We start from the raw sequence: 100,486 nt of genomic DNA, 5'->3' as shown, positions 1-100,486 counted from the left end.
GAAATATCTAAACTAGAGTCCGAAAACCCAGCAAAACAATCGCCAGCCGGAAATTAGCTGACTAAAAATGCCCGACCCTCCACACGGGGAGTGAAAAGGCCGGAACCAAAAAATAATTGGCACTGACATTCATCGACACACTATTGAGTTCTCAAAGAACACACGCACACACATTCAATCCGAATTACTTCGGACCTTCAGTGAGGCAACTTTTCCAGCTTAGCTCATTCGTTCACCCGATCAAAATCGGGCTCCCGATCGAGCCAGTGTGATCGCCAGGCGCTCCTCGTCCTACCTCGTTTCCCGGTCCTTCCGCTCGGCGTCTCCGCCTCACTTCTCGGCTCCGGGTCGGTGTCCGTGTCGCTCTGACTTGGAATAAGTTACGCGGCGGATAACGCTTCGTCAAATCGCCTGCCCAGCGCGCTTTTTCGCAGGTCAGCGGCGTGCGCGCAGCGAAACTCCGGCGCGAATGACACAAGTGTGATTCAGACCACGACAAGATCGATTGGCAGCGCTTCTACGACAATGCGCCCGTCGGCGATCAGCCACCCAGTGGAGCGCGGCGCGGAATGACTTTGCGATACGTGATCCGCCAGCCGACGGGTTCCCGCACCACCACGTCCTCATAGGTAACGCTTCCGCAGCGACCATCGGCGGCGATCCCGATTCCCTTCGACAACACCTGTGCGCGGTCGGCCTCACTTTCGGTGACGATCACATTCGTGACGTGATGGCCGACCGGATTCGCGTCGCCGAGCGCGAGGGCCGCGTCACGCACAGCGGCGATGCCACGCAATTCGCCGTATCCCATGGCGGTCAGGTCGTAGACGACCTCCGCGCTGAACAGCTCGTCCATGCGATCCAGTTCGCCCGCATCGATGATGTGGCCGTGCCGGGCGATGAGGTCGGTGATATCGAGGCGGTCTTCCACTGAGAGCGTCATGCGCAGCACCGTAGTGCCGCTTCCCGCATCGGGCAGCCGAGTATCCGCACGCCGCGGCGGCCTTCGCTCAGCCAGGCTTGTCCGCCGCACGAAGCAGTTTGGCGCCGAGCCGAGCGAGCAGGTCTTTCATCTCGACGGGTTCGACGACCTCGAAGTCCAGGTCGAGGTGCGCGATGCGGAGGGCGGTCCACTCCAGCGAATCCGCGGAGGTGCGCAAGAGACAGGTCCGCTCGTCCAGCGGTTCGACTTCCTCCGCGCGAACGCGGAACATCTCGGCCAGCACGGCGGCGCGGGCATGCACCCGCAGCACCACGGGACGAACCGGTCTGGAGCGCGCCAACTGGCTGGTCACGAAACTCGCCGCGTCGGCGGTGGGCAGCGCGCGAGGTGCGCAGCGTATTCCGATCGGCCGCGGTGACGTCACACGGTCCACGCGGAAAGTGCGCCAATCGGCGCGGTCGACATCCCAGGCGACCAGGTACCAGCGCCGACCCGCCGAGACCAGACTGTGCGGTTCGGCGAGGCGGCTGCTTTCCGCATCGGTCTTGTCGCGGTATCGGAAGCGGATCCGCTCGCTGTCGCGCGCGGCGGCGGCCAGGGCGACCAACACCTCGGGATCGATCATCGGACCGGCGGCGGGCCCGCCGAGCGAGACGGTGGTGGCGTCTATCGCGTCGACTCGGCGGCGCAAGCGCGACGGCAGGACCTGCTGCAGCTTCACCAAGGCGCGAGCAGCCGATTCCTCGATACCCGCGACCGCGCCCTGCGCCGCGCCGCGCAGTCCGAGCGTGATCGCGACCGCTTCCTCGTCGTCGAGCAGCAGCGGCGGCAGCGCCGCGCCCGCTTCCAGGCGGTAGCCGCCGATCGCGCCGAGGCTCGCGACCACCGGATACTCCAGCTCGCGCAGACGCTCCACGTCCCGGCGCACCGTCCGCACCGTGACGCCGAGCCGCGCGGCCAGTTCGGGACCGCTCCATTCGCGGCGGGTCTGCAACAGCGACAGCAGCTGGAGCAGTCGCTCGGCGGTCCGGGTCACGTACTCGAGTATGGCCGCGAAGGAGGACAGAAACCGACCTCATCGCTGCCTAGCGTGAGGTCCGTGCATGCAGATCGAGACACCATCAGAATCGTCGGGGCTCGTGAGAACAATCTGCGCGATGTCTCGCTGACGATCCCCAAAGGCAAGATCGTGGTCTTCACCGGCGTCTCCGGCTCGGGCAAGTCGTCGATCGTCTTCGGGACCGTGGCGGTCGAATCGCAGCGGCAGCTCAACGAGACCTTCACCTGGTTCATCCGCAATCGGCTGCCCAAATACGAGCGTCCGGAGGCGGACGCGATCGACAACCTGGCGCCCGCCGTCGTCGTCGATCAGAAGCCGATCGGCGGCAATTCCCGTTCCACGGTCGGGACCATGACCGACATCCACTCCGTCATCCGCGTCCTGTTCTCCCGGCACAGCGTGCCGAGCGCGGGCGAGGCCACGCGCTATTCGTTCAACGATCCGCTGGGCATGTGTCCCGCGTGCGGCGGTCTCGGCAATGTGGTGCGGCCGGATCTGGGCAAGCTCATCGACCGCGGCAAATCGCTCAACGAGGGCGCCATCACCTTCGGGCCCTTCGCGGTCGGAACGTTCCAATGGCAGCTCTACGCCGAGTCGGGGCTCTTCGATCCGGACAAGCCGCTGCGGGACTTCACTACCGAGGAATGGCAATTGTTCCTGCATGGCAAGGGTTTCCGGGTGCCGCGCAAGAATCGGAACGGTTCGGCGGGAAACAACGCGTACGAAGGCCTGTTGGAGCGGTTCGACCGCCTCTACATCAAGCGTGATCTCACCGCGTTGTCGGACAAGAATCGCGAAGCCGCCCGCGCGGTGGTCACCGAGGAGGTCTGCCCGGACTGCGGGGGCGCACGGCTCAACGCCGCCGCGCTGGCGAGCCGGATCGATGGCCTCGGCATCGCCGACTACGGCAGGCTGGAGATCACCGACCTCATCGAGGTGCTCGACCGCCTGGACGATCCGGTGGCTCGGCCGATCGCCCAGGCCGCCGTCGCCCGGTTGCGCCGGATCGAGGAGGTCGGGCTCGGCTACCTGTCGCTCGATCGGGAAACCGCCACCCTGTCCGGCGGCGAGGCGCAGCGCCTGAAGGTCGTCCGGCATCTCGGCTCCAGCCTCACCGGCATGACCTATATCTTCGACGAGCCCAGCGTCGGCATGCATCCCCGGGATGTGGGCCGGCTGAACACTCTGCTGAGCCGGCTGCGGGACAAAGGGAACACGGTGCTGGTGGTGGAGCACTCCCCCGATGTCATCGCCGTCGCCGACCATGTGGTCGACATGGGGCCGGGCGCCGGTTCCCGCGGCGGGCAGGTGGTGTTCCAGGGCACCGTCGATCGCTTGCGGCGTGCGGAGACGCCGACCGGTGCGGGCCTGCGCCGGGTGCGGCGGGTGAAGGAGGACGTCCGCGAGCCGGCGGGATGGCTCACCGTCGCCGATGCCGACGCCTACAACCTGAAGAACCTCACCGTACGGTTTCCGACGGGCGTGCTCACGGCGGTGACCGGGGTGGCGGGCTCCGGGAAGAGCACGCTGGTGTCCGGCGCGTTCGTCGCGGCGCATCCGCAGGTCATCGCGGTGGACCAGGCCGCGATCGCCGCCTCCCGGCGCTCCAGCCCCGCCACCTATCTCGGCATCATGGATCCGCTGCGTCAGCTGTTCGCCAAGCGGCACGGTGTCCGACCGGGCTTGTTCAGTTTCAATTCCGACGGCGCCTGCGGCGAATGCGACGGCGCCGGAGTGATCTTCACCGATCTGGCGTACATGGATCCGGTCACCACGATCTGCCAGGCCTGCCACGGACGCCGATACCGTCCGGAGGCGCTCGCTTACGAGATTCGCGGGGCGTCCATCGCCGACGTGCTGGAGATGCCCGCAGCGGAAGCGCTGGACTTCTGGGCCGCGGACGGGGACCGGCGGATCGGCACGCCGTTGCGGTCGCTGCTCGACGTCGGTCTCGGGTATCTCACCCTCGGCCGGTCGTTGTCCTCGCTGTCCGGTGGCGAACGCCAGCGCGTCAAGCTGGCCGATCACCTCCAGCGTCGCGCCGAAGCCGCTGTCTACGTGCTGGACGAGCCGACCACGGGGCTGCACATGGCCGATGTCGACGCGCTGGTCGGGCTGCTGGACCGGCTGGTCGACGCGGGCAACACGGTGATCGTCATCGAGCACGACCTGGACGTCGTCGCTCGGGCCGACTGGGTGATCGACCTCGGACCCGACGGCGGAAAGCACGGGGGCGAACTCGTTTTCGCCGGGACACCGGCGGACTTGCTGGCGGACGACCGGTCGCTGACCGCGGAATACCTGCGGCGCAGTGTCGTTGCCCGATGATTCCGCCACCGAGGACGTGATCGCGGCATCATGAATCCATGGCGACACGGGAGGTGGTCCGGGCGGGAGCTTTCGCGCGGATCTATGATCCGAGCGCCGGGGAGTCGGAAGCCTGGTACATCAACGATCACACATTCGTTCGCGACGCTGCCGGAAGGTGGCACCTTTTCGGGATCACCCACCCCGAGCCCGCGGATCCGTTCGACGAGATCGAGTTCGCTCACGCCACCGCCGACCGGCTGCACGGTTCGTGGACCAAGCATGCCTCCGCGTTGCGGGTGGACCGGGACTACGGGGAGACGCATCTGTGGGCGCCTTATGTGCTCGGCGCTCACGGCCGGTACCACATGTTCTACGCCGCGGGCGGCGCCGACCGCACCGCCGCGGCGATGAACCTGGCGACCTCGCCCGACCTCTTCCACTGGACCAGATCGGCGGAGGGCCCGCTGTTCCGCGACGGCTACGACGCTCGCGATCCCATGGTGGTGCGCGTCGGCGAACAATGGGTGATGTACTACTGCGCGACCAGCGCCCCGGCGGGTGGTCACCATGTCGTCGCCTACCGCACCAGCGCCGACCTCCTGCACTGGGGCGATCGGCACATCGCGTACACGGACCCGGCCAAAGGCACCGAGGCGGGCAACACCGAATCGCCTTACGTCCTCCGGTACGGGGGATGGTGGTACTTGTTCATCGGTCCGCGCCCGCATTACGTCGGCACCGACGTCTTCCGCAGTGACAATCCTTTCCATTTCCGCATCGGCGACAAGGTCGGACACATCGCGGCGCACGCCGCCGAGGTGGTCGACGAGGACGGCCGCTGGTGGATCACCAGTGCGGGGTGGGGACAGGGCGGGGTACATCTGGCGCCGCTCGGCTTCCCGCAGTCGCGGGTCGTCAAAACGGTTCCACGCTAAGCGGTCCGAAGCGCCGGGCCGAGCGCTATTTCGGCGAAACGCGTCTCCGCGCGCGGTCGCGGCTGGTATCTCTTGAGCGAGTCGAACTTCCGATCACCCACCTACGGGAGGGACCGGCATGGCCCGTATCGGCATCATCAGCATCTCCGATGGCCGCGACTATGTGCATGCGGGCATCGCCGATTTCATCGCCTCCACCGAGGACCGGCTGGTGGCCGCGCTCGCGGACGCGGGCCACGATGTGGTCCGTGGCGCGGCGCCGATCAGCGACAACGCGGCGGCCGGTGCGGTGGCGCGCACGGTCGCCGCGGCGGGCGTCGATCTCACCGTCCTGCATTACGCGGTCTGGGCGTTCCCGCATTTCACCATGCTGGCGGCGGGCGCGATTCCGGGGCCGCTGCTGTTGCTGTCGAATATCGACCCGGTCCAGCCGGGAATGGTGGGCATGCTCGCCGCCGGAGGTGCGCTGGATCAGGTCGGACGTCGGCACAGCAGGCTGTGGGGCGATCCGTCCGATGCCGAACTCATCGACGCGATCGGCGTGCGCGCGCGGGCCGCGGCAGCCGTGGCGAGCCTGCGCGGTTCGACGTTCGGGCGCTTCGGTGGGCGGCCGATGGGCATGAACACCGCGGTCGCCAACACCGATCAGTGGCAGCGCCTATTCGGCATCGACGTCGAGGAAATCGATCAGTGGGAGATCGTGCGGCGCGCGGAACTGGCCGACGCGGGCGAGACGAAGGCCGCGCGCGAGTGGCTGGAGCGCAACACCGCGGGCGTGTACTACGACGGCGCCAAACTCACCCCGCAACTGCTGGAACGTCAGATCCGCTCGTATCTGGCGGTGCGCGAACTGATCGACGAGTGGCGCCTGGATTTCTCGGGGATCAAGGGGCAGCCCGAACTCACCCAGTATTTCGCCACCATGGACGTCACCGAGGCCTTCCTCAACGATCCCTACGACTGGAACGGACCGAAGGAGCCGCACGTCTGCGCGACCGAGGCGGACATGGACGGCGCGCTGACCATGCAGCTGCTCAAAGGGATCGCGGGCACCCCAGTGCTGTTCGCCGACGTCCGGCACTATCACGCCGATCGGGACATCTGGGATCTTTGCAATTCCGGCCAGCACGCCACCTGGTTCGCCGCCCGCAGCGACGATCCGGCGGAGAACCTGGCGAAGGTACACCTGTACCCGGAGGTGTTCTTCTTTCCCGCGGGCGGCGCCTCGGTGCATCATCTGGCCGCGCCGGGCCGGATGACTCTCGCCCGGCTCACCCGGCTCGACGGCGACTACCGCATGCAGCTGATGCTCGGCGAATTCGAGGAATACGACGAGCAGACCAACGAAGCCCTGATGAAGCAGTCGACCCGGGAATGGCCGCACGCGTTCGCCCGGCTGGACGCGCGCGCCGAGGATTTCCTGAACCGCTTCGGGGCCAACCACATTCACGCGGTGCCCGGCGACCACCGAGAAGCCGTGCGCGCGACGTGCGAATTGCTCGACGTCACGGTGGACGAGTTCACGCGGTGACGATGTTTCTCGGTATCGACATCGGGACCTCGAGTTCGAAGGGCGTGCTCACCGACGCGCGCGGCACGGTCATCGCCAGGGCCGAGCGGGCGCACGAGGTATCCATGCCGCACCCCGGCTGGGTCGAGCACGACGCGGAGAAGGTGTGGTGGGCGGATTTTCTCGCACTCGCCCGTGAGCTGGTGGCGGCGGCCGGCGGCGCCGCGCTCGAGGGACTCGCGGTGTCCGGCATCGGCCCGTGCCTGTTGCCCGCCGACGCGGAGGGCACGCCGTTGCGCCCGGCCATCCTCTACGGCGTCGACACCAGGGCGAGCGTCGAGATAGCGGAACTGAACGACGAATTCGGCGCGCGGGCCGTGCTCGACCGCGCCGGATCGCCGCTGACCAGCCAGGCTGTCGGCCCGAAAGCCCGGTGGCTGGCCCGGCACGAGCCGGATGTCGCCGCACGCACCGCGATGCTGCTGATGGCGAGTTCTTTCCTGGTGCACCGGCTCACCGGCCGGTACGTGCTCGACCACCAATCGGCCAGTCAGTGCGTGCCCCTCTACGACCTGCGCGAACGTGCCTGGGCGAGCGACTGGGCCGAGCGGATCGTGCCGGGCTGGCGGCTGCCGGAACTGGCTTGGCCCACCGAGATCGTGGGCCGGGTGAGCGCGGACGCGGCGGCCGCGACCGGACTTCCGTCGGGGCTGCCCGTCACCACCGGGACCATCGATGCCTGGGCCGAGGCGGCCAGCGTCGGCGTCCGCGCTCCGGGTGACGCGATGATCATGTACGGCACCACCCTGTTCCTGGTGCAGGTGCTCACCGATCCGCGCCCGCATCCCGGCCTCTGGGGCACCTGCGGCACCTGGCCGGGCACGTATACCCTCGCCGCGGGCATGGCCACCTCCGGCGCGGTCACCGACTGGCTGCGCAAGCTCGTGGGCGGCGAGTTCACCGACTTGGTCCCCGCGGCAGCGGAGGTGCCCGCGGGGAGCAGGGGGTTGCTCGCACTGCCCTATTTCGCCGGGGAGCGCACGCCCTTGTTCGATCCGGACGCACGCGGCATCGTCGCGGGATTGACGCTCGGGCACGGACGGGCCGAGCTCTACCGCGCGGTTCTGGAGGGCATCGCCTACGGAGTGCGCCACAACCTCGAGGCCATGACCGAAGCAGGCGGGCAGGCGGGGCGTCTGGTCGCGGTGGGCGGCGGCACCAGAGGCGGGCTGTGGACCCGGATCGTCTCCGATGTCACCGGGCTGCCGCAGCAATTGCCCGCCGACACCGTCGGGGCGAGTCTCGGCGACGCCCTGCTCGCGGCCGAGGCCGCCGGGATCGACACCTCCGGGTGGAATCCCGTCGTCGACATCGTGCGACCGCAGCCCGAAAGTGTCGCGATCTACGACGAGTACTACCGGCACTACCGCGATCTGTACGATCGAACGACGAATATCGCGCATTTCCTCGCGGCCGAACAGCACCGCGCCGGGGCGGCTTCCTGATCGCGAATATCCGTGCGACGATGCACAGTTGCTCCGCGGAACGATACGAGGATGTCATGCCCACGATCACCTTGACCCAGGACAATTTCGACTCCGTCGTCACGTCGCATCCGATCGTGCTGGTGGACTGGTGGGCCGGTTGGTGTGGGCCGTGCCAGTATTTCGCTCCGGTGTACGAAGCGTCGTCGCAGCGGCATCCGCAGATCGTGCACGGCAAGGTCGATACCGAAGCCGAGGTCGCGTTGACCGCCGCCGCGCAGGTGACGCAGTATCCGACGGTGATGGCGTTCCGGGACGGCCTGCTCGTCTACTCCGCCGCGGGCGTCCTCGCCTCGGACGCGCTGGAAGACCTTGTGCAGCAGATCCTCTGGCTGGACATGGACCAGTTCCGCCGGGAACTCGCCCAGCAGACCGACACCCGGCAGTTGGCCGCGACCGGCGGAGCCGCCACGGCGCACCGGGCCGGGCTCGCGCCGACCGCACCCCGGTACGGATGGCCGGGACTGTGACCGCGCCGGGCGGTGAACTGTGGCGGCTGGACGGCACGCGAACGCGGTCGGTCAGCGCCGAGAATCCGACGGGGGCGCCCGGCGCGGGGGCGCGGGCGACCGACGGCACCGGAGCGCACGCGGCACGGCTGCTCGGGGCGGGGTGGAAGATCTCCCCCTCGATCGCGCTCGCCCACGGCGAAACCGCCACGCTGGCCGACGTATCCGGTCCCGGCGTTTTCCGGCATTTCTGGTTGACCACCGAGCGTTCCGTCCTTCGCGGGCTGACGCTGCGGATGACCTGGGACGACGCGGCACGGCCCGCGATCTCCTCGCCCCTCGGCGACTTCTTCTGCAACGGATGGGGCGAGACCGCCCTGCTGAGTTCGGAGATGGTGGTCGTCGCGCCCGCTGGGGGATTGAACAGCTACTGGCCCATGCCGTTTCGGCACCGAGCGCGCATCACGCTCGAAAACCGTTGCGGCCGCGAGGTTCCGGTGTACTACCAGGCGACTTACACCGAAGAGGACGTACCGGACGAAGCGGGGTATCTGCACACCCGATGGACGCGGACCACCGGCCTGGGGAACCCTGCCGTCCACACCGTGCTCGACACGGTGCCGGGGCCGGGCCGCTACGTCGGCACCTACCTCGCCATCCGCCCTGGCGCGCCGGGATGGTGGGGCGAGGGCGAGGTCAAGTTCTTCCTCGACGGGGACACCGAGCATCCGACCATTTGCGGGACGGGCACCGAAGACTATTTCGGCGGCGCCTGGAATTTCGATCTCGACGGGACATACCGGACATATTCCACGCCTTATCTCGGGCTGCATCAAGTGCTGCCGCCGGAGGAAATCTATCGAGCGGATCAGCGCTTCGGCATGTATCGCTGGCATGTGCGCGATCCGATCTGTTTCGAACGCGAACTGCGCGTCACCGTCCAGGCCCTCGGATGGCAGGACGCCGAGACCTATCTCCCGCTGGAGGACGCCGACGTGGCGACCACCGCTTGGTGGTATCAGGCCTGAGCGGAGTCGTCCGCATCCGGTGGGAGCTCCGACGCCAGCAGTTCGTCGGCGCGCGCCAGCGCCGCGTCCATGCCCGCGGTGAGATCGTCCATCACGGTCAGGCCGTCCAGCAGTCCGGTGAGTTCGTCCTGCACGGCGCGTAGCTCGGCGATCGCCGGGTCGACGGGGAACCACGCGACCGAGTCGCGCCACCACGGATCGTCGCAGAGCCATGCCCACAGCACATCCCGCACCAGCACCGGGTCGGAGGTGTACATCTGGAACGACTCGGTCGCCGACCCGGCCCGGTGCTCCAGCTCGTAGACGCCGTCGGGCAGCAGCCTGGCCCGGATCTCGTGCAGGTCGGCACGGCTGAGTTCGAGCACGGCGTCTTCCGGCCCGGCCGGTTCGCCGAGCAGGTCGCCGAGCGCTTTCTCGGTCAGCTCCGGCAGCTGCGTCCCGTCTCCCGTGCGGATGCGCACGTCGGTGGGGTCGATGCTCATCGCGACAGTCTGCCCGATACGGCGGCGGAATACCCGAAATGCTCCGGTGCCGGGCGGCGAGGGGCAAGGTGGTCGGTATGGGTGTGCTCCAGACGATCGGACGATTCGCCGGATCGCGCGACGGGCTCGTCCTCGAAATGCGACCGGTTTCCGCCGAGGTGTCGATCCGCCCGCGTCCGCTGTGCGACGGGGGCGGTGTCGGCCACGCGAGCGGGCTTCGATCGGGGCGCGCGCCATGACGACGGTGGCGGGAGTCGACAGTTCCACCCAGGCGTGCAAGGTCGTGGTCTGCGACGCCGACAGCGGTGAGATTCTCGCTCAGGGGCGGGCCACGCACCCGGAGGGGACCGAGGTCGCCCCGGCCGCGTGGTGGGACGCGCTACAGACGGCGAGTGCGGGATTGCTCGACGACGTCGACGCGATAGCCGTCGCGGGGCAGCAACAGGGCTTGGTCCCCTTGGACGCGGCTGGTGTCCCGGTGCGGGACGCGCTGCTGTGGAACGACGTCCGCTCCGCCGACGCGGCGAAGGAACTGATCGCCGACCTGGGCGGCCCGCGGGCGTGGGCCGATGCGGTCGGCAACGTACCGGTGGCAGGCCTGACCGTCGCCAAACTGCGCTGGCTGGCCGACCACGAGCCGGAACTCGCCGACAACACCGCCCACGTCGTGATGCCACACGACTACTTGACCTGGCGGCTACGGGGCGGCGGACCGGGACACATGCTCGAGCCGACCACCGATCGGGGCGATGCTTCCGGCACCGGCTATTGGTCACCAGCCGACGGAGACTATCGCGAAGATCTGCTCGCCATGGCTTTTCGTGGGCGCCACCCGGGCCTGCCCCGGGTCCTCGGCCCGGACCAGTCCGCCGGGCACACACCCTCGGGCGCGCTGGTCGCCGCCGGAACGGGAGACAATGCCGGGGCCGCGCTCGGCTTGGGCATCACTGATGGCGATGTGGTGGTCTCCCTCGGCACCAGCGGAACGGCATACGCTCGCACCGACCGTCCGGCCGCCGACGCGACCGGCGCGGTGTCCGGTTTCGCGGACGCCACCGGCGCGTTCCTGCCGCTGGTCTGCACGCTCAACGCCGCCCGCATCCTCACTTCGACCGCCGATCTGCTCGGCGTGGATCTGCCGACGCTGGAATCGCTGGCCGCGCAGGAGCCGCCGGGCGCGGACGGCGTGGTCATGCTGCCCTACCTCGCCGGTGAACGCACGCCCAACCTGCCGCACGCCGCGGGCAGCCTGCACGGGTTGCGGCCGGAGGCGATGCGCCCCGGCACGGTGGCCCGCGCCGCCTTCGAGGCTCTGCTGTGTCATCTCGCCGACGCGCTCGACCACCTCACCGAGATCGGCGGGGTCTCGCCGCGGCGCGTGCTGCTCATCGGCGGCGCGGCGCGCTCCCGGCTGGTGGCGGCGATCGCCGCGCAGGTCTTCGGCGTCACGGTGACGGTGCCGGAACCGGCCGAGTACGTGGCGCTCGGCGCTGCCAGGCAAGCGGCATGGGCGCTCAGCGGCACGTCCCGGCCGCCGTCCTGGCCCGCATGCTCGGTCGCGGAGATTCCGCCACCGGCCGACACCGCGACCGGACGGGACATCCGGGCCGCGTATCGGAGAACCCGCCAGGCGCTGTACGGCTGACCACTGTCTTCACCGCAGTCCCTGCGTGCGCAGCGAATTTGGAAGCACTCTGTTTTCCGCTCTGCGGGTAGCCGATTTTCGTCGCCGGGTGGCGCCTCGACGGCCGGAGGGGTTGGATCACCTCGTCGAAGAGAGGTGGACGAATGACCGATACCCAGGTGCGAAGGGCGGTGACGGCGGAACGAGCCGAACTCGCCGAACTCCTGGCCGGACTGGACGCCGAGGGCTGGGACTCGCCGACCCTCTGCGCGGGCTGGCGGGTACGCGAAGTGGTCGCGCACATCACCATGCCGTATCGCCTGTCGAGCGCGCGCCTGGCGGTGGGGATGGTCGCGGCGTTCGGGAACTTCAACCGCTTGGCCGACCGCACCGCCCGGATGGACGCCGCCACGCTGAGCACCTCGGATCTGCTGAAATCACTGTGGGACAACGTCGATCACCCCTGGCGCCCGCCGGGCGGCGGGCTCTCCAACGCGTTGAGCCACGATGTGATCCACGGGCTGGACATCACCGTTGCCCTGGGCCTGGACCGCTTGGTGCCCGAGGACCGGATGCGCTTGGTGCTGGACACGATCGACCCCAGGACCGTCAAGCTGTTCGGCGCCAAACTCGGCGGCATCGAACTGCGCGCCGACGACCTGGACTTCAGCTACGGGTCCGGGACGGTGCTGTCGGGGCGCGCCCAAGACCTGCTGCTCGTCCTCTGCGGCCGCAAGCTGCCCGCCGGACACCTCAGCGGCGAGCCCGCGGAGCGATTCACCGCACGCGACTGACCCGACGCCCGTAGCTCACCGGCCGGTTTCGGCGCACGCACGCAGGTAGGCAGCCGTTTCGTCGTCGGCGGGGAAGTACGCTTCGACCGCGACCTCGTCGAGCGTGATGTCGAATGCCGCGCCGAAGGTCGTGATCGTGCTGAAGAACGCGAGTTCCGTGTCGCGGTGGCGCAGTCGGATCGGCAGCAGGATGTCCGCGATGTCACTGTCCGCGCCGCCCGGCGAGCCGTAGGAGCGCAGTTCCTCGTGCAGCGCGGCCAGTTCGGGATCCCCGGTCGCCATCACCTGGCGTGCCAGGCGGGGCAGCAGGAAAGCGCGGACCTGCTCGAGATTGCGCAGCCGGGAGGCGAAGCCCGCCGGGTGCAGGCCGAGCCGCATCATGTTGATCGGCGGTTCGAGCAGTCGCGGATCGACACCGTCGAAGAACACGCCCACACAGTCGTTGGCCTGCACCAGATTCCAGCGCCGGTCCACCGCCAGCGCCGGATACGGTTCGTGCAGCCGCAGTACCCGCTGCACCGCGTCGCGGGCGCGCCGCAGCGCGGGGTCGTTCCAGTCGCTGCGCCGGAACTCGGGAGCGTGTCCGGCGGCGATCAGCGCGCGATTGCGTTCGCGAAGCGGAATGTCGAGCTGTTCGGCCAGGTGCAGCACCATGGCTCGGCTGGGCGTCGTGCGGCCGGTCTCGACGAAACTGACGTGCCGGGCGGACACGTCGGCCTGGATGGCCAGATCCAGCTGGCTCAGCTTCCGCCGGTGCCGCCACTCTCGCAGCAGCTCGCCGACCGGTCGATCACCGTTCATCGGCCCAGTATCACGACGCCCGGGTCACGCCCGCCATTACATGGCGGGTAATCGACACCCCGGTTCGCGCGCTGCCAGTCTCGTCGGCATGACGAACGACAGCGCGGCGGTGCGCAACAGGGAACTGCTCCTGAACGGCTTCACGGAGTTCGCGGCGGGCAACGTCGATGTGCTGCGCACTCTGCTGCATGACGACTTCCTCGAGCACAGCCCCGGAAATCCCTCCGAGAAGGACGCTTTCATCGAGTTCATCGCCCAGGCACCGGTGGCCGGGTCGAAGCTGGAGCTGGCGCGGGTGATCGCCGACGACGAATACGTGGTCATGCACTACCGCATGATCCCGCCGGGCGACGAAGAGCCCGACCTGGCTGTGGTCGACATCTGGCGGGTGGCCGACGGAAAGATCGTGGAGCACTGGGATGTCGTGCAAACGGTGCCCGACCCCGCGCAGATACCGCACGGCATGTTCTGAGCGGGAAAATTCGGTTCTCCGGCGACGGTTTCACCGGAGCCCGACCGTCACCTGCCGTGCAGCGACCGCGTCCGATCGGGTACCGGGGTCCGAGTACCCGATCGGATCGTCGGCGGTACGTGCGTGATTCGCGCACCAGCCGCCACATGCCGTCGCGCCACGAGTCGGTCAGCGCGAGAGCGGTGTCAGATGGTCATCGCCGGGCCGAGCGTCCGGCAGCGCGCACGATCGCGGCGAGTGCCGCCGCCTGCGCGGAATCGGCTCGGCCGCAGGACCAACCGAGGTGATCGCCGCTGCGGTACTCCAGGTAAGCGATGGCGCCCTCGTCTCGGTCCGTCTTCTGCTGGGTCAGGCCGAGCACCTCTACGCGATACCCCGCCTCGGCCAGTGCCTCGGTGAGCGCCGCGACCGGGCCGCCGCCGCGCCGCGTACGGTGGGTGACGCCGTCGACGATCAGCGTGATCTCGGTGTCCGCTTCGGCGCCGTCGCCGCTGGTGCGCCAGTCCTTCACGGCCGGCCCCGACGGGTCGTCGCAGTAGATCGCCTCGAACAGATCACGCAGTTCGACGGCGCTGATCTCGACGCCGGTGTCGTCGGCGAGCGCTTGCACGTGCCCGGCGAAATCGATCTGCAGCCGTCGTGGCAGGTCCATGCCGTATTCGGCGTGCAGCAGGTAGGCGATGCCACCCTTGCCGGATTGGGAATTGACCCGGATCACCGCGTCGTAGCTGCGGCCGAGGTCCGCGGGATCGATGGGCAGATACGGCACGTGCCAGTCGGCCGCGCGCTCGGGAATGCCCGTCGCGGCGGCCCGGGCGCGATGCTCGGCCATGCCCTTCTTGATCGCGTCCTGATGAGTCCCGGAGAACGCGGTGTGCACCAGATCGCCGACATACGGGTGCCGTTCGTGGATCGGCATGCGCGTGCAGTATTCGACGGTGCGCCGGATCTCATCGATGTCGGAGAAGTCGATCATCGGATCGATGCCCTGCGCGTGCAGATTCAGCGCCAGCGTGGCGATGTCGACGTTGCCGGTGCGCTCACCGTTGCCGAAGACACAGCCCTCGACGCGTTGCGCGCCCGCGAGTACCGCCAGCTCGGCACACGCGACGCCGGTGCCGCGATCGTTGTGCGGGTGCACCGACAGGATGACGCTGTCGCGGCGAGCCAGATTGCGGTGCATGTATTCGATCTGGTCGGCGTAGACGTTCGGGGTGGCGACTTCGACGGTGGCGGGCAGGTTCAGGATGACCGGCCGCCGCGGTGTGGCGTCCCACAATGTCGTCATCCGGTCGCAGATCTCGAGGACGTAGTCGGGCTCGGTCAGGTTGAACACCTCGGGCGAGAACTCGAACCGCACGTTCGGCAGGTCCCCGGCGCAGTCCAGCACGGCGCGCCCGCCGTCGAGGATCAGCTCGCGCAGCGCCGCGCGGTCCTTGCCGAGCACGATGTCCCGCCACGCGGGAGCCGTCGCGGTGTACATGTGGATCACGACGTCGTTGGGGATGCCGCGGACCGATGCGAGGGTGCGCTCGATGAGATCGCGCCGCGCCGGGGTGAAGACGGCGATCGTCACGTCCTCTGGCGCGAGATCCTCCTCGGCGATGAGCCGAACGAAGTCGAAGTCGGTCTGGGACGCCGACGGGTAGCCGACCTCGATCTCCTTGTAGCCCATGGCGACCAGGAGCTCGAAGAAGCGTCGTTTGCGCGCCGGGTCCATCGGCTCGGCGAGTGCCTGATTGCCGTCGCGCAGATCGACCGGCACCCACAGAGGCGCCTGCGTGAGCCGGGCGTCGGGCCATTTCCGTTGCATGAACGGTACTTCCACGCGTCGGTGGATGTCACGATAGCGGTGCGACGGCATTTGCGAGCGCCGCTGGCGATTCCACGCCGGAGCCTGATCGGGCACCTGCCCCGCAGGCGTGTGGATGGTGGGGAATGCGGTGGTCATGGGTCTGCTTCCTGGCCATTGCGGCCGTCACGACAAGGGTGACCGGCCACGACGAAGCCCCACGGCGGGCGGCCGGTCGTTCAGGCCCCGCCGTGGCGGCTAAGCAGAAGCATGGTGCGCATGATGGCTAGACTGTACACGACTCCTCAGACAAGTAGAGAGGTAGTGAATGATCTCGCAGGTACGGCGCCATCCACTGGCCGCGCAGGCGGCCGAAGTGCTGCTCGCCCGCATCCAGGCGGGCGAATGGCCGCTGGGTCACCGCCTGCCCGGTGAGACCACCCTGGCCGCACAGCTCGGCGTCGGACGCTCGACGCTGCGGGAGGCGATCCGCGAGCTGGCCGGTAAAGGCGTCCTGGACAGCAGGCAGGGCGCGGGCGTTTTCGTGACCGCGCTCGAGGCGACCGAGGAATGGGACGCCGTGTTGCGCCGCGCCACCATCGCCTCGGTGATCGAGGCGCGCATCGCCATCGAGGCCGAGGCCGCCGCACTGGCCGCCCAGCGGCGCACCCCCGCCGACCTGCGCATGATCCGCCGGGCCCTGGCCGCGCGCGAAGCACACGGCGAGCCGGTGGCCGAGCACGTCGACGCCGATATGGCGTTCCACCGGGCGGTCATCGTGGCCGCCCACAACGACGTGCTGACCCAGTTGTTCGACAGCTTCCTGCCCCGGTTGCGGCTGGCGATGATCGACATGTTGAAGATCCGCCCGGTGCCGTCGGAGTCCGTGGATCACGCCGCGCATCAGCGGCTGGCCGACGCCATCGCCGCCCGCGACCCGGCCGCCGCGGCGGAGTACAGCCGCGCCCACCTGACCACTCTGAAAGAGGCTTTCACGTGACCGAACCGGTGCTGGAATTGACCGACGTGACCTTCCGCCGCGAGGGCAAGAAGATCATCGGCGGGATTTCGCTGACCGTGCGCGCCGGCGAACGCTGGGCGCTGCTCGGTCCGAACGGCGCGGGAAAGAGCACCCTGCTCGGCTTCTGCGGCGCGGTCACCTTCCCCACGTCGGGTTCGGTCCGTGTACTCGGCGCTGAACTCGGCCGCGTCGAATTGCAGCAGCTGCGCCGCGGCATCGGCCAGGTGAACCCACGCCACCCGTTGCGGTCTCCGCTGACCATCCGCGAGGTCGTGCTGACCGGCCTGACCGCGACGATCGACACCCCCATGCGCTGGACACCGACAGCCGACCAGCTCGACCGAGCCGACGCGATGATCGACACCGTGGGCCTGACCGGAAAGGCGACGGAGATCTGGCCCACGCTGAGCCAGGGCGAGCGCGGCCGGACGCTCATCGCCCGAGCGCTGATCGCCGAGCCACGGCTACTGCTGTTCGACGAACCGTCCACCGGCCTGGACGTCGCCGCGCGCGAGCAGTTGCTGGACACTCTCGACACCCTGGACCGTACCCACCCCGACGTCGCCTCCATCCTGGTCACCCACCACTTGGAAGAGCTGCCCAGCACGACGACCCACGCGTTGCTCATCGCGGGCGGTCACGCCGTCGCGGCGGGCCCCGCGCTGGAGACGATCACCACCGAGAACGTCACCGCCGCCTTCGCACACCCGGTGGAGGTCCGCCACGACGACGGCCGTTGGACCGCGCGAGCGGCCCGCAAAACCATCGCGTGGCCGCGGTAGGCGCTTCGGCCGGAGAAATTTCCGCCGACATGTCGATTCGGGCGGGGGTCGTTCGATGCAGTGATGTGAGGATCGACCGATCCTGACGCCACATCGACCGAGGATGCCGAGATGCGATACATGATGCTCATCCGCCTTGACCCGCCACTTCCCCGGAGCCGGACGACGCGCTGGTCGAACAGGTGGGCAAGGTGATCGAGGAGATGACCAAGGCGGGCGTGCTGCTGGACACCAACGGCCTGCACTCGATCACCGAAGCCACCAGGGTCACCCAGTCCGGCGGCAAGCAGACCGTGCTGGACGGACCGTTCACCGAATCCAAGGAGATCGTCGGCGGATACTGCATTCTGCAGGTCAAGTCGAAGGAAGAGGCGGTGGAATGGACCTCTCGTTTCCTCGCCGTACACGGACCCGAATGGGACATCGAGGTCGAGGTCCGGCAGATCGCCGAACCCGCCTGAGCGGGCACGGCGGATGAGCGGGCAGCCGTCCGCGGATTCGGCGCGACGCGCCGCCGAAGCCGTGACCCGGATGGAATGGCCCCGGTTGGTCGCCGGGCTCACCCGGGTGGTCGGCGATATCGGCGCCGCCGAGGAACTGGCGCAGGACGCGTTGGTCGCGGCGTTGGAGCAGTGGCCGCGCGACGGCGTGCCGCCGAACCCGGGCGGCTGGCTCATGCTCACCGCCAAGCACCGGGCGATCGATCGGGTGCGGCGCAACCGCACCTTCGCCCGCAAGCTGGAGCTGCTCGGTCGCGATCTCGTGACCGAGCAGCCGCCGCCCGATACGAACGACGACCTGGTCGAGGACGACCTGCTGCGAATGATGTTCACCGCCTGTCACCCGGTGCTCACCGAACCGGCCCGGGTCGCGCTCACCCTGCGGCTGCTCGGCGGGCTGACCACCGAGGAGATCGCCCGGGCGTTCGTCGTGCCGGAATCGACCGTGGCGCAACGGATCGTGCGCGCGAAACGCACCATCGCCGACAAGCGGGTCCCCTACACGGTGCCACGCGGTGCCCAGCTGGCCGATCGGTTGGCCTCGGTGCTGGCCGTGGTCTACCTGATCTTCAACGAAGGCTACGCGGCGACGGCGGGCGAGGACTGGATCCGCGAGGAACTGTGCCAGGACGCGCTGCGCCTGGCCCGCATGCTCGGCGAGTTGTTGCCCGCCGAGCCGGAGACGCACGGCCTGGTCGCGCTGCTGGAGCTGCAGGCTTCCCGGCTGCCCGCGCGCACCGGAACCGGCGAAGAGGTGGTGCTGCTCGACGACCAGGACCGCGCACGGTGGGATCGCCTGCTGATCCGGCGCGGGCTGGCCGCCCTCGGGCGGGCGAACAGCGCGGCACGTGAGCGCGCCTTGCCGCCGGGACGGTACGCGCTGCAAGCCGCGATCGCCGCGGTGCACGCGATGGCGGCGACGCCGGAAGAGACCGATTGGCGGCGCATCGCCGGACTGTACGCCGTTCTGGCGCAACGCTTTCCCTCCCCCGTCGTGGAGCTGAATCGCGCGGTCGCGGTAAGCAAGGTGCACGGCCCCGCCGCGGGGCTGGAGCTGGTGGACGCGCTCGTCGCCGCGGGCGCCCTCACCGACTACCACCTGCGCTACGCCGTGCGCGGCGACCTGCTCGCCCAGCTGGGCCGGTATGCGCAGGCCCGCGCCGAATTCACGCGCGCGGCGGAACTGACGGGCAATACTTCCGAGCAGGCCCTCCTGCTCGACCGGGCGGTCGCCTGCGCGCAGGCCGATTGACCGCACCACGGTGGTAACGCCGCTGTAATCGCCACACCGCAAACGCGTGTGAGCATGCAACGAAATCGATTACCACCGAAGGGAATACGACTACGTGTGGCAGCTCTATCGAGCAGTACTCCGCACCGGCGACCACCGCCTGCTCGGCTACGTGGACGCGGGCCCGCGGCTCATGGAACACGCCAGGATCGGCCACCACCTCGTCCAAGGGATCGAGCGACTGCTCACCGAACCCGCTCGGGTCACCTGGGCGGGACGGGATGCGCAACGACCCCGACTAGGCGAAAACCTCTACCGCACAGCAGGTTCGGTCGCCGCACTGCTGCCGCCGGAACACGGTGCGGTCGGCCGCTATCTCCTCAATCACGACCTGCGGATCTTCGTGGACAAAGCGACCGTACTGGAGAACGAGGCCCGTCACCGCATCCACCCACTCCCCTTGCTCACCGCCGAACCCACACCGGATCCCGGCCGCACGGTGGGCGACCGCACCCTCCTCGGCTCTTGGGCACACGCCCTGATCTCGGTCCGCGACACCGTGCCGAAAGGCTATGAACAACGCAAGTTCGACTTGGTCGAACGCCTTTCGTAAACCTCACCCTTCGCTCGTGCGGATGACCTCCGGTCTCCCCCACCGCCCGGATCGCTCTACCGTCGCCGGTCGGGCACCTCGCGGCCGATGCGGCGCTACCGTTCCGGTGGCCCCGGAGAATCCGCTGGGGCCGCGCGGTATTCGGCTTCGGCGAGTTCCTTCAGCGTCAGCAGTTGCTTACGCATCATGAGCAGGTCGCCGAGGGCCAGTGCCACCGCGACGAGTCTGGGCGCGCCGCAGCGTATTCGGACCAGGAGGCGGGTTCCCGCGCCTTCTGGTCGCACCGCGTAGGTGACGCACACCTTGCCCGAGACCAGCGTGATGTGCCTGCCCAAGACGAAGGAGACCAGCTCGAATTGGGACATGAACCGTTGCCCCACCGCCAGTTCGGTGAGCATCGGGTCGCGCCGGCGCGGGCTGCGTTTGCCGAAGTTGTCCAGCAGGTCGTAGCTGTACGGCGCGACGCGCAACTGGCACAGCCAGGCGTAGACGAGAGCGGGCGGCGCGTCGACGCTGATCGCGCGATCGGCCTGGAGACCGCCCGGTTGCCGGTCGTCGCACGGTAAGGGAGCCTCGCGTTCGGCTTCGGTGGCGCCCCACACCGTCCCCGGGATCATGCCGCCGCCGCGATCCTGCGCAGCATGTGACGCACCGCCAATCGGTGACCCCCCGTCCCCACGACCAGCGCACGATAGATCCGGCCGTGCAGACCGGGAAAGTCGCCGTAACTACGCGCGCGGACGCGCGTCCGGCCCGGGCCCTCCTCGTCCAATTCGAAGATCAGCGCGTATTTCGAGAACCAGTGCTGGCCGCGCAGCGCCAAACGGTGCGGTTCCGCGACGGAATCGACGACGAACCCGGTGGGAGGCGACGGCTCGCGCGGGTCGCGACAGACGACTCTCAGCATCGCTTGCCACGCCCGGTCGCGATTCGCGTCGACCGATCTGGCATGCTCGTCAATATAGGACAATCGCTCCATATAGAAGGAACGTACTAGTACATGGCGCCGCCCCGCAAGCACGACAGCGACGTGATCCTCGACGCAGCACGCGCGCTGGTCCTCGCCGAAGGGCCCCGCGCGGCCAGCGTGTCGGCCATCGCCGAGGCCAGCGGCGCTCCGGTCGGCACCCTGTATCACCGCTTCGGCAACCGCAACGGTGTGCTCACCGCGGCGTGGCTGCGCGCGCTGCGCCGTTTCCAGGACGGCACCCTCGCCGCCGCCGACCAGCCGGATCCGGTGGAGGCGGGCGTCGGGATGGTGCGCGCCGCCTTGCGGTTCGGCCGCGAACTCCCCCAGGACGCCAAGCTCCTGCTAGAGCTGCGTCCCAGCGATCTGCTCGACGGCGAGCCGGACGCCGAGTTCCGCGCGACCCTGGCCGAGATGAACGCGCCGCTGATCGAGCATCTGCGCCGCATCGCGCTCGCCTTGTTCGGGAGGGACGAGGAGCGAGAGATCGATGCGGTCAGCCGCGCGATCGTCGACCTGCCCTATGCGGCGCTGCGCCGCCACGCCCACGCCGCGCAGCTGCCCGCCTGGCTGGAAGAGGACCTGGCTGCCGCCGCCCGCACCCTGCTGACTTCTTATCGGCCCTGACCTGGCCACGGCTCAGCCGGTGATCAGCCCAGGAGTGAGTTCGTCGAGGCCGGAGATAACCTTGGCGGCCAAGCCGAGCGCATCGGAAGCGGGCGGGTACTCCGGGCGCGGCGCCGCGATCACCCGCATCCCGGCCGCGTGGGCCGAGCGCATGCCGTTGCTCGAGTCCTCGACGGCCACACAGTCACTCGGCCGCTGACGCAGGAACGTCGCGACCGTCAGGTAGACGTCCGGCGCCGGTTTGCCGCGATCGACCTCCTCGGTGGAGAAGGTGACGGAGAAGTACTCGATCAGACCCGTCCGGCCCAGCACCGTGTCGATGAGCGCGCGCGGCGACGAACTGGCCAGCCCCAGCGGCCAGTGCTCACAGATCCGCTGCACGGCCTCGACCGCACCCGGCAGCACCGGCACGCCCTCGGCGTAGCGCTCGGACATCCGCTCGATCACCTCCCGCGCGACGGTCTCCGGGGGCTCGCCGACCCCGAGTTCGCCGCTCAGATAGGCCGACCATTCCCCGGTGCTCATCCCCATCAGCCGCTGCTGGGTGTCGGGCAGCCATCGCCCACCCTTCTCCGCGACGTAGCCACGCCGCACCAGTTCCCAGACCGGCTCGGAGTCGATCAATACGCCGTCCATGTCGAACACGACCGCGGTGATACCCATGCGCACAGAGCCTTTCGCCAGCCGAAGCGGTCAGGGATCCAGCGCGGCCACAACGCGTATCCGGCCCGCCGGAACCAGGCCGATACCACCCGGGAAAGGCGATATGCGGTCGCGCACCAGCCTAGGCGGTGACGGCTCGTGACGACGGACACAGCACCCGCGCGGCGAGCATTCACCGGGCAACCGATAACTTGTTCTCATGAACGAACCGCAGGACGGCGACTCGCTGCCGAGTCAGGAGCACCACGAGGGCGGGTTCCGGCCGATGACCCAGCTGATCGCCGCCCACGAGGCAGCCAAGGACGACATCTCCCGCGGCGGTCCGCACTACGGCCAGTTCATCGAGCAGGTGCGCGGCCTGATGGACCGCGTCCGGCTGGCCTCGCCCTCCGACGAGCTGGCGGTGGAGGCGATCGGCATTCTCAAGGAGCTGAACGACAAGCTCGACGCCGCACGGGTGGACGAGTGGTCGACGCCCAACTGGACCCGCTTCGACCTGCCCGCCCGCGGCAACATCACCCTGCCGCCGTTCTTCATCGACCATGTCGACCCGCAGAACGGCGTCGACGCGCGCCTCACCTTCCGCACCTTCCACCTCGGCGGCAACAGCGCCGCCCACGGCGGTCAGATCGCCATCGCCTTCGACGACTTGCTCGGCATGGCGGCCGCGGTGCGCTCCGGCGCGGTGACCAGAACGGCGTCGCTCACCGTCGACTACCGCTCCATCACGCCGCTGAACACCGAACTCAAAGTGCGCGCGTGGGCCGAACGGCAGGAGGGGCGCAAGGTCTATGTGCGGGCCACCCTGCACGACGGCGACCGGCTGTGTGCGGAGGCGAACGGCTTGTTCATCGTGCTGAAGCCCGGACAGCCCTGATCCTCGGCGCCTGCGCGGCGAGGATCGGCCGGTTCGAGCCTCGGTACCGCATCTGCCGGAGTCCGCTGGGCGGCGTCGGCTTCGCGCACGGGTGGTGAACGGCGCGGCCACCGAATGCTGGGGAGAACGTGGGGCCCCAGTTCCCTGTCCACTACGCTCGCGCCGCCTTCATAGCGCCCGTGCTCGCTGGCCCCCGGTGCACACTTCCGCGTCGACGGATCGCGACTCCGCCGACACGGAAATGGTTGCGCACCTGGATGACCGAATCGCCTGCCGACGAGCCGGGCGCCGGGCGCCCTTGCGAATGGCGCACTGTGCGCAACTGCATGGAATGCCTTGTCGGGCAAAATAATACCCGTCGATCTCACAAAGCGCAGGCAGGCGGGCCGCCCGCGAATCCGGCACGACCGCACCGGCACACGATGCAAACTCGCGTGAGATGCCTTCGCCGTGTTCCGGCGCTCGCCGGTCGGACGTGCCACCGGCGAGCGCCGACCGCTCACCGCCCCGGGAAGTGCGCTTCCCGGTACGCGCCGAACCGCGCGTCCACCTGCTCGGCGGTCAGCCCGAAATCGGCGAGGGTGTAGCGGTGCGCCGGGCGTGCCGCCCCAGACGTGCTCTCCGCGTGCAACGCGGTCATCGCCGCCTCGGCCTCGGCGCTCAGTGGCAGCCCGAAGTGCCGGTAGATCGATGTCACCGTGCCGATCGGGTCGGCGACGAACTCGTCGTAGTCGACATCGCAGAACTGCGCCGCGTCGTGGCGTTTGCGGTCGGCGAGGAACCGCTCCGCGCCGCGCGCCCACAGATCCAGCTGCGTCGCGCCGACCACCGGGCCGCGGAACTTTTCCGACCAGCCCGCCGACGCCTGCTCGTTCAAGCTGCACACCGACGCGATGATGGTGCGCGGATCGCGGTGCATCTGGATGACCAGCGCGTCCGGATAGACCTCGAAGATCGCGTCCAGCGCGAACAGGTGACTCGGGTTCTTCAGCACCCATCGCTTGCCCGCGTCCGGCAGCCCGATCAGTTGCAGGTTGCGCCGGTGCCTGCGATAGGCGGATGTCCAATCCCGCTCGCGCAACCACTCGGAGTAGGTGGGCAGGTAGGCCAGGCACTCGTAGGACACCGACATGGCCGACTGCCGCAGCAACTGCCAGCACTCCTCGACCTGGTCGGCCGAGATGTGGTGCACTCCCATGAACTCCGGATGTTCGACGTGGTGCTTGTCGTAGGCGGCGGCGAGGCGCTGGTAGACCGGGTTGCCCGCCCATGTCTCGCGCGGCGGGCGCGGCTGCGGCATCTCGGTCAGCCACATCTCCAGCCCTTGGTGCGCCGGGTCGGCGTTGAGCAGGCGGTGCACCGCCGTGGTGCCCGAGCGCGGCAGACCGGTCACGAAGATCGGGCGCTCGATCGCCACGTCGGCGTGTTCCGGATGCTGCCGCCAGGCCGCCTCGCTGAGCAGCCGGGCGATCAGCGCGCCGCGCAGGAACGCGCGGTTCACCTTATTGCCGAAGGGCGTGAGTTCGGCGTCCTTCGCATAGGACTCGAGCAGCACCTCGAGCCCTTCGCGGTAGTCGTCGGTGCCGAAGTCGTCCAGCCCGACCACCTTGGTCGCCGAGGCGTGCAGATCGTCGACGGTTCCGACGTCGTCCCTACCGATCACGGTCATCTCCTAGTGGTGGAATTCGCCGGCGTTGACGTCCAGGCACGCGCCGGTGATCGCGCGCGCCATGGCGGACGCGAAGAACACGACCGCGTCGGCGATCTCGTCGGGTTCGGGCAGTTTGCGCAGGTCGGTGGTCTTCGCGGTCTCGGCGTAGACCTCCTCGGAGGTGATCCCCCGCTGCTGCGCCAGGTAGTTGAAGTACCACTTCAGGTTGTCGGCCCAGATGTAGCCCGGCGCGACGGAATTGACCCGGATGCCCTTCGGACCGAGTTCGGTGGCCAGGCTCTGCGCCAGCGCGAGCAGGCTGGCCTTGGCCATCTTGTACGGCCCGAAGGTCCGCCGCGAGTGGTGCAGCACGGCCGAGTTGATCATCACCACCGAGCCCTTGCTCTCGGCGAGGGCGGGCACGAACAGCCTGGTCAGACGCAAGGCGGCCAGCACGTTCGTCTCGAAGCCCGCGCGCACCTGATCCAGGTCGACGTCGGCGAGGTCGACGATCGGCGGGATCGCGAAGGCGTTGTTCACCAGCGCGTCGACCTTGCCGAAGGCGCTGTGCGCGGTCTCGACCAGATTCACGACCGCGGCCTCGTCGTTGATGTCGGTCGGCACGACCACCGCGCGCCTGCCCAGTTCGGTGATCTCCTCGGCCACCTCGGTCAGTCGCGATTCGGTCCGGGAAGCCAGCACTACGTCCGCGCCCGCCTTCGCGCTCTGCACCGCGATCGCACGCCCCAGTCCCGGCCCCACGCCGGAGACGACGACCACTTTGTCCCGCAGCAACATCAGCCGAGCATCCTCTCCGCGACGGCGACCTGACGCGCCGCGATCCGGTCGCGCCACTGCTCCGGCGTGACCCGCGCCTGCTCGTGGAACGGCAGGCGATCGGGCAGGTCCGCGACGGAAACGATCTCCACGGTCGGCCCGTCGTCGGGTTTCATCTCCCGCGACAGCCGCTGCCAGCGGAACTGGAGGTAGCCGCGGGAATGACCGGTGCGCTCGATCCAATTGGCCAGGCCCGGATCACGCTCGCTGACCACCAGCCGGATCATCCCGTCCGGGTCCACGTGTGCCTGGTCGGCGGTGAGGCTGGTCTGATGGTTGATGTAATCCAGTGACAGGTACCACATGCTGCCGAGCTGGAAGCCCTGGTAGGGGGCGTCGGATCTGGGCACCGTGATGATCATGGCCTGGTCGTCGTCCAGGTCGTAGTGACCCACCGAGGAGAACTGGGTGCTCAGCCCGCCCGGCGTCGGCCTCGGCTCGGTCAGCGTGTTCACCGGCAGGTTCAGATAGAACCACTCCGGAAAGGCCAGGAAGGTCTTCAACCGCGACACCAGCATCTTGCCCGCCACGCCGTATCGCTTGGTGAGCACGTCCTTGGTCAGCGGCGGCGGCGCGTCGCCGATCCGGTCGACGCGCTGGATGCGGATCGTGCCCGCCTTCTCCGTCACCCAGTCGCTGTGCACCTCGCGGACCACGAGCATCGCCGCGTCGGCGCCGAGGTGCACATAGCCGGGGCCCGCTTCGCCGGGTCCGAAGCGGATCTCGTAGGTCCCGTCCGTGCGGATGTCGAGCTCTCGGTCGTCGAAAGCGGTGAGGCTGTCGGGCACGTCGACGGGCGAATAGTTGCCGTTGAGCACCTGGAAGCTCAGGTCACGGGTGGTGCCGCGGGTTCCGGTCACCACATATTCGGCGTCCGGGCGCAGGTAGGAGTGGTAGTAGAGCGTGTCGGGGTTGTCCAGGCCCATCTTGGTGTACGGGCCGGTGGACATGACGAAGAACGGGAAGTCCAGCTCGTAGGCCCAGGCCATCTGCAACGACGCGCGGATGCTGCCCGCCAGATAGTCGTAGCCCTCGACGAGGTCCTGTTCGGTGCGAATGTTCGCGGCTCCGGTGATGATCTGCTCGGCGGCGGCGATGGCGTCCGCGAACGGCTGTGTCAGCAAGAGGCTCTCTCCGGTGTTCCAAATATGTACCACTCTGGTACATTTCGATAGAAGAAAGATTAGAACGTGTTCTAGGAGTGGTCAATGGTCGGTCGTCGGTCCGCGCCCACCGCACGCGTGGTGCAGGTCCTGGATTTCTTCGTCGAACAGCGCGGGAAACGCTTCGGGCTCTCCGAGCTCGCCCGCGAACTCGACCTGGCCAAGCCGACCTGCCTGGGCATCCTCACCGAGCTGACCGCGGGCGGCTACCTGATGCGCGACGCCGACACCCGCACCTACGGGCTCGGGCCCGCACTGATCGCGGCGGGCCGGGTGGCGCAGGACAGCTTCGCCATCTCCGCGCTCGCCCGCGTCGAGCTGGACAAACTCTCCGCGCGCTACCACACCACCTGCACCGCGTCCGCGGTCGTCGGCGAGCAGATCATGGTGCTGGAGAGCACCGGACCCGGCCTGGTGAAGGTGGGCGCGGCCTACCATTTCGCGCCTCCGGTCGGCCTGATGTACGTGCTCTGGGACACCGACGCGGCGTTCGACGCCTGGCTGGCCAAGCCGCCCGCGGTGCCGTTGCGACAGGACGAGACGCGCCTGCGTCAAGTGGTCGCCGAATGCCGCGAGCGGGGATTCCTGGTGGAGAGCATGACCACCGCGGGACGTCGGCTGTACTCACTGCTGGCCGGGGTCGCCGATCGGGACCTACCCCCCGAGCTGCGCGAACTGGTCGGCGAGCTAGTGACGAGCCTCGGCGAGCGGGTGTATCTGGGCGCGGATCTACGGCCGCGCAAGGAGCACGCGGTGAGCCTGCTCGCCGCACCGACCTACGACGGCGACGGCAGGCAGAACATGGTGCTCACGATGTACGTCGGCCGCTCGATCACCGGGGCGGAGATCGCCCGCCGCGGCGCGGCGCTGGTGGACGCCGCTGACGCGGTGACGGCGAACTCGGGCGGACGCAGACCATTGACCGAAGACCGAAACGTGTTCTAGTTTTGCGGTGTGAGCCAGTACGCGAAGTCGACGGCGAGCACCTACGAGCTGCCCCATCTGGACGCGCTCGAGGCTGAGTCGGCGCACATATTCCGTGAAGTGGCAGCGACATTCGAGCGCCCGGTGTTGCTGTTCTCCGGCGGCAAGGATTCGGTGGTGATGCTGCACCTGGCGGCCAAGGCCTTCTGGCCCGCGCCGCTACCGTTCCCGGTGCTGCACATCGACACCGGGCACAATTTCGACGAGGTGATCGCCTACCGCGACGAGACGGTGGCCCGCCTGGGCCTGCGTCTGGTGGTCGGGCGGGTGCAGGACGACATCGATGCCGGACGGGTCGTCGAGGAGACCGGGCCGCGCGCCTCCCGCAACCGGTTGCAGACGACGACGCTGCTGCGATCGATCCAGGAGGGCGCGTTCGACGCGGTCTTCGGCGGCGCGCGCCGCGACGAGGAGAAGGCCCGCGCCAAGGAGCGGGTGTTCAGCTTCCGTGACGAGTACGGCCAGTGGGACCCGCGCAGGCAGCGCCCCGAACTGTGGAACCTCTATAACGGCAGGCACCGCGCGGGCGAGCATATTCGCGTCTTCCCGCTGTCGAACTGGACCGAACTGGACATCTGGAGCTACATCGCCGCCGAGGGCATCGAGCTGCCCTCGCTGTACTACGCGCACCGCAGGCCGGTGGTCCAGCGCGACGGAATGCTTTTGGCGCACACCCGTTTTCTCCAGCTGCTCGACGGCGAGGAGCCGTATGAGGCCACCGTCCGTTTCCGCACCGTCGGCGACGCGACCTGCACCGGCTGTGTCGAGTCCACCGCGGCCACACCCGCGGACGTGGTCGCCGAGGTCGCCGCGGCGCGGGTGACCGAGCGCGGCGCCACCCGTGCCGACGACCGCATCTCCGAGGCGGGGATGGAAGACCGCAAACGCGAAGGCTACTTCTGATGACGACCACACTGTTGCGCCTTGCCACCGCGGGCAGCGTCGACGACGGCAAATCGACGCTGATCGGCAGGCTGCTGTTCGACTCCAAGACGCTGTTCACCGATCAGCTCGCCGCCGTGGAGCGCACCAGCCGCGACCGCGGCGACGACTACCCGAACCTCGCGCTGCTCACCGACGGCCTGCGCGCCGAACGCGAGCAAGGCATCACCATCGACGTGGCCCATCGCTATTTCGCCACGCCCAGAAGGAAATTCATCATCGCCGACACCCCGGGGCACGTCCAGTACACCCGCAACATGGTGACCGGCGCGTCCACCGCCGACCTGGCGCTGATCCTGGTGGACGCCCGCAAGGGCGTGGTGGAGCAGACCCGCAGGCACGCGTTCCTGGCCAGCTTGCTCGGCATCCCGCACCTGGCGCTGTGCGTGAACAAGATGGACCTGGTGGACTGGTCGCAGGACCGGTTCGAGGAGATCCGCGAGGAGTTCGCGCGCTTCGCCTCCAAACTCGACGTCTCCGATCTGACCTTCGTGCCCGTGTCGGCGCTGCACGGCGACAACATCGTGCACCGGGGCGCGAGCATGCCGTGGTACGAGGGCACTCCCCTGCTGCATCACCTCGAAGAGGTGCACATCGCCTCCGACCGCAACCTGATCGACTCCCGCTTCCCGGTGCAGTACGTCACCCGCAGTCACGCCCATGACTTCCGCGGCTACGCGGGCACGGTGGCCGGCGGGGTGTTCAAACCGGGCGACGAAGTGGCGGTGCTGCCGTCGGGTTTCACCACGACGGTGGAGGCGATCTGGGGGCCGGGTGGCGCGCCCGTCGCGGAAGCGTTTCCGCCGCAGGCGGTCACCATCCAGCTCGCCGACGAGCTGGATATCTCCCGCGGCGACCTGATCTGCCGCCCGAACAACCGCCCGAACACCGGGCGCGACCTGGACGCGATGGTGTGCTGGTTCGCCGAGGACACCCAGCTCACCCCTGGCGCGACCTACACCATCCGGCACACCACCCGGGCGGCCACCGCCGAGGTGCGCTCCCTCGACTACCGGCTGGACGTCAATACCCTGCACCGCGACGAGCACGCGGAGGCGCTGTCGCTCAACGAGATCGGCCGCGTCCAGCTGCGCACCCGCCAGCCCTTGCTGTTCGACCCCTACCGGCGCAACCGCGCCACCGGCAGTTTCATCCTCGTCGACGACACCACGAACAACACCGTCGCCGCGGGCATGATCACCGGCCCGAGCCTGCCTTCGTCCCGGGTGGTCTGGCACTCCACCGCCGTCGAGCGCGACGAGCGCGCCACCCGCGGCCTGACGGTCTGGCTCACCGGCTTGTCGGGCTCGGGAAAGTCCACCGTCGCCGTGGAGCTGGAGCGCCGACTGGTGGCGGCGGGCCGCCCGGCGTTCCTCCTCGACGGCGACAACCTGCGCCACGGCTTGAACTCCGATCTCGGATTCAGCGCGGCCGATCGGGAGGAGAACGTGCGGCGCGTCGGCGAAGTGGCGAAATTGTTCGCCGAAGCCGGTGTGGTGGCTGTTGTTTCGCTGATCAGCCCCTACCGCGCCGACCGCGACCGCGCCCGCGCCGCCCACGAAGCGGCGGGCATCCCCTTCCTGGAGGTTTTCGTGGACACGCCACTGTCGGTGTGCGAGGCCCGCGACCCGAAAGGCATGTACGCCAAGGCCCGCGCGGGTGAGATCCGCGGTTTCACCGGCATCGACGACCCCTACGAAGCGCCGACCGAAGCCGAGATCGTGCTGCGGCCCGACCACGGGGATCCGGCGGCGATGGCGGCGACGATCCTCGCGCGGTTGAGCCGGATGGATTGATCGGCATCGGCGCCATGGTTCGAGCCGATCGGCCGCACATCCTGATCATGTCTTTCCCCCAGATCGACCACCGCGGTCACAGCAGTTCTATGGCCTGCACCGAACGTATCAGCCTGCGATAGTTGTGCGTCGTGGATCGGCCTATCGCACCGTCACCGTCCGTGGCCCCCACAGATCAAGAGCGTGGTATCAGCCCTTCCGCGACCGAGCGGCATCGTTCCCGCCCGTCTTGTTCAGCCGCGACGCGACCGCTCCCGGCCGAGGAAGTGAGTTCCGCGGAGTCGTCGGCCCGCGACTCGCGCAGCGCGGCGCGGATCGTGTCGCGTAGCCAGCGCTGCGCCGGATCGGCGTCGAGCCGGGCGTGCCAGAGCAGTCGCACTTCGACTTCGGGCAGGTCCGCGACGAGGGGGAACCAGCGGATGCCGAGGGTGGGGCCGTACTGTTCGGCGAGGCGCTGCGGGACGAGGCCGACGTAGCGGCTCGTGGCGACCAGTAGCGCCGCGACCGCGAAGGACGGGACGACGGCCGCGACGTGGCGTTGCAGCCCGACGGCGTCGAGTGCGTCGTCGAGCGGTCCGCGCGCCCGGCCGCGGCGGGATGCCGAAACGTGCGGATGGCGGCACAGTTGGCGCAAGGTCGGGCGGCGGCGCCTGCCCAGCGGACTGTCGGCTCGGACGATGCCGACCATTCGTTCCCGATACAGCACGGCTGTCCGGATGTCAGGAGCCGCGACGTCTCCGACGCCGATATCGAGATCGACCGAGCCGTCGCGGAGGGCCTCGGCGCTTTCGCTGCCTTCGGTCACGAAGCGCAGCACCACGCCGGGAGCGGCGGCGGCAGTGGCTTCGACCGCAGCCGTCGCCAGTGTCGCCGCGACACCGTCGTTGATGCGGATCGTGAAGGTGCGCTTCAGCTCGCCGATCGTGACCTCGCGGTCGGCGCTGATCAGTGCGGATGCCTCGTCGAGCAGTGACCGCACTCGCGGAGCGGTGCGCAGCGCGAACGGTGTGGGAGCCATTCCGCGACCGGCCCGTACCAAGATCGGGTCGTTCATCGCCCGGCGCAAGCGGCCCAGCGCCCGGCTGGTCGCCGGGATGGACAGGTGCATGCGCTCAGAAGCTGCCGTGACGCTGCCTTCTTGGAGCAGCGCGTCGAACACGCGCAGCAGGTTCAGATCGAGCTGCTCTGACATAGTTGCATGGTACGCAAAAGTTGATTGTCAAAGTTGCGTGGCATGCAGACACGCGAGGTCCATACCGTCGTCGACATGCCGTTCAATGTCTTGATCCGGGATCGTGCGCCGTCACCGGACCCGATGTCCTCTCCCGTCACGCGGCGTGGCCTGCTCGCGGTGATGTGCGCCTGCGTGGTGCTCGTCGTCGGGATGGTCGCCGCCATCAATCTCGCCGTCCCGATGCTCGCCGCGAGCGCGCTTCACCCGTCCGCCTCGGCACTGATCTGGATCGTCGATACCTACGTGATCGTCTTCGCGTGCCTGGTGATCCCAGGCGGTGCCGCCGGGGATCGTCTCGGGCGCAAGGGAGTACTGCTCGTCGGGCTGGTGCTGTTCGCGGCGGGCGCACTGATCTCCGCGCTCGCACCGAACGTAGCCCTGCTGCTGGCGGGCCGTGCGATCACCGGAGTCGGCGCCGCCGCCGTGCTGCCCAACACCCTTTCGGTCCTGCTGCACGCCGTCCCCGCCGAACGCAAGGGGGCGACCATCGCCACCTGGGCCTCGATGACGGGCATCGGCGGAGTCGTCGGCAACGTCGGCGGCGGGTCGATCCTGTCGGGTGGATCGTGGCGGTGGATGTTCGCCGCCGTCGTGCCGATCTGCCTGGTTCTCGCCGCGCTGGTGGGACGCGTCGCACCGGTGTCGCCGCGGCATGATCGCCGCCTCGACCCGCTCGGCACGGTGTTGCTCGTCGGTGCGTCGGTCGCGCTGCTGCTCGGCATCGTCCAAGGGCCGGAGGCGGGGTGGGACAGTGTGGTGGTCGTGTCCGGGTTCGTCTGCGCCGCTGTGCTGTTCGCCGTGTGGACGGTCGTGGAACTGAAGGTCGAGCACCCGCTGCTGGATCCCCGGTTGTTCCGGGTACCCGGCCTGCGCAGTGCCTGCCTCGGTATGACGGCGGTCTTCTTCGGCATGTTCGCGCTGTTCTATGTGAACGCGTCGTTCTTGCAGTACGGCAAAGGGTTCGGCGTGCTGCGCACCGGGCTGGGCATCGTGCCGCTGACCGTCCCGATCATCCTCGGCGCACGACACGCCGGACGCGTCTCGGGGCGCATCGGCCTCGACGCGACCATCGCGCTGGCCTTCGCGTTCGTCGGCTGCGGACTGCTCGGGCTGTCCACCAGCGGCACGCAGACCTCCTACGTCGCCTACGCGGCATGGCTCGTGGTCACCGGAACCGGTGTGGCACTCGCACTTCCGACGCTGTCCGGCGCCATCGCCGGTTCGCTGCCGCCGGAACAGGCCGGAGTCGGAGCGGGACTGCAAGCCACCACCAGGGAATTCGGCAGCGCCTTGGGCGTCGCCGTCATCGGCACGGTGCTCACCGCACGGTTCGCCGCCGCCCTGCCGCCGGACATCCGCGCCGGCCATTCTCCGCACACCGTGGCCGAAGCCCTCGCCTCGACTGCCCCCGATCGCGCCACCGAAGTGATAACGGCGTTCGTCTCGGGCGCGGACGCCGGACTCCGCGCGATCGGCGTGACCGTACTCGTCCTCGGCGGGCTGGTGGTGCTGCAGTCTGCGCTGTCCCGGCGGAGGGGGCCCGTCGCCGGTTGATCAGCGGACGATATCGACATATCGAGTGCGGTAGTCCGACAACCATCGAACAGCTCCCCCAAATAGCCGCCATCAGCTCAATATGCGGGCCGATTCAGCGCTCTGCCCGGTGCGCTGCGCAACCACCGGTCGCCGTGTCAGCACCGGCAGCCGACCAGCGGATACCTCTGCACGGGTTACGGGCGTCCGCCTACATCACAGACCGCTGGTCGCCGCTCTGCTCGCCGCCGGATCGAATCAGCGAAGTAGTCGCGGACCTACACGAAGGAGTATCAGCATGGAAATCTTTGTCACCGGAGCCACCGGATGGATCGGTTCGGCCGTCGTCGACCAGTTGCTGGACGCTGGTCACGAGGTCACCGGGCTCGCCCGTTCGGATGCATCGGCCGCCGCGCTCGGGCGGAAAGGAGCCCGGGCGAGGCGCGGCAACCTCGATGATCTCGACAGCATCACTCGGTAGCCGAATCAGCTTGTGGCCGGGTTGATGACGTGAGCGAGGTTGTCCAGCAGCTGATTCCAGCCGAAGCGGATGCCGGCCATGGCCGGCTCCGAGCCCGGGGTCGGGTCGGACACGTCGATCTGTAGGTCGACGCGGGTGCCGCCGGTGACGCTGGTCAACTCGAGGAGATGGTCGGCCCGGAACAACGGGGTCCCGTTGCCGTCCAGCGGTGACAACTCGAACCGGAGCCGTTCGGGCGGAACGACTTCGAGGTAGCGCCCGGCGCTGGAATACAGCGCACCGTCGCCCTCGCGGAGCACGATCGACAGGGCGCCCCCGACCACCGGCCGCAGGACGCAGTCGGCGACCTCGAAATGCGCTGGGTGCCACCACCGGCGCGCCAGATCGGGCGAGGTCCACCACTCCCACACGGTCGCCGGCGGCGCCGACAGCGTCCGATGGAATTCGTGGGCCGACAACGGCTCGGCGGCGATTGCGACCCGGTATTCCGCGAGCACCGACTCCGAGGGATGGTCGGCCTCGAAGCCCGCCAGCCACTGTCGCAGCTCGCGCAGCGGACCCCGGCGCAGGGCGTAGATGCGGCGCTGCCCGAGCGGTTCCATTACCACCAGGCCCGCGCGCTGGAGCGCCTGGAGATGTTTGGTCGTCTGCGGTTGTCTCAGGCCGAGTGCGGTAGCGATCTCGCCGACCGGACGCGGCGCCGCGTTCAGCAACTCCACGATCCGCATGCGGTTCGGTTCGGCCAGAGCGGCGAATAGTGCGGGGTCCATTGACCAAGCATGCCCCCTCAGATATATTCCTTTCAAGGAATACTTCTGAACCAGGAGCACGACATGTCCGAGCAGATCCGCATCGAACGCGACTACCCCGCCACCGCCCAGGCGATCTGGGAACTGTGGACCACCCCGGCGGGCATCGAGAAGTGGTGGGCGCCCGACGGTTTCACCGTCCGCGTCGATCAGCTCGACCTGCGCCCTGGCGGCGAACTGGTCTACACGATGACCGCGACCGCCCCCGAGCAGATCGAATTCATGCGATCCGCGGGCATGCCACTGTCGACCGAGTCCCGCAAGACGTTCACCGAGATCGACGGCCCCGACCGGCTCGCCTACACCTCCCTGGCCGACTTCATCCCCGGCGTCGAGCCGTACGAATTCCTCACCACCGTCGAGCTCGAGCCGACCGACTCGGGCGTACGCGTGGTCATGACCGTCGACGCCATGCACGACGACGTCTGGACTCAGCGCCTCACCCAGGGACGGGAGAACGAGCTCGCCAACCTCGCCGCCATCGTCTCCGGCGGCTAGTTGCGGACCGAACCGGGACCAGCAACGCGGCAGCTTCGACGCGGCCTTCAACGCACCACGTCGACTGATCAGTGGGCTCACAAGAACGTATCGGGCGCGGGCGGTGTGATGGGCTCGGACTGACATCGATCACCGTCGCCTCGAGCCATACCGCAGTCCAGCCCTGCCTCGGGCAGCATGAACCTATGGTGCGAGCACTACGGGATGCGGAGATCACCGAACTGTTGGACGCCGATGTCGTCGCGCGGTTGGCGACCATCGACCCGGATGGCTATCCGCTTCGTGCCGTTGCTCCGCGATGCCGAGGCAATTTACGGCCCGTCGTGACGACGGGCCGGTGGTTCGCGGAGCACGCGACGGTTGCCGACCGGCGGGTCAATGGCGGTCTGGTCGACGCGGATACTTGGAAGGACGCATCCGGCCCGCGAGCCGCAGAGCGTCGACCGCCGCGCATTTCCACGAGCATTCGTTCGCATCGCATTCCAGATGCACCTGCATGAGCGCGTGCGCATCGCCGGGAGCGACTTCCGGCCGTCTCTCGGCTCTACTGCAGGCCAACCCAACGGCGGCCAGCCCAGCAGGCACAGTTGCTCATGGCCCACGCGTTCGGCGATGTGATAGACGCTCGGACCACGCAACGGCTTCCGCCACCATCGGCTCGCCGCGAGGAAGACAGTCAGCAGCACCGCGACCGCCGCCGCCCCCACCATCAGTGCTGCGCCGAACTCGGACCAGCCGGACATCAAACGCCCACCCCGGCGACGACCGCCTGCCCAAAGGCTCCATTCGGATCAACCGAGCGACCGGTAGAACTCGCGGATGTCGCCGATCAGCAGCTCCGGTACCTCGAGTGCGGGGAAATGCCCGCCGGAGTAGAACTCCGACCAGTGGGTGATGTTGTGGGTGCGTTCGGCGAAGCGGCGGATGGCGTAGTCGCCGTCCTTGAAGACCGCGACGCCGGTGGGCACGGTGCCCTTCGGTTTCGGGGCGAACATGGTGGCGTCGTGGAAGCGTTCGTAGTACAGGTTGGCGACGCTGCGGGCGGTGTCGGTCAACCAGTAGATGCTCACGGTGGTGAGCAGGCGGTCGATGTCGACGGCTTGTTCGGGCAGGTCGTGGGCGCTGTCGGTCCACTCGCGGTACTTCTCGACGATCCAGCCGAGCAGCCCGGCCGGGGAGTCGGCGAGCAACTGGGCGATGGTGTCGGGGCGGGAACCTTGCAGGTTCATGTAGGCCGAGCCGTCGTCCTGGAATTTCTTCATCGCGGCGAGCCGCGCCTTTTCCGCGTCGGTGAGGGCGGCCAGATCGGCGGGGTCGCCGGTCGGGAAGGTGACCAGTGCGTTGACGTGCACGCCGAGCACGTGGTCGGTGTCGATCCGCGCCAGGGCCGGAGCGATGAATGCGCCGTGGTCGCCGCCCTGCACGCCGTAGCGGTCGTAGCCGAGGCGAGCCATGAGTTCGGCGAGCGCCGCCGCGATCCGGCCGTCGTTCCAGCCCGTCTCGGTGAGCGGGCCGGAGAAACCGTGGCCGGGCAGCGACGGGATGACCAGGTGGAACGCGGGCGCGTCCGAGTCCGGGTCGGTGAGGGGGCCGATCACGTCGCGGAAGTCGGCCACCGAACTGGGCCAGCCGTGCAGCAACAGCAACGGTGTAGCGTCCTCCCGCGCCGAGCGCACGTGCAGGAAGTGCACGTTCTGGCCGTCGATGGTGGTGGTGAACTGCGGGTAGGCGTTCAGCTCCGACTCGGCCGCACGCCAGTCGAATTTCTCGGCCCAGTACCCGGCCAGCTCCTTCAGGTACGCCGTCGGCACACCACGCTCCCAGCCGGGGCCGGGCAGCTCATCGATCCAACGGGTACGCGCCAGCCGCAGCCGAAGCTCGTCCAGGTCGGCCTGCGGAATGTCGATACGGAAGGGGCGGATCTCGGTGTTCGTCATGCCATTGATACTTCGCGTAACGAGGTGGCGGCCGAATCACGAGAAATCACTATTTCCGCACTTGCCCAGCCCACCGACGAGTAACGCAGAACCCGGGCCGTACCACTATCCGCCACGAACCCGGCGGCGCGCTGGTCGGGCCGAGGCCGCCCCCCGGTCTCGAGTTCGCGAGTGGCACACCACTGCGGCATCGGCCGAGAAGACCTCTCGATGGTGTGCCACTCGCGAACTGGCGTCGAGCGCGCGGTGCGGGCATGATCGCGCCGTGGTCAGCCTTCCGGTGTGCGGCGCGTTTGTGGGGCGGGCCGCTGAGCTCGCGGCGTTGCAGGATGCCTATCGGGACCCGGCGGTGCATACCGTGCTGGTCGGGGGTGAAGCGGGTCTCGGCAAGTCGCGGTTGGTCGCGGAATTCCGGACGCGGCTCGGGGCTCGTACGGTAGTGGCGTACGGAAGGTGCCCGGAATTCGGCGCTAAAGGGGTGCCGTTCACGCCGTTCGTCGCGGTCATGCGCACACTGCTGCGTGACCAGGGCGTGGAGGCGCTCGCGACGCTGCTCCCAGTGCGCCCGGCGCTGGCGCGCTGGCTTCCGGAACTGGCGGCGCGGTCGGGCGCGGCGGAGGCCGACACCGACAGGATCCGGTTGTTCGGTGAGATCCTCACCGTGCTGGAACAGTTCTCGATGACCAAACCGCTGGTGGTGGTGCTGGAAGATCTGCACTGGGCCGACGACGCCAGCCTGGAATTGCTCGCCTTCCTGGTGGCCAACATCGCCGAAGGCGATCTGTTCTTGGTCGGCACCCACCGGCCTGCCGATTCCGAGCCGTCGCGCAAGCTGATCGCGAGCCTGCGCCGAGACCCGAGTGTCCGCTTGCTGAATCCAGCACCGCTGACCAGGCACGAGGTCGGCAGGCAATTGGCCGCGCTGCGCGGCAGAGAGCCCGAGCCGGGGACCATCGGGCGAATCTTCGAGCGCAGCAGGGGAATTCCGCTGTACGTCGAGGCACTCGATCCCGCACCGGAGGACACGCCCGCCGAGCTGTCGGAGCTGTTGCTCGATCACCTGTCCGACCTGTCCGATCAGGCCGCGTCGGTGCTGCGGCTCGCGGCGGTGGCCGGGTCACCGGTCCGGCACACCCTGCTGGCGGCCGCCTCCGATCTCCCCGAGGGCGCGCTCGCCACAGCACTGCGTCAGCTGGTCGACCAGCGGCTCCTGGTTTCCACGGACACCGGCTACCAGTTCCGGCACGTTCTCATCCGCGACGCCGTCTACGAAGACCTCCTACCGGCGGAGCGAAAAGCGCTGCACAGCAGACTTTCCCAAGCCCTGGCTACCCGGCGAAGGAAGCCGGGCGCGGACCGATGCCCGGCCGCCGAACTGGCCTACCACGCGTATGCCGCCGGAGACCTGCCGCTGGCATTCGAAGCCGCGTGGGACGCCGCGGCGGAGGCGGAAAGGGTGAGCGCGCATCGCGATCAGGTGCGCCACCTGGACCGGGTGCTCGATTTGTGGGATCGCGTACCGGATGCGGCGCGACGGGTGGACGCCGATCGGCTCGACGTCTTGGCAGCGCTCGTGGCCGCGTGTCATCGCGGCGGCGTCGTCGAGCGCGGGATCGCAGCGGCGGACGAGGCGCTGGCCACCATCGATGCGGGGACCGACCCGGAGCGTGCCGCGCGCCTGCATTACTACCGCGCCGGACTGCGCAATCAGAGCAGCGGCGGCGGCGAAGACGATCTGCTCGCGGCGCTGACCTATCTTCCTTCGGACCAGCCGACCCTGCTGCGCGGTGAAATCCTCGCCGAACTCGCCGCGGTGCGGGTGTTCAGCGGCGCGACGGCGGCCGAGAACGACGCGCGCGACGCCGTCGAGGTAGCCGAACAGTTACGTGGTGACCCGCCCGTCGACGACACCTCGCCGGTCATGGCATCGGCGCTCCGCGCGCCGGGCGCGGTCGCGACGAACCCGGGCGGGGGCGTCGAAGCGGAGGACACGGACGCCGCGAGGCACCGGCGGCGTTCGAGCGACCCTCGCGGAGACCGGAGCGCCGCGTCGCTGGCCGCGCGTGCCCACGCCTATCTCGGGCTGGCCACCGCGAACCGTCCCGACGTCGCCATGGGCCATTTCGAGCGGGCGCATGCCGCCGCTGAGGCCGCGGGAGATCCGGGCACCTTGCTGACCGTGGTGCTGTGGGAGACGGCGCTGCTGGTCTCGGCAGGCGCCGACGAAGCGGCCATCACGGCGATCCAGCAGGGGCTGCGCGCCGCGCACGAGAGTTACCGATTCGCCGAGGCCGCGCCGATCCTGCTGGTCAAGTGGGCGCAGGCGCTCACAGCGCTGGGCCGCTGGAACGAGGCGTTGGATCTGATCGACGAATCGCTCACCGAGCAGTTGCCCCCGTTGAGCACCGCGGCGCTGCTGCTGTGTCACGCGCGGATCATGCTGGCGCGTGGGGACGACCAGGCCGCGGCGGCGAGCGCGGCGACCGCGCGACCCTTGCTCGGGAATCGGCGCTGGGCCAGGCAATATCAGATCCAGCTGCACACCGTGCAGACCGAGATCGCGCACGCGGCGGGCAATCCGCAGCGCGCCGCCGAGATCGGCGCAGCGACGCTGACCGCGGACGATCTGGTCGCGCACCCGCACGAGGCATGGGCACTGGCCGAGGCCATCGCCCGGACCCGCTGCGCGCCGATGGTTCTCGACTCCGCTGTCGCCAAGCTGCCGGTGACCACCGCGGTCGACGCCGCGTACCGGAATTCCTGCCACGCGGTGCGCAGCGGCCGTCCCGCCGACTGGGCCACGGCGGCTTCCTCCTGGCGAGCCCTGGGTCGGCCGTACGAGCTGGCGCGCGGCCTGCTCGAATCCGGCCGCGCGGAATTGGCCGCGGGTGATCGCGCGGCGACACGCGACGCACTGCGGGCGGTCCTCGGGCTGGCGGACGAGTTGGCGGCGGCGCCACTCGCCGAGCAAGCCGGACAGCTGGCCCACCGCGCCGGGATCGACCTGGCCGAAGCCGGGAACCGGCCCGCGCCTGCCCGGTCGGCGAGCGCCTCGGGCCTGACCCCGCGTGAACTCGACGTCCTACGCCTGGTGGACACAGGCGCGAGCAACCGGCAGATCGCGGCCGAGTTGTTCATCAGCGCCAACACCGCGGGTGTGCACGTCTCGCGAATCCTCACCAAGCTCGGGGCGTCCAGCAGAACCGAGGCGGCCGCGATCGCGCGAGAACGCGGATTGCTCGTCTCCGGATGACGACCACCGGCGGACGACCGAAGTGGAAGCGGGGACGATCCGCCTGGTGGGCGCGTCGGCGAGGACATCGTCGACAGCCGGTCCGGCGTCGCACCCGGATACACATTCGGCAGGGACTACCGGTCCCGCACCCGCCCACCGGCCCGTAAGATACAGTAAGTCGAACATGTCTCGAAAGGACTGGCTGATGCGGTCGACCTTGTTGTCCCGGCGCGATCTCGAGTTCCTGCTCTACGAGTGGCTGGACGTCGAAGCGCTCACCAAACGCGAGCGGTACGCCGAGCACTCGCGGGAGACCTTCGACGCCGTGCTCGAGCTCAGCGAGCAGCTGGCCACCAAGTATTTCGCGCCGCACAACAAGCTCAACGACACCAACGAACCCACCTTCGACGGCGAGCGCGTGACCATCATCCCGGAGGTCGGCCAGGCGCTGGCCGCCTTCGCGAAGGCCGGTCTGCCTTCGGCCGCAATGGATTACGAACTGGGCGGCGCCCAGCTGCCCGCGACCGTCGCGCAGGCGAGTTACGCCTGGTTCCAGGCGGCCAACCCGGGTACCGCGGGCTACCCGTTCCTCACGGTGGCCAACGCGAATCTGCTTCTCGCCCACGGCCCGGAACACGTCGAGAAGTTCGTGAAGCCCATGCTCGCGGGCCGCTTCTTCGGCACCATGTGCCTGTCGGAGCCGCAGGCCGGTTCCTCGCTCGCCGACATCGTCACCCGCGCCGAACCGCAGGGCGGCGGCACGTATCGCCTGTTCGGCACCAAGATGTGGATCTCGGGCGGCGATCACGAACTCGGCGAGAACATCGTGCACCTGGTGCTGGCCAAGATCCCCGGCGGCCCCGCGGGCACGAAGGGCATCTCGCTGTTCGTGGTGCCCCGGTTCCTGGTCGGCGACGACGGCGCGATCGGTGAGCGCAACGACGTCGCTCTGGCCGGGCTCAACCACAAGATGGGCTACCGCGGCACGGTCAACACCGTGCTGAACTTCGGCGAGGGCCGCTGGACGCCCGGTGGCGCGCCCGGCGCGATCGGCTACCTGGTCGGCGAGCCGCAACGCGGACTGACCTACATGTTCCACATGATGAACGAGGCGCGCATCGGCGTCGGCCTGGTCGCCACCGCCCTCGGCTACACCGGATACCTCGAGTCGCTCGACTACGCCCGCACGCGCACCCAGGGCCGGGCCAAGCTCCCCGCCGACCCGTCCGCGCCGCAGCGGCCGATCATCGAGCACGCCGACGTGAAGCGGATGCTGCTGGCCCAGAAGTCCTATGCCGAAGGCGCGTTGGCGCTGGTGCTCTACTGCGCGCAGTTGGTCGACGAGCAGCGCACCGCCGAATCCGAGGACGAACGCCGCGCGGTCACCCTGCTGCTGGACATCCTGACCCCGATCGCCAAGAGCTGGCCTTCGCAGTGGTGCCTCGAGGCCAACAGCCTCGCCATCCAGGTACTCGGCGGCTACGGCTATACCCGCGAATACAACGTCGAGCAGCACTACCGGGACAACCGGCTCAACCCGATCCACGAGGGCACGCACGGCATCCAAGGCCTGGACCTGCTGGGACGCAAGGTGACCCAGCAGGGTGGCGCGAGCCTGCTCGCGCTCGGGGCCCGGGTGGACGCGACCATCACCGCCGCGCGCGCGGCCGGCGGCGAGGCCGCCGAGCTTGCCGCTCAACTCGATTCGGCGTGGCGGCGTCTGGTCGAGGTGACCGCGGGACTGTTCGCCTCCGGCGACATCGAAGCCGCGCTGGCCAACAGCTCGGTGTACCTGGAAGCGTTCGGGCACACCGTACTGGCCTGGATCTGGCTGGAGCAGTTCCTCGCCACCGCGGACCGGTCCGGTGATTTCTACGACGGCAAGCGGCACGCGGCCCGGTTCTTCTATCGTTTCGAATTACCCAAGACCGCACCGGCGCTGGATCTGCTCGCCACCTTGGATACGACCACCTTGCAGATGCGGGACGAGTGGTTCTGAGCACGGCGCGTTTCGATACATGTTCTAAAAGATGTACCATTCCGCGGTGATCGATTCCAGTCAGCGGACCACCCGTCCTCCCGGCCGCCCGGCCTCCGCGACCAGGGAACAGGTCATCGAGCATGCTCGCAGGGCGTTCCTGTCCGGCGAGCGCGTGGACATCCAGGCGATCGCCGGGCAGCTCGGACTCAGCCGCGCCTCGGTCTACCGCTGGTTCGGCTCCCGCGACGGAGTGCTCGGTGCCGTTCTGGCCGGCGAGTTCGAGGCGCTGCTCACCCGCGCCGACGCCCGTCGCCGCTCCACCGGCGCGCGGCGCATCCTGGACGTGCTCTACCGGGTCAACCGCTGGATGACCGACAACGAGCCGTTCCGGCGCTACTTCGAGAACGAGCCGCTGTCCGGCCTGCGCATCCTCACCGCGAGCGACGGGCCGGTACAGCCGCTGGTCGTCGGCACCGTCCAGGAGTTGATCGCGCGTGCCGCCGAAGAGGACGGATACAATCCGCCGCTGGAACCCGCGCTGCTGGCCTACGCGCTCGTCCGGCTCGGTGAGGCGTTCCTGTACAACGACAACGTCGCGGGCATTCGCGGCGACATCGACCGGCTGCACGAGGTCCAGGCGGCGCTGCTGGGCATCCCCGACGCGATCACACCGTGACCGGGGCGCTGCTGCACCAGCGTTTTCCCGAGGTGGCCGACACCTTGCCGTTCGTCCGCCTCGGCACCGCTCCGACGCCCGTCCGCCGGTGCGACCTCGGCACCACGGCCCAGCTGTGGTGCAAGGACGAAAGCGGATACGGCGACGGCGAATGGGGCGGCAACAAGGTCCGCAAGCTGGAGTGGCTGCTGCCGGAGGCACGGCGACGGGGCGCGCGCACCATCCTCACCGTTGGCGGCACCGGAACAAACTGGGGGCTCGCCACCGCCCTGTACGGCCGTGCCCAGGGCATCGATACCGAGCTCGCCTTGGTGGACCAGCCGGTCGACGACCACGTGCGCGCGCAACTGCGGCGGCTGGAGAAATCAGGCGCCGCTCTGCATTTCACGCACACCAAACTGCGCACGATCCTCGCGGCGCCCTGGCTGTATCTGCGACGCGTGCGGGGCGGCACGCGTCCGTACTTCCTGCCTGCGGGCGGATCGTCGCCGGTCGGAGCCTTGGGTTACGTCGAGGTGGCATGCGAACTCGCGGCACAGATCGCGGCGGGTGAGCTGCCCGAGCCGGGGCACATCGTCACCGCGGTCGGATCCGGCGGCACCGCCGCGGGCCTCGCACTCGGCCTGCGGCTGGCCGGGCTGCGCACGCGCGTGGTCGGAGTGGTCGTCAACGACACGCTCCCCCTCGACGCGAAGCACATCGTCCGGCTCGCCGGACGGACCGAGCGTCTGCTCCGCGCCCGCGGAGCGCGCTTCACGCCGACCGGGCTGCGGCCGGAGGACCTCACGCTGACCATCGAATGGCTCGGCCCCGGCTACGGCCACACCACGCCCGCCGCCGTGGATGCCGCACAGCGCGCCGAACGGGCCGGGCTGCACCTGGAGACCGTCTACACCGCCAAAGCGCTCGCGGCGCTGCTCGCTCTGGATCGCGCGGGCTTCTTCGGCGCCGGGCCGGCGCTGTTCCTCAATACCTACGGTCCGCGACAGTAGATTCGCGCGACGCGGCCCGCGGGACCCCGCTTTCGAATCGCTGTGATCCGAATTCGGCCGCCGGAACCCGACGTGGCGTATTAGCCGGACGGCCGCGCATATCGCCAGGTCGGGCCGCGAGGCTCCCGGCGCAATAACATCCTCTGATTTCTCCCGGCGACGACGCGGGAAAGCGCGCGACCACAACCACACTATCGTCGCTATTCGTGCAGGTCAGCGATAGAAAGGCGGAGACGGTGGCAGCGGAACCCACGCCGGTGCGGCAGTTGCGCGCCGATCAAGCGCGGCGGGTGGCCGACATCTTGCGCCATCAGTTGCACGCGGGCGCGTTCGAGAACGCGCTGCCGAGCGAACAGGAACTCGCCGCCGAGTACGGCGCCTCCCGCAACACCGTGCGCGACGCCTTGGCGCTGTTGAAGGACGAGGGCTTGATCGACCGGGCGCCGAAAGTGGGCACCCGGGTCGCCACCCGCAAGTACGACCACGGGCTCGACGCTCTGCTCGGGCTGCAGGAGACCTTCAAGGGCCACGGCACCGTGCGCAACGAGGTGCGCGCGGCGATGCACGTCGCCGCGCCGCCCGCCGTCGCGCGCAGGCTCGGTCTCGCGCCCGGCGAGCGCGTGGTCTATCTGGAGCGCCTGCGCTACCTGGCGGATCTGCCGCTGAGCCTCGACCTCACCTACCTCGTGCCCGACATCGGCACCGAGGTACTCGGCCACGACCTCGAGCACACCGACGTCTTCGTGCTGCTGGAACGCATCAGCGGCCAGTCGCTCGGCTCGGCCGACCTCGCCCTGGAAGCGGTGCCCGCCGACCCGCACACCGCCTCCACCCTCGACGTCCCCGGCGGCGCGCCGCTGCTGATGCTGGAACGACTGACCCGGCTCGACGACGGCCGTCCGGTCGATCTGGAGTACATCCGCATGCGCGGCGACCGCATCACCATGCGCGGCAGCCTGACCCGCAGCACACCCGAATGGAAGGTCCTCTAGATGGCACTCGTCAACCAGCGCGCCGACATCCCCGTCACCATCGACGAGTCGCTGTGCATCCAGGGGTGCACGCTGTGCGTCGAGATCTGCCCGCTCGACTCGCTGGCCATCAACCCTGAGAACGGCAAAGCCTTCATGCACGTGGACGAGTGCTGGTACTGCGGTCCCTGCGCGGCCCGTTGCCCCACCGGCGCCGTCACCGTCAACATGCCCTACCTGCTCCGCTGATCTGGAAGACCGATGAAAGTGAAACTCGCCCCCGTCCTGCTCGCCGCCGCGCTCGCGTTGACCGGGTGCTCGCTGGAGCACTCCGACGACACCCCCGCAGGCACCGTCAAGGTGGTCGTCGGCTACCAGTCCAAGACCATCAACACCGTCACCGCGGGCACCTTGCTGCGCGCGCAGGGTTACCTCGAGCAGCGGCTACAGAAGATCACCGACAACGGTGGGGCGAAGTACCAGGTCGAGTGGCAGGACTACGACACCGGCGCGCCGATCACCGCGCAGATGGTGGCCGAGAAGATCGACATCGGCTCCATGGGCGACTACCCGTTGCTGATCAACGGGTCTCGCACCCAGGTCAACGAGCGCGCGCGGACGGAACTGGTGTCGGTCACCGGGTACAACCCCAAGGGCGCGCTGAACATGGTCGTCGTGCCGAACGATTCGGCGGCCACCAGCATCGGCGACCTGGCGGGCCAGAAGATCTCGGCCAGCGTGGGCTCGGCCGGGCACGGCACGCTGGTGCAGGCGCTGTCCCGGGCGGGCATCGATCCGGCCAAGGGCGTGGAAGTGCTCAACCAGCAGCCGCAGGTCGGCGCGACCGCACTGGAATCCCACCAAGTGGGCGCGCTGTCCCAGTTCGTCGCGTGGCCCGGTCTGGTCGTCTTCCAGAACAAGGCCAAGCTGCTCTACGACGGCGCCGAACTCGGCGTGCCGACCTTCCACGGCGTGGTGGCCCGGCGCGCGTACGCCGCCGATCACCCTGAGGTCCTGCAGGCGTTCCTGGCCGCGCAGTTGGATGCCACCCAGTTCCTGCAGGAGAAGCCGTTCGAAGCCGCCAAGATCGTCGCCGACGGGTCCGGACTGCCGCAGGAGGTGGTGTATCTCTACAACGGTCCCGGCGGAACGAGTTTCGACACCACGCTCAAGTCGAGCCTGGTCAACGCGCTCAAAGGCGATGTGGCCTACCTGAAGTCGATCGGCGACTTCGCCGACCTCGACATCGATCGGTTCGTCGATGACGGGCCGCTGCGCAAGGCGTACACGGAGACCGGACGCGGCGACTACGACCGCGACCTGGCCGCCACCGCCAACCCGACCCGGGTCACCGGTGCCGACCCGGTCTGCGGCAAAGCGGCGGAGAACCCCGCGCTGGCCGGCGAACTGTGGGTGGACGGCGCGGCGAAGCCGCAACCGGCCGCGGACCCGACCTGCCTGCTGCGCGCCGTCCAGGCCGCGAAAGCGCAGGGCCGGACGATCCGCGCCGCCTACGTCCCGGACACCGAACTCGGCACCCGCTGGTTCGCCGACAAGTCGATCTGGTTGCGCGACGGCGCCGCCTACCTGCCCTTCACCACCACCGCGGCCGCGCAGCGCTACCGGCAGGCGCACCCGTCCGCCACGCCGGTCGGCTACGACCAGGCCGTCACGGAAGTACGCGGATGACCAGCGAACTGGCCGCACCGGCGGTGCGGGCCGCGGCCGAACCCGCCGCCACCCGATCGGCGGCCACGCCGGCGTTGCGATCGGCCTGGCGCTCGCGCCTGCTGCGGGTGGGCTCGGTCGCCGCCGCGGTCGGACTGTGGCAGCTGCTCACGGTCAACAACGTGCGGGCGGCGGGCCTGCGGTTCGACACCCTGCCGACCGTCACCGAGATCGTCGCCGAATTCGGCACGCAGTTGCGCTCCGACCAGTACTACCTGGACATCGCGCAGTCGCTGATCCGGATCATCACCGGTTTCGGGCTCGCGGCGGTGGTCGGCGTGATCGCGGGCATCGGACTGGGCCGGTCGCGGTTGCTCGCCGACACCTTCGGCCCGCTGGCCGAACTCGTCCGCCCGATCCCGGCCATCGCCCTGGTGCCGGTCGCGATCCTGCTGTTCCCCAACGACGAGTCCGGCATCGTGTTCATCACGTTCACCGCGTCGCTGTTCCCGGTGCTGGTCAGCACCAGGCACGCGGTGCGCGCACTGCCCACGATCTGGGAGGACGCGGTGCGCACGCTGGGCGCGTCCCGGCTGGACGTGCTCACCCGCGTGGTGTTCCCCGGCATCCTGCCCGGCGTCTTCAGCGGGCTGTCCGTCGGCGTCGGCGTGGCGTGGATCTGTCTCATCTCCGCAGAGATGATCTCCGGACGCCTCGGCGTCGGCTACCGCACCTGGCAGGCCTACACCATCGTGGACTATCCGGCGGTGTTCGTCGGCATGATCACCATCGGCGTCCTCGGTTTCGCGACATCGGGGCTGGTCGAGCTGGCCGGCCGCCGCATCACCCGCTGGCTGCCCAGGGAGGTCGAAGCATGACCACAGTGATCGACGCACCGGCATCGACCGGAATGGCCTTGAGTCTCAGCGGTGTCCGCATCGCCTATAGCGGCGAGCCGGTGCTCGACGGGCTGAACCTGTCCATCGCGCCGGGCGAAATCCTCGTCGTGGTCGGCAAATCCGGCTGCGGCAAGTCGACGTTGCTGCGCGCGGTCGCCGGACTGCGGAGGCCGGAGGACGGAGCCATCCTGGCCGACGGCGACCACGTCACCGGGCCCGCGGCCGACCGCGCCTTGGTGTTCCAGGACGACGCGCTGCTGCCGTGGCGCACCGTGCGGCAGAACATCGAACTCGCCTTGCGCCTGCGCGGCACACCGCGAGCCCAGCGGCGGGCCACCGCCCTGCACTGGGTGGACGAGGTCGGGCTCACCGGCTACGCCGACTACCTGCCGCGCGACCTGTCCGGCGGCATGCGCCAGCGCGTCCAGCTCGCGCGCAGCCTGGCCGCCGCGCCGCGCGCCGTGCTGATGGACGAGCCCTTCGGCGCACTGGACACCCAGACCAGGGAAACCATGCAGCGCCTGCTGATCCAGACCTGGCGCGCCCACCCCACCACCATCGTCTTCGTCACCCACGACCTCGACGAGGCCCTGCTGCTCGGCGACCGCATCGCCGTGCTCGGCGGCGGCACGCTGCGGGCGCTGGTGCCGGTGCCCAGCCCGAGGGACGCCATCGACCGGGCCGCGACGAAGGCCGAGATCCTGGAGAAACTGTGAACATTCCGCCGCTATCGGAACGGACTCGGCTGGACTGCGACGTGCTCGTCATCGGCGGCGGCACGGCGGGCACGATGGCCGCGCTCACCGCCGCCGAGCAGGGCGCGAACGTGCTGCTGCTGGAGAAGGCGCACGTGCGGCACTCCGGCGCGCTGGCCATGGGCATGGACGGCGTGAACAACGCCGTGATCCCGGGCAAGGCCGAGCCGGAGGACTACGTCGCCGAGATCACCCGCGCCAACGACGGCATCGTCGACCAGCGCACGATCTACCAGACCGCGACGCGCGGCTTCGCCATGGTGCAGCGGCTGGAACGCTACGGCGTGAAGTTCGAGAAGGACGAGTACGGCGAGTACGCCGTGCGCCGAGTGCACCGGTCCGGCTCGTACGTGCTGCCGATGCCCGAGGGCAAGGATGTCAAGAAAGCGCTGTATCGCGTCCTGCGCCAGCGCAAGATGCGCGAGAGGATCCGCATCGAGAACCGGCTCATGCCGGTGCGCGTGCTCACCGACGACGGACGCGCCGTCGGCGCCGCCGCCCTGCACACCCGCACCGGCGAATTCGTTGCCGTCGGTGCGAAAGCCGTGATCCTGGCCACCGGGCCGTGCGGCAGGCTCGGGCTGCCCGCCAGCGGATACCTGTACGGCACCTACGAGAACCCGACCAACGCGGGCGACGGCTACTCGATGGCCTACCACGCCGGGGCCGAACTCAGCGGCATCGAATGCTTCCAGATCAACCCGCTGATCAAGGACTACAACGGCCCGGCCTGCGCCTACGTCGCCAACCCGTTCGGCGGCTACCAGGTCAACGCCGAAGGCGAACGCTTCGTCGACTCCGACTACTGGTCCGGCCAGATGATGGCCGAGGTCAAGCGCGAGATCGAATCCGCGCGCGGTCCCATCTACCTGAAGGTGTCGCACCTGCCCGACGAGACGCTGAGCACGCTCGAAGGAATCCTGCACACCACCGAGCGACCCACCCGAGGCACCTTCCACGCCAACCGCGGCCACGACTATCGCACCCACGACATCGAGATGCACATCTCCGAAATCGGTTTGTGCAGTGGCCATTCCGCCTCCGGAGTGTGGGTCGACGAGCACGCGCGCACCACGGTGCCCGGCTTGTACGCGGCGGGCGATCTGGCGTGCGTGCCGCACAACTACATGATCGGCGCGTTCGTCTTCGGCGATCTCGCCGGTGCGCACGCCGCGTCCACCCTGGACGAGGTCGCCGTGCCCGCCGAGTTGCCCGAGGACCAACTGGCCGCCGCCCACGAGCTGATCTACCGGCCGCTGCGCCAGCCGGAGGGGCCGCCGCAACCGCAGGTGGAATACAAGCTGCGACGTTTCGTGAACGACTATGTCGCGCCGCCCAAGACGGCGACAAAGCTGGCCATCGCGGTGGAGACCTTCGACCGGATGCGCGGGGAGGTCGAGGGCATCGGCGCGCGGACCCCGCACGAGCTGATGCGCGCGGTGGAGGTGTCGTTCATCCGCGACTGCGCCGAGATGGCCGCCCGCAGCTCACTGACCAGGACCGAATCCCGTTGGGGCCTCTACCACGAGCGCGCCGACCTACCCGAACGCGACGATGTCGAATGGCGATACCACCTCAACCTGCGCAAGAACCCCGACGGAACCATGGCGTTCCTGAAGCGGCCGGTGGCGCCGTACCTGGTTCCGGTGCCCGGGCTCGACGACCTGCCCTCGGCCGATGCCGAGGTGGTGCCGGTGCACCAGCCGCACCAGGTCGTCGGCCGTGCGCCGCACACCGGCGGCGGCGCTGAGCACGATCGCACCGCGGCCGGTTCGCCGGCGCAGCCCGCCACTCCCCCGTCTCCCCGGATCGTCGCGCTGCTCGCGCTCGACGAGCCCACCATGGAGCAATTGTCCAGCTATCTGACGGATGCCGACGCGGGCGTGCGGGCCGCGGCGATCTCGGTGCTGACCGAGCACACCCCGGAGGGCTTCGCGACCGCCCTGGGCGACGCGCTGGATGACACGGCGGCCTCGGTCCGGCGCGCCGCCGCGGCCAGCCTGCGCGAACTCGTCGAGGTGTTGCCCTCGGCGGCAGGACTTTCCGACCGGCTCGGCTCGGCCGACCCTGTCGTCCGGTCCACGGTGATCGATCTGTTGCGCGCCCTGCGGGCAGGCGAACCCGCGCACTACCGCGCGGCGTTGGCGGACGAGGATCATCGCGTCCGCATCGAGGCGGTCCGCGCGCTGGTCTCGCTGAACGATCGGGACGGCGTCGCCACCCTGGCCGCCGACGGCAACCGGGAAGTGCGGATCGCGGTAGCCCAAGGCCTGGCCGCCATCGGCGACGGCGGGGCCGAGGTGATCCGCCGCCTCGCCGACGACCAAGACCCGCTTGTCCGCGCCGCGGCCCTGACCGCGTTCGCGCAGCTGGGCGCCGAGCCGGCCGACGTCACCGCGCTGGCGGGCGCCCTGCGTCACTCGGCCTGGCAGATCCGGGTCGGCGCGGCGCGCGGGCTCGCGGGTGCCGACCCGGACCTCGCGGTGCCGATCCTGGCTGCGGCACTGCACGATCCGCATCTCGACGTCCGCAAGGCGGCGGTGCTGTCGCTGTCGGCGTGGCCGGACCTGCCCGCCGCGCACGACGCGCTGCGCGCCGCGATCGACGACACCGATGCCGACGTGCGCGCGTATGCCCGGCGAGCGCTGGCCACCCAGCCGACGGCCTAGCGCGGCGTGGTTGCCGCAGCTCGAATCGCTGATTAGATTAGCGGCTCGACCGTTGCCGACTCGTCGGCCGTGACACAGCCGGATGGCGACGGGGCGGCCGACGACGAATCCGTCGCCGTTGTCCACCAGCAGCGACGGGAGTATGGCGTTGACCTTGCCGAACTGGCTGGATCTCGCCGTGCTCACCACCGTCGTGGTGGCCGCGGTGCTCGGCTGGCGTCGCGGCGCGATCGTGGGGCTGCCCGGTTTCGCGGGCGCCTTGGCAGGAGCGATTCTCGGCGCGGCGCTCTCGGCCACGGTGTTCGGTCAGCTGGCCCCCGGCGCCGTGCGGCTCCTGCTCGCGCTGACGGTGGTCGCCGGGTTGGTCGCGTTCGGCGCGGTCGCCGGGCACCGGGCCGGACGAGCCGCACGCGCGACGGTGTCCGATCCCGTCGCGCAACGCGCCGACGCCGTCTGCGGATGTCTCGCCTACGCGCTCGCGGTGCCGCTGGTGGTGTGGCTGTTCGCCGCACCGCTGGAATCGTCCGCCCTGGTGCGTGATTCGACGACCGTGCGGACCGTCGACGACGTCGCGCCGTTCTGGCTGTCCGGACTGTCGGAAGTGCTCACCGGACCGATCGTGGACGCCGGGCTCGGCCGCCCGCTCGCGCCGCCCGATCCGGGCATCGTCGCGGGACCGATGCCCGCCGCACTGCGCCAGAGTGTGCTTCGCGTCCAGGATCTCGCGCCGACCTGCGGCGTGCGCCAGTCCGGCTCCGGATTCGTCATCGCGCCGGAGCGCGTGCTGACCAACGCGCACGTCGTCGCGGGCTCCAGCAAAGTCTCCGTCGACACCGCGGCCGGATCGCTCACCGCGACTGTGGTGCGGTTCGATCCGACCATGGACATCGCGGTGCTCGCCGTCCCCGGGCTCACCGCGCCCGCCCTGACCGTCGCGCCCGAACCGGCCGATCCCGGCGACGACGCGATCGCGCTCGGCTACCCCAGGGGCGGGTCCTACACCGCGTCCGCCACGCGGGTGCGCGGCCGGGCCGAACGCCAGGTGCGCGACATCTACCGCACCGGTGTCGGGGAACGCGAGATCTACACCTTGGACGGTTCGATCCAGCACGGCAATTCGGGCGGGCCACTGGTCGACCGCGACGGCCGGGTGCTGGGCATCGTGTTCGGTGTCGACGAGAACAACAGCAATGTCGGATTCGCCACGAGCCTGCCGGAAGTCCTCGACCGGCTCGACCACGGGTGGCGCTCCGACCGCCCGGTCGACACCGGCCCCTGCGCGTCCTGACCGCCGGTCAGGACGCGTCGGCGATGATCACCACACCGCTCGAGGCATCCAGCAGCGGAATGGTCCGCTCCGCGGCATCGTCGACATGCACGCGCGGGTGCGCGGGCAGCTCGGTCTCGTAGTAGGTGCCAGGACCGTAGAACTGGCCGTACTTCACCACCACGCCGTCGAAGTCCAGCACGGCCGCTTCGTGCTCCTGGATCACCGCGCCCCGGCCCGCGGGCGGCTCCCACGCGATACTCTGGGCGAGAAAGCGTTTCGCCCCGGCCGCCCGCGCGGCGGCGATCAAGTTACGGGTGCCCTCGGTTCGGATGCGCGCGTTCGCCTCGGCCCGCTCCGGCAGCAGCGCCGCGTCGTCCGGCAGGTCCGTGAGCTGATGCATCACCATGTCGGGCCCGAACCCGACCACGGCGGTGGACAGGGCGTCGGCGTCGTACACATCGCACACCACCGGCTCGGCCCCCAGCGCCCGCAAAGGATCGGCCTTCCCCGCCGATCGGGTCATCCCCGCGACCTCGTGCCCCGCCTCGATCAACAGCGGAAGCAAGCGGACTCCGATAACGCCGGTCGCACCGGCCAAGAAGATGCGCACGGTGTTTATTTTGCAGCGCCTGCGGCGCTGCGTGTTCGCGGCCCCCTCATGGCTCGCGTCCGAGCGACCGCCGCTGGCGACTTCGTCGCGGACGCGGCGGCCGCTCGGACGCGAGCCGGGCCGCGAACTGCGCATGCTCGGTCTCGCTTCGCTCGAAAGTCGTGGTCGAGGTGCGCTGGGCGCTCGGTGCTGGGATCAACCGACCCGTATGTTCGCCGCGGCCCGCCGCCCGGCATGAAAACCGTCGGCTGCCACGGCGTCTCGAGGTCTGAGCTCGTAGCGGCCATCCGCGCCTGCCGGTTGGCAGATGGGAGGGTGTCTCGGATGCCCGCTCGGGCGCAGGCTGGGCCTGATCTGTCTCGCCTCGCTCGGAGCCCGTAGCGATGCCGATTCGCTGGCCTGCCGGAGTGATACCGATCCGACCGGTCGAGACGATGCTCACCGAACTCGCGCGGTCGGCGGTCACCGTGACTCCCCGTGGGGGTGGCAGCTCGTATGACGGCGTCGCGGCAGCTCTGTCAGGAACGCGATCTCCGCCGCGCAGCCTCTTGGGCGGGCGGGGACGAGCGGGGCGGCCACTGTCAGCCGCGCTGCTGGAGGCGTTCGACGTACTTGGCGATCACGTCGACTTCCAGGTTGACGGTGGTGCCGACGGTGGCGAAGCCGAGGTTGGTCAGGGAGAGCGTGGTGGGGATGAGGGAGACCTCGAACCAGTCGCCGCTGCCGGTCTCGGCGGGCTCGTCGGAGACGCCGAGGCCGGAGACGGTGAGCGAGATGCCGTCCACGGTGATCGACCCCTTCTCCACGACGTAGCGGGCGATGTTCTCGGGCAGCGAGATCCGCACCACGTCCCAGTTGTCCGACGGAGTGCGCGAGAGCACGGTGCCGGTGCCATCGACGTGGCCTTGGACCAAGTGGCCGCCGAGCCTGCTGTTCAGAGCGGCGGCGCGCTCGAGATTCACCTTGGCGCCGACGTCCAGTTTGCCGATGCTGGAGCGATTGAGCGTCTCCGCCATGACGTCGACGGTGAACGAGTCGCCGCCGACCACCTCCACGACGGTCAGGCACACTCCGTTCACGGCGATCGAATCACCGTGCCCGGCATCGGAGGTCACCAGCTCGCCCTTGATCGTCAGCCGCGCGGCGTCGGTCAGCTGCTCGCTGGCGACGATCTCGCCGAGTTCCTCGACGATGCCTGTGAACATGTGCTGTGACTCCTGTCGCGTCGTTGTCTTCCGGTTGCGGAACAGCGCGGGACCCGGCCGCTATTCCCGCACCTCCTCAGCCTAGTGACGCGGGGTCGCCGTAGACAGCCGCGTTCCGCGCCCGCCGAGGCCGGACCGGGCGACGCGCCGGAACCGACCGCAGGGCGGGCCGAGGCGGGCGGAACCGGCCGGTCCCATCGAAAATGGAACGAAATATGTCCACACCCGCCGTGATCACCCGGACGGACGACATATCCATTATTATTCTGCGACATTTGACGTACCGCACGAATTAATTTACCCCACAGAGAGATTGCGGATTCATTCTCGATACCCGAACGAAACACGGTTATAACGCAGATTCCGCGCTCGGACGGCGCGGGAGGCGATATCGTTACGCGGCTGACTTCTCGCGTTCAACTTTCCCGACCATGCAGTCCAGTGACACGATCTACCAGGGAACATGCCCGACAAGCGGGAAGCCTGCCACACGATGTTCACTCCTCGAGAAAGCCGGAGAACACAGTGGGACAAATTGGGTCGAACGCAGCTGGGGGCGCAGTGTGACCACATTTCTCGATTCGACGCCGGAAGTTCGCTGCTCACGGTATCGGCGCGAATTCCAGCTGCCCGCATCGATGGATCCCGGTTCGCACCGCATTCTCCTGCACATCGGCGTCGACTACGGCGCCGTCACCATGCCCGCCGAACTCGGCGAGCAGGTGCTACGGCGACTCGCCCAAGACGGAATCGCCGGGCCGGTGGTCGACCATCCGCGAGCCAAGCATTGGACGTTCCTCACCGGCCCCGCCGGGCCGGACGCCGTCAGCCCGGCGGTCTCGGCCGAATTGTTCCGTCTCTACGCCGCGGTGGCCTGCACGGGCAGCCAAGTGGTGCTGCCCTCACCGGACGACGAGCGCACCGGGTATCGCGTGTGGATCCGGTCACCGGAGGCCGGCGCCCGCCGCCCGCCGATCAGCGCGGTGATCGAGACGATCCGCGCGGTCGCCGCGCGTGGAACGCGGACCGGCTAGCACCGTTCAGCGGGCCCACGCCGAGGCCGCCTGGCCGCGCAGCTTCTCCACGGTGGCCGCGGGGTCGGCGGTGCTGTAGACCGCGGAACCGGCGACGAAGCAGTCCACACCCGCCTCCGCGGCCGCCTCGATGGTGTCGGCGTTGATCCCGCCGTCGATCTCGACCAGCAGCCGCAGCTCACCGGCATCGACCAGGTTCCGCACGACGCGCGCCTTCTGCAGCACCTCCGGAATGAACGACTGCCCGCCGAAGCCGGGTTCCACGCTCATCACCAGCAGCGTGTCGAATTCGCGCAGGATCTCCAGGTACGGCTCGATCGGCGTGCCCGGCTTCACCGAGAGCCCCGCCTTGGCGCCCGCGGCGCGGATGTCGCGGGCCACCGCGATCGGATCGTCGGTCGCCTCCGCGTGGAAGGTCACGTTGTGCGCGCCCGCCTCGGCGTACGGCGGCGCCCAGCGGCCCGGATTCTCGATCATCAGGTGGCAGTCGAGGGGGATCTCGGTCGCCTTCAGCAGGCTCTCCACCACCGGGAGGCCGAGCGTGAGATTCGGCACGAAGTGCGCGTCCATCACGTCCACGTGCAGCCAGTCGGCGCCTGCGACGGCCGCCGCTTCGTCCGCGAGGTGCGCGAAGTCTGCGGACAGGATGGAGGGGGCGATCATCGGAGCGGCCGGACGCGGGTGAATCGGGTTGGACACAACGCCGGAGTCTAACGGTACCCAGGGTTGTCCAGCGCGGGAGTGGGTAGCCTGCATAGGGTGATCAATATTTCGGCGGAACAGGGGCTCTACAGCACCCCGGTGGAGATTCGGGTGGCGGCGTCGGTGACACAACTGCCCATCGTGCGTGGGCTCGCCGAAACACTCGTCCTACTCAGCGATTTCACACTGGACGAGGTGGCCGATATCCGGCTGGCCGTCGACGAGGTCTGCTCGACCCTGATCGCGGTCGCCGCCCCGGAATCGAGCCTGAACTGCCGTTTCACCGTCGGCGACACCGTGTTGCTCGTCCGGGTCGACGGCCTGGCGGAGAAGCCGGGGCTGCCCGATCAGCGCAGCTTCGGCTGGCACGTACTGCGCACCCTCACCGACTCGGTGGAGGCGACCCAGGATTCGTTCGACGCGACGGTCTCCGGATATCCGACGACGGTCGAGTTCCGTCGGGTCCGGGGGAAGGCGTAGTGGCGGACGAAGACACCGTGTACGACTCCCAGCGCGACGACGACGCCGACACGCTGACCACCGAGGACGAGACCGATGCCGAGGAGACCCTGGAGGCGGCGGGCGCGGTTCCCGGTTACGACGACGTCGGATTGCTCTTCGAGCAGCTCGCCTCCAGTGAGGCGGGGACCGCGCGGCACAGCGCGCTGCGCGCGGAACTGATCAGCCGCTGCATTCCGCTCGCCGACCACATCGCCAGGAAGTTCAGCGGGCGCGGTGAGCCGTTCGACGACCTGACCCAGGTCGCGCGGGTGGGGTTGGTGCACGCGGTGGACCGTTTCGACGTCGAGCGCGGCTCCAACTTCCTGTCTTTCGCGGTGCCGACCATCATGGGTGAGGTCCGCCGGTATTTCCGCGACAACACCTGGGCGATGCGAGTGCCGCGGCGTGTCAAGGAGACTCACCTACGCATCGGCGCGGCGATCGACAGTCTCTCCCAGACTCTCGGCCGCTCGCCGACGGCGAAGGAGATCGCCGCCGAGCTGGACGTCGACCCGGACGAGGTGACCCAGGCGGTCATCGCGGGCAACGCCTACCAGCCGAGTTCGATCGACGCGGCCACGCTCGGCCGCGACACCGACGCCTCGCTCCTGGACACCCTCGGCGAGGAGGAGTCCCAGTTCGATCGGGTCGAGGAGTACGTCGCGATCCGTCCGCTGCTGGCCGGGTTGCCGGAGCGGGAACGACGCATCCTCACCATGCGGTTCTTCGAATCGATGACCCAGACGCAGATCGCGCAGCAGATGGGCATCTCCCAGATGCACGTCTCGCGCATCCTCGCCAAGACCCTCGCCCGCTTGCGGGAGCAATCCAGCCGGGAATGACCGCGCTCAGCGCGGCTTGCGCAGCGCCGCCACGAACATGGCGTCGGTACCGTGCCGGTGCGGCCACAACTGTGCCCCCGGCCCGTCGCCGACATCGGTGACGCCGGGCAGCAGTTCGCGGGTGTCGAGCTGCTCGGCGCCGAGGCGGCGCACGGCATCGGCGACGATGGACACCGTCTCCGGCAGATGCGGCGAGCAGGTCGAGTACACCACGACCCCGCCGGGGCGCAGCAGATCCCATGCGGCGGTGAGCAATTCGCGCTGCAACACCACCAGTTCCCGGACGTCCGCCGGGGTGCGCCGCCAGCGCGCCTCAGGTCTGCGGCGCAGCGCTCCGAGGCCGGTGCAGGGGGCGTCGACCAGGATGCGGTCGTAGCCCGGGGTCAGTCCGCTGGCGCGGCCGTCGGCGACGTGCACGTCCACCGGCAGGTCGTGCACGGCTTTGCGGACCAGCTCGGCGCGGTGCGCGGCGGGCTCGACCGCGTCCACCCGGAAGCCGTCGATCGCGGCGATCGCCCCCAGCAGCGCGGCCTTGCCGCCCGGTCCCGCGCACAGGTCGAGCCAGCGACCGGTGTCCGGGCCGTCGAGCGCCGCCCTGGTCAACGCCAGCGCCACCAGTTGGCTGCCTTCGTCCTGCACTGCCGCCATGCCCTCGCGGACCGGCTCCAGCTTGCCGGGATCGCCGCCGTCCAGATAGACCGCGTACGGCGACCAGCGGCCCTCCTCGCCGCCGGTGACCAGCGCGAGTTCCTCCGCGGTGATGTCGCCGGGACGGGCCACCAGGTGCACCAGCGGGCGGGCGTCGTCGGCGGCGAGCACGTCGCGCAGTTCCGCCGCTCGCGCGCCCAGCGCGTCGGCGAACGCCTGCGCGATCCAGACCGGATGGGCGTACTCGAACGCCAACCGGCCGAGGGGGTCGGCGGGCGCGAGCGCGTCGACCCATTGCTCGGGGGTCTTCTCCCCCGCGCGCCGGAGCACCGCATTGACGAAACCTGCTTTGCCCGCACCGAATTCGGCGCGCGTCAGCGCGACGGAGGTGTCCACGGCGGCGTGCGCGCCGATCCGGGTGCGCAGCAACTGGTAGACGCCGAGCCGGAGCACGTCCAGCAAGGGTCCGTCGATCTCCTCGATCGGCCTGCCCGCGCCTTCGGCGATCACCGCGTCCAGCAGCCCCAGCGACCGGCACGCGCCGTAGGCGAGTTCGGTGGCCAGTGCGGCGTCCCGACCCGACAATCCCCGTTCTCGCAGCAGCGCGGGCAGAACGAGATTGGCGTAGGCATCGCGCTCACGGACCGCCCGCAGCACATCCCTGGCGACCGACCGCGGCGGGTCGGCGGATTCCCTTCGATGCGGTCGTCCGGCGGCTTTGGCCCCTTGGCGCGGCGCGGTTTGCGAAGCCGGGCGCCCGCCGGTGGAACGGTCCGATCGGCCCGCCGCCGAGCGTCGTCCGGTGGAGCCGCGCCGTTCGTCGCGATCACGGCCGCCCGTCTCGGCGCGCCCACCGCCGGAACGCCGACCGGTCGCCCGTGACCTGTCCGCCGCGTCGCGATCCTGCTGCTTCCCGCCGCCCTGCGCGCGTGCCCGGCCTGCCTCGCCGGAACGATTCGGCGCGGACTCTCGTTCGTCGCGCCGCCGGTCGCGTGCGTTGCCGTCGCCGGGCCGATTGCCGCGCGTCATTCGACCACCGCGCCCGGCTGCAGGCGGGCGCCGCGCGCCCAGTCGAGCGCGGCCATCATGCGCTTGCCCTGCGGCTGCACCTGGTCGAGCCGCACCGCGGTGGTCGCGGTGCCGACGAACACACCGGACTTGCGGACCTCGATCACCCGCTCCGGCAATTCCTCCTCGACCAACTCGACCGGCCCCAGCTTCAACCGGGTGCCGCCGACCTCGGTCCACGCCCCCGGCGCGGGGGTGACCGCGCGGATCCGCCTGCTGATGGCCAGCGCGGGCAGATCCCAGCGCACGTGCCCGACCTCGACGCCGACCTTCGGCGCGTACGAGACACCGTCGGTGGACTGCGGGACCGCTTGCAAGCTCCCGTCCTCCACTCCGTCGAGCGTCGCTTCCAGCAGGCGCGAGCCGCTGTCGGCCAGCCGCTCCAGGAGAGTGCCCGCGGTGTCGGTGACGGTGATCTTCTCGGTCACCATGCCGAAGACCGGGCCGGTGTCCAGTCCGGCCTCGATCTGGAAGGTGGAGGCGCCGGTGATCTCGTCGCCCGCATCGATCGCGGCCTGCACCGGCGCCGCGCCGCGCCACGCGGGCAGCAGCGAGAAATGCAGGTTGATCCAGCCGAAGCGCGGGATGTCGAGCACCTGCTGGGGTAGCAGCGCGCCGTAGGCGACGACGGGACAGCAGTCCGGCGCCAATTCGGTGAGCCGCGCGACGAATTCCGGCTCCGACGGCCGCCGCGGGGTGAACACCGGGATGCCGTGTTCGTCGGCCAGCAGACCGACCGGCGACCTGGTCACCTTCCGGCCGCGCCCCGCGACCGCGTCCGGCCGCGTCACCACGGCGACGACCTCATGGCGCGCCGATTCCAGCAGACGCCGCAGCGACGGAACCGCCGGTTCCGGGGTGCCCGCGAAGACGACGCGCATCAGCGGCCCGCTCCGAACGGGTTGGGCCGACCCGCACCGCTCATCGAACGGGCCGGGCGCACCGTCGAGCCCGCCGCGAACCAATCGGATTCGCGGATCACCCGCATCGCCTCCTTGCGCTGGGCCGGGTCGAGACGGTCGATGAACAGCACGCCGTCGAGGTGGTCGGTCTCGTGCTGCACGCACCGCGCCAGCAACCCTTCGGCTTCGAACGTGACCGGTGCGCCGTCGGCGTCCACACCGGTTGCCCGCACCCGCAGGGCCCGGCGCGTGTCGTAGCGCACGCCGGGAATCGACAGGCAGCCTTCCGGCCCCACCTGCTCCTCGTCGCCGACGACCTCCCACCGCGGGTTGACCAGATGCCCCGCGGCGTCGCCCGTGTCGTAGACGAACACGCGCAGCCCGACCCCGATCTGCGGCGCGGCCATCCCGACACCGCCGTCGTCGTGCATCGTCTCGGTCAGGTCGGTCACCAGCTGCCGCAGATCACGATCGAACGCGGTGACCTCCGCGGCGCGGGCACGCAAGATGGGATCGCCGAACAGGCGAACGGGCTGGATGGTCACGGCTGGCTCCCGGAAGCGACGAATACGGTCGCCCCATTCTAGTGAGACGACCGGAAATCCCCGATTCGCCAGCCGGAAGCTGGTACAACTCCTATGCGGTCCGGGCGGGGTGTCGATCCCTCCGCCCGGCCGCCCGGAAAAGCCCTGGTCAGCGACCTGTCGATGACACCTGACCTACTTCTCACCTGTAGGTTCACAACGCATCGGTGAATTTCAGTACAGAAGGTAAAGGGATTCTGGTGACGGCGTCAAAACCGCAGTTCAGAGCAGTTTCGACTGCGGCGGTGATGGCGGCGTCACCAGCGAAGTGGTGACGGCGTCACCACCCCATCAACCAGGTGCTCATGCGCATCGCATCCACCGGTCCGCACTGAACCAGCCGAGTCGGTGCGCCGAAACCCCCCGCCCGCAGACGATCGTCGATGCAGAGTCGCCTCGCTGCCGTACGTAGCAGTTCGCGCGGAGATTCCGCGCCTCAGCCCGCGGCTGGCGGTGGCCGATGTCCGGCTGCCTCGTCCAAAGCGCGCTAGGCTGCCTGCAGGGGTTCGGGTTCCCCGAGGGGATAGTCACTTTCGCTTTTCCGTCGGTCGAGCTCGATGCTGCCCGCGTGGGCTGTTGCCCGCTGTTTCACCCGGCGCCGAGGCGCGATGGTGGATGCGCCCGTCCCCCTCCAGGGCACGTCCACCGGCCCCGCCCCGCGCTCTCTGGTGATTCAGCCACCGTCGCGCGACCCGCGCCGCTCTGTGCGCGCCCGTTCCTCGCTGCGTCTCACCCGCTGTGGGCGAGGCACGCCCCTGCCCTAGTGATCGAGGAGGCTTGTCGTGTCGCTTGTTGATGATCCCGGCCGATCCATCGCCGAGGCGTTGGCCAGGTTGCCGGAACCGCCACACCGGTCACTGGTGGTGATGGCATTGCGGGAACCGGCGTCCGGGCCGGACGGGTATGTCGGAGTGGAACGCATCCGCCACGAAGACCTGGACAGGACCCGCCAGTACCTGGCCACCAGTTCGATTCTTGCCCGCACCCGCCGCTGGTGCGCCCAGCACCGCCCGGACGCCGTCGCCGTGGTCGTGGTCCGACCCCGGCACACCTCGGCTATACCGAAGCAGACCTCACCGGCGAAAACACGATCAAGATCTACGCACGCCACGGAATCGACCCCAACACGATACGAGAACTGCGCTTCTAGCGACTGCTCCCGCCTTCCGCTGCAAAGCTCACGAACAGCACAACCCCAAAAGTCTCGGGTTGCTCATCACAGCGTGAGCATCCGGCGCCTCTGTCGTGCAACGGCTACGGCGAACACTCATCATGGTTGTGCTGGTCAATTCTGGCGCCGTTTGTCGGTGAATCGGTCAGCGTGGCGGCCGCGGCCTGCACGGGCCATCAGTGGCGCGCGAGCCCCATCGATCTCAGCCCTCGCGAACGCCGCAGTTCGTGACGGTCTTTGCCGTGACCCCAAGACTTTTGGGGCGACCCCGCGTCCATGCGCTGCGGTATCTTCCATGCGATCGCCGCACCTAGTCGGCGCGCAGAGGAAGCACACACCACATGCTCAACAAGTTCTTTGCGGCCGCCGCGCTCTCGGTGAGCGCCGCTGCCGTCCTCGCGGCACCGCCCGCCGCCGCCGACCCGGTCAACTGGGGCGCCGTTTCCCTCAGCGTGTGGGGCAATGTCTACGCGTTTTCGGTCAACCACCCGACGGAAGCCGACGCCATTCAAGCCGCCGACCGAGCGTGCAAGGGTCAAGGCATCATCGACTGCCGGATGATGGTGACGTTCGCGAACGGCTGCGGTGCAGTCGTGACGAGTCCGCTCGCGATCGTCGCAGGGTTCCCGATCGTGGGCTTCGGTAAAGGGTCGACCCCAGGGGAGGCATACGCAGACGCCACCCGCAACCTCCCCACCGGCACCGGAAGCGCCGGCTCATTCAATCGCGACCACGCCTGCACCCGGCCTTGATCCAGTTCCCGCACGGTCCTCGGCAAAATGTCGGGCCGACACCCCTCCATACTTGGCGCACGGCCGCTCACGACCCATCTTCTGCGTCACATCAAATGGCAACGGACACTGGCACCGGCCGAACAGCAGAAGTCACTGTGCATGAACCGCGCCAGCCAGCGCACTTGGATTCCACGCCGTCGATGCGCGGGAGTGTCGGGTAAACGGCTCTGGCTCACTTCCGGTGGTGCCGGGCTATGCGAGCAGGATGCGGTGCCGAAGGAGCTGATACTGGGTCTGTCCAGCCATCCGGCTCTGTCTCAATTTCGGTCCGAGCGCAGGACCTGATCGACGAAGCCGCTGCCCGGATGCAGCAACCAGCGCCACACCGCCGCACTGAGAGCGCGGGAAAGGACCGATTGGCCATGACGGTCGAGAATGGCCTCGAGGCCAACCCATTATCCAACCGGTGGAGGTCCACGATCGACATCCTCGCCGCCAGCCTCGCCACTCACCTCGGTGAGCAGGTGACCGTAGTCGACGCGAGCGAGGCCGAGGACGGGTTCTCCTGTCTCGTCCGAGGTCCTGAGCCGTCCGGTCCGTCCCTCCAGGTGTCGTGGGAGGGAGTACTCGGCATGCAGTACATCGACGGACAGCCGGACATCAGCGTGTCGGTGTTCCTGTACAGCCGAGGCCGCCGCCTGCGGCTCGACGACCAGTCTGGCAGCTACCTGGAGATCGTTTACGCGGGCCCTCTCGACGGCACGGGGACCTGGCGCGACCTGGGCTGGCTACAGGACGACTTCGGCGAGTTCGAGACACACGATCATTACGGTGACTGACCGGCCACCGCTCCTCGGCAGGTCGGGGACGAGTTCCGGGCGATGCCTTTGGTGCTACCGACTTGGCGGACGGCGCGTCCTGCGGGCGTGGTCGATCGCGATGCCCGCGCCGCGGCGGAAGGGCCGGGGGTGACCCAGCTGGCCCGGCCATACATTTGTCGCTTGATCAGCTTCGTCTTCGCGTTCACGCCCTCGATCGGGCAGTTGCTGTAGCCCACGGTCAGGCCGGCGACCGCCGCGTCGTGGTCCTGGTCGAGACCGCGCAGGAACGGGTCGAGTTCGGTCAGGCCGGCCTCGGTGAGGTGTTCTCGTCGCTGGGACGCAAAGACGGGTTGCCACAGCAGGGGTGTATGCGGGTGGGTTGATGCTGGACGGGCGGCGTAAGTCGATGCAGCCGATGGCGAAGCGTCTCGATGTGGATCATCAGCGTCTGCAGCAGTTCGTCACCACCTCGCCGCGCCGCCGCTGATCGTCGCCGACGCCGGCTACGGACAGACCGCCGAATTCCGCCAAGGGCTCACCAACCGTGACCTGCCCTATGTCGTCGGCGTGCCCGCGACCATCACGGTGCGCCCCGCAGACGCTGTGCCCGAGACACCGGAACGGTCCGGCCGCGGCCGACGCCCCAACCGCGTTACCGCACACCACATTCCACGGTCAAACAACTCGTCCTGGACACCGGAGAACCCCTGCTGCGCCACGTCATCTGGCGCCACGGCACCCGCACCGGCCCGGACAACCCGGCCGCCGCCATGAGTTCCCGCTTCCTGACCCTGCGGGTGCGGAATGCAGGTCTTGGATCCGGACGTCGCCACCGACAGCGTCCTCAGCTGCGGCTATTCCCATATCCGCCCCGCTGTTCGGCGAGTACTACGGCGACCCCTTTTATCGTCGAATCCAGCCTGGTTCACCGTGAGCGTCCCCGTCGGACTGGTCGCTTTCACCTGCGCGCCCGCTCCGGCAAGCGCTGAGAGGGCGTCCCACGCGATCACCACTGGTGGATCGCGCGGGACACCCGACTTTGCCGGCTCTGGGGACTTACGGTGCGGTAGAAGCGGGTTCGGCGGCCGGGTAGTAGTACATCTCACGGCGCAAGCGTTCGAAGTCCGGCTCCGGCGCTTGGGAACCGGACGATTGCGCGTGCCGATCGCTATCGGGTACCCGCCGCGCCATGTTCGTCACGCTTCCGTAGATCGACTCGTATTTCTTCCCCAGGCCGGAATGGCCGGGAAGGAACCGGAAGAGCTTGGGGATGTAGCGGGCCGCCGCGTCGAGTTGGGCGCGTTGCTCGGTCAACTGGCGCCGCACCTGCTCGATGGCTTCTTCGCGGGTGCAGCCGGTCTCGTGACGGATGGCTCTGACCAGGTTGTAGGGGACTTGGTCTGCCTCGTCCTGATCGATTCCCACCAGGTCGTTCTTTACGAAGGCCACAAAGAAGGCGAGTTCTTCGAGACGGCGGATCGCATGGTGGCTGCGGACTGTCGGTGGGATTTCCTGGTCGTTGACTATCTCCAATATGGCGATGGCGGTCTCGAATCCGCTGGTCGCCCTTCGCAGTGGCAGGTAGTCGGTAGTGGAGGGGATGTAGCCGTTGAGGCGATGGTGTGTTTCGCGTTCGGCGGCTTCGTACCACGCCTCGATGTCGTCGAGGAACTTCTCCTGCCAGCGGGTGCTGCGGCCCTCACGCAGGTGTGGCCACAAACTCGCCCAGGCCGTCGAGAGAGCGCCGGAGCTCCACGGTTTCTCCGGGTCCTGGCGCAGCGTTGCCACCATGCCACGCCTCAGCGCGGTGATGGCTTCGGGGTCGGTCAGCTGCGGATCCTCGAACAGGTCATCCCACAGAAAGCACAGTATGCCCAGGCAGGCGGCGCTCTGTTCATGGTTCGCCCCCTCGGGGGCCATGACTGGAAACAGGTGTTCCAGCAGCTGGAACGATCCTGCCCACCGGCGATGGTCCAACTCGGCCGGGGAGGCGGCGAGGCCGGTATCCACCAGCCAACTTTTCACCCCTCGAGCGACCTCCGGCGAGAACCCCTCCCCACGGTGGACCGGGGGTGCCTGCGTCGAGAGCGGGGAGACCGCGGGCAGCGGAGCTCGCCGATCGAGTGCGGACCGAGCATAAGCAGCCATCATCTCGCGAGCGCGCGGGTCAGCGGCCACAGCGGCGAGCTGACCGACAGCCCGGTCCATGAATTCCTCGGCCACCGCTTGTGCTTCGTCCACGGCACCGGAAGCGATGACGATCTTCCGGACGCGGGTGGCTTCCTCACCCGTCATCGCTCTGCCCAGCAGTCGGGCAAGGCCCTGGTCGCGGGCAGCGGCGCGGATTACGGGAAGTGTGTAGATGCCCTCGGGCAGATCCGCGTTGACGGGCTTGCCCATTTCTTCGGCGGTCGAGGTCAAATCGAGGATGTCATCACGCAGCTGGTAGGCCAACCCGAAGTGTCGGCCGAACTCGGCCAGCGCCTCTTCCTCATCCTCGGGGCGCCCGGCCTGCATCGCGCCCACTCGGCATGCCAGCGACAGCAGCGCCGCTGTTTTGCCGTCGATCGCGTCCAGGTAGGACTGCTCACTGCGAGAGGCCACATGCTGGTCGGTGGCCTCGATCACCATGCCCGCGCACATCCGATCACCCGTGCTCATACCCGCGAGAGCTTCACGCTGGCCGAGTTCGGCCAACATGCGCCCGCTCGCGAATATCGCGGAGTCCCCACCCAATACAACGAGATGCGAACCCCACACCGCGTTGGCACTGGGATGGCCTCGGCGCTCATACGCGTGATCGATGACGTCGTCGTGGTAGAGCGAACCCAGGTGCAGCAACTCCACGGCAGCCGCGGCGCGCACCACCCGGTCATCGGCCGGGACGGCGGGATCGGTGAGCAGGTAGTACGACAACAACGTCAAAGTAGGACGCACCAGGCGCCGAGAGCTGTCCGGCCCTTCGTCGGTGAGTACGGCCAGCTCAGGCCTGCCCGGCAACTGCACGAGGCCGAGAACGTCGCGGACGCGGTCCAAATCCGCCTCCAGATGCGGGAAGACAGCCAAATCTATTTCACGTGGCACGGGGCACTCCTGACTGACTACATCGACCATCTACAACACCAGCGATCACCGAAGTTTGACACAAATCTTTTGCGAAAGTTGTTGATATCAGCCATTTTTGATAAATTTCGCCTTTGTCGGTCGGTGCATGTATTGGGGTGAATACCTCCCCGATCGACGCCGCCGGTAAACCCCGGCCTCCACTTCCGCAGCGCCGGACTTGGAACGCTTGCGCGGTGGGCTCTACCACTGCCCGGCCACCGACCCGGCGCGTACCGCGGTGTAAATCTCCCGTTGCCGGCGAAACCGGTTGTCCCGCACGACTCCCCAGAGGTGGTGCGGGACACCGGTCAATGCTTCGCCGACTGTCCGGGCACGTCGATCACCATCGTGGGACCGAGCGCCGATCGGGTGCGCAGATGGAAAGCGACCAGTCCGACCAGCACGCTCGCGGTGAACCAGCCCAGTTGCACAGCCAAACCCGTGAACAGTGTGGTGTCGGAGAAACCGTGATGTTCCCCCTGTTTCGTGGAGTCGAGATGCTGGACTTCAGGCCACGAGTTGGATGGACGGTTGCATCATTTCGTACTCGATCGGTGTCCGCATACCGAGGGCTGAGTGACGGCGGCGTCGGTTGTGGAAGATCTCGAGGTAGTCGAAGATGGCGTTGTCGTAGCAATCGCCGATCGAGCCCATCGAGGGCACCGGCCCCGACTTGCGGGCGCGGTCGGTGAAGGCCCACGAGGTGAATTGAACGCCGTGGTCGGAGTGAATGATCGTGCCGGATGCCGGCGATCGGTTCGAGATCGCCATCCCGAGCGCGTTGGTGACCAGCGCCGCGGTCTGGGTCGAGTCGATCGACCAGCCGACCACCCGCCGGGAATGGTGTCGAGCACGACCGCGCAGTAGACCTTGCCTTCCCAGGTGTAGCGCTCGGTGATGTCGGTGACCCACAACTGGTTCGGTCGTGATCGGGTGAACGCCCGGTTGACCAGGTCACCGGCGGTCGGGGTCTGATGCCGTGGGCGTGCGCGCTTGACGCCGGGCAGGCCCTTGATCCCGGCACGCGCCATCAACAGCTCGACCTGGTTGTATCCGACACCGATACCGAGACCGAGGGTGAGTTCGGCGTGCACCCGCGGGGCGCCGTAGGTGCCGCGGGAGGCGGCGTGCACGGCCCGGATCTGGTCGGTGAGCCAGGCATGGCGGATCGCTCGCTGCGAGGGTGGACGCGATCTCCATCGCGGCGCGGATCTGGTCGCGCTCGTCGGTTTTCATCGGGCATCCTTGGTCACGGTGATGCGGGTGCGGTCATGGCTGTCGGCGTAGCCTCGAAGCTTGTTGGCGTTGGCGCGTAGCCGGTCGCCGAGTGGGCCGGGAACCCGGGCGGCCCGGATGTCCATGGCGGTGGCGCGCTCGCGGAGCTGGGTAGCGTGCTGATCGGTGCGTATAGCGTTGCCGCAACCAGGGACGCAGTGGTCGAGGCTGGGTGTGTCTTTGACTCCGTCGCGGTGGCAGAGGGCGGTGGCCCGCTTGTAGTGGCAGAGCAGCAGCGGAAAAGCCCTGGTCAGCCGTTAGTCGGTGACCGCAGACCAGTGGTGGCCCGCAGCTCGCCGAGCAGGGCGTTCGGCAGCGGGCGGGCAGGCTCCGGCCGGAAACCGTAGTATCGGCGCACCATTCGCTCGTATACCCGGCTCGGGAGCAGCCTGCGGGTCCAGAAGGACAAGCGGACGTCGCGGCCGCACAGGTAGGTCTGCCGTGGCCGGTCCGAGGCCAGGATCATCGCGACCTTGTCGGCCACCGCGGCGGCGGGCTGTCCCGCGGCCAAGTAGCCGCGTACGAGGTCCAGAACGGCGGCGCGGTCGTGGTCGTAGGCGGAGATCGGGCTCGACACGTGTCGCGCCGTGTCGATGATCGGGGTGACCGTCCATCCCGGGATGAGCACCGACACCTGGATGCCCGACCCGGCGGCCTCCATGCGCGCAGCCTCGCCGATCCGCTCGACGGCGGCCTTCGTAGCCGAGTACCAACCGCCGTATGGCTCGGCGACGGCGCCCGCTCCCGAACTCACGACGATCACGCGGCCTGCGCCTCGGGCGCGCAGCAACGGCAGCACCGCGCGCAGTACTCGGTGCGTGCCGAGGACGTTGGTGTCATAGAGCGCCGCGGCCTCCGCGGGCGTGGTCTCCTCGACCGCGCCGACGACGCCGTACGCCGCGAAGGTGACGACCGCATGGATGCTGCCGTGCCTGGCGTGCACGTCGCGAACCCAGCGGTTCACCGCCTCTTCGTCGCGCACGTCGACCCGGGCGATTCCGGACGCGGCGACCCGGTCGCATCCCTCGACCGTGTACCCCAGCGCCGCAAGGCGTTCCATGGTGGCCGCGCCCATGCCGTTGGCCGCTCCGGTGACGAGCACCACCGTCACGCGGCACACACCTTCAGTACCCGCGGCAGAACCTCCAGCCGCGCCGACTCCACCATCGTGACCTCGCCGTCCAACTCCAGCGGCGCCGGACGATCCGGCCGCAGCTCCACGACCGAATCCCGATGGCATATCGCCAGCGGCGACCGCCGGAATCGGCCCGCGTACAGTCCCGCGACCAAGCCGAGCGTCCTGAGCTTCCCCGCCTCGGCCCAGATGTTCACATCGAACCGGCCGTCGGCGCGGGTGACCGCCGTGTCGTAGCGCATGCCGCCGGCGAAGTGCACGCTCTTGAGCACGCCGATGTTGGTGATCGGGGCCGCGTGGCTCCAGTCGCCGCCACGAACGGCGACGGGCAGCGGCCGATGGGTGGCAAGGGTGGCCAGTGCGGTGGCGATGATGGCGGCCTCCACGCTGCGCGACTTGAGCCAGCCGACCACCCCGGTGGCGTGGTTGAAGGAATGATTGCCCGCGGCGACCAGCCCCATGCTGGCGTTGAGCAGGAAATAGCGCACCGCGCGCGTGCCGTCGGCCAGCAGCACGCAGGCCTTGCCCACGTCGACGAATTCGGCGCGCGCGGCGTCGACCCGCACCGGAACGGTGCCGATACGTCCGGTGCCGGGCACCGGTTTGTGGAAGTCGTTCGAACTGCCCAGCCCCACCGCGCCCAGTGCGCAGCCGGGAGCGCGCGGGTGGTCGGTGGCCGGGTCCATGAGCGCGTTCAGCACCAGGTTGACCATTCCGTCGCCGCCCGCGGCGACCAGCACCGGCGGCGGATCGGGTCGGGTGACGGCCGCGCGCACGACGTCGGTGGCGTGCCCCGCGTCGGCGGGCAGTTCGACCGACAGGTGCGGGTGACGGTCGCGCAGGGCGGATTCCACCGGCTCCCAGCGCCGCAGCGCGGTACCCGCGTTCGCTCGCGGGTTCAGGACGACGAGCACGAATCCTCCTCGATGCCGAGCCATCGGCGTAGTGCGTGGTGATCCCCCACCGTGACCAGTCCGGTCCGGGCCACGGCCGGCGGTATGCCGGTGGTGGGCGGGCCGATCAAGAAGACCGGGATGCCCAGTTGCGCGGCGGGACCGTCGTGAGCCGGGTCGTTGCCGACCATGACGCAGTCACCCGCGGCCGCGCCCAACTGGTCGAGCAGTTCGCGATAGAACTCGAGCCGCGGCTTGGCGCGGTGCATGGTGTCACCGCTGGTGACGAAGGCGAACGAAGCGAGATCGATTCCGCCCCAACGGATCCTGGCCTCGACGGTGCTGCGCGGCCACAGCGGGTTGGTCGCGACCACTTGCCGCGCACCCGCCTCCGCCAGCCCGCGCACCGTCGCCACCGCCGCCGGGCGCGGCGGGAAACACGCGCGCAGCCGCGCGAATTCGACCTCGGCCAACCGGGTGAGGCGGTCCGCGACCACGTCACGGCCGGTGCCGAGACGCTGGGCGAGCAGCCGCACCATCAGCTCCGTGTTGGTGTGGTCGCTGTCGTTGGCGCGCACGTCACCCATCGTGCGGCGCAGCAGGGGCAGGAAGCGGTGCGGTGGGACGAGATCGCGGAACACCCAAGCCGCGCCCGCGGGCATCAGCGTCGCGAAGGTGCGCCGCCGCTGCCCGATCAACGTGCCGTCCAGATCCCACAGCACGGTCGGCCGTGGGCTCATTCCTGGCTGTCCAGTACTGCTCGCAGGTCCGCTCTGGTCAGCCCGAGGCGGGCGGCGTAGTCGTCGATGCCGGGCGGCCGCGCACCGCCGAGCCCGGTGCGGGACCGGAGTTCCCCAGCGTATGCCGCGCCGAGGTCGTAGACCGTCTTGGCCAGCGCGGCGGGGAACAGCCACCGGCCGAGGTCACGCTGGAACACCCTGGTCAGACGGTAGGGCGCGACCAAGCGGGCCCCGACGGCGGCCGCCGCGCCCGGATTACGCAGCGAACTCATCCTGGCCGCCTCGGCGCCGGGGACCAGGAGCAGCCCGGACCACAGCCGCGCGAAGCCGTCCAGCTTCTCCCGCGCGTCAGCGGTCATATTGAATTCGGTGTAGGCCTTCTCGATCCGGGAGGTGTGGGTGGAACGGCTGCGCAGCAACGTGTGCACGTCGGCGACCTTGCGCGCGGTGTCGGCGCGGGTGAATCGGTCCACGCGGGGCGCGATCCGGTCCAGCAGCGCCGCGAAGTCGGGGTTCGGCACCAGCCGGTGCGCGAGGGCGAGGGCGTGGTACATCAGGCCCTCGCTGCCCGCCGCCGCGATCTGAGCGGAAAGCAGGTCGTAGTCGAGGTCCGTGCCCGCGTATCGGGCCAGGTTCCAGATGTCGCCGAGTTCGCGTACGCCGGTTTTGTAGTAGGGCAGGTGGATGCCCAGATGGTGCAGGTTGTCCTCGTGCGCCATCGCCCACGCGGGTACGCCGTGGAAGTCGATGGGACGCACACGTTTCCATATCGCGGCGTAGTCGACCGTGTAGGGCGCCAGCGGCGTGATCAGGCCCCAGTGCGTGCCAACCACGAGCGCGCCGTCGCGCGAGACGAACGACGGCAGGTGGTGGGATCGCTCGGCCCGCGCCTTGGGCGGCTTGCCGAGCAGCTCCGAGGTCGCGAACAGGCCGAGTTCACGGTAGACCTCGACGGCCGTGTCGACCTGGTCCGGTTCCAGCAGGATGTCCAGGTCGTTCATGCGCTTGTAGCGCGGGTCGCGGTAGATCTCGGTGGCGAAGAGCATGCCCTTGAGCACCACGCAGCGCACACCGCGTTCGTCGAGCCGCCGCACCAGCTCCACCGCCCCGGCCAGGCGGCGGTCGTTGGCGGTCGCGATCCGCTCGGTGACGGCGTCGAACCGCACCCGGACCAGGGGCGGCACCAGCTCGTACACCTCGGCGGCGATCAGCGAGCGCCGCGCCAGCGGGACGGTCGCGTTGAGCTGTGCCAACTCGAAGAAGGCCGCCCAATCGGTGACCCGGTGGGCCAGCTCGACCAGTTCCGCGCGTTCTTCGCCGCTGGGTGCGGCCAGCGCGGCGTGTACCAGCAGCCGTTCGGCGTCGGTCCCGTCCGCGGCGATCACGGTGTCGGTCATGTCAAGCGATCCCTTCCTGTTCGGGATGGAAGCCGAAGCGGCGGGCGACGGTGTCGATGCGGTCCAGTGCGCGGTCGAGGTGGTCGCGGGTGAGGGTGGCCATCATGCTGATCCGCAGGCGCTGCTGGTCGCGGGGCACGGCCGGGAATTCGACGCCGTTGACGAACACACCCTCCCGATGCAGAGCGGTGACCACGTCGGCGACGGCGAGACGCTGTGGTACGAGCAGCGGGATGATCGCGGTCTGCGGGTCGACGGCGAAACCCATCGCGCGCAGCCCGCGCACGAAGTAGCCGACGTTGTCGTGCAGTCGCGCCACGCGTTCGGGATGCGCGGCCAGGAACTCGATTCCGGCGAGCACCGCCGCGACCACCGAGGGGGCGAGCGCGGCGGAGAACATGTAGGAGCGGGCGAAGAAGCGCAGCGTGTCCACCAGGTCTCGCGACCCGGTGACGAAGCCGCCGGTGCCCGCGAAGACCTTCGAGAACGTGCCCATGGTCAGCTCCACCGATCCCGGACCGAGCCCGAAATGCTCGGCGGTGCCGTGCCCGCGCGCGCCGAGTACTCCGGTGCCGTGCGCGTCGTCCACCGCCAGCCACGCGCCGAAGGCGTCGCACAGCGCGCGGATCTCCGGCAGCGGTGCGATGTCGCCGTCCATCGAGTACACGCCCTCGACGGCCACCACCACGTTCGCCCCTGGATTGCGCCAGCGGATCTGCATCAGCCGGTGGCGCAGATGGCGTACATCGTTGTGCGCGAAGGCCATCGAGCGCACCCGGCCGAGTTGGATGCCGTCGTACAGGCTGGCATGGTTCTGTTCGTCGTAGAGCAGCACATCACCTCTGCGCAGCAGACCGGTCACCCAGCCGACATTGGCCGCGTAGCCCGAGGAGAAGACCATGGCCGATTCGCAGCCCTTCAGTTCGGCCAGCCGTTCCTCGAGCCGCCGGTGCAAAGTGGTGGTGCCGTTGAGCAAGGGCGGGCCGCCATGTCCCACACCGTATTCGCGAATGGCGGCGATGGCGGCCTCGACGATGCTCGGCTCGTTGCCCAGGCCGAGGTAGTTGTTGGACCCGAGCATGATCAGCTCGTCGGTCGCGCCGGTCGCCGGATCGCGCACCGGGACGACCGCGCCGGACGGCCCGGCCACTTCTCGCAACACGAACCCGCTGCCGCGAGCGTGCTGCGCGTAGGGCCGGAATTCCGCGAAGCGCTGGTCGAACGTGTGCGCGGCTGGGTCGAGATAGTGCTCCAGGCTGAAATTCTCGCCGTGGGCCAGATCCGGTGCGGTCATGGTCGTCGCTCCTGCCCGAGGGTCACGGTTCCCGCGCGGCCGTCCAGCACCAGGACGTCACCGTTTCCGATCAGGCGGGTGACTCCGGGCACGCCGACGACCGTGGGGATACCGAGTTCGCGTCCGATGATGGCGGTGTGGGAGAGCAGGCTGCCTCGTTCGCTGACCAGGCCGCCCGCGGCGACCATGAGGAACACCCAGCCCGGATCGGTGGTCGCGGCGACGAGGATCTGCCCATCGATCGCGACGTCCGGATCCGGGGTGTCCAGGACCAGCGCGGGAGCCTCGACACGACCTGGGGCGCAACCGATTCCGTGCAGTACGCGCGCTCCCTCGGCAGCGTCCGGGCCCGGTTGCTCCAGTGCCGGATCGCTGATCCCCGACGCGGCGATCCCGGTCGTGACGATGCGGGAGGGCAGGCGCTGAGCCTGCCAGCGGTCGTAATCCGCCTTGCGGAGGGCGACGGTACGCGTGATGTCGGTGTCCACCGCCGTTCCGCGGGTGAGAGCCGCGATCTCCTCGTAGGTCAGCCAGAAGACGTCGCGCGGATCACCCACCAGGCCGTCGGCGTGCAGTCGCCTGCCGTACTCCCGGAACACCCGCTTGAGGAGACCGAAGGCGCGGCTGCGGCCGAGCCGCATGTTCTCGCGCTGCTTCACGTGTTCGCGGGCGAGCCGGAGCGCGAGCCGGAAAACCCACCGCCGCACGCCTTCACCTGCGAACAGTTCGGCCGCCGTCCGCTCGGCCGCACGCCGGATCGCCTGCTCACGCGCGATCATGTCATCGGCGTTCTGCCCGCCACGCAGGTAATTCCGCAGCATGGGCACCAGTCGTTCGGGGTGCTCGCCGAGCGGATCGGTCTCCAGCTTGAGTTCGTCCACCGTGCGGTCGCCGAACTCGGCGATGTGGCGCAGGCACGCCGCGCGGAAGGTCGCGAACCGGTCTTCCGACAGTGCGGCCCACACTTGCCGCGCGGTGGAAGGACCGTCGAACAGCCCACGCAACGCCGAGTCGCCGCGCACCCGCGCGGTCAGTGCCAGTGCCGACCGCACCGGATCGACGCTGTCGACACCGTCCTCGCCGCAGAACAATTCGTTGCGCAGGGTGAGCGCCGCTTCCTCGGCGAGACCGGCTCGGCGCAACTGCAGTCCGACCACATGGAACATCTGCTGGGCGAGGAAATCGTTGAAGATCTGCACCGAGTAGGCGGGCACGAGTTCGTCGAAGAAGCGTTCGGTCCACGCCAGCAACGCGTGTGCGTCGCGGTCGCGCTCCGGCCGATCCTCGTCCAGCCTGCGTTCGAGGTCTGTGGTTGCCGCCGCCAGCGCCGTGAAGAACGCGCGCAGCCGCCGTGGCAGCCGCAGCCAGCCGAGCAGGATGATCGCGAACACACGCAGGCGCAGCGCGATCGCGCGCAGCCGGGCGATACCGCGGGCAGGCGCAGGCGGTCGCTGGTATCGGTTCTCGATATTGAGCGCGGCCTCCCAGCCTTCGATGGCGAATTCCATGCCGGGGATCTCGAGAAACAGGCGGTACCAGTTGCTGATGTTGTAGTAGATCCGGCCGCGCGCGGTGCCGACCAGGTACGGATACAGATCGGCGGCGTTGCGCTCGACGATCCGCGCGGTGGCGCCGAAATCGCGGTGACACGTTCGGAAGACCCGCTCATAGGCGGTACGCAGCACCGAGAACGTCAGCGGGCTCGACAGCCCCGGATACGACTCCGCGACATTGACGTTGTCGAATACCGTCTCGCGTGCGCCGGTCGCGGTGACCGGTCTCACCTGCAACAGGTGCAACCGCCCGTCCGGCGTGTAGGCGAACTCGACATCCTGCGGTGCGCCGAAGCGGTCCGCGAGTGCGCCCGCCACCTCGGCCAACTCCTGGATCTCCGTGTCCGACAGCGCAGCCACGGTCAGCGGGTCGGCGAGTTCTTCGACCGTGGTCCCCGCGCCGTGCGGCGAGGGTGCGACCCGGCTGCGCTTGTCGGCGACCACTCGTGAGGTGATGGCGCCGGTGCCGCGGTCGACGAAGTAGGTATCGCAGTCCACCGTGCCCGCCACCACGCCTTCGCCCAGCCCGAGCGCGGCCGCGACCACGGCTTCGGAGGGATCACCGCTGCGCGGATTGCAGCTGAACACCACCCCCGAGACGGCGCTGTCGAGCAGTACTTGCACCACCACGGCGCAGGCGACCGGCGCATTGTCGAGACCGCGGCGCGCCCGGTAGAACAGCGTGCGCTCCGACCACGCGGAGGCGAGTACCGTCCCGATCGAGGCGGGCAGATCAGCGGCCCCGACGTTCAGCACGGTGTCGAGCTGTCCGGCGAAGGAGTCGGTCGCCGAATCCTCCCCGCGCACCGACGATCGCACGGCGAAGCGCACCTCGCCCGCGGCGGCCGGAACGGCGGCGGCCAGTTCGGCGACCACGGCGTCGAGTTCGGCGGCGATATCGCCGGGCAGGGTGCATCCCTCGACGAGAGCGCGGATCCGGGACGACACCGACCGCAAGGCGGCCGGGTCGTCCGGATCGAGTTCGGCGAGCAGTCCCGCGATGGCGTCGGCGGACGGAGCCAGCAACCGCGCGCACGTATCGGTGCTCAGCACGGCGAACGGCGGCACGCGATATCCGGCGGCCTGCAGTCTGGCGAGGTTGGCGGCCTTGGCTCCGGCGTGCGCCGCGGCCGCCGGGTCCGCCGCGAGGGTTTCGGCGCGCAGTATCGCGCCGGTGGTGGCACTGGTCATCGTGCGGCCTCCTGTCTGGTCCGGGTCGCCGGGACGGCGCGCCCGCGCCGGGTCAACCGCACCAGGACCGGGTCGGGGGTGTTGGAGATCTCCGGGTGCTCGCGCACCCGCATCCCGTTCACCAATTCGATGTCGTAGCGCGACAGCACCATCGCCAGACCCACCCGGATCTCGATCAGCGCCATCTGCTGGCCGACGCACAGATGCGCGCCCCAGCCGAAGGGGAAGTACCGGAACGGCGGGCGCGCCCGGTTCCGCTCCTTGGTGAACCGGTCGGGATCGAAGGTCAGCGGCGCGTCCCAGAACCGCGGCAGGCGATGGTTGACGAACGGGCTGATCACGACGATCGCACCGGGTCGCAGGTCGAACCGGTCGAAATGGTCCGGCTCGAGCGCGGTACGGCTGAACGCCCAAGCCGGCGGATGCAGGCGCATCGCCTCATCGATCACGCGGCCGGTGTACTCCAGCCGGGGCAGCGCGGCCCGCACGGCGTCCGGGTCGTCCGGCGCGTCCGGCAGCGCGTCGATCTCGGCGCGCACCCGGTCGAGCACGACGGGGTTGCGGCCCAGTTCGTAGATCGTCCAGGCCAGCGCCGCTCCGGTGGTTTCGTGACCGGCGAGCAAGAAGGTCAGCACCTCGTGCCGCAGCTGCGCGTCGTCCATCGCGTGTCCCGCGTCGTCGCGGGCGGTGAGCAGCCGGGCGAGCAGTGACCCGGCGTCGTCGTCGGTTCGCCGGTGCCTGCCGATCACCTCGTCGACCACGTGGTGCAACCGGCGTCGCACTTCCCACAGCCGCCGGTTACCCGGAGTCGGGAGGCGCGGCGGCAGCTGGATCGGCGCGGCCATATGCCGCATGACCCACGAAACGCCCTGGCGCACGTCGTCTTCGATCTGCGGAAGCACGCCGTCGAAGTCCGCGCCGAGTACCGCGCGGCACACCACGTCGGCGGCGAATCCCATCAGCTCGGGCACCAGGTCGAAGGCCGCGCCGTCGGCGGCGCGGGCGTCCAAGCGGGTGCGCATCCGCTGTCCGCACTCGACCATCAGCGGGATCTCGGACTCCACATGACGGCGCGTGAAAGCCGGTTTGATCAGGGCGCGCTGACGTTTCCACAGCTCGCCGCCGCTGGTCAGCAAGCCGGGACCGAGCAAATGGTTCAGGCTTCGGTAGCTGATCCCCTTCTCGTAGCGCCCCGCACGGCTGACCAGCACTTGCTCGATGTGCTCGGGTTCGACCAACAGGTGCACGTGCTGGTGCGCCAGGCGGAGCCGGACACTGCCGTAGTGGAGCGCGGACTCGTAGAACAGACCGAGCGGGTCGGTCCGGTACCGGGCGTAGACGCCCAAGGGATGCCTGGTGGACGGGCCGTCGAGGCGGCGCTCGCCGGTCCCGGTCGTCGGTGTCACCGCGCCACGTCTCCCCCGCGCACGGCGCCGACCAGTTCGTCCGCGTCGCCGTCCAGCAGGCGCCGCGCCGCGGCGCGCTGGACTTTGCCGCTGGTGGTCTTCGGGATGCTGCGCGGCGCGACGATCCGCACACCGGCCGCCAGCACGCCGGTGCGTTTGCTCACCGCGGCGCGTACCGCACGGGCCAGCGCGTCGTGCTCCGTCCGCGCCACGGCGGATTCGACGATCAGGTGCAACTGTTCCGATCCGGCGTCGGCATCGGTTCGTCCCAGCGCGACCACGCCGCCCGGCCGCACTCCCGGCACCTGCTCGGCGGCGATCTCGAAGTCGGTGGGCAGGTAGTTCGCGCCGCGGATGATGATGAGGTCTTTGCGTCGCCCGGTGATCCGCAACCGCCCGTCGCGCAGGTAGCCGATGTCCCCGGTGTCCCACCAGCCCTGCGTCCGGGTGGCGGCGGTGGCTTCGGGCAGCCGGAAGTAGCCGGGCGTGGTGGACGGCCCACGGAATTGCACCCGGCCGAGCAGATTCGCGCCGCACGGCGTTCCGTTCTCGTCCACCACGCGGACTTCGGTGCCCGTCACGGGCGCTCCGCAGTCGACGATGTCGAGCGCGTCGCCGTCACCGGCCGGGACATCCACCGCGACGCCGTCTTCGGCCAGTCCGCGCCGGGAGACCGAGTCGAACGCGATCGGCGCCCGCGGATCGGACACCGTCACCGCGAGCGACGCCTCGGCCAAGCCGTAGCACGGTACGAGCGCGTCGGAAGGCAGCCCCCAGCGGCCGAACCGGTCGACGAACCGCCGCACCGTGGGCGGATGGATCGGTTCGGCGCCGCAGAACAGGAACCGCCATGCGGACAGATCCACTCCGTCGAGTTCACCGTCGGCGATGCGGGCGGCGGCGTATCCGTAGGCGAAATTCGGTGCGGCGGTGACAGTTCCGTGATGCCTGTGCACCGCGCGCAGCCAATCGGCCGGATGGCGCAGAAACCGGTTGGGCGGGATCAGCACCGCGTCGATGCCACGGAACAGCGGTGTGAGAAACCCGCCGATCAGGCCCATGTCGTGGTGCAGCGGCAGCCAGCCCACCCAGGTGTCGCCGGGTCCGATCGCGGCGGCGCGGGCGATCTGCTCGCAGTTGGCGGCCAGATTCGCGTGGGTGACCTGAACCCCCTTGGGCGTGCCGGTCGAGCCGGAGGTGGCTTGGATGAACGCCAGATCCTCCGGTGCGGGCAAGTGGGGCGCGAGCGCGGGAGCGCCCGGTGTGCCTGCCAGCGCATGCAGTGCCGACGCGTCGATTGTCGCCACCGACGCGGGCACTGGCAACGTGGTGAGCACCGCCGGAGTGCTCACCACGGCCGCCGGTTCCAGATAGGCCAGCAGCCGGGTGAACCGGTCCAGGAAGATTTCGGCGGCCCCGAAGCCGCCCGGCGTGGCGATGGCGGTGGGCACCGCGCCGAGCGACAGTGCGCCGAAGAAGGCCGTGACGAACTCCGCCGAGGTGGGCAGGCACAGCAACACGCGGTCGCCCCTGCGCACGCCGTCGGCGGCCAGTCCCGCCGCGGCGCGGCCCGCAGCGCTCACCAGATCATCGTGGCGCCAGCGGATTTCGTCGTCGTGCCGGGCAGCGGCGCGCTCGGCCAGGATCACCGTCGACGCCGCCGCCGTACCTCGGTCGCCGCCGGACAGCAGCGCGTGCACGATGCTCGGGTGTTGCGGGCGCAGTGTCCCTGATGACGCGGTCATGGCTGGTCCTCGACATAGCGCACGATCGTCGCGACCGTGGTCAGCCGGACGGCGACGTCTTCCGGAATGCTCACGGAGAACTCCTGTTCGAGCTGAATGGTCAGTTCGATGGCGGTCGGCGAATCGAGTCCGTAGTCGATCAGCGGCGCCGCCGGATCCAGATCGGTCGCGGGCACCCACAGCACCTCGCCGACGATCGCGCGGACCCGCGCCTCCAGGTCCGCCGAGCCGATGTCGTCACGTGCACTCATCCGAGCAACTTCCCTTCCGTCACGCAGGCGCGCACCGATTCCTCGAGGTCGACGTCGTCGGCGGTGTCGATGCGGTGAAACGCCACTTCCGGGAACGCGGTCGCGAGGGTCTCGCGCACCCGCTCGTATCCCGAGCGCAGGGTGGTCAGCCGCTCGGCGGTCTCATGGGCCTCGACGGGCCCGTGTGCCGACCGCCGCGCACAGCGGGCCGCGGCCTGGCCGGGCGGTGCGTCGAGCCACAGCACCGCGTCCGGCAGCGTGGTGCGGAACCGTTCGCCGAAGCCGGATACCGCGCCGGCGATGTCGCGACCGACCAATTCCGCGATCTCCGACAGCAGCAGCCACGGGTCCGGCGAGCTGCCCAGCCGTTCGGCCTGGGCGTGCTGCCACGCGAGGATGTCGGCGAACGTGCCCGGTCGATGCCGTTCGAGCACCGCCGCGATCTCGTCCTGTCGCGCGCGGCAGCGCCCGTCGGTGCCCGCCAGCGCCACGTACAGCGGACCGTAGACGAGCAGTTCGATCAGCGGATGCCGTTCGCACACCAGCACATCCGGTTCCCAGGTGCGCAGGAAGTGCTGTTCCACCGGCCCGAACAGGGTCATCTGCAGGTACATCGCGGTGGCCTTCATCGCGACGTCGCCGATCTCGTCACAGCCGACGCTGAAGGCCCGCAGCTGCCGGGACAGATCAGCGAGCGGAACGTCGCGGGTGTCGTGGAAATCGGGGCAGGTCATCGACGCGAACCCACCGGCGTCGGTCCGCACCGCCAGCGCGCGGAGCGCGGCCAGCACCGAGGACTTGCCCGCGCCGTCGATGCCGACCAGGGCCACCCGGCGGGTGTACGAGCCGCTCATCGGTCGTCCTCGCGCAATTGGGTCAGCACCGCGCTGGTGATCTCGGCCTGCGCCGCCGTGCCGTCGAGCCGGATCCAGCCCAACTCGTCCGACAGCGCGTCGAGCGCCTCGTGGCTGCGCTGCTGGAAGGCCAGGAACGACTCCTCGTCGCCGTAGCCGCTCTCGTAGTCGCTGCGCAACCGTTTGCGGCTCAGCGCGTCCTGCGGCCGCACCGCGAGGTAGAAGGTGCGATCGGGTTCCGGGAACCCCGCCGCCAGGCTGCGCAGGACGGCCGGGTCGCCGCCGTGGGCGACTTCGGTGGCGTAGTACTTGTACCAATACGCGTTCGCGAGCACGATGTCCGCGCCACGCTCGGCGGCCAGGTCCAGTGCCAGCTGCATGGCGTGGAACAGGAAGTGCGCGCGGCTGAGCGGGGTGAGCATCTGGAGGTAGCCGTAGATCTCCGCGGGACTCCCCCACGGGAGTTTCGAGGAGACCTTCGGGTCGAGGAAGGCGTCCCAGATCGTCACCGCCGCGACACTGTGGCCCTGCGCCTCGAATTCCGCGGCGATCCTCGCCACCTGGGTGGTCTTGCCCGAGCCGTCACCGCCCGCGAGACAGATCAGGCGTTTACGTGCGGTCAGTGTCGTGTCCTTTCCGGAGCCGCGCGTCACGCGAGGTGATGCGACAGGATCTGCCACCTCCGTGGCGGTTTCGGGGAGAGCGGGGGGCGGCGAGTCTTCCTCCGGCCGCGCGCGAGCGGCGACGTCCGCTCGCCGGTGATCCGCGGACGGTTCGCCGCTCACGGGGGCCGTGACGGAGTCCGCGTCCAGGATCCGCACCACTCCCGCGCTGCCGTCGATTCGGATCCGCTGACCCGATCGCACGACACTCGTCGCGCCCGCAACGTTCAGTACGGCGGGGATGCCGTACTCGCGTCCGATCACGGCGGCGTGCGACAGCATGCCCCCCACCTCGGTCACCACACCCGCCACCAAGCCCAGCGCGGGAGTCCAACCCGGGTCGGTGAATCTCGTGACGAGGATGTCGCCGTCGCGCAATTGGTCGAGGTCGGTGAGCGCGGTGATCACCCGCGCCGTGCCCTCCGCGACACCGGGACTGCATCCGAGTCCGGACAGGTCGCCGTCGGCGACGGCGCGCACCGCGGCCACGGTCACCCCGCCACCGAGTTCGTGCGGCGGCGTGAGATCGCGATAGGCCGCGTACATCGCACGGCGGTAGGCGATCACGGGCGCGAGGTCCGCCGCGTCCGCGCGGCCCGCGACCAAGTCGGTGAGCTCGTGGATGGTCAGCTGGAACGCGTCGTCGGCGTGCTCGAGCGCGCCGGCGGCGGTCAAGCGCGTGCCCGCCTCCACCACGTAGGCGCGCACGACGGCGTAGCACTGCGACGAGAATTCCCGCATCCGTTCCCTGGCCACGAGGTAGCGGCGCATCCGCTCGATCTGCTTGTCCAGCGCCTTGGCGTAGCGCACCCGTGTCGCCGGACGAGCCCGAACCCGGGCTCGGACCGCCGCCGACTCGGACTCGTAGCGCTTGCGCTGCTCCACCAGCGTGGCCGCCGGGTCGGCAGGCGCGGTGCCGTGTTCGAGCATCACCGCGATCATCGATCGCACCCGCTGCGGGTCCTCCGACCAGCGCGGGCAGGTGAGGTCGAGTTCGGCGTCGGCGTGGAAGCCCTGCTCGGCGAGGAAGGCCGCGAGCGCCACCTCCCACTCCGGGCTGTCCATGCCGAATTCTTGTGCGACACGGTGTAATTCGACGATTCCGCGTTGCAGCGCCATGTGGCTGATCTCGGCGAGACCACCCATCAGGTCGATGGCGGAGCTGGCCGCGCCGGTGGCCGCGTCGACCTTGTCCAGCAGCTGTTTGAAGTCGGTCTGCACGCTCGAGTTGTGATAGATCGTCGTGAAGTAGGTGCGCTCGGTCGTCGCGTGCAAGGTGAGCAGGCAGTCGGCGAGGTCGGCGGCGAAGGTCGCCTGGTCGGTCCGGGGCAGCGCGCGCACCCGCTCGCGCCACGCCGCGTACTTGGCGGGCCAGCTCGCGGCGAACGCGTCGACGGCGGCGAGCTGTTCGCGATAGCTGCGCTGCACCGCCAGCGCGACGGGCAGCGCGCGGGCGATGGTCAGCGGCGTGTTCGGCGTGCGGATCGGCCCCTCGGGGCCGTACTCGTTGAGGACGCCCAGGTCGTCGTCGAAGTGCTGTTCGTCGAAGCCGGGTATGCGCTGGAAGCACTGCTTCACCGCGCTCACGTTCCAGTAGGCCCGGCCGTAGTACATCGCCATCCAGTCCGGCTCTTCGCCCGCCGCGGCCAGGCCCAGCCCCTCGAAGAACCGCTGCATCGAGTACTGGAAGGCGTTGTCGTACAGCGAGAACATCATGGGTGTGCACACCCGGGCCGAGACGCCGCCGTCGCGCAGGTCCGCATCGGAGAACTGGTCGATGTCGGTGCGCCAGCTGATCGCGGTGACCGCACGCGACTGCAGTAGCCACAGTGCGCCGTCGCCATCGATCGCCCATTCGATGTCCTGCGGCCGATGCCTGCGGGCCTGCACCGCGAGCAATAGCGCCGCCATAGCTTCGGTGTCGGCGCCGTCGAGCCGGACATCCTCGTCGCCCGCCTCGCGCGCGACCACGCCGCCGTCGGACAGCCGCAGTGTGTAGCGAGTGGGGGTGACCTGCCCGGAGACCAATCGCTCGCCCACGCCGTGACAGGCCTCCAGCACCGCGTGCTCCTCGATGCCGGTGAGCACATCGATGCTGAAACCGACCCCGGCGCAACGTGCCTCGACCATGCGCTGCACCAGGACGGCCACCGTCGCCTCGGCATCGGCCATGCCGCGGCGGGACAGATACGCCCGCACCCGCTCGTTGCGTACCGAGGCGCGGCACCGTTCGATGTGCGTCCGCAGCGCGTCCGCGTCCGCGACGTCCAGATAGGACTCGTACTGGCCCGCGAAACTGGCGTCGTCGAGATCCTCGAGGACGCCACTGGAGCGCACGGCCACCGGGAACCCGCCGATGGCCCGCACCCAGCCGGACAGATCGTCGTCGCCGACGCCGTCGAGGTCCAGATCAGCGGGCACGACGAAACCGGCTGGGACGGCGAATCCGTCGGTCAGCAACTCGTGCAGAGTGGCGGCCTTGCCGCCGGCCCGAGCGGGGGCGAAGTCGGCCGCGCCCAGGAACATCGGGGCGGACGCGGTAGTCGGAGTGATCACGGTGGTGGCTCCTGTCGGCAGCAGAACCGGGCGCAGGTCGTGACGAGCGGCCAGACTTCGTGCCGCGCGGACACCGGCCACGGTGAGCGCGCCGTAGGACGGGCTCGCGGTGCGCGGCTCGAAGCCGAGCAGCAGCGTCTCGGCCATGCACGCGTAGACGATTCCGGCGGGCAACCCGGTTTCGGGTAGGGACGGGGTCTGGCCGAGCGGCAGCGCCATGCGGCCGCCGTCGACCAGGGTGAGATGCGGATGCTCGGCGACCGCCGGGTCCACGTCGCCAGGTACGGCCAGATCGCAGACGAGCACCGGGTGGTGCGCGGCGAGATGTCGCGCGGTGATCAGCGGCTGCGCCGAGTTGGTGGCGGTCAAGACCACCCGGCAGTCACGCAGTGCGGCCAGGTCCTCGCTCACGACCACCTCGCCGGGCAGTCCGGCGGCCACCCGGCGCAAGCGCGTCCCCGCGCCCGGCCTGCCCACCAGGACCAGCGAATCGGCCAGCGGAGCGAGCAGTTCGGCCATGACCGCGCCGATATTGCCGAGTGCGCCGAGGATGCCGACCCGCCGCTGCCCCGACGGCAGCGCGGCCAGTTCGGCGCTGAGCACCTCGTAGGCGCAGGCCGCGGTGAGCGAATTGCCGGAGGTGACCGTAACGGTGTCCTCCGTCACCTCGCGTGCGGCATCGGTGACGATCGAGGTGTAGCCGCCGAGCCCGATCACCGTCGCTCCGGCCGCGATCGCCTGCTCTACCGCGTGCCACACCAGTTCGCGCACGTAGGTCCGCTCGCCCGCACGCTGATGCGCCACGATCTGTTCGGCGGTCAGCGGCAGCGCGAACACCATCATCTCGGCCTCGGCGCCGGTGGGCGAGGAGATCGTCCGCCTGGTCAGTTCGAAGGGATCGGCGACGGGGCGCAGACGTTCGAGCAAGGCGGCGAATTCCGAGTCGCTCCAACATTCCAGCTCGGGGGCGAGCCTGCGCAGGTCGACCGTCTCGGGCAGGTTCGCCAGGAACGCCACCTTGGTCGGCGCGTGCGGGTCGCGCGCCGGCGGCATATCGGCGCGCCGTGGCAACGGAGCCCGCTCCGTCACCGTGGGCTTCGTGGTGACGGGAGCGGCCAAGTGCGCCAGCAGCACGTCGTATCGCCCACGGTGCAACAGTGCCGCGACGTCGTCCAGCGCCGCCGCCAGCCGCGCCATGTCGCCTTGGGTGACGAACGCCGAGGGCTGGACGCGCAGGGTGGTCGGTGCCGAGAGGGTGGGCAGCACGCGGATCGCGTGCCGGTGCAGGAGGTATCCGGCGACCACGTAGCCGAACATGTCGGGCGCGCAGACCTCGCGCAGCAGCGCCGATTCCGGCTCCGGCGCCCGCAGCTGCACGCCCTGCAGGAGCCCGCGCCCACGCACCGCCACGATCTCTCGCGGCCAGCGGCGGGCCACTTCGTCCAGCTGCGACCGCAATCGCGCTCCCGCATCGCTGATCCGGAGTTGGTTGTCGCGCAACAGGTCCAGCGCCGCGTCCGCGACCGTCGCCGACAGCTCGTCGTCGGCGAAGGTGGAGGTGTGGTAGCGACCGAAGTCGGACACGGCATGCGCGCGGTCCACCAGCAGCGCGGCGATCTTCACCAGTCCGCCGCCGAGCGATTTCGACATCAGGTAATAGTCAGCGCGCACACCCGAGGGAGCCGACGCCAGGAACGTGCCGGTTCGGCCCATGCCGCACTGGATCTCGTCGAAGACCAGCGCCGCGGTGTGCCGATCCGCGAGTTCCCGCAAGGCGCGCAGGGTGTCGGCGGGAACCTCCCGCACACCGCCTTCGCCTTGGACGGGCTCGGCGAACACCGCCGCGACGGGCGACAGCCGCCGCCACGTCCGCACGGGCGCGCCGTCGGCGCCGAAGCCGATGACACCCACGGTGCACAGCTCGTCGGCGAACGCGTCCGCCACCTCGTCCGGCGCCCAGGTGTCGAGCCGCCACCGCGGCGGGCCTGGCACCACCAGGTCGGCCGGGGTATCGGCCTGTTCGGTCAGCGCGAAGGCGCCGGCGCTCTTTCCGTGGAACGCGCCCGCGAGCGAGACGAACACCGGTCCGCGCTCACGCAGCCGCGCGATCCGGCCCAGCGATTCGGTGAGTACGACCGCGGCGGTCCGCGGCTCGGCGTCCCCGGCGGGCGCGGATGGGCGCACATCGTGCAGGCGGTCGCGGCGCAGCCGGCGCAGCGTCCGCCGTAGCTCGGCGTCCAGTTCGCTCAGGGCGCGCGCGTGCGCGACCGCGGCGTGCCGGATCGCCGCCTCGACCGCGTCGGCTCCGGTGGAACCCAATGTCACCACGTACTCCCGGCCGGTAGACGCACCGACCGACTCGGACAGCCGCCGCGCCAACCGCGCGGCGCCGGGCCGGACACTGCCCTGCGCCACGAATGGCACCTGCTGGTTCAATGTCGCGGTCGCGGCACGTACCAGCGCCGGATGGTTGTGACCGAACAGTGCCGCGCCGAAACCGCCGACGAGATCCAGCACCCGGGTCCCGTCCGCGCGGACGAGATGGTCGCCTTCCGCGGCGGTGTACATCACGTCCAGGTGGCAGGCTCGCAGCAATCCGGCCAGGCCGGGTCGGTTGTAGTCGGCGAAATCGCCGAACGAGTCGGATCCGGTGCGCGGCAATTGTTCCTGCCACCCCGCGCCCGTGGTCACGCGCACGCCTCGGCCCGGGTGTGCCGCGTACGAGTCGTCTTCGCCGCAACGCACGCGATCACATCGCGCGCGGTATGCAGCATGGCCGCCTCCTCGTCGGAGATCGCGATGCCGAACTCCCGCTCCAGCTCGATCACCAACTCCACCGACCGAACCGAGTCCAAGCCATAATCCAGCAACGGCGTGTCCGGTGCTATTTCGACCACGTGCAGACCACGCGAGAACATCGTGAGAACTCGTTCGGTCAGGGCATCGAATTCATTCATTCAGCGCCTCCTTCATCGCGCGCCAGACCTTTCCACCGGCGCGGAACATCTGTGCCGATCGACGGCCCTCGGGCCGTTCGAAACCGGATATACACAGTTCATCGCAGGTTTTCGCACCCGCAGATTCCGCGCTCACTTGCCCTCCGATATCCGCGAACGGGACTGTCGATTCTCGCCGCTCGTCTTACCCGTGCGGCGTGCCACGACACCGTCCCGCGTTCTCACAATCTGTACACCCGCACTATGCGGGCTGCAATCCGAAACCCGTTGCAGAAAAGCATGTTTCGCCGGAAGGCAATTTTTCAGACAACTTCCTCGACTATGTTTCCGGAAACAAAGCCACGCACCACGGGAACCAGGCCGGGAAACGCACTGTCCCAGACGATTTGACAGCAGGGCGAGCGCAGTGGATTTACGTCACCTGTCACCGCTCGACACAATAAAGTGCCCGCTTTTGGAAACTGTGCAGTTCATGTGGCATTCATCCACTGGACAAGCGGTAATAAATACCAACCCATCGGTATTTAACACGCGAACTCCCCTTACCGCATCGCGGCCGGAACATGCAGTCACGTAACGACGTTTTTACGCTGCCCGCCAACGCGTTTCACCCATCTGGAGACCAGCTAACTCCTGGACCGCCACCGGCGTGTGACGCCTCTCATTACCAGCGGGTAGTATGCGTAAATGCTGTGACCGACCACAATCGGCTCACGCGCCCTCTAGGGCGGTTCATACCGAGGGCAGTCCCGGTGGGCTGCCGTCGTGTCGGATGTCGCGATTAATCTGCCGGGCATGGTCAACCCCGATACGGCACTGCGCCGCCTTCTGCGCGAAACAGGAAAACTGCTACAGCCGTACGGGTTCCATGGCGTCGAGCCCACCTGGACACGAGTCGGGGCGCGCGGCGTCGCGTCCGTCGGCCGTACCCGCGTGACCCGCACATGGACCGACGGACAACAGGTCCTCGGCTTCGGGCTGACCTTGAAGGCCACCCCCACCCCGTGGTGGGAGTACTGCAACTGGCGCAACACACGACTGGGCCTGCCCCATGTACCGCTGGAATCGGCCACCGGCCCCGACCTGATCGACACTCGCTCGCTGTCCGATGAACTGACCACGCCGTGGATCCTGCGGCTCGACCCAGCCGAACCGGGCCAGCAGGCGTTGCAATCCGACATCGACGCCATCCGCGGCCAACTTCCCCGCCGCGTGCACGCCTATGCCCGCAGAGCGCTACGGCTGCTGGAAGCCGATCACTACCTCGACGAGTTGTCGTCCCAACCCGATCCGGGCATCCGGACCTGGGAGGCGATCATCGTCCTCCTCGCCGACCGCGGACCAGGACCGCGCCTCGATGAGGCCATACGCCGCTTCCAACAGTGCACCACGGGACCGGACGCCTCGGCCTACGCGGACGAAGTCGTCACTTACGCACGCACCCGAACAGCGGTCGGCGAAATCATCTGCGAGCGCTGAGTATGCGGATCGCGCCGGTGATCCGGCGATAATCGCGCCGATCAGGCTGGGGCCTATCTTCGGCTCCCGCCGGCGCATGCGCACGACCGCGACGATGGGCGGACATCGACGGACCGGCCGGACGAGATCGTGACACCGGCAGTGGGCCCCGAACGGTCAGGAGGCCCGAGCACGCCGGGGCAGGTGGCTCGACCCGCGGGCCGACCGGGCATTGCCACTTCGACAACGGCATCTGGTCGCCGAGGTGTGAGCCGAGCCGTCAGCGGTATCCCGGCGCCGAGCCGATCGACAACGGACATCGTTTGTGAAGGAGGACCGAATCATGCGCGGAGTCGTCATGCACGCCCCCGGTGACGTGCGCGTCGAGCAGCGGGAGGACCCGAGGATCGTGGAGCCCACCGACGCGGTCATCCGCATCGCCGCGACCTGTATCTGCGGGTCGGACCTGTGGCCCTACCGCGGCATCGAGAAGCTGAGGGGACCCACCCCGATGGGCCACGAATACATCGGCGTGGTCACGGAGATCGGGCCGGAAGTGAGCGCCCTGAAAGTCGGCGACTTCGTCGTCGGTTCCTTCTTCGCTTCCGACAACACCTGCGAGATCTGCCGCGCCGGCTATCAGAGCCGCTGCGTGCGCAACGTACCGATCGGCATGATCGGCACCCAGGCCGAGCAAGCCCGGATCCCGCTGGCCGACGGCACCCTCGTCGTGGTCCCCGCCACCCCCACGCCCGAGCAGATCCCGCACCTGCTCGCGGCGTCCGACGTGCTCGGCACCGGGTGGTTCGCCGCCGTGGCCGCCGAGGCGGGTCCCGGCAAGACCGTCGCGGTCGTCGGGGACGGCGCGGTCGGGTTGCTGGCCGTGCTGGCCGCCGGGCAGCTGGGCGCGGACCGCGTCGTCGTCATGAGCCGCCACGCCGACCGCCAGGCTTTGGCCCGCAAGTTCGGCGCCACCGATATCGTCGCCGAACGCGGCGACGCCGGTGTGGCCCGGATCAAGGAACTCACCGGCGGCCTGGGCGCGCACTCGGTCGTCGAAGCCGTCGGGACCCAGGAATCGATGGAACAGGCCATCCGGTCGACGCGCCCCGGCGGACACGTCGGTTATGTCGGGGTGAGCCACGATGTCGCGCTCGACGGCATGGAACTGTTCTTCTCCGGTGTGCACCTGCACGGCGGACCCGCGCCTGTGCGCCGCTTCCTGCCCGAATTGATCGACCTCATCCTCCGCGGCGACATCCATCCCGGCGAGGTCTTCGACCGCACCCTGCCCCTCGACGAAGCCGCCGAAGGCTACCGCGCGATGGACCAGCGCCGCGCCACAAAGGTCCTACTCACCCTCTGACACCTCGGGCCGCGCGCGATGCTTGCTCGGGATCGACGCCACCGCGCTGGTGGTGTGCGGAGAGGATGCGCTTCCTCGGTGCCGGCCGTACGGCGACCCGAAGCTCTCGGGTGGATTCCGATACCGCACCGCGCGTGAAGACGACATCGGTGGGTAGGCCACGGACGTGACCGAACCCGGAAACAAGAAGGCACCCGAACTGGGCGACCAGACCGATACCTCCCACCCCGACGACCTGGACCTCGAAACCTACGAAACCCCGCGGGACGAAGACCGCAACGAGGAGGCGGGCGCGGTGGAGCCGCCCGACTGAGCACCGTTTCGCCCATGGTGGCAGGGGAATTCATGCTCCATGGGTATTACCGTCGCCGTCACCGGACCGACCGGCGAGATCGGCATCTCCGCTGTCACCACACTCGAACGCGACCCGGCGGTGGGCCGGATCCTCGGCATGGCCCGCCGCCCCTTCGACCCCGCCGCGCACGGCTGGACGAAGACCGAGTACCGGCGCGGCGACATCCTCGACCGGGCCGCCGTGGACGCCTTGGTCGCCGACGCCGAGGTGGTGATCCATCTGGCATTCGTGATCATGGGCTCGCGGCAGGACAGCGCACGCGTCAATCTCGAGGGCACCCGCAACGTCTTCGAGGCGACGGTGGCCGCCGAACGAGCCCGCCGCCTCGTCTACACCTCCTCGGTCGCCGCCTACGGCTACCACCTGGACAATCCTTCGCCCCTCACCGAGGACGTGCCGCCCGAGGGCTCGACCGAGCACTACTACTCCCAGCAGAAGGCCGCCTGCGAGTCCGCGCTCACCGAGATCACGGCGGGCTCCGACCTCGAGGTGTTCGTGCTGCGGCCGTGCATCGTGGCGGGTCCGAAGGCACCGGCCCTGCACGACCTGCCGTGGGCGAAACTTCCCGGCCCGCTGCGCGCTCTGGCCCGCGCGAATCCGCTGTTCAAGCCGATCGTTCCCGACCCTGGACACCCACTGCAACTCGTCCACCACGACGACGTGGCCACCGCCATCGCACTGGCCGCCACCGCGGACGCCCCGCCCGGCGCGTACAACATCGCGGGCGACGGCACCCTCAGCCTGTCCGACGTGGTGACCGCGCTGGGCGGCAGACCGGTGCGCGTCCCCGCCTTCGCCGCCACGGCGACCTCGACGGCCCTCACCTATCTCCCCTTCGTGCCCGCCACCCTCGAGTGGTTGCACATCGTGCGCACCCCCGTCGTCATGGACACCAACCGCGCGAAGCAGCATCTCGGCTGGAAACCGGCGTACACATCGGCCGAAACCCTCGCGGCGCTCGCCGCCGCCCGCTGACCCGGACGCAATCCGCCTGCCGCGGATCGACACTCAGTAGCAGGACCGGCTACCGCAGTGGATCAGTTCCACACGGCGGGCCCGGATGGCGACGCGGTTACGCGACCGCCTGACGCTGCATGACTTTCGAGCACCGATGCTGCTGGACGACGGGTTGCGGCGAACGGGCTGCGGCGGACGAGTCGAGCGGAGCAATGCGGCGCCGTAGTGGGCGCCTCCGTCGCCATACGTCCGGCCTCCATAAGTGGTCCGAATACGCCTCGGCGACTCAGGATTCGGTCATATGCGGATCCCGCCGCCGCTGTTGCCGACTCGTATGGGTACGCACGGCGTCGAGGTATTCGGCGATGGCCTCCCGGTTGCGGGTGAGGCAGTCGATGCGCCGGGACATGCGGGTCAGTTCGTCCTCGAGCAGGGTGAGCATTTCCGGCGTCGCCTCGTCGAACATGATGGAGCAAGGCTGGTCGAGGCAGGGCAGGATCTGTTTGATGATGCGGGTGGGCAGGCCGGCGTCGAGCAGTCCCCGGATCTGGCGAACGCGGTCCACCAGACCCTCGTCGTAGGTGCGATAACCGTTGCCACAGCGCTGCGCGGCGATCAAGCCCTGCTCTTCGTAGTAGCGCAGCAGTCGCCGAGACGTGCCGGTTCGCTCGGACAGTTCTCCGATACGCATATGTGTTCCACCTCATACCGACCCGGGTTGACCATCACATAGATGTGATGGTTCGAGCATAGGGCTCATGAAGATAGGCATCACCACCTTCGTCACCGACGAAGGGATCAGCGGTCCGAAACTCGGTGTGGCACTGGAGGAGCGGGGGTTCGAGTCGTTGTTCTTGGCCGAGCACTCCCATATCCCCGCGAGCCGCAGGTCCCCCGCCCCGGGCGGCGGCGAGCTGCCGCGGCCGTACTTCCGCGCGGTGGATCCGTTCGTCGCGCTCGCCGCCGTCGCGGCCGTCACCGAGCGGCTGATCCTCGGAACCGGCGTGACCCTGCTGATCCAGCGCGACGTCATCCACACCGCCAAGGAGGTCGCGACGCTCGACCTGATCTCCGGCGGACGCTTCGTCTTCGGCGTCGGCACGGGCTGGAATCGCGAGGAGATGGCCGATCACGGCACCGATCCACGCACCCGCGGCGCACTGCTGGACGAGCAACTCGCCGCCATCCGGGCGATCTGGACCGACGAACTCGCCGAATTCCACGGACGGTTCCTGGATTTCGAGCCGATGTACGCCTGGCCGAAACCCGTGCAGCAGCCGCATCCGCCGATCTTCCTCGGCGGCGCGGAAGCGGCGGCCGAGCGCGCGATCCGCCACGGTGTCGGCTGGATTCCCGCCGCCGTGACCGATCCCGCTGAAATCCCCGCTCAGCTTTCCCGGCTGCACGGGCACGACCTGCCGGTCACGGTCGCATTCGTGGCGACGGATCCCGCGCTGATCGAGGGCTATGCCGAGGCCGGAGTGCAGCGGTTGCTCTTCGGCCTGCCGACCCTTCCGGAATCGGAAACACTGCACGCCCTCGACGAGATCGCGAAGGCGGCCGACCGGTACCTGGTTTGATCCCGCCACGCTCGACTTGCCTTGACATCGGCGGCAAGGTCTACCGTTGCGACGCCGGTGTGGTGCGGGGATCGCGAGTACGGCGATGCGGGATCACACCGGCTCCGCTCTCCATCCGAGATGCTCCTCGCTGGATTCGCGCCGACGCGCATACGAAGGGATGTCTGTGAAATTCGCGATCAGCTACAGCACGCCGTTCAACGGGACCGACCCCGATCGGCTCATCAGGTTTGCCCAGCATGCCGAGGAATGTGGTTTCGAGGCCCTGTACGTGCAGGATCACATCGCGTTGTACCCCGGCGCGTCCTACGGCGCTGGAGAACTGCCCGCGACACTGCCCTACTTCGATCCGCTCGACTGTCTGGGTTTCGTCGCCGCGGCCACGCGACGACTGCTGCTCGGCACCGGTGTCCTGTTGCTGCCGTATCGCCACCCCGTGGTGCTCGCCAAGCGCCTGGCCACCATCGATGTCTTGTCCAAGGGCCGCATGCGGCTGCTCACCGTCGGAATCGGGGCCCTGCCCGGCGAGGCGCAGGCGGTGGGGGTGGACTTCCACACCCGCGGCCGCCGCGCCGACGAGGCGATCGACGTGCTGCGCCTGCTGTGGTCGGGCGGTCCCGACGGCGTCGGCTATCACGGCGAGTTCTTCGACTTCGACGCTCTCTGCAGTTACCCGAAGCCGCTCGAGGCGGCCGGACTTCCGATCCACGTGGGCGGATCGAGCCGGGCTGCCGCCCGCCGCGCCGGACTGCGCGGCAACGGCTACTTCGCGGGCGGAATGCTGGAGGAGGCCGAGCGCGATCTGCAGATCGAGGTGGCGCGCAAGGCGGCCGCGGAAGCGGGCCGTGACCCGGCCGCCTTGGAGTACACCCGCTGGGGCTCGGCCGATCTGTCGGCCGAGCAGGTCGGGCAACTCGAGGAACACGGCGTGACCCGGATCGTGGTCAACCTGACCACGGCGAGCGCCGAAGAACAGCACGACAAGATGTCGGAATTCGCCGAACGGTTCGGTCTGGCACCGAAGTAGCAGGCGGCAGCCGATCCGCGAACGCTCACACCTGCCGGAAAATCCACTTCTCCCGGTCGCTTTCCCGGTTGATCAACAGTTGCGGTCGATTGTTCACGATCACCCCGATGACGAATTCGTCGTCGCTGGTCGCGATCGGAGAAATCTCCGGGAAATCCGGCAGGTCCCAGCCGTAATGCTCCTCGCTGCACACCAGGTGCCCATTCGCACGGATCGCCGCGAGGTGGCCGCCCGTTTTCTTGTTGACGATGTCGAAATCGCCCTCTTCGGGATTGGCCGGACAGGTCCACAGCTGCGCGTCGTCGTCGGCGGCACGCTGGCGCATGGTCACGCTGTCCGCGGTGCCGTCGACCGCGAGTGCTTGGCCCGTCTCGTAGTTGATGATCTGGTAAGTCGTGGCAGTCTTTTCGGCCATGGTCTCGTCCTCACTGTGTGAGCGCACCGCTACCGGGCTCGACACCGCCCGTGACGCTGCGCTGATCTCGTAGTCGTCGTCCAAGGCGAATCGCCGACAGCAAGTACAGCAGAAACGGCTCCACATCGGAGCGGATTCCCGCAGCTGTATCCAGATCGCCGTCTCCGCTCCTCGATGCGGGAGTAATTCATCCGAAAGAGGTGAGGGAACGCACGGCCGCGAATTCATATGCTGCACCGGGCGAACGAGGTTCGCGCCATCGATTGCTGTCGAGCGCACGACCTGAAGGGAGACGACCGATGACCGATACCGGCATGGGAGCCAAGCGGAAGATCGTGTCTTTGTCCGCACCGATCGAGCAGCCGCCCGCCCAGAAGAGTTCGCCCGGCTGGTACAAGCTGTACAACGACACGGACATGTACGTTTCGGTCTACCGGCAGGAACGGGACCAGCCCAAATCGCTGTTCATTCTGGCCCCCGGACAGACCAGCTCCGAGTACGAGGCGGGGCACGAGATCTACATCCTGTGGATCACCGATGTCGGCACCGAGTCGACCCCGATCACCTGGGACGGTTCCGGCGGTTTCAGCTGCGAGTACGTGCTGAGCGGGTACACGCAGGCGAATCAGGTGAACAACGTGAGCTCCTTCCAATAGGCGGGGGCGATGAAGGCGCTGCAGTCTCGACCTGTCCTGGCCGTCGCTCGCCTACCAGCAGCCGCACGAAGGGAAGACCAGCAGGCGCGCGGTGGTCCTCCCCAACGGATGAGCCGCCGGTAGCGCTCGGACGCCGATTTGGCCGAAAGTATGGATTTTCTGACCTCAGGTGTTTGGCATCGGTCTTTGTCCAGGTCATAGCGTTGTCGTCATGAGCACACCTTCGATCGTCATCATCGGCACCGGTTTCGGGGGGCTCGGCATGGCGATGGAACTCCAGCGTGCGGGCCTGCACGATTTCCAGATCCTGGAGCGGGCCGAGGACGTCGGCGGTGTCTGGCGGGAGAACACCTATCCGGGCGCGGGCTGCGACATCCCCTCCCCGCTGTATTCCTACTCATACGCGCCGCGCACCGACTGGCCGAAGCGGTTCTCCCGGCAGCCGGACATCCTCGCCTACCTGCGCGGGATCGCTCGCGAGCACGATCTGCTGCCCAAGATCCGCTTCCGCGCCGAGGTCACCGAGGCCGAGTTCGACGACGCGACCGAACGGTGGACCGTGCGCACCGCCGACGGCGCCGAGCTGACCTGCGATGTGCTGATCTCCGCGGTCGGGCAGCTCTCGCGGCCCGCGCTGCCGAACATCCCCGGTGTGGAGACCTTCCGCGGCACGGCCTTCCACTCCGCCGAGTGGGATCACGAAGCCGACCTGACCGGCAAGCGGGTGGCGGTCATCGGCACCGGCGCGAGCGCGGTCCAGTTCGTGCCCGCGATCGCGCCCTCGGTGGCGCAGTTGACGCTGTTCCAGCGTTCGGCCGCGTGGATCATGCCGAAACCGGACGTCGAGTACAAAGCCTGGCATCATCGCGCCTTCCGGCTGCTGCCGATCACCCGCCTGACCGAGCGGTTCGCGTTCTGGCTGTTCTGCGAGTTCCTCGCGCTGGGCATCGTCGACGTGCCGGTCATCCGCAAGCTGGTGACGCGGATCGGCCTGCGGCAGCTGAAGCGCCAGGTGGCGGACCCGGACCTGCGGGCCGCGCTGACCCCCGACTATCCGGCCGGCTGCAAGCGAGCGCTGTTCTCGAACGACTACCTTCCCGCGCTCACCCGCTCCAACGTGACGGTGGAGACCACCGCGATCGCCGAGATCACCCCGGAGGGCGTGCGCACCGCCGACGGCGCGCTGCACGAGGTGGACGCGGTGGTCTACGGCACGGGCTTCAAGGGCACCGAATTCCTTTGGCCGATGCGGATCTCCGGCCGGGGCGGGCGCAAGCTGGCCGACGAGTGGTCGCAGGGGGCCCGAGCCTACCGAGGCATAACGGTTCCCGGTTACCCGAACCTGTTCCTCGTCTACGGCCCCAACACCAACCTCGGCGTCGGTTCGATCGTCTACATGATCGAATCCCAGGCCCGCTATATCCGCCAGGCCGTCCAGCGTCTCGCCGAGCGGCCCGGCCACGTGCTCGAAGTGCGCCCCGATGTCGAGGCCCGGTTCGATCGCAGGCTGCAACAGCGGCTCGACCGCACACCGTGGAACTTCTGCTCGAGCTGGTATCGCAACGCGGCCGGGCGAATCACCAACAACTGGCCGGGCACCGTCACCAGCTATCGGTGGCATACGCGCAAGTTCGACTTCGCGGACTACGACCCGAGGCGCGTCTCCTGACGCGACCTCCTCTGCGGCAACAACTTTCGACGAGTGGTGGAGATCAGATGACGTTCGACTACGACGTGGTGGTCGTCGGTTCCGGGTTCGGCGGCAGTGTGACCGCGCTGCGGCTCACCGAGAAGGGCTACCGGGTCGGCGTGCTCGAGGCGGGACGGCGTTTCGCCGACGACGAGTTCGCCACGACCTCCTGGGACGCGAAGAAGTACCTGTGGGCCCCGGCCCTTGGTTGCTTCGGCATCCAGCGGCTGACGCTGCTGAAGGACACCTTCATCATGGCGGGCGCGGGCGTCGGCGGCGGCTCGCTGGTGTACGCGAACACCCTCTACGAACCGCCGGACAAGTTCTACCGCGACCGCCAGTGGGCCCACATCACCGACTGGAAGGACGAACTCGCTCCGCACTACGACCAGGCCAAGCGGATGCTGGGCGTGACGACCAACCCGGCGACCACGCCGGCGGACCGTGTGCTGGCCGAGATCGCCGAGGAGATGGGCGTCGGCTCGACCTACCGCAGCACTCCCGTCGGCGTCCTGTTCGGCGGCAACGGCGCGCGGCCCGGTCAGGATGTGCCCGACCCGTTCTTCGGCGGCGCGGGCCCCGCCCGCAACACCTGCACGCACTGCGGCGAGTGCATGACCGGCTGCCGCCACAACGCCAAGAACACCCTGGTCAAGAACTATCTCTACCTCGCGGAGCTGGCCGGTGCGATGGTCCATCCGCTCACCACGGTGACCGATGTGCGTCCGCTGCCCGGCGGCGGCTACGAGATCTCCACCGTCCGCACCGGACGCTGGGTCCGCAGGGCGCGCCGCAGGTTCACCGCCGAGCAGGTCGTCTTCGCCGCGGCCGCGCTTGGCACCCAGAGACTGCTGCACCGGCTCCGCGACCGCGGTTCTCTGCCGGACATCTCCCCGCGTCTGGGCGAACTCTCCCGCACCAACTCCGAGGAGTTGCTCTCGATACGCAGCCGCCGCAAGGACTCCGACTTCACCAAAGGGGTGGCGATCACCTCCTCGATCCACCCGGACGAAGACACCCACATCGAGCCGGTGCGCTACGGCAAGGGCAGCAACGCCATCGGCCTCATCGGCACCGCCATGATCGACCCCGATGGGCGGACATCGAAGCTGCGCCTGTGGGCGCGAACCATGCGCAAGCTCGGACGCGACGCCTTCCACATCCAGAATCCGCGCGGCTGGTCGGAGCAGATGATCGGGCTGCTGGTGATGCAGTCGGTCGACAACTCCATCACCACCTACACCGAACGCGGTCTGTTCGGTCGCAAGATGACCACCAGACAAGGTGTGGGCGAACCGAATCCGACCTGGCTTCCGGCGGGGCACGAGGTGGCCCACCGGGTCGCCGACAAGATCGACGGCATCCCGGGCGCCGGTTGGAGCGCTCTGTTCGACATCCCGATGACCGGGCATTTCATCGGCGGCTGCGTCATCGGCGACTCCTCGGACGCCGGGGTGGTCGATCCCTACCACCGGATGCACGGGTACCGGGGACTGCATGTCATCGACGGTTCGACCATCTCGGCCAATCTCGGGGTGAACCCTTCGCTCACGATCACCGCGCAGGCCGAGCGCGCCACCGCCCTCTGGCCGAACAAGGGCGAGCCGGATCCGCGTCCCGAGCCGGGCGCGCCCTACCGGCGCATCGCCCCCGTGCCGCCGCGCAACCCCGTGGTCCCGGCCGACGCTCCGGCCGCGCTCCGGTTACCGATCATCGAGATCAAGGGGCCGTCCGGCCGGTCCGAGCCGACGGCGGACACACGCGGCTGACCGACGGCCGTATCGGCGGGCTCTGCGAACCGCATCCCGCATTCGGGCCGTCGGACGCCGACGAGCGCGACAACAGGTGGTCGGCCCGGCCGTGATCGGACTCAGACCGGAACGCCGCCATAGGTGCGCCGGTATCGCGCTTGGAGGAACGACAGTATCCCGAACGCCATCAGCCCGAGGGCCACAGCGATGAGCAGCCAAGGGCCCAAGGCGCTGTCGGCGAAATCATGCAGAACGGCGTCGACCCCTTTGGCGTTCGCCGGTTCGTAGTTCGCGGCCGCCACCACCGCGGCGAGTCCGATGCCGATGACGATGACGCCCCGCGCCAGATAGCCGATCCGGCCCAGCCATATCACGGCCTCCCGCGAAGCGCGGGTCATCCAGCCCATTCGCAGATCGTCGAGGAAGCCCAGCCGAATCCCGCGCAGGGTTATCAGGACGCCCCCGGCCAGGATGGCCAAGCCAAGGAGCAAGACGACCACTTGGCCGCCGTTCCAGCCGAGTATCCGGGCGGTCACATCGCGTGCGAATGCGTCACTCGGCTGCGGTGTCCGGCCGTCCACGACGAACCTGAGAACGACGAAGGACGCTATGGCATAGAGGATTCCGAGGCCCAAGGCGCGCAGCCGGGGCCCATTCGAACTCGTCGCGGGCGCGGCGGCGGCCTGCGCCAGCCGCCAGGCGGCCAGAGCCGCGAATCCGAAACCCAGAATCCACAGCAGCAGATAGCCCAGCGGCTTACCGGCGAGCGCCGCCAGCGCACCGCCCGCGGTCGGCTCGTGCTGCGCGGTGCCGACGGCCAGCATGAAGGCGAGAATGCCGATGACGATGTAGGCGATCCCGCGTGCGATGAAGCCGAAGCGCGCGGCCCCACGCAATCCGCCGGATCTCGCATACCTGCCCGTCCCCCGACGCTCGCGCCGCCGCCACCGGTCGCCATACCGGTTGCGCCATCCGCTTCCGTACCCGGTCCGCCATCGGCTGCGCCGCATTCCGCCGGTGCGGCGCCATCGGTATCTGTCAGCATTTCGGAACAAACTCATGGTTCTCACCTCTCCATGGACCGTATTGCCCACTTCGGGTGGAATAACCGCTACGGTCACGGTCACCGTAGGAGACCCGGAAAACCCTGCTCACGAACACTGGCTGTCGCGGACGCAGGCGAGCAGGAGCTGAGTGATGTCGGCCCGCGGGGGCGTCGTGGAGCGCGGCTGGGTGGCCAACGGGATCTGCGCGAAGTCGGCGGCGTGCGCGGCGCCGAGCTGGGTGGCGGAGCGGAAACCGTAACGCTGCCAGGCGATCGACTGGATCTTCGGATCCTGGAGCGCCGTGATCAACCGATGCGCGGGAGCGGTGAGGGCGAGGATCGGATTGCTGTTGAAGATCGTCGGGTCCGGATACAGCAGCCTGGCGTTCGCCAGCAGCGCCTCGGTGGCGGGGCCGTTGTCGCGGTAGCCGACCAGCTGTTGCAGGATCTGGTTCTCGTATCCGGCGTACAACGAGGCCGCTCCTTGGATGAGCCATTCCCGGAAACCGCCGTCGGAACTGTCGGACTGCAGACCCTGCGCGTCGTAGAGGCCGCGCACGGCGGGCAGTCCCGACCTGGCCTCGCTGACCGTCGGCGGCTGGAACACGTCGCCCGAGGCGATGACCGTCAGTTCCAGTTGCAGCAGCGTGAATCCGGAGTTCGAGGACTTCGGATCCGTGCTGGCGATCCGGATGGGACCGGCGAGGTCGGGCGCGCCGAGCGCGGTCCACTTCTGCTTGGGCAAGACGAAGTCGAGCAGCAAGCGCTTGAAATCGACGATGTAGTAGGTGTTGTCGCGCCGCGCCACGATGCCCGCGCGAACCAGCGCGTCGGTCGCGGCCGCGCCCGCGTAGATCACTTCCGGCGTCTCGAGCACCGATTCGGCGCGGTAGTCCGGGAAGGTGGCGGTGTCGTGCGATGTCTCGAAGACGCTGCGCGCACTCGCCGAAGACGGCCACAGGCAGTCGATCTTCTGATTGCGCAGCTGCTCGGTGGGTATCTGCGCCAGGTCATAGGAACCGCGTTTTTCGAAGCGCACCTCGAGTCCGTACCGGTCGCGCAGGACGGCACGGACTTCGCCGTCGGCCATGAGCGACGATTTCTCCGATCCGCCCGAGCAGGTGAGCTGCTGGACTGCGGCCGGAGTGTCGTTCGAGTCGCGGATCACCACGACGCCAACGGCAATGGCGATCACGGCGACCACGATCGCGATGAGGACGGGGAGGCGGGATCTGTTCATCGCTCCTCACTCGGGGGAAGCTGCGAAGGATTCATGAGTTCCAGGTGGGCCAGGTCCCGGAAGAAGGACGCCAGATCGGCCTCGCCGATTTGTTCGGCGCTGTGCGCGGCGAAAGCCTCGAAACCGGCGAGTGTGCGCCGGCCGCGGATCAGCAGCGCCTCGGCATCACCATAGGCCGACCTGTGGTCCTGGATCTCGACGTACCGCCGCAGCGCCGATTCCACACTGACCAGGTAGTCCAGCAGCTTGCGTGAGGTCATGGAAAGGCTTGCCGGATCGACGGTCTCGGTGCGATCGAGCAGGCGTGGGATGGTGTCACAGGCTCGCAGCAGGGCAACGCGTGTGTCGGCATCCGTGACGCGCGCGGCCAGTGTCGCCACCCGGCGGTTGGTCTCCGATACCCGCCGCGTCAGCCGACCGCGCCGAGTGACGGCAGCGACCGATTGCCCGGCGAGGCCGGTGAGCACGGCCGCGCCGACCGCGACCAGCGCCGCGCCGACCGGCGATCCGAGCACGGCGTACAGACCGAGGAAAGTGGGAACGAGCACGACCAGCGCCGCGATCACGGCGGCATTACTCGGCACCGGCCCCTCCTACCGGTAACCGGTGGCCTGGCGCAACGCCGCGACCATGTCATCGGTGGTGATATACGACCCGCCGGTGCGCTCGGCGATCGTCCGGAGCGTGTCCTGTTGCACCGCGGAGCCGAATCCGATGACCACCACCGGGACTCCGGTGCGGGCGATGTCGTCGAGGCCTCGGCCGCCTTCGGTGTCGGCGCCGTCGGTCATGAGGATGACGAGACGTTTTCGTTCCGGATCGGCCGCACCGGTGAACTGGTCGGCGGCGGCGTCGAGGCAGCGGTAGATGCCGGTGTTGCCGCCCGGCTTGCGGGCGCGAACGGCGTCGCGCAGGCTCCGCAGGTCCGGTGCCGCATTGCCGCCGGTCCATCGCGCGGGGGCCGTGGTGTGGTTGAACAGCAGCACCGCCGTGCGGTCGTGCGGACCGATCTGGAGCAGGTACTTCTTCGATTGCACCGGATCGAACAGCAGGTCCACGGCCCGCTGCACCCCGTCCCAGCCGCCGTTGTCGGCCATGCTGCCG

91 protein-coding genes and 2 pseudogenes (1 of these 93 only partly in view) are annotated in these 100,486 nt (G+C 69.0%); 49 read left to right on the top strand and 44 right to left on the bottom strand.

All coding sequences use genetic code 11. The annotated features are described in order from the left end of the window. Positions 1-541: 541 nt before the first annotated feature. Both ACIA5H_RS18440 and ACIA5H_RS18435 read right to left on the bottom strand, forming a co-directional pair. On the bottom strand, positions 542-943 hold the full coding sequence (locus ACIA5H_RS18440; protein ID WP_364437868.1) for a nuclear transport factor 2 family protein: 402 nt from the start codon (positions 941-943) through the stop codon (positions 542-544). A gap of 67 nt (positions 944-1,010) precedes the next feature. Then, positions 1,011-1,979, bottom strand: a complete 969-nt coding sequence (locus ACIA5H_RS18435; RefSeq protein WP_397076876.1) for a helix-turn-helix transcriptional regulator — start codon at positions 1,977-1,979, stop codon at positions 1,011-1,013. Between the two features lie 63 nt (positions 1,980-2,042). Here ACIA5H_RS18435 and ACIA5H_RS18430 point away from each other — a divergent pair, with 63 nt between their 5' ends. The 6 genes from ACIA5H_RS18430 (at position 2,043) to ACIA5H_RS18405 (ending at position 9,779) form a co-directional block, all read left to right on the top strand. Beyond that, entirely contained in the window at positions 2,043-4,331 is a 2,289-nt protein-coding gene (locus tag ACIA5H_RS18430) for an excinuclease ABC subunit UvrA (RefSeq protein WP_356969565.1), read from the top strand. 38 nt (positions 4,332-4,369) lie between these two features. Next, positions 4,370-5,248: a glycosyl hydrolase family 32 gene (locus tag ACIA5H_RS18425; RefSeq protein WP_397076875.1), complete on the top strand. Its 879-nt coding sequence runs from the start codon at positions 4,370-4,372 to the stop codon at positions 5,246-5,248. A gap of 118 nt (positions 5,249-5,366) precedes the next feature. Beyond that, the gene (locus tag ACIA5H_RS18420) at positions 5,367-6,779 is read left to right on the top strand and encodes an L-fucose/L-arabinose isomerase family protein (protein ID WP_397076874.1); all 1,413 of its coding nucleotides are present in this window, start codon (positions 5,367-5,369) and stop codon (positions 6,777-6,779) included. A gap of 2 nt (positions 6,780-6,781) precedes the next feature. Next, on the top strand, positions 6,782-8,263 hold the full coding sequence (locus tag ACIA5H_RS18415; protein WP_397076887.1) for an FGGY-family carbohydrate kinase: 1,482 nt from the start codon (positions 6,782-6,784) through the stop codon (positions 8,261-8,263). A gap of 56 nt (positions 8,264-8,319) precedes the next feature. Continuing rightward, on the top strand, positions 8,320-8,772 hold the full coding sequence (locus tag ACIA5H_RS18410; protein WP_379256211.1) for a thioredoxin family protein: 453 nt from the start codon (positions 8,320-8,322) through the stop codon (positions 8,770-8,772). Further along, positions 8,757-9,779 carry a glycoside hydrolase family 172 protein gene (locus ACIA5H_RS18405; RefSeq protein WP_379256213.1) on the top strand — a complete coding sequence of 341 codons (1,023 nt, stop codon included), beginning with the start codon at positions 8,757-8,759 and terminating at the stop codon, positions 9,777-9,779. Before ACIA5H_RS18410 ends, ACIA5H_RS18405 begins: the two co-directional genes overlap by 16 nt. On the opposite strand, the gene ACIA5H_RS18400 is transcribed toward ACIA5H_RS18405, so the two are convergent. Next, complete coding sequence (locus tag ACIA5H_RS18400; RefSeq protein ID WP_397076873.1) at positions 9,770-10,261, bottom strand: hypothetical protein; 492 nt, start codon at positions 10,259-10,261, stop codon at positions 9,770-9,772. The two genes, ACIA5H_RS18405 and ACIA5H_RS18400, sit on opposite strands and share 10 nt — an antisense overlap. Positions 10,262-10,496: 235 nt before the next feature. Between ACIA5H_RS18400 and xylB the strand changes: the two genes are divergently transcribed. Further along, entirely contained in the window at positions 10,497-11,906 is a 1,410-nt protein-coding gene (gene xylB, locus ACIA5H_RS18395; RefSeq protein ID WP_397076872.1) for a xylulokinase, read from the top strand. 143 nt (positions 11,907-12,049) lie between these two features. Further along, complete coding sequence (locus ACIA5H_RS18390; protein WP_379256218.1) at positions 12,050-12,679, top strand: maleylpyruvate isomerase family mycothiol-dependent enzyme; 630 nt, start codon at positions 12,050-12,052, stop codon at positions 12,677-12,679. 15 nt (positions 12,680-12,694) lie between these two features. Here the strand turns inward: ACIA5H_RS18390 and ACIA5H_RS18385 are convergent, their stop codons facing one another. Continuing rightward, complete coding sequence (locus tag ACIA5H_RS18385; RefSeq protein WP_356969581.1) at positions 12,695-13,480, bottom strand: helix-turn-helix transcriptional regulator; 786 nt, start codon at positions 13,478-13,480, stop codon at positions 12,695-12,697. 88 nt (positions 13,481-13,568) lie between these two features. Between ACIA5H_RS18385 and ACIA5H_RS18380 the strand changes: the two genes are divergently transcribed. Beyond that, positions 13,569-13,952, top strand: a complete 384-nt coding sequence (locus tag ACIA5H_RS18380; RefSeq protein WP_397076871.1) for a nuclear transport factor 2 family protein — start codon at positions 13,569-13,571, stop codon at positions 13,950-13,952. A 193-nt stretch (positions 13,953-14,145) separates the two neighbouring features. Here ACIA5H_RS18380 and ACIA5H_RS18375 read toward each other — a convergent pair whose 3' ends face one another. Next, a complete protein-coding gene (locus ACIA5H_RS18375; RefSeq protein WP_397076870.1) occupies positions 14,146-15,903 on the bottom strand; it encodes a 2-isopropylmalate synthase in 1,758 nt (585 codons plus the stop codon). A gap of 169 nt (positions 15,904-16,072) precedes the next feature. On the opposite strand from ACIA5H_RS18375, the gene ACIA5H_RS18370 reads away from it, so the two are divergent. The 5 genes from ACIA5H_RS18370 (at position 16,073) to ACIA5H_RS18350 (ending at position 19,891) form a co-directional block, all read left to right on the top strand. Next, positions 16,073-16,744: a FadR/GntR family transcriptional regulator gene (locus ACIA5H_RS18370; RefSeq protein WP_397076869.1), complete on the top strand. Its 672-nt coding sequence runs from the start codon at positions 16,073-16,075 to the stop codon at positions 16,742-16,744. After that, positions 16,741-17,547, top strand: coding sequence for an ATP-binding cassette domain-containing protein (locus tag ACIA5H_RS18365; protein WP_355078939.1), 807 nt, complete (start codon positions 16,741-16,743; stop codon positions 17,545-17,547). Before ACIA5H_RS18370 ends, ACIA5H_RS18365 begins: the two co-directional genes overlap by 4 nt. A gap of 191 nt (positions 17,548-17,738) precedes the next feature. Further along, on the top strand, positions 17,739-18,008 hold the full coding sequence (locus ACIA5H_RS18360) for a YciI family protein (protein WP_397076868.1): 270 nt from the start codon (positions 17,739-17,741) through the stop codon (positions 18,006-18,008). 13 nt (positions 18,009-18,021) lie between these two features. Then, positions 18,022-19,299, top strand: a complete 1,278-nt coding sequence (locus ACIA5H_RS18355; RefSeq protein ID WP_397076867.1) for an RNA polymerase sigma factor — start codon at positions 18,022-18,024, stop codon at positions 19,297-19,299. A 94-nt stretch (positions 19,300-19,393) separates the two neighbouring features. Beyond that, entirely contained in the window at positions 19,394-19,891 is a 498-nt protein-coding gene (locus tag ACIA5H_RS18350) for a hypothetical protein (protein ID WP_379256228.1), read from the top strand. Positions 19,892-19,986: 95 nt separating this feature from the next. Here ACIA5H_RS18350 and ACIA5H_RS18345 read toward each other — a convergent pair whose 3' ends face one another. Both ACIA5H_RS18345 and ACIA5H_RS18340 read right to left on the bottom strand, forming a co-directional pair. Continuing rightward, complete coding sequence (locus tag ACIA5H_RS18345; RefSeq protein ID WP_379256229.1) at positions 19,987-20,508, bottom strand: hypothetical protein; 522 nt, start codon at positions 20,506-20,508, stop codon at positions 19,987-19,989. Beyond that, positions 20,505-20,798, bottom strand: coding sequence for a hypothetical protein (locus ACIA5H_RS18340; RefSeq protein ID WP_379256231.1), 294 nt, complete (start codon positions 20,796-20,798; stop codon positions 20,505-20,507). The genes ACIA5H_RS18345 and ACIA5H_RS18340 overlap by 4 nt, the downstream gene beginning before the upstream one ends. A 93-nt stretch (positions 20,799-20,891) precedes the next feature. Here ACIA5H_RS18340 and ACIA5H_RS18335 point away from each other — a divergent pair, with 93 nt between their 5' ends. Beyond that, complete coding sequence (locus ACIA5H_RS18335; RefSeq protein WP_355078927.1) at positions 20,892-21,485, top strand: TetR family transcriptional regulator; 594 nt, start codon at positions 20,892-20,894, stop codon at positions 21,483-21,485. A 12-nt stretch (positions 21,486-21,497) separates the two neighbouring features. Here ACIA5H_RS18335 and ACIA5H_RS18330 read toward each other — a convergent pair whose 3' ends face one another. After that, positions 21,498-22,148 carry an HAD family phosphatase gene (locus ACIA5H_RS18330; RefSeq protein WP_355078925.1) on the bottom strand — a complete coding sequence of 217 codons (651 nt, stop codon included), beginning with the start codon at positions 22,146-22,148 and terminating at the stop codon, positions 21,498-21,500. A gap of 199 nt (positions 22,149-22,347) precedes the next feature. Here ACIA5H_RS18330 and ACIA5H_RS18325 point away from each other — a divergent pair, with 199 nt between their 5' ends. Continuing rightward, complete coding sequence (locus ACIA5H_RS18325) at positions 22,348-23,025, top strand: PaaI family thioesterase (protein ID WP_379256235.1); 678 nt, start codon at positions 22,348-22,350, stop codon at positions 23,023-23,025. Positions 23,026-23,524: 499 nt separating this feature from the next. Here ACIA5H_RS18325 and ACIA5H_RS18320 read toward each other — a convergent pair whose 3' ends face one another. Genes ACIA5H_RS18320 through ACIA5H_RS18310 form a run of 3 tightly spaced genes read right to left on the bottom strand, consistent with a single transcriptional unit; the run spans position 23,525 to position 26,637 of the window. After that, positions 23,525-24,694 carry a sulfotransferase family protein gene (locus tag ACIA5H_RS18320; protein WP_397076866.1) on the bottom strand — a complete coding sequence of 390 codons (1,170 nt, stop codon included), beginning with the start codon at positions 24,692-24,694 and terminating at the stop codon, positions 23,525-23,527. A gap of 3 nt (positions 24,695-24,697) precedes the next feature. After that, positions 24,698-25,474 (bottom strand): SDR family oxidoreductase, encoded by a 777-nt coding sequence (locus ACIA5H_RS18315; protein WP_397076865.1) that lies wholly within the window; start codon positions 25,472-25,474, stop codon positions 24,698-24,700. Beyond that, the gene (locus tag ACIA5H_RS18310) at positions 25,474-26,637 is read right to left on the bottom strand and encodes a hypothetical protein (RefSeq protein ID WP_397076864.1); all 1,164 of its coding nucleotides are present in this window, start codon (positions 26,635-26,637) and stop codon (positions 25,474-25,476) included. The genes ACIA5H_RS18315 and ACIA5H_RS18310 overlap by 1 nt, the downstream gene beginning before the upstream one ends. Before the next feature lie 84 nt (positions 26,638-26,721). On the opposite strand from ACIA5H_RS18310, the gene ACIA5H_RS18305 reads away from it, so the two are divergent. The 3 genes from ACIA5H_RS18305 to cysC are packed head-to-tail and all read left to right on the top strand — an operon-like array spanning position 26,722 to position 30,398. Further along, on the top strand, positions 26,722-27,621 hold the full coding sequence (locus ACIA5H_RS18305; RefSeq protein ID WP_364437928.1) for a helix-turn-helix domain-containing protein: 900 nt from the start codon (positions 26,722-26,724) through the stop codon (positions 27,619-27,621). A gap of 9 nt (positions 27,622-27,630) precedes the next feature. Beyond that, complete coding sequence (gene cysD / locus ACIA5H_RS18300; protein WP_397076863.1) at positions 27,631-28,563, top strand: sulfate adenylyltransferase subunit CysD; 933 nt, start codon at positions 27,631-27,633, stop codon at positions 28,561-28,563. Continuing rightward, the gene (cysC, locus tag ACIA5H_RS18295; protein ID WP_397076862.1) at positions 28,563-30,398 is read left to right on the top strand and encodes an adenylyl-sulfate kinase; all 1,836 of its coding nucleotides are present in this window, start codon (positions 28,563-28,565) and stop codon (positions 30,396-30,398) included. The genes cysD and cysC overlap by 1 nt, the downstream gene beginning before the upstream one ends. 175 nt (positions 30,399-30,573) lie before the next feature. Here the strand turns inward: cysC and ACIA5H_RS18290 are convergent, their stop codons facing one another. After that, the gene (locus ACIA5H_RS18290; protein ID WP_397076861.1) at positions 30,574-31,590 is read right to left on the bottom strand and encodes a LysR family transcriptional regulator; all 1,017 of its coding nucleotides are present in this window, start codon (positions 31,588-31,590) and stop codon (positions 30,574-30,576) included. Between the two features lie 75 nt (positions 31,591-31,665). Here ACIA5H_RS18290 and ACIA5H_RS18285 point away from each other — a divergent pair, with 75 nt between their 5' ends. Next, positions 31,666-33,186, top strand: coding sequence for an MFS transporter (locus tag ACIA5H_RS18285; RefSeq protein ID WP_397076860.1), 1,521 nt, complete (start codon positions 31,666-31,668; stop codon positions 33,184-33,186). Positions 33,187-33,463: 277 nt separating this feature from the next. After that, positions 33,464-33,637, top strand: a pseudogene (locus ACIA5H_RS18280) (NAD-dependent epimerase/dehydratase family protein); the annotation flags it as partial. Between the two features lie 14 nt (positions 33,638-33,651). On the opposite strand, the gene ACIA5H_RS18275 reads toward ACIA5H_RS18280, so the two are convergent. Continuing rightward, on the bottom strand, positions 33,652-34,416 hold the full coding sequence (locus ACIA5H_RS18275; protein ID WP_397076859.1) for a metalloregulator ArsR/SmtB family transcription factor: 765 nt from the start codon (positions 34,414-34,416) through the stop codon (positions 33,652-33,654). 63 nt (positions 34,417-34,479) lie between these two features. Between ACIA5H_RS18275 and ACIA5H_RS18270 the strand changes: the two genes are divergently transcribed. Beyond that, the gene (locus ACIA5H_RS18270; protein ID WP_397076858.1) at positions 34,480-34,953 is read left to right on the top strand and encodes an SRPBCC domain-containing protein; all 474 of its coding nucleotides are present in this window, start codon (positions 34,480-34,482) and stop codon (positions 34,951-34,953) included. A gap of 791 nt (positions 34,954-35,744) precedes the next feature. Here ACIA5H_RS18270 and ACIA5H_RS18265 read toward each other — a convergent pair. Next, on the bottom strand, positions 35,745-36,890 hold the full coding sequence (locus tag ACIA5H_RS18265; RefSeq protein WP_397076857.1) for an epoxide hydrolase family protein: 1,146 nt from the start codon (positions 36,888-36,890) through the stop codon (positions 35,745-35,747). Between the two features lie 265 nt (positions 36,891-37,155). Here ACIA5H_RS18265 and ACIA5H_RS18260 point away from each other — a divergent pair, with 265 nt between their 5' ends. From ACIA5H_RS18260 to ACIA5H_RS18210, 11 genes are all read left to right on the top strand, one after another. Next, a complete protein-coding gene (locus ACIA5H_RS18260) occupies positions 37,156-40,143 on the top strand; it encodes a helix-turn-helix transcriptional regulator (RefSeq protein ID WP_397076856.1) in 2,988 nt (995 codons plus the stop codon). 187 nt (positions 40,144-40,330) lie between these two features. Then, entirely contained in the window at positions 40,331-42,124 is a 1,794-nt protein-coding gene (locus tag ACIA5H_RS18255; protein ID WP_397076855.1) for an acyl-CoA dehydrogenase, read from the top strand. 46 nt (positions 42,125-42,170) lie between these two features. Further along, a complete protein-coding gene (locus ACIA5H_RS18250; RefSeq protein ID WP_379256252.1) occupies positions 42,171-42,782 on the top strand; it encodes a QsdR family transcriptional regulator in 612 nt (203 codons plus the stop codon). Then, positions 42,779-43,774: a 1-aminocyclopropane-1-carboxylate deaminase/D-cysteine desulfhydrase gene (locus ACIA5H_RS18245; protein WP_397076854.1), complete on the top strand. Its 996-nt coding sequence runs from the start codon at positions 42,779-42,781 to the stop codon at positions 43,772-43,774. The genes ACIA5H_RS18250 and ACIA5H_RS18245 overlap by 4 nt, the downstream gene beginning before the upstream one ends. Before the next feature lie 236 nt (positions 43,775-44,010). Beyond that, positions 44,011-44,766 (top strand): GntR family transcriptional regulator, encoded by a 756-nt coding sequence (locus ACIA5H_RS18240; RefSeq protein ID WP_379256255.1) that lies wholly within the window; start codon positions 44,011-44,013, stop codon positions 44,764-44,766. Continuing rightward, on the top strand, positions 44,767-44,994 hold the full coding sequence (locus ACIA5H_RS18235) for a ferredoxin family protein (RefSeq protein WP_039797742.1): 228 nt from the start codon (positions 44,767-44,769) through the stop codon (positions 44,992-44,994). It abuts the gene before it with no gap. A gap of 12 nt (positions 44,995-45,006) precedes the next feature. Next, on the top strand, positions 45,007-46,434 hold the full coding sequence (locus ACIA5H_RS18230; protein ID WP_397076853.1) for an ABC transporter substrate-binding protein: 1,428 nt from the start codon (positions 45,007-45,009) through the stop codon (positions 46,432-46,434). Further along, on the top strand, positions 46,431-47,291 hold the full coding sequence (locus ACIA5H_RS18225) for an ABC transporter permease (RefSeq protein ID WP_379256260.1): 861 nt from the start codon (positions 46,431-46,433) through the stop codon (positions 47,289-47,291). The genes ACIA5H_RS18230 and ACIA5H_RS18225 overlap by 4 nt, the downstream gene beginning before the upstream one ends. Then, the gene (locus ACIA5H_RS18220) at positions 47,288-48,028 is read left to right on the top strand and encodes an ABC transporter ATP-binding protein (protein WP_355078881.1); all 741 of its coding nucleotides are present in this window, start codon (positions 47,288-47,290) and stop codon (positions 48,026-48,028) included. Before ACIA5H_RS18225 ends, ACIA5H_RS18220 begins: the two co-directional genes overlap by 4 nt. After that, the gene (locus ACIA5H_RS18215; RefSeq protein ID WP_397076852.1) at positions 48,025-50,736 is read left to right on the top strand and encodes a fumarate reductase/succinate dehydrogenase flavoprotein subunit; all 2,712 of its coding nucleotides are present in this window, start codon (positions 48,025-48,027) and stop codon (positions 50,734-50,736) included. Before ACIA5H_RS18220 ends, ACIA5H_RS18215 begins: the two co-directional genes overlap by 4 nt. A 142-nt stretch (positions 50,737-50,878) precedes the next feature. Then, positions 50,879-52,024: a MarP family serine protease gene (locus ACIA5H_RS18210; protein ID WP_379256263.1), complete on the top strand. Its 1,146-nt coding sequence runs from the start codon at positions 50,879-50,881 to the stop codon at positions 52,022-52,024. 7 nt (positions 52,025-52,031) lie between these two features. Here ACIA5H_RS18210 and ACIA5H_RS18205 read toward each other — a convergent pair whose 3' ends face one another. After that, complete coding sequence (locus ACIA5H_RS18205) at positions 52,032-52,616, bottom strand: NAD-dependent epimerase/dehydratase family protein (protein ID WP_397076851.1); 585 nt, start codon at positions 52,614-52,616, stop codon at positions 52,032-52,034. A gap of 581 nt (positions 52,617-53,197) precedes the next feature. Continuing rightward, a complete protein-coding gene (locus tag ACIA5H_RS18200; RefSeq protein ID WP_379250860.1) occupies positions 53,198-53,821 on the bottom strand; it encodes a riboflavin synthase in 624 nt (207 codons plus the stop codon). 563 nt (positions 53,822-54,384) lie between these two features. On the opposite strand from ACIA5H_RS18200, the gene ACIA5H_RS18195 reads away from it, so the two are divergent. After that, positions 54,385-54,855 carry a hypothetical protein gene (locus tag ACIA5H_RS18195; RefSeq protein ID WP_364425738.1) on the top strand — a complete coding sequence of 157 codons (471 nt, stop codon included), beginning with the start codon at positions 54,385-54,387 and terminating at the stop codon, positions 54,853-54,855. Positions 54,856-54,861: 6 nt separating this feature from the next. Here the strand turns inward: ACIA5H_RS18195 and rpe are convergent, their stop codons facing one another. After that, positions 54,862-55,518: a ribulose-phosphate 3-epimerase gene (rpe, locus tag ACIA5H_RS18190; protein ID WP_355071047.1), complete on the bottom strand. Its 657-nt coding sequence runs from the start codon at positions 55,516-55,518 to the stop codon at positions 54,862-54,864. A 96-nt stretch (positions 55,519-55,614) separates the two neighbouring features. Between rpe and ACIA5H_RS18185 the strand changes: the two genes are divergently transcribed. Together ACIA5H_RS18185 and ACIA5H_RS18180 are read left to right on the top strand one after the other, a co-directional pair. Continuing rightward, a complete protein-coding gene (locus tag ACIA5H_RS18185; protein ID WP_355070725.1) occupies positions 55,615-56,037 on the top strand; it encodes an anti-sigma factor in 423 nt (140 codons plus the stop codon). Further along, positions 56,037-56,900: an RNA polymerase sigma factor SigF gene (locus ACIA5H_RS18180; protein WP_355070723.1), complete on the top strand. Its 864-nt coding sequence runs from the start codon at positions 56,037-56,039 to the stop codon at positions 56,898-56,900. Before ACIA5H_RS18185 ends, ACIA5H_RS18180 begins: the two co-directional genes overlap by 1 nt. Positions 56,901-56,906: 6 nt before the next feature. Here the strand turns inward: ACIA5H_RS18180 and ACIA5H_RS18175 are convergent, their stop codons facing one another. The 3 genes from ACIA5H_RS18175 to def are packed head-to-tail and all read right to left on the bottom strand — an operon-like array spanning position 56,907 to position 60,063. After that, positions 56,907-58,577 carry a transcription antitermination factor NusB gene (locus tag ACIA5H_RS18175; protein ID WP_397076850.1) on the bottom strand — a complete coding sequence of 557 codons (1,671 nt, stop codon included), beginning with the start codon at positions 58,575-58,577 and terminating at the stop codon, positions 56,907-56,909. After that, positions 58,574-59,497: a methionyl-tRNA formyltransferase gene (fmt, locus tag ACIA5H_RS18170; RefSeq protein WP_355070719.1), complete on the bottom strand. Its 924-nt coding sequence runs from the start codon at positions 59,495-59,497 to the stop codon at positions 58,574-58,576. The genes ACIA5H_RS18175 and fmt overlap by 4 nt, the downstream gene beginning before the upstream one ends. Beyond that, positions 59,497-60,063, bottom strand: coding sequence for a peptide deformylase (gene def, locus ACIA5H_RS18165; RefSeq protein ID WP_379250866.1), 567 nt, complete (start codon positions 60,061-60,063; stop codon positions 59,497-59,499). Before def ends, fmt begins: the two co-directional genes overlap by 1 nt. A 1,551-nt stretch (positions 60,064-61,614) precedes the next feature. Here def and ACIA5H_RS18160 point away from each other — a divergent pair. Both ACIA5H_RS18160 and ACIA5H_RS18155 read left to right on the top strand, forming a co-directional pair. After that, complete coding sequence (locus tag ACIA5H_RS18160) at positions 61,615-62,025, top strand: DUF4189 domain-containing protein (RefSeq protein ID WP_397076849.1); 411 nt, start codon at positions 61,615-61,617, stop codon at positions 62,023-62,025. Positions 62,026-62,429: 404 nt separating this feature from the next. Next, a complete protein-coding gene (locus ACIA5H_RS18155; protein ID WP_379250874.1) occupies positions 62,430-62,846 on the top strand; it encodes a hypothetical protein in 417 nt (138 codons plus the stop codon). On the opposite strand, the gene ACIA5H_RS18150 is transcribed toward ACIA5H_RS18155, so the two are convergent. Beyond that, positions 62,834-63,112 carry a hypothetical protein gene (locus ACIA5H_RS18150; RefSeq protein WP_397076886.1) on the bottom strand — a complete coding sequence of 93 codons (279 nt, stop codon included), beginning with the start codon at positions 63,110-63,112 and terminating at the stop codon, positions 62,834-62,836. The genes ACIA5H_RS18155 and ACIA5H_RS18150 overlap by 13 nt on opposite strands. A 98-nt stretch (positions 63,113-63,210) precedes the next feature. Here ACIA5H_RS18150 and ACIA5H_RS18145 point away from each other — a divergent pair, with 98 nt between their 5' ends. Further along, positions 63,211-63,315 carry a transposase gene (locus ACIA5H_RS18145; RefSeq protein ID WP_379250876.1) on the top strand — a complete coding sequence of 35 codons (105 nt, stop codon included), beginning with the start codon at positions 63,211-63,213 and terminating at the stop codon, positions 63,313-63,315. Continuing rightward, a complete protein-coding gene (locus ACIA5H_RS18140; protein WP_397076885.1) occupies positions 63,312-63,602 on the top strand; it encodes a transposase in 291 nt (96 codons plus the stop codon). The genes ACIA5H_RS18145 and ACIA5H_RS18140 overlap by 4 nt, the downstream gene beginning before the upstream one ends. A 282-nt stretch (positions 63,603-63,884) precedes the next feature. Here the strand turns inward: ACIA5H_RS18140 and ACIA5H_RS18135 are convergent, their stop codons facing one another. The 17 genes and pseudogenes from ACIA5H_RS18135 to ACIA5H_RS18055 all read right to left on the bottom strand — a co-directional run bounded on the left by ACIA5H_RS18135 (position 63,885) and on the right by ACIA5H_RS18055 (position 85,842). Further along, complete coding sequence (locus ACIA5H_RS18135; RefSeq protein WP_397076848.1) at positions 63,885-65,942, bottom strand: polyprenyl synthetase family protein; 2,058 nt, start codon at positions 65,940-65,942, stop codon at positions 63,885-63,887. Between the two features lie 299 nt (positions 65,943-66,241). Then, positions 66,242-66,370 carry a hypothetical protein gene (locus ACIA5H_RS18130; protein ID WP_397076847.1) on the bottom strand — a complete coding sequence of 43 codons (129 nt, stop codon included), beginning with the start codon at positions 66,368-66,370 and terminating at the stop codon, positions 66,242-66,244. A gap of 70 nt (positions 66,371-66,440) precedes the next feature. Continuing rightward, positions 66,441-66,764 carry a transposase gene (locus ACIA5H_RS18125; RefSeq protein ID WP_397076846.1) on the bottom strand — a complete coding sequence of 108 codons (324 nt, stop codon included), beginning with the start codon at positions 66,762-66,764 and terminating at the stop codon, positions 66,441-66,443. Between the two features lie 182 nt (positions 66,765-66,946). After that, positions 66,947-67,075: pseudogene (locus tag ACIA5H_RS18120) on the bottom strand (transposase); the annotation flags it as partial. Positions 67,076-67,165: 90 nt separating this feature from the next. Beyond that, positions 67,166-67,294, bottom strand: coding sequence for a hypothetical protein (locus ACIA5H_RS18115; protein ID WP_379250880.1), 129 nt, complete (start codon positions 67,292-67,294; stop codon positions 67,166-67,168). 164 nt (positions 67,295-67,458) lie between these two features. Next, a complete protein-coding gene (locus tag ACIA5H_RS18110) occupies positions 67,459-68,319 on the bottom strand; it encodes an SDR family NAD(P)-dependent oxidoreductase (RefSeq protein WP_397076845.1) in 861 nt (286 codons plus the stop codon). Continuing rightward, entirely contained in the window at positions 68,316-69,257 is a 942-nt protein-coding gene (locus ACIA5H_RS18105) for a diacylglycerol/lipid kinase family protein (protein WP_397076844.1), read from the bottom strand. The genes ACIA5H_RS18110 and ACIA5H_RS18105 overlap by 4 nt, the downstream gene beginning before the upstream one ends. Continuing rightward, the gene (locus ACIA5H_RS18100; protein WP_397076843.1) at positions 69,242-69,976 is read right to left on the bottom strand and encodes an HAD family hydrolase; all 735 of its coding nucleotides are present in this window, start codon (positions 69,974-69,976) and stop codon (positions 69,242-69,244) included. Before ACIA5H_RS18100 ends, ACIA5H_RS18105 begins: the two co-directional genes overlap by 16 nt. Next, positions 69,973-71,373 (bottom strand): nucleotidyltransferase family protein, encoded by a 1,401-nt coding sequence (locus ACIA5H_RS18095; protein ID WP_397076842.1) that lies wholly within the window; start codon positions 71,371-71,373, stop codon positions 69,973-69,975. The genes ACIA5H_RS18100 and ACIA5H_RS18095 overlap by 4 nt, the downstream gene beginning before the upstream one ends. Before the next feature lies 1 nt (position 71,374). Beyond that, positions 71,375-72,667, bottom strand: a complete 1,293-nt coding sequence (locus ACIA5H_RS18090; protein ID WP_397076841.1) for an aminotransferase class I/II-fold pyridoxal phosphate-dependent enzyme — start codon at positions 72,665-72,667, stop codon at positions 71,375-71,377. Then, positions 72,664-75,411, bottom strand: a complete 2,748-nt coding sequence (locus tag ACIA5H_RS18085; protein WP_397076840.1) for a PEP/pyruvate-binding domain-containing protein — start codon at positions 75,409-75,411, stop codon at positions 72,664-72,666. Before ACIA5H_RS18085 ends, ACIA5H_RS18090 begins: the two co-directional genes overlap by 4 nt. Then, entirely contained in the window at positions 75,408-76,817 is a 1,410-nt protein-coding gene (locus ACIA5H_RS18080; protein ID WP_397076839.1) for a cytochrome P450, read from the bottom strand. The genes ACIA5H_RS18085 and ACIA5H_RS18080 overlap by 4 nt, the downstream gene beginning before the upstream one ends. Then, entirely contained in the window at positions 76,814-78,562 is a 1,749-nt protein-coding gene (locus ACIA5H_RS18075; protein ID WP_397076838.1) for an AMP-binding protein, read from the bottom strand. The genes ACIA5H_RS18080 and ACIA5H_RS18075 overlap by 4 nt, the downstream gene beginning before the upstream one ends. Then, entirely contained in the window at positions 78,559-78,813 is a 255-nt protein-coding gene (locus tag ACIA5H_RS18070; protein WP_355070700.1) for an acyl carrier protein, read from the bottom strand. Before ACIA5H_RS18070 ends, ACIA5H_RS18075 begins: the two co-directional genes overlap by 4 nt. Then, on the bottom strand, positions 78,810-79,667 hold the full coding sequence (locus ACIA5H_RS18065) for a hypothetical protein (protein WP_355070698.1): 858 nt from the start codon (positions 79,665-79,667) through the stop codon (positions 78,810-78,812). The genes ACIA5H_RS18070 and ACIA5H_RS18065 overlap by 4 nt, the downstream gene beginning before the upstream one ends. Next, complete coding sequence (locus ACIA5H_RS18060; RefSeq protein WP_397076837.1) at positions 79,664-85,576, bottom strand: aminotransferase class III-fold pyridoxal phosphate-dependent enzyme; 5,913 nt, start codon at positions 85,574-85,576, stop codon at positions 79,664-79,666. The genes ACIA5H_RS18065 and ACIA5H_RS18060 overlap by 4 nt, the downstream gene beginning before the upstream one ends. Continuing rightward, on the bottom strand, positions 85,573-85,842 hold the full coding sequence (locus tag ACIA5H_RS18055) for an acyl carrier protein (RefSeq protein ID WP_379250902.1): 270 nt from the start codon (positions 85,840-85,842) through the stop codon (positions 85,573-85,575). Before ACIA5H_RS18055 ends, ACIA5H_RS18060 begins: the two co-directional genes overlap by 4 nt. Before the next feature lie 795 nt (positions 85,843-86,637). On the opposite strand from ACIA5H_RS18055, the gene ACIA5H_RS18050 reads away from it, so the two are divergent. The 4 genes from ACIA5H_RS18050 to ACIA5H_RS18035 all read left to right on the top strand — a co-directional run bounded on the left by ACIA5H_RS18050 (position 86,638) and on the right by ACIA5H_RS18035 (position 89,996). Continuing rightward, complete coding sequence (locus ACIA5H_RS18050; protein WP_397076836.1) at positions 86,638-87,321, top strand: hypothetical protein; 684 nt, start codon at positions 86,638-86,640, stop codon at positions 87,319-87,321. 322 nt (positions 87,322-87,643) lie between these two features. After that, positions 87,644-88,666, top strand: coding sequence for a zinc-dependent alcohol dehydrogenase family protein (locus ACIA5H_RS18045; protein ID WP_397076835.1), 1,023 nt, complete (start codon positions 87,644-87,646; stop codon positions 88,664-88,666). 166 nt (positions 88,667-88,832) lie between these two features. Further along, complete coding sequence (locus ACIA5H_RS18040) at positions 88,833-88,979, top strand: hypothetical protein (protein ID WP_355070689.1); 147 nt, start codon at positions 88,833-88,835, stop codon at positions 88,977-88,979. Positions 88,980-89,018: 39 nt separating this feature from the next. Further along, on the top strand, positions 89,019-89,996 hold the full coding sequence (locus ACIA5H_RS18035; RefSeq protein WP_379250908.1) for an NAD-dependent epimerase/dehydratase family protein: 978 nt from the start codon (positions 89,019-89,021) through the stop codon (positions 89,994-89,996). Between the two features lie 268 nt (positions 89,997-90,264). Here the strand turns inward: ACIA5H_RS18035 and ACIA5H_RS18030 are convergent, their stop codons facing one another. Continuing rightward, entirely contained in the window at positions 90,265-90,669 is a 405-nt protein-coding gene (locus ACIA5H_RS18030) for a MerR family transcriptional regulator (RefSeq protein ID WP_397076834.1), read from the bottom strand. 67 nt (positions 90,670-90,736) lie between these two features. Between ACIA5H_RS18030 and ACIA5H_RS18025 the strand changes: the two genes are divergently transcribed. Continuing rightward, positions 90,737-91,558, top strand: a complete 822-nt coding sequence (locus tag ACIA5H_RS18025) for an LLM class F420-dependent oxidoreductase (protein WP_379250912.1) — start codon at positions 90,737-90,739, stop codon at positions 91,556-91,558. 166 nt (positions 91,559-91,724) lie between these two features. Beyond that, positions 91,725-92,585: a TIGR03619 family F420-dependent LLM class oxidoreductase gene (locus ACIA5H_RS18020; protein ID WP_397076833.1), complete on the top strand. Its 861-nt coding sequence runs from the start codon at positions 91,725-91,727 to the stop codon at positions 92,583-92,585. Positions 92,586-92,610: 25 nt separating this feature from the next. Here the strand turns inward: ACIA5H_RS18020 and ACIA5H_RS18015 are convergent, their stop codons facing one another. Next, on the bottom strand, positions 92,611-93,000 hold the full coding sequence (locus ACIA5H_RS18015; RefSeq protein WP_379250916.1) for an RICIN domain-containing protein: 390 nt from the start codon (positions 92,998-93,000) through the stop codon (positions 92,611-92,613). 299 nt (positions 93,001-93,299) lie between these two features. On the opposite strand from ACIA5H_RS18015, the gene ACIA5H_RS18010 reads away from it, so the two are divergent. The 3 genes from ACIA5H_RS18010 to ACIA5H_RS18000 all read left to right on the top strand — a co-directional run bounded on the left by ACIA5H_RS18010 (position 93,300) and on the right by ACIA5H_RS18000 (position 97,115). After that, positions 93,300-93,656 carry a hypothetical protein gene (locus ACIA5H_RS18010; RefSeq protein WP_397076832.1) on the top strand — a complete coding sequence of 119 codons (357 nt, stop codon included), beginning with the start codon at positions 93,300-93,302 and terminating at the stop codon, positions 93,654-93,656. A gap of 211 nt (positions 93,657-93,867) precedes the next feature. Further along, complete coding sequence (locus tag ACIA5H_RS18005; RefSeq protein ID WP_397076831.1) at positions 93,868-95,325, top strand: flavin-containing monooxygenase; 1,458 nt, start codon at positions 93,868-93,870, stop codon at positions 95,323-95,325. A 47-nt stretch (positions 95,326-95,372) separates the two neighbouring features. Next, a complete protein-coding gene (locus ACIA5H_RS18000) occupies positions 95,373-97,115 on the top strand; it encodes an FAD-dependent oxidoreductase (RefSeq protein WP_397076830.1) in 1,743 nt (580 codons plus the stop codon). A gap of 101 nt (positions 97,116-97,216) precedes the next feature. Here ACIA5H_RS18000 and ACIA5H_RS17995 read toward each other — a convergent pair whose 3' ends face one another. The 4 genes from ACIA5H_RS17995 to ACIA5H_RS17980 all read right to left on the bottom strand — a co-directional run. Further along, positions 97,217-97,993 carry a DUF1206 domain-containing protein gene (locus ACIA5H_RS17995; protein WP_379250924.1) on the bottom strand — a complete coding sequence of 259 codons (777 nt, stop codon included), beginning with the start codon at positions 97,991-97,993 and terminating at the stop codon, positions 97,217-97,219. A 255-nt stretch (positions 97,994-98,248) separates the two neighbouring features. Next, the gene (locus tag ACIA5H_RS17990) at positions 98,249-99,382 is read right to left on the bottom strand and encodes a hypothetical protein (RefSeq protein WP_397076829.1); all 1,134 of its coding nucleotides are present in this window, start codon (positions 99,380-99,382) and stop codon (positions 98,249-98,251) included. Further along, complete coding sequence (locus ACIA5H_RS17985) at positions 99,379-99,966, bottom strand: hypothetical protein (RefSeq protein ID WP_397076828.1); 588 nt, start codon at positions 99,964-99,966, stop codon at positions 99,379-99,381. Before ACIA5H_RS17985 ends, ACIA5H_RS17990 begins: the two co-directional genes overlap by 4 nt. Positions 99,967-99,975: 9 nt before the next feature. Beyond that, positions 99,976-100,486 carry the 3' end of a VWA domain-containing protein gene (locus tag ACIA5H_RS17980; protein WP_397076827.1) on the bottom strand. Its footprint extends 1,112 nt past the window's final position, so only the last 511 of its 1,623 coding nucleotides appear in the window; its start codon lies beyond the right edge, outside the window; the stop codon is at positions 99,976-99,978.

The organism is Nocardia sp. NPDC051900, from assembly GCF_044452545.1.
GTDB lineage: Bacteria > Actinomycetota > Actinomycetes > Mycobacteriales > Mycobacteriaceae > Nocardia > Nocardia sichangensis.
Note: the sequence above shows the minus strand (reverse complement) of the source record. Positions and strands in the feature narration are given on the sequence as shown.

What these genes read in the sequence shown, in the direction of transcription:
- ACIA5H_RS18440 (WP_364437868.1), bottom strand. Translation starts at nt 943, where the DNA reads ATGACGCTCTCAGTGGAAGACCGCCTCGATATCACCGACCTCATCGCC.
- ACIA5H_RS18425 (WP_397076875.1), top strand. Translation starts at nt 4,370, where the DNA reads ATGGCGACACGGGAGGTGGTCCGGGCGGGAGCTTTCGCGCGGATCTAT.
- ACIA5H_RS18420 (WP_397076874.1), top strand. Translation starts at nt 5,367, where the DNA reads ATGGCCCGTATCGGCATCATCAGCATCTCCGATGGCCGCGACTATGTG.
- ACIA5H_RS18415 (WP_397076887.1), top strand. Translation starts at nt 6,782, where the DNA reads ATGTTTCTCGGTATCGACATCGGGACCTCGAGTTCGAAGGGCGTGCTC.
- ACIA5H_RS18410 (WP_379256211.1), top strand. Translation starts at nt 8,320, where the DNA reads ATGCCCACGATCACCTTGACCCAGGACAATTTCGACTCCGTCGTCACG.
- ACIA5H_RS18405 (WP_379256213.1), top strand. Translation starts at nt 8,757, where the DNA reads ATGGCCGGGACTGTGACCGCGCCGGGCGGTGAACTGTGGCGGCTGGAC.
- ACIA5H_RS18400 (WP_397076873.1), bottom strand. Translation starts at nt 10,261, where the DNA reads ATGAGCATCGACCCCACCGACGTGCGCATCCGCACGGGAGACGGGACG.
- xylB (WP_397076872.1), top strand. Translation starts at nt 10,497, where the DNA reads ATGACGACGGTGGCGGGAGTCGACAGTTCCACCCAGGCGTGCAAGGTC.
- ACIA5H_RS18390 (WP_379256218.1), top strand. Translation starts at nt 12,050, where the DNA reads ATGACCGATACCCAGGTGCGAAGGGCGGTGACGGCGGAACGAGCCGAA.
- ACIA5H_RS18385 (WP_356969581.1), bottom strand. Translation starts at nt 13,480, where the DNA reads ATGAACGGTGATCGACCGGTCGGCGAGCTGCTGCGAGAGTGGCGGCAC.
- ACIA5H_RS18380 (WP_397076871.1), top strand. Translation starts at nt 13,569, where the DNA reads ATGACGAACGACAGCGCGGCGGTGCGCAACAGGGAACTGCTCCTGAAC.
- ACIA5H_RS18375 (WP_397076870.1), bottom strand. Translation starts at nt 15,903, where the DNA reads ATGACCACCGCATTCCCCACCATCCACACGCCTGCGGGGCAGGTGCCC.
- ACIA5H_RS18370 (WP_397076869.1), top strand. Translation starts at nt 16,073, where the DNA reads ATGATCTCGCAGGTACGGCGCCATCCACTGGCCGCGCAGGCGGCCGAA.
- ACIA5H_RS18355 (WP_397076867.1), top strand. Translation starts at nt 18,022, where the DNA reads ATGAGCGGGCAGCCGTCCGCGGATTCGGCGCGACGCGCCGCCGAAGCC.
- ACIA5H_RS18345 (WP_379256229.1), bottom strand. Translation starts at nt 20,508, where the DNA reads ATGATCCCGGGGACGGTGTGGGGCGCCACCGAAGCCGAACGCGAGGCT.
- ACIA5H_RS18340 (WP_379256231.1), bottom strand. Translation starts at nt 20,798, where the DNA reads ATGCTGAGAGTCGTCTGTCGCGACCCGCGCGAGCCGTCGCCTCCCACC.
- ACIA5H_RS18335 (WP_355078927.1), top strand. Translation starts at nt 20,892, where the DNA reads ATGGCGCCGCCCCGCAAGCACGACAGCGACGTGATCCTCGACGCAGCA.
- ACIA5H_RS18330 (WP_355078925.1), bottom strand. Translation starts at nt 22,148, where the DNA reads ATGGGTATCACCGCGGTCGTGTTCGACATGGACGGCGTATTGATCGAC.
- ACIA5H_RS18325 (WP_379256235.1), top strand. Translation starts at nt 22,348, where the DNA reads ATGAACGAACCGCAGGACGGCGACTCGCTGCCGAGTCAGGAGCACCAC.
- ACIA5H_RS18320 (WP_397076866.1), bottom strand. Translation starts at nt 24,694, where the DNA reads ATGACCGTGATCGGTAGGGACGACGTCGGAACCGTCGACGATCTGCAC.
- ACIA5H_RS18315 (WP_397076865.1), bottom strand. Translation starts at nt 25,474, where the DNA reads ATGTTGCTGCGGGACAAAGTGGTCGTCGTCTCCGGCGTGGGGCCGGGA.
- ACIA5H_RS18305 (WP_364437928.1), top strand. Translation starts at nt 26,722, where the DNA reads ATGGTCGGTCGTCGGTCCGCGCCCACCGCACGCGTGGTGCAGGTCCTG.
- cysC (WP_397076862.1), top strand. Translation starts at nt 28,563, where the DNA reads ATGACGACCACACTGTTGCGCCTTGCCACCGCGGGCAGCGTCGACGAC.
- ACIA5H_RS18290 (WP_397076861.1), bottom strand. Translation starts at nt 31,590, where the DNA reads ATGTCAGAGCAGCTCGATCTGAACCTGCTGCGCGTGTTCGACGCGCTG.
- ACIA5H_RS18285 (WP_397076860.1), top strand. Translation starts at nt 31,666, where the DNA reads ATGCCGTTCAATGTCTTGATCCGGGATCGTGCGCCGTCACCGGACCCG.
- ACIA5H_RS18275 (WP_397076859.1), bottom strand. Translation starts at nt 34,416, where the DNA reads ATGGACCCCGCACTATTCGCCGCTCTGGCCGAACCGAACCGCATGCGG.
- ACIA5H_RS18270 (WP_397076858.1), top strand. Translation starts at nt 34,480, where the DNA reads ATGTCCGAGCAGATCCGCATCGAACGCGACTACCCCGCCACCGCCCAG.
- ACIA5H_RS18265 (WP_397076857.1), bottom strand. Translation starts at nt 36,890, where the DNA reads ATGACGAACACCGAGATCCGCCCCTTCCGTATCGACATTCCGCAGGCC.
- ACIA5H_RS18255 (WP_397076855.1), top strand. Translation starts at nt 40,331, where the DNA reads ATGCGGTCGACCTTGTTGTCCCGGCGCGATCTCGAGTTCCTGCTCTAC.
- ACIA5H_RS18235 (WP_039797742.1), top strand. Translation starts at nt 44,767, where the DNA reads ATGGCACTCGTCAACCAGCGCGCCGACATCCCCGTCACCATCGACGAG.
- ACIA5H_RS18230 (WP_397076853.1), top strand. Translation starts at nt 45,007, where the DNA reads ATGAAAGTGAAACTCGCCCCCGTCCTGCTCGCCGCCGCGCTCGCGTTG.
- ACIA5H_RS18225 (WP_379256260.1), top strand. Translation starts at nt 46,431, where the DNA reads ATGACCAGCGAACTGGCCGCACCGGCGGTGCGGGCCGCGGCCGAACCC.
- ACIA5H_RS18220 (WP_355078881.1), top strand. Translation starts at nt 47,288, where the DNA reads ATGACCACAGTGATCGACGCACCGGCATCGACCGGAATGGCCTTGAGT.
- ACIA5H_RS18210 (WP_379256263.1), top strand. Translation starts at nt 50,879, where the DNA reads ATGGCGTTGACCTTGCCGAACTGGCTGGATCTCGCCGTGCTCACCACC.
- ACIA5H_RS18200 (WP_379250860.1), bottom strand. Translation starts at nt 53,821, where the DNA reads ATGTTCACAGGCATCGTCGAGGAACTCGGCGAGATCGTCGCCAGCGAG.
- rpe (WP_355071047.1), bottom strand. Translation starts at nt 55,518, where the DNA reads ATGATCGCCCCCTCCATCCTGTCCGCAGACTTCGCGCACCTCGCGGAC.
- ACIA5H_RS18175 (WP_397076850.1), bottom strand. Translation starts at nt 58,577, where the DNA reads ATGACGCGCGGCAATCGGCCCGGCGACGGCAACGCACGCGACCGGCGG.
- fmt (WP_355070719.1), bottom strand. Translation starts at nt 59,497, where the DNA reads ATGCGCGTCGTCTTCGCGGGCACCCCGGAACCGGCGGTTCCGTCGCTG.
- ACIA5H_RS18160 (WP_397076849.1), top strand. Translation starts at nt 61,615, where the DNA reads ATGCTCAACAAGTTCTTTGCGGCCGCCGCGCTCTCGGTGAGCGCCGCT.
- ACIA5H_RS18155 (WP_379250874.1), top strand. Translation starts at nt 62,430, where the DNA reads ATGACGGTCGAGAATGGCCTCGAGGCCAACCCATTATCCAACCGGTGG.
- ACIA5H_RS18145 (WP_379250876.1), top strand. Translation starts at nt 63,211, where the DNA reads ATGCTGGACGGGCGGCGTAAGTCGATGCAGCCGATGGCGAAGCGTCTC.
- ACIA5H_RS18135 (WP_397076848.1), bottom strand. Translation starts at nt 65,942, where the DNA reads ATGGTCGATGTAGTCAGTCAGGAGTGCCCCGTGCCACGTGAAATAGAT.
- ACIA5H_RS18115 (WP_379250880.1), bottom strand. Translation starts at nt 67,294, where the DNA reads ATGGACATCCGGGCCGCCCGGGTTCCCGGCCCACTCGGCGACCGGCTA.
- ACIA5H_RS18100 (WP_397076843.1), bottom strand. Translation starts at nt 69,976, where the DNA reads ATGAGCCCACGGCCGACCGTGCTGTGGGATCTGGACGGCACGTTGATC.
- ACIA5H_RS18095 (WP_397076842.1), bottom strand. Translation starts at nt 71,373, where the DNA reads ATGACCGACACCGTGATCGCCGCGGACGGGACCGACGCCGAACGGCTG.
- ACIA5H_RS18090 (WP_397076841.1), bottom strand. Translation starts at nt 72,667, where the DNA reads ATGACCGCACCGGATCTGGCCCACGGCGAGAATTTCAGCCTGGAGCAC.
- ACIA5H_RS18085 (WP_397076840.1), bottom strand. Translation starts at nt 75,411, where the DNA reads ATGACCAGTGCCACCACCGGCGCGATACTGCGCGCCGAAACCCTCGCG.
- ACIA5H_RS18075 (WP_397076838.1), bottom strand. Translation starts at nt 78,562, where the DNA reads ATGACCGCGTCATCAGGGACACTGCGCCCGCAACACCCGAGCATCGTG.
- ACIA5H_RS18070 (WP_355070700.1), bottom strand. Translation starts at nt 78,813, where the DNA reads ATGAGTGCACGTGACGACATCGGCTCGGCGGACCTGGAGGCGCGGGTC.
- ACIA5H_RS18065 (WP_355070698.1), bottom strand. Translation starts at nt 79,667, where the DNA reads ATGAGCGGCTCGTACACCCGCCGGGTGGCCCTGGTCGGCATCGACGGC.
- ACIA5H_RS18055 (WP_379250902.1), bottom strand. Translation starts at nt 85,842, where the DNA reads ATGAATGAATTCGATGCCCTGACCGAACGAGTTCTCACGATGTTCTCG.
- ACIA5H_RS18050 (WP_397076836.1), top strand. Translation starts at nt 86,638, where the DNA reads ATGGTCAACCCCGATACGGCACTGCGCCGCCTTCTGCGCGAAACAGGA.
- ACIA5H_RS18045 (WP_397076835.1), top strand. Translation starts at nt 87,644, where the DNA reads ATGCGCGGAGTCGTCATGCACGCCCCCGGTGACGTGCGCGTCGAGCAG.
- ACIA5H_RS18035 (WP_379250908.1), top strand. Translation starts at nt 89,019, where the DNA reads ATGGGTATTACCGTCGCCGTCACCGGACCGACCGGCGAGATCGGCATC.
- ACIA5H_RS18030 (WP_397076834.1), bottom strand. Translation starts at nt 90,669, where the DNA reads ATGCGTATCGGAGAACTGTCCGAGCGAACCGGCACGTCTCGGCGACTG.
- ACIA5H_RS18025 (WP_379250912.1), top strand. Translation starts at nt 90,737, where the DNA reads ATGAAGATAGGCATCACCACCTTCGTCACCGACGAAGGGATCAGCGGT.
- ACIA5H_RS18015 (WP_379250916.1), bottom strand. Translation starts at nt 93,000, where the DNA reads ATGGCCGAAAAGACTGCCACGACTTACCAGATCATCAACTACGAGACG.
- ACIA5H_RS18010 (WP_397076832.1), top strand. Translation starts at nt 93,300, where the DNA reads ATGACCGATACCGGCATGGGAGCCAAGCGGAAGATCGTGTCTTTGTCC.
- ACIA5H_RS18005 (WP_397076831.1), top strand. Translation starts at nt 93,868, where the DNA reads ATGAGCACACCTTCGATCGTCATCATCGGCACCGGTTTCGGGGGGCTC.
- ACIA5H_RS18000 (WP_397076830.1), top strand. Translation starts at nt 95,373, where the DNA reads ATGACGTTCGACTACGACGTGGTGGTCGTCGGTTCCGGGTTCGGCGGC.
- ACIA5H_RS17990 (WP_397076829.1), bottom strand. Translation starts at nt 99,382, where the DNA reads ATGAACAGATCCCGCCTCCCCGTCCTCATCGCGATCGTGGTCGCCGTG.